Genomic DNA, 89,048 nt, shown 5'->3' with positions numbered 1-89,048 from the left:
CCATAAGGTATCTTCAGACACCGCTCAAGAATGGAAAAAGTCGAGCTTAGAGCCTCTGACAGAATGCCGATTCGTAGGGGAGCATCTTCAGATGCTCCCAAGAGGGGCGGATCTAAAGATCCGCCCCTACTTGCTCCCTCTTGTCGGGAGGGTCTGAAGACCCTCCCCTACTTCAGATGCTCCCTCTTGTCGGGAAGGTCTGAAGACCCTCCCCTACTTGCTCCCTCTTTCGGGAGGGCCTGAAGGCCCTCCCCTACTTGCTCCCTCTTGTCGGGAAGGTCTGAAGACCCTCCCCTACTTGCTCCCTCTTGTCGGGAAGGTCTGAAGACCCTCCCCTACGCTTCCTCCCGCGTCCAGTGGGCGTCGTTGCGGCGGAAGATCCCGTGCCGGTCCATGTAAATCGGGTTAAGATAATCTCCTTTCCAAAGATCCTCTCGGTCACGAAGAAAGAGGACAGAATCACTGAACAGTTACAGGAGGACATTTTCACTGAACTACCACACCAACTTGGGTGCGGGGTTGACGGGGGCAGCTCCCACATGAACAATGGCGCCCATGACCCCCCATCGGCGGCGCAATCCCCTCACCGGAGAGTGGATTCTCGTGTCGCCACAGCGGACGGAACGCCCCTGGCTGGGTCAGATTGATCCGCCGCTGTCGGTTCAGCGGCCTCCCTACGATCCGTCGTGCTACCTCTGTCCTGGAAACAAGAGGGCCGGAGGGGCGGTCAACCCGGCGTACGTAAACACGTACGTGTTCGACAACGACTATCCGGCCCTCACCCATCGCGCGAATCCTGCCGGTCCGCCCGCGCATCCCCTCCTCCAGTTCCGGGTTGAGCCCGGCTGCTGCAGGGTAATCTGCTTCTCCCCCCGGCATGACTTGACGCTGGCCCAGATGGAGGTTGCGGAAATGCGGGGGGTCATCGACACGTGGAGAAACGAGGTCACGGAGCTTTCGAGACAATATCATTGGGTTCAGGTGTTCGAGAACAAGGGGGAGATCATGGGGTGCTCCAATCCGCATCCCCACGGACAGATCTGGGCTCAATCGAATCGGCCCAATGAAGCTGAGAAGGAAGACCGCGCTCAGAGAGACTATTTCGAGGCCCATCGCGCGCCTTTGCTGGTGGACTACGCGGAGCTGGAGGCGGCAGCGGCGCATCGCATCGTTTTGGCGAACGATCACTGGGTCGTTGTGGTTCCGTTCTGGGCCGTCTGGCCGTTCGAGACCTTGCTGCTGCCCCGCCGGCCTGTGCCGCACCTCCCGCAGTTGGAGACAGCCTCATGTCATGCCCTAGCCGCGATTCTGAGGGAACTCCTGGTGAAGTATGACAACCTGTTTGGAGTGTCCTTTCCGTATTCGATGGGATGGCACGGAGCCCCGGGCGCCGGCGACGATCAACCCCACTGGCAGCTCCACGCTCATTTTTATCCGCCCCTCCTCCGCTCGGCCACCGTGAAGAAATTCATGGTGGGCTACGAAATGCTCGCCGAGGCCCAGCGGGACCTTACCGCCGAAGAGGCGGCCGCACGACTGCGCTCCGTGACCAGTGACCGAACGGGCGTGGCGTGATCTCCGAGATGAAAAACAAAGTGGAGGAGACGTTCAAGATGCGCTTCGGCGGTCCGGCCACCGCGGTAGCCCGTGCTCCCGGGCGCGTCAACCTGATCGGGGAGCATACGGACTACAATGAAGGGTTCGTCCTTCCGATGGCCATTGATCGTGCGGTCTGGATCGCGTTTCGTGCGAGGAACGACCTCCGAGTGAAAGTTCATTCGATCGACTTCAACGAGACGATCGAATTTTCGCTCGATGGACTCGCGAAGGGGGGGCCTGAATGGGGCGAATACATCAAGGGCGTAGCGTGGGCGCTGACCCTTGATGGAACTCCGATCCACGGGTGGGAAGGCGTGATGTCCGGAGACGTGCCACGGGGCGCCGGGCTTTCCTCATCGGCGGCGCTGGAGTTGGCCGCCGCAAGGGTTTTCGCCGAGGTGTCCGCGTTGTCTTGGGATCCTATGAAGACAGCTCTCCTCTGTCAGAAAGCGGAGAATCGATGGGTCGGCGTGAACTGCGGGATCATGGATCAGCTTGTTTCCTCCGCTGCCGCGGCGGGGCATGCCCTCCTCATCGATTGCCGAAGCCTGGAGCTTCAGCATGTGCCGCTCCCACGGGGAACCGTCGTCGTGGTGATGGATACCAAGACGAGGCGGGGGTTGGTGGACTCGGAGTACAACGAGAGACGGGGCAGTTGCGAGCGTGCGGCACGAACGATGGGGGTCCGCTCGCTCCGCCAGATCGACGAAGCACGGCTGAAACACTCCGAGGAGACCCTCGATGATGCGGCCCGCCGGCGCGCCCGCCACGTTATTTCGGAGAACGCCCGAACGCTGGAAGCCGTCGATGCGATGCGACACGGAAACGCCGGCCTTTTGGGCAGACTGATGAACACCAGTCATGCTTCGCTGAGGGACGGCTTCGAGGTGTCCACGCGAGAACTCAACACGATGGTCGAGATCGCGTGTGCTCAACCCTCTTGCCACGGGGCACGAATGACCGGGGCCGGCTTCGGGGGTTGCGCCATCGCCCTCGTTCAGGAGACCGAGGTTGACCGCTTCTGCCGTGACGTTGCGAAGGGCTACGAAGTCTCGACGGGAATTGCTCCCGACCTGTACCCTTGTTCGCCCTCGGGGGGAACCGAATTGATTCCCCTCAAGAAAGCCTAAGCTCGATCCACCATTCGCGAGTTCCCCTAGGAGGTAGAACTGCGTGCGCACCTGATCGGGCCACCGACGCCTCCAGCGAGTCACTATCGCCGATGCACGGCTCAAGTCCGAGATTGAAATAGGGAGCGGCGCCGGGCACGCCGGCCCAGCCACCATAGTTCAGCCATAACCCAACGTGTGTGACCTGTCCGGGATCGAACTCAAACCGAATCGACGCACCGTCGTTGGGATCGGACAGTTCGGCCCATCCCTCTTCAAGCGATTGACTGTACAGCTTGACCGCCATCCCGGCTTCCCGCTCAGCTATGAGGCCCAGGTCCAGACCTTCGAACCGAGGCCATGAGAGGGTGTCTCCCGACTTGGCCGGAAATGCCGGAGCGGAGTCTACGCGCATGAACCGGGCCGGAACAGAAAGCGTCATTCCAGGCTTGATATTAAGCAGGGGGTGACTGCTCCAAACAAACGGCATCGGATCGGAGGAGAGATTCTCCGCACGATATTCCATTCGGACCCTGCCATCGCCCAGAAGGCGAATGGATTTTTCAAGTTTGTACGGAAGAGCCCGCCCCTTCACGGCAAGCCGCACCCCCCCCTCGGCAGGAGCCGACTCCCAGGGCGACGACCAAACCTCTCCATGATCCGGAATCGGAACCCCCTTCCATGGGCCGGATGGATAGTTGCAGGCCCCCACGGTGGGGAAGCACTCGTCAAACCCGCCGATGTCGAAATCCTGCACGTAGCTCGCCCCGTATTCCGGACGCCTTGGCTTGATATTCGGATTCGTGTACAGCCACTCCTGCCCCCTCCGGAGATCCACGAGCGACGCGATCTTCCCCCCCCATTCCGGAATCACGACTACCCGCATGGAGTTATCCTTCAATTCCAAAGCCGGAAACCCCATGAGACAAACAGACTCAGTGCTCAAAGCCGTGGGAGGCACAACGACCGACCCTGTAGATCCAGCCCATGAACTTGCCGGGCTACTGAACCGACTAATTCTTCCGGATCCTCAGGCTGACCTGGACGCGGCCGCCGAAGCTCATTTTCACGTCGGGGGAGATGAGTTCAGGATTCACCGAAAGCTGTGCATCCTCCCGCAAGGTCGAAAGATCAATGGGCTGTGTCGGGATCTCGTCGGTCTGCGACACCTCCTGCTTCGCCCCGTAGATCTCGATCTCCTTCGGTGTGACTTCCGCCGATTCCAGTTCGTACCCTTCCGGAAGCCGATTCGTGAAGTTGGGCGCAACCGGGACGACCTTGGAGGTCAGCTCATCCACGAAAAAACTGATCTCCGGAGGCGAAATGCTATCCAGCTTGATCCCCCGCGGCACGCTGAAGTTCTTTTGCGAAAACAGGTAGGTCTGGAAACCGGTGGCTGACTTTGAAAGGTCTATGTTCGCGCGGAGGTTCCTCTCCTCCAGGCCGACCAAGAGCGTCTTGGGAGCGCTGAGCCGCAAATCCACGTTATGGACCGCCAGTTTGGACACGATGAACTTCGGCGGCAAATTTTCCAGTTGTATCGGCACGCGGACCGTCTGCTCGACGGGGCTTTGCCCGAATACAAAGCCATAGACCAGAAGCGCCAGCGCCAACGCCACCAGTTTCTCGGTCAGATTGCCCAGGAAGAACCTACGGACCCGTCCCACTATATTTCCGACTCCTCCGTTCTTGCGGCCAGCGGTCCCGATTCGGCCGAACCCGCCCGTTCCTTCGACTCCTCCGGCGACCGCACTTTGACAGGCTTCTTCACGGGTTCGGTGAGCAGCCGGTACAGATCATCTCGCAGTCGCCCCGCTTCCAGATTCCGCCTCAGTTCCCCATCCACGGCCAATGACACTGTACCCGTCTCCTCCGACACCACCACTACGATCGCGTCCGTCTCCTCCGCCAAGCCCAACGCCGCGCGATGTCGGGTGCCCAGGACCGGATCCAGATCCGCCGCATGACTCAACGGAAGCAGGCATCCTGCCGCAGCCAGACGGCGTTTTTGCACGATCACCGCGCCGTCATGCAGCGGCGAGGTCGGATGGAAAATGGACGCCAGCAGTTCCTTGCTGACTTTGGCATCCACGGTGGTCGCCGCCTCGACATAATCCCGGAGGCCCACGCTTCGCTCGATGGCCACCAGCGCGCCCACGCGCCGTGAGGCCAGTTGGTGAACTCCCTGAATGATTTCCTCCAACTCCTGCACTCCGCTTCGAGAGCCGACATCGAACCAGTGGGGTGTACGTCCGAACTCCCACAGGGCGCGCCGGATTTCGTTCTGAAAAATGATCACCACGATCAGCACGGCGTACAGAAGAAAATTACCCAGCAACCAGCTCGTGGCAACGAGTCCAAGCCGCTGCGAGATGAAGTAGGAAAGAATCATGACGACGAGGCCGAACAGAATCCGCACCGCGCGCGTACCCCGAAGCATGAGGATGATGCGATAGATGAGATAGGCGATGATGTAGATGTCGAGCGCATCGACCAGATGGTCTTTCATCCATGCCCACAAATCAGTCGGCGCCATGAATCAAGGCCTCCATCATTTTCAGCACATTGCGCGTCCGCCGCACATCGTGAACTCTCACGAATTGAACGCCCTGGAGCGCAGCCCACGCCACCACCGCCAGCGTGCCGTCGTCCCGGTCTTGAACGTCCTTCCCCACTACGTTCCCGATGAAACTCTTGCGCGAAGGCCCCACGAGGACGGGGAAGCCCAACGAAGAAAACGCCGATGTCCGTCGGACAATATCGAGATTGTGATCCTGCGTCTTTCCGAAGCCGATGCCCGGGTCAATCACTACCCGGCTCGAGGGCACACCCGCCGCCTGGGCCCTTCCGGCCGCGCGGAGGAGAGTCGTTCGGATATCCTCAACAACGTCCCGGTACGAAGGGCTTCGCTGCATGGTTTCCGGGGTGCCCTGCATGTGCATGAGGATGACCGGAACGTCGGCCTCGGCCACGACCTTCGGCATGTCCGCGCCCATGTCGAACGCCCCGACGCAATTCACCAAGGAGGCGCCGCATCGCAGAGCCTCGCGGGCCACTTCAGGCTTGAAGGTATCCACTGAGAGGGGGATGCGCAGTCGACCGGCCAGCCGCTCGATGGCAGGAAGAATTCGCCGCATCTCCTCCTCGGCTGGGATGCGCTCGGAGCCGGGCCTTGTAGACTCGCCGCCAACGTCGAGGAGGTCCGCTCCCTCCTCTTCCATTCGGAGACCATGCTCAACCGCCTGGTCCACATCCGCGTAGAGGCCGCCGTCCGAAAAGGAGTCGGGGGTCACATTGAGGATGCCCATGATGTAGGGCACCGTTCGCTCGAAGGAAAACCGCCACTTCCCCCACTCCAGCGGCGCTATCGCATGGTGCGTAGGCCGGTAGGTTTGTCCCCAATGCTTCAGCGCCGTACTCGCCCGATTCATACGTTCATGGATTCCCCTGCGGAATCCATCAACCCATGAATCCGGCCGGACCGGGACCCTCTCCTAAACGGAAGACTTGGCTACAACGGTCACGGCTCCCCCTCCGTCCACGGCTGCTGGGGCGACCGCGGCAGCAACCCCATGAACGATCGTTTCCAGTTCCTCGGAATCGATGACTTCTTTTTCCAGCAGCGCCTTGGCCAAAGCATGCAGTTTTTCCAGATTCTCCGCCAGCAGGGCCTTGGCTCGCTCGTATCCTTCGCCCACGATCCGCCTAACTTCCGCGTCGATCTCCATCGCCGTCTGTTCGCTGTACTCCTTCTGGCGCAGGAAATCGCGGCCGAGGAACACCTCCTGGTCGCGCAGGCCGTACGTCAGCGGCCCCACTTTTCGGCTCATCCCCCACTGCGTTACCATTTTGCGGGCCACATCCGTCGCCCTCTCAAGATCGTTTCCCGCCCCGGTGGTGACGTGGCCAAGCGCCACCTCTTCAGCCGAACGTCCACCGAGGAGGGTGGTGATCGTGTCCTCCAGGTAATCCTGGGTGTACGTGTAGCGATCATCCATCGGGAGTTGCTGCGTCGCCCCGAGAGCCATCCCGCGGGGGATGATCGTGACCTTGTAGACGGGATCCGCGTTCGGAAGAAGCTTGGCCACCAGCGCATGACCCGCCTCGTGATACGCCGTGTTCTTCTTCTCGACATCGCTGATGATCATGCTCCGCCGTTCCACGCCCATCATCACTTTGTCCTTGGACTTCTCGAAATCCTCCAACTCAATCGCGGCCTTGTTATGCTGGGCCGCCGTGAGTGCCGCTTCATTGACAAGATTCTCCAGGTCCGCGCCTGAAAATCCGGGCGTGCCGCGCGCGATTTTCTCCAAGTCGAGCGAGGGCGACAACGGTTTGTTCCGCGAATGCACCTTGAGAATCGCCAACCGTCCTTTCAAATCCGGTCGCGCCACCACCACGCGCCGGTCGAAACGGCCCGGGCGCAGGAGTGCGGGATCGAGCACGTCCGGCCGATTCGTCGCAGAGATCAGGATCACGCCGTCATTCGATTCGAATCCGTCCATTTCCACAAGGAGCTGATTCAACGTTTGCTCACGTTCGTCATGCCCTCCGCCGAGCCCGGCTCCCCGGTGGCGCCCCACGGCGTCGATTTCATCAATAAAGATGATGCAGGGCGCGTTTTTCTTTCCCTGCTGGAAAAGATCGCGCACCCGCGACGCTCCGACGCCCACGAACATTTCCACGAAGTCCGAGCCGGAGATGCTGAAGAACGGCACGCCCGCCTCGCCTGCGATGGCCCGGGCCAAAAGGGTCTTCCCGGTTCCCGGCGAGCCGACGAGCAGAACCCCTTTCGGAATCCGGCCGCCGAGCCGTGTAAACTTCTTCGGGTCCTTCAGGAATTGAATGATTTCTTCCAACTCGGTCTTGGCCTCGTCGATTCCCGCCACATCGGAGAACGTCACCTTTTTCTGGGTGTCGGCGATGAGTCGCGCGCGGCTTTTGCCGAACGACATGGCCTTTCCACCACCGATCTGGACCTGTCGCATGAAGAAGAACCAGAGACCGACCACGAACAGGATCGGCAGCCATGAAAGCAGCAATCCAGAGAACCAGTTTTCCCGCTCCTCCGGTTTGACCTTGATGATGACGCTCTTGGTCTTGAGCAGATCGATCATGGAGGGATCATCGGGCACGAACGTCCGGAAGATGCTCCCGTTGTCGCGCGTCACTCCCTGGACCTCGTGGCCGCGGATGACCACCTCTTTGACGAGGCCGGCGTGGACTTGCGTGAGGAAATCGGTGTAGTCGATTTCCTTGTCGATCCGGCGTGCCAGGGTGACGATCTGGTAGCCGAGGAGGCCGAGCACAATGAGCACGAGCCAAAAGGCCATCGTGCGACTGGACATCTTGGGGTTCTTGACGTTCATTTGCCCAACCCATCCTAACACAAACACCACGGGGCGACTACGGACCGATTTTCAACTGCGAATTTTCAGGTTTCCGCTCCTTGACAGGTCGGGCCATCCGGGACGACACTGGATTCATAGGGGAGGTGGGTTATGTCGCTGGAACAGTTTGTCGACGAGGATCTCGAAGTGCAGAGTCAACTCCGGCGGGAGGAAGACCGTCCCGCCATCGAGCAAGCCATTACCGAGAAAGCCATTCGCACGCTCAAGCCTCGAACACCGGTCTGCGTCGAAGTGGGCGCACGGGTCGAGGAGGCGGTCGCGAAGATGAAGGACCGGAACACGGGCTGTGTCTTGGTGGTGGATGACGGACGGTTGACCGGGATTTTCAGCGAGCGGGATGTCTTGCTAAAGATCGCGGCGACGAAGTTGGATCAGCACCGAACCCGAGTGGAGACCGTGATGACTCGTGCCCCGGAGACCCTGGGACTCGACGATCCCATCGTGTTTGCCCTCAACAAGATGAGCGTAGGCGGTTTCCGGCACGTTCCGATCGTGGATAAGGATAATCGGCCGGTCGGCGTGGTTTCGGTGAAAGACATCGTGAACTTCATCGTGGATCTCTTCCCTCGGGACATTCTGAACCTGCCTCCCGAACCGGGAAAAGACCTCGGCTTCACGGCTGAAGGCGGATAGAACCTTCCGGCAGGGAGTGCGCCTCCCCGGCGACTCATCTTTACATCGCCGGCGGGTAATCGTAGTGTTCCCGAAGCATGGTTGATTCGGCCAACGGAAGAGGGAGCGGCCCGGTTCCCCACACGTTTTGCAGAATCTGCGAGCCGGGATGCGGACTCGTTGTTGTTCGGGACTCCGCTGGAAATCCCGTCGGCCTGCGGCCGGACAAGGAGCATCCAGGCACCCATGGATTTGCCTGTGCGCAGGGCACTCAATTCCTCGGAACGGCCAGGCATCCTTCCAGACTTCTGCAACCCCTTCTCCGGGATTCGGACGGGGCACTCGCTCCCACCTCATGGGAGAAGGCCTTTGACCACATCGGGGCGACGTTGGGCCGTATTCATAGGGAGCACGGCCCCCACAGCATCGGCATGTACATGGGCGAGCCCGCCGGGTTCGGTCTCATGACCTTGCTTGCAACGGCGGCATTCACCAAGGCCCTCGGCACGCGGAACTCGTTCACCTCCGGCCCACAGGATTGCAACAACAAATTCTGGGCCGCGGGCGAAATCTACGGTCATGGCGCCATCCATCCGATCCCGGATCTGGACTCGTGCGACCTGGCGGTCATTATCGGTATGAATCCGATGGTCAGCAAAGGGAGCTTCATGTTTCTCCCGGATGCCATGCAGAGAATCCGGGCCATCGAGAAGCGCGGCGGCCGGGTGTGGTGGGTCGATCCGCGGCGGTCCGAGAGCGTCCGCACCTGCGGCCGCCATCTTCCCATCCGCCCCGGAACCGACATCGCGTTGCTAACGTGGTTGATCCACGAGTTGTCTGCCACGCAGGGCTGGGCCGCGGCCATCCGGGAAACTCCCTCACTCGGCGATCTCAAGAATGCCCTTCCTTCCCTGCCGCTGGAGCTGGCGGAACGCATTACGGGACTCGATCGCGATTCGCTCCAAGCCCTTCGGACGGATTTCTTGAAAGCCCGATCCCCCATCCTGCACATGAGTGTCGGCGTAAATTTCGGTCCGTTCGGCTCGCTGGCCTATGTGCTTCTCCATGCGGCGATGCTGGCGTTGGGCAACGTCGACCGCCCCGGCGGGTGGCTGTACCATCCTCTCGGCCTCCGGATGGGTCGATGGGGCCCGATTCTGGGCATCGGCGTGCAGACGCAGAAAAGCCGCATCGGCGGATATGTGCCGGTCATGGACTCCCTTCCAGGAGGAATCCTCGCGGACGAAATCCTCACGTCTGGGGACGATCGCATTCGCGCCCTCGTGGTCATTGCAGGCAACCCGATATGGTCGATCCCGGATGAGACCCGGCTAAGGCAAGCCTTTCGCTCACTGGACCTGCTGGTGGTCATCGATTTGTTCCGAAGCCAGACGGCCGAGATGGCCCATGCCGTTCTCCCCGGCCGGACGTGGCTGGAACGCGCGGATTTCGCGACACTCGGGATGGTCATCCAGAACAGGGAGTGGCTCTCTTATTCGAAACCGGTCTTGCCGCCGGCGGGGGAGTCGAAATCGGAGTGGGAAATCCTGTATCGAATTCTTGCGGAGATGAAGGTTGGCGGTCCCGTGAAAACTTTTCTGCACCGGCGACTCGCCCGTCTGGACCACGACCGCTGGCTTGTGCGGGCGCAAGGCCTACTCTCGCGGCTGCTGGATCGCAAGGGCAAGGGCCGTGGCCGGGCGATCAAGGTTTCGGCTCCTACGCATGAGGGTCGGCCCTCCCGCGCCTCACAGCACGGCGACCACACGCTTCATCTTTTCACCCCTGTCCTTCAGGCTGAAGTGGAACGATTGCGAAAATGGCTGGATCGGCCGCGGGTGGAGGAATCCAAGAGCGAGCCGAAAAACGAGTGGATTCCCCTCAGCATGATCGGGCGTAGACGGCCCCTCATGTACAACAGTTGGCACGGCGCCAGGACGGCCGGCCGTGCCCGGAGCGCCATGGATGGCCGCGGAGGGTGCGGATCCGAAGGTCCCGGTGGCGGAGACGGCTCGGCCCTGCTTCATCCCTCGACGGTTTCCGCCTTGGGCCTCATGGTCGGCCGGCCCATCGAATTGAGGCGGGATGGATCGGGCGCCGTGAGTCTCCGCTGGGAGTCGTCCGAGGACGTTCTCAGCGGCGTTGTTTCAGTCCCCCATGGCCTGGCGGAGGCCAACATGAACCGGCTGATTCCTTCCGGCTCCGCCGCGATCGAACCTTCCAGCGGCCAGCACATCATGACCGCCATCCCCGTCTCCGCCCGCCGCGTTCGCGCATAGGCTCCCCGTCAGAAATCAACACAGCGTGGGGAATCGATGGACGCCCTGCCCTTTTGTCCTCCCTCTTCGCAACGGATAGAGAGGAGCGTGCCTCGGTGGACCATTAGTGTGTCTTGAGTATTCTAAACTATCAGTTCATAATCCTCACATGACCTATTTTACCCGGGACCTGACCCCTCTGCTCGTCGCGGCTGCGCGACGATTCCCCGCCGCCATCGTCACCGGCCCCAGGCGATCCGGCAAGACCACTCTGCTTCGCCGGGTCTTCCCCAAAGCCGACTACCACCTCCTCGAAGATCCGGATCTCATCGCGCGGGTACGATCCGACCCGCGGGGATTCGTGGACGAACTGAAACCGCCGGTTATCCTTGACGAGGTGCAGAATGCACCTGAGCTGCTGAACTACGTCCGCACTCGAATCGATCTTGCAAAGGGTCGGCGGGGTCCATGGCTGCTCACCGGCTCGCAGGAGGCTCCTCTGATGCGGGGAGTTACAGAGTCGCTCGCCGGCCGAGCGGCCGTGTTCAACCTGCTGCCGCTTTCTGCCCGCGAGACGCCGAAGGCGACGCTGTTCCGAGGCGGATTTCCGGAAGTCATCCTACACCCGTCGCGACCCGGCATCTGGTACCGCTCTTATCTCCAGACGTACTTGGAGAGAGATATTCGGTCGATCAGCGCCATCCGCGATCTGGCGACGTTCCGCAGATTTCTTTCCCTCCTGGCCACCCGATCGGGACAGGTCCTGAACAAAACCGATCTCGCTGCGCCCCTCGGCCTATCGGTGCCTGGGGTATCCAACTGGTTGGACCTCCTCGAAATCACGATGCAGATCCTCATCGTACCACCCTACTATGAAAATCTGGGGAAGCGATTGATCAAGTCTCCCAAGATCTACTTCACGGACTCCGGCCTGGCCTGTCACCTCTTGGGGATTGAATCGCCCCAAATGCTGGAGCGATCCCCGTTCCTCGGGCCGCTGTTCGAGGGATGGATCGCCTCTGAGATCATCAAGTACGAACTCAACTCCGGGCGAAATCGCCGGCTGTACTACTTCCGCGACCAGCAGGGGCTGGAGGTGGATTTTCTAGTACCCTCCGAGGGTCGGAAACTGACGCTGCTGGAGGTAAAAGCTTCGCGCACTCCGCGGCCGGAAATGGCGGGGCCTCTTCAACGCCTGTCGCGGAGTATCAAACGCTACGAAACCGCCCCAATCCTAGTTCACCGGGGAACTCCCGGCAATCGCGTCCTCGCTCCCGGCGTGAAGGCCTATTCAGCCGACGATTTCGTCCGGACTCTCCCGACTCTGCTCAAGTAGACTCCTCTGTTTTGCCTTTTGGACGAGATGATTTGCTCCATTCTAGTTGAGATTCCAAGGCGTAAACTATCAACCGGCCGCGTTTCACACCCCCACCTCCCGACATGCCCTCGACCTTCCCCCCGATCGGGTCAAGGATATTTCGCTTACTGCCGTAGGCGCGTAGAGCGTCTCCCGTCGCTCCTCTCAGTCTTTGACAGATCCCCGGTGGCCCCATCACCCCAATCGGGATCGGCAACAAAGGGTTGAATCACGACTTGGAGGGAGGTAGCATGGCTGCATTCTACCGACGAAGGAGGTGCGGGGATGAACAGATGCGCAATTAGAACCGGATGGATGGCGGTCTCACTCTTTTGGTTCGGTGTGAACCTGGCCCAATCGGAAGTGCTGAACGTTACGAGGGCCGCCATTGCAACATCCATCGAGAACAAGGAGCCCAAGGGGGATGCCGGCACTTTCCCTTCGACTGTTGACCGGCTTATCGCCTTCACTCGGATTGAAGGGGCCGAGGTCCCAACTCAAGTCACCCACGTTTGGTACCACGGTGATCAGAAACGGTTTGAACTGAACTTACCTGTGGGGGCCAAGTCCTGGCGCACATGGAGCGAGAAGAGAATCCTCCCGGAATGGACCGGTGGTTGGAGGGTGGAGGTCCTCTCAAGCGACGGGAAACTGTTGAAGAAATTGGAATTCAAGATTGAATAGGGTCCGGTCCACTATTCGCTCCATCAGGCAGTTCATTTCCAAGTGGTCGCCGCGAATGCTCGGAACACTTTCGTGGACTCCGCCTCCCTGGTGGCCGACATTCCGAGAACATATTTCTCCGGCTCTCGCAACGTTGCGTTGGGATGTGCCCACTTGGGTCCGAACCCACAAGCGTAAAGCGGCGCTTTATCTAGGCGTGCTGGCCCTAGCGGTAGGATCGGCGGGCGGGCTTTACGCTTGGTTCAGGATCCGGCCTCGACCGGTGAAGCTTGTCGCCACGCCGGCCCCACCCGGACCGACCCGATTGGAGAAAGGGGCCGTACCGGACCCGCTGTCCATCGAGTTCAGCGACTCCGCAGCCCGATTGGAGCAGGTGGGCAAGGAAATCAAAGCCGGTCTTCTCGTTTCGCCGCCCCTCAAGGGAAAGTGGGTATGGGAAACCGATCGAGAACTGAAGTTCAATCCGGAACAGGAGTGGGGCGTCGGTCAAGAGTACTCCGTCCGATTCGACCGGAATTTATTTCCGACTCATGTTCATCCGGAGTCCTACGAAATCAAGTTTCAGTCGGCGCCTTTTGAGGTCGCCCTGGAACGCGCCGAATTTTACCAAGACCCGGAGCATGCGGACCTCAAGAAGGTAGTGGCCACTGTTTCCTTTACCCATCCGGTGGATCCTTCGGAGTTCGAGCCGCGCTTGGTTCTTCGGATGGAAGGCCAACGCCAAGGCGTGCTCGGCATCGGCGGCGAATCCTTCCCCTTCAAAGTCACCTACGACGATTTCAAGGGCGAGGCTTACATCCACTCCGATCCCGTCCGTATCGCGCTGAAGGATACCCACATGACGATTCACTTGGCAGCAGGAGTGCGTTCCTTGCGAGGGGGGCCTCGATTCCAAAAAGAACTTGAGTCGAAGGTAAGAATTCCGGGGATGTATGACTTCTTCAAAGTGGAATCCGCCGAGCTGACCATTGTTCGAAACGAAAAATATGAGCCTGAACAAATCCTCGTTCTTGCGACGACCGATGGAGTATCGGACCAAGATCTCCGCACAACGTTGCACGTCTGCCTCCTCCCGCGCGATCTACCATCGATTCAAGGACGATCCGCCGTCAAGAACTACGATTGGTACGACGCGGGAATGATCGGTCCGGAAGTCCTCGATCTCTGTGAACCTCTCGGCCTCGACGCGCTTCCCACGGAGCGCGAGCACGCCACTCTCCACAGCTTCAAGTTCAAGGCCGAACCGGGGAGACACCTCTATGTCAAGATCAACAAGGGACTTCGCTCTCACGGCGGGTATGTGCTCGCGGACACCTTCGACAAAGTGGCCGGGGTCCCCGAGTTCCCCAAATCTCTGGAGATCATGCATGACGGGGCCATCTTGAGCATGAGCGGTGAGAAAAAGATCTCCATCGTCTCCAACGGCATCGAGGCCATTCGGTTCGAGATTGCTCGTGTCCTACCGCACCAGATCAACCATCTGGTGAGCCAGACCACCGGTTACCAGAAAGAGTTCCACAACCCCGGATTCAGTTGGAATTTCGGACCCGAGAACATCACGGAGCGTTTCGTGGAGATTCGCGAGTTTGCCAGGAATGATTTGAGAAAGGCACAGTACACCGCTCTCGACTTGTCCGTGTATCTCGCAGGCGAGGCCGAGACAAGACGCGGCTTGTTCCTTTTGAAAGCTGAAAGTTGGGATCAGGAGAAGAAAGAGACCACGGGCATCAAGGACAATCGGCTTGTCCTCGTCACGGACTTGGGGCTGCTGGTGAAGGAAGCCAGGGATGGAGCGCGTCAGGTGTTCCTGATGTCTTTTGCGGACGGCGGGCCGGTGGCCGGAGCGAAGGTGGAAGTCATCGGCAAGAACGGCCTGCCGGTGGTCTCGGGAACAACCGGGTCCGACGGGACTACGATCTTTCCGTCGTTGAAAGATTTTGACCGGGAGAAGACTCCCACGGCCTATGTTGCGACGCACGCGGCGGACCTCTCCTTCATGCCCTATGACTGGGCCGACCGCCGACTCAACTTCTCCCGCTTCGACGTCGGCGGGCTTGAGACCACGGAACCCGGACGACTCCTCGCGTACCTCTTCTCGGACCGTGGAATCTACCGGCCGGGAGATGAGATCCGGGTGGGACTGATTGTGAAGCCGCCGGACTGGAAGCAGGATTTGGGCGGCGTTCCCCTTGAAACCGTCATCACGGACCCGCGTGGACTTGTTGTCCAGCGAAAAAGGATCCGACTGTCTCCAAGCGGGTTCGAAGAAATCCTCTACAGAACGGAGGAAAACGGCCCGACGGGCGGATACCAGATCGGGGCCTACGTCGTGAAGGATGACCGGGCGGCCAGCCTCTTGGCATCGGTGCCCGTCCGCGTCGAGGAGTTCCTGCCGGATCGCATGACGATTGTTTCCAGATTCTCGGACGAGAGACGAGAAGGATGGGTGTCACCCGATGGCCTGAAGGTATCCGTTTCACTCCGAAATCTAATCGGGACGCCGGCCACCAACCGGCGCGTGGCGGCCAGCATCACTCTTACGCCAAGCTACCCTTCATTCCGCCCCTATGCCGACTTCACGTTCTACGATCCGAACCGCGAGAAGAAGGCCTTTACGGAGAGGCTGGAAGAGTGGCACACCGACGAGGAAGGCCGGACGGAGTTCGACCTGCACCTCGAACGTTTCGACCGGGCCGTTTATCGGATGATCTTTGTGGCCGAAGCTTACGAATCCGGTGCGGGCCGAGCCGTAACCTCCGAAAACGTCGCCCTCGTTTCGGACCTCCCCTTCCTTCTCGGGTACAAGCCGGACGGCGACTTGAAATATGTGAAGCGGGACGCGAAGCGCACTCTCAGAATCATCGCCGTGGACCCCAAGCTGGCCATGGCCCCCGTGCGCGGACTCCGGTGCAGCGTGATTGAACAACAATACGTTTCCGTTCTCCTCCGTCAAAGAGATGGAACTTACAAATATGAATCCGTCCAGAAGGAGAATCCCGTAAAGGTCGAGACTCTTGCCCTCGCTGCCGAGGGTCTCGAATACGCCCTGCCCACCGAAAAACCGGGCGACTTTGTATTGCTCGTTCAGGACGAAAAGGGAGCCGAACTCCTGCGGGCCGGATTCAGCGTTATCGGGGAAGCAAACCTGAGTCGATCTCTCGAGCGGAACGCAGAACTTCAAATCAAGCTCAGCAAAACCGACTACGCGCCGGGAGACGAGATCGAAATGCAAATCACGGCGCCGTACAACGGAGCCGGGCTGATTACCGTGGAGCGCGAGCGCGTATACGCATCCAAGTGGTTCCAGTCGCGCTCCACCAATACCGTGCAAAGGATTCGAGTGCCGGCCGACCTGGAGGGCAACGGATTTGTGAACGTGGAATTTGTCCGAGATACCGCATCACCGGAAATCTTCATGAGCCCACTGAGTTACGGCGTCATCCCTTTCAGCGTCAGCCTCGAAAGAAGAACCGCCAAGGTGGACCTGGACATCCCCGCCCTCGCTCTACCGGGAGATCCCTATTCCATCCGTTATCGAAGCGACCGGCCGGGAAAGATCGTCGTGTACGCCATTGACGAGGGAATCCTCCAGGTGGCCGCCTACAAAACGCCCAACCCGCTGGCGAAGTTCTTCGAAAGGCGGGCGCTGGAGGTCCGGACCGCGCAGACCGTGGATCTGATCCTGCCGGAATTCAGACACCTGAAATCGCTGTTCTCTCCGGGGGGTGATGAGTACGCTCTCGGAAGCAACCTGAATCCATTCAAGCGCAAACGCCAGAAACCCGTGGCGTACTGGTCTGGAATGGTGGATACCGATTCCCAGTGGCGTGAGCTCGTCTATCCCATGCCCGACTACTTCAACGGCACGGTGCGGGTCATGGCCGTTGCGGTGTTTGCGGACGCGATCGGCGTGGCGGAGAGGAAGGGCCTTGTGAGGGGACCCTTCGTCGTCGATCCCAACATCCCCACCTTCGCCTCACCAGGTGATGAATTCGAGGCAAGTGTGGTGGTCCATAACAACGCGGAAGGATCGGGGCCGGATGCGGGGATCGAAGTTGAGGCAAAGGCTTCCCACCACCTCGAGCTCTTGGGACCCACCCGCCAGACGCTGAAGATTGCCGAGGGCCGGGAAGGGGTGGCCGCATTCAGGGTCCGGGCCAAGGACGTTCTGGGATCGGGGAACCTGAGTTTCATCAGCTCTTGGAAGGAGCAACGGTCCACGGCCACGGTTGACCTCAGTATCCGACCGCCCGCTCCGCTTGTGACCACCGTTGCCGGAGGTCACATCCGTGGAGGGCAAGCCGAAGTGACTGTGAGCCGTCGCTTGTACCCCGATTTTCGAGTCCTGGAGGTCAGCGCCTCCACGTTGCCCTTGGGTCTGGCCAATGGGTTGCTGGGCTACCTTCAGAAATTCCCCTATGGGTGCACGGAACAACTGGTCAGCCAAGCTTTCCCATCAATTGTCCTCCGCCAGTATCCCGAATTCGGTTACAAACCCGGGGAAATCGAAACCCGCATGGCCGACACGCTCAGAATCCTGCGGGCCCGTCAGAACGCCGAAGGAGCATTCGGCTTCTGGGCGGCCAACTCCCACGTCTCCCCATTCCAGTCCGTCTACGCAATGCACTTCCTTTCCGAGGCCCGAGAAGGAGGTCTGTCCGTCCCCGAGGATCTCCTCAAGCGAGGCTTGAACTACCTGCGTTATCTTTCCGGAAAAGACGTTGACGCTCTTTCGGAAGCCAGAGTTCGTGCATACTCACTGTATGTTCTGACCCGGAATAGCGAGATCACCACCGGCACCCTGGACGCGCTGAGAACTTGGCTCGACAAGAATCTTCCCGGGAAGTGGGAGAAAGACCTCACGGGAGTCTACCTGGCGGCGGTGTACAAGCTGCTCCGGTTGGATCGTCAAGCGAACGCCTTGATTTCGCCATCACGCCTGGGTGATCCACAGGAGGAGGACTACGATGAGTATTATGACACTCTGACCCGAGACGCCGTCTATCTCTACATCGTATCCAAACACTTCCCCGAGCAATTGCACGCCATAGGCGGTGACGAACTCCTCCACATCATCGACCCCATCGTCGGAGGCCGCTTCAACACCACCTCCTCGGCCTACTCCATCCTTGCACTCCACGGCTACGCCGGTGTCACCGGCCGGCCGAAGGGAAACGACGTCACGGTGTCGGAAATCCTTACCACGGGAGCGTCTCAACCCTTGGTGCTCTCGGGAGGATCCTTCCCCCGGAGCGCCTATTCCGAAAAGGCCGTGAAGGTCAGGATCAAGAATTCAGGCGACTGGATCCTTTTCTACCAAGTATCGCAGAGCGGGTTCGATCTCGCCGCTCCCGCACAGGAACTGAAGCAAAAGATGGAGGTGTTCCGGGAGTTTGAAATCGCGAAAGGCTCCATTCCCGTTGTCGGGTCACACGTCTCCGTTCATCTCAGGATGAGGGCGCTTGACGGCATGAACCATTCGGACGTGGCCGTTGTGGACCTCCTGCCGGGCGGCTTCGAAGTGGTGATGGATCCCGAGGAGGGCGAGAAGGGTAACGTTCGCATCGCGGCCTCCGGGAGTTCATGGCGACCCGACCACGCGGACGTTCGCGAGGATCGAGTCATCTTGTTCGGCGCCATCGGCGAAAAGACCCGGGAGTTCGTCTACCAGATACGGCCCGTGAACAAGGGTAAATATGCCGTGCCTCCCCCGTTCGCGGAGGCCATGTATGACCGGTCGGTGCAAGCCAGAGGGCTGGGTGGAACGATTGAAGTCGCGGGGCCGGTCGAGTCGGCTCATTAGCCGAATCGGCAAGGCATCGGTCGTCCTGATCGCCTGCCTCGCGGCGATACCGAAACCTCCACTCCGCGAAGGGCTGAGTTTTTCCCAAGCCGTATTCGACCGGGGAGGACGCCTCCTGAGGCTGACCACGGCGGCGGATGAGCGATTCCGGATGTGGCAGCCTCTTTCAAGCTTCTCTCCGGAGCTGATCGAGGCCACCCTGCTTCACGAGGATCGACACTTCAAGTATCACCCTGGATTCAATCCGGTCTCGCTCGTCCGGGCCGCGTGGCACACGTACGTCGGGGGCGGACGACGCATCGGTGGATCAACCCTCACCATGCAGCTCGCCCGAATCCGCTATCGGATGAAATCCAGAACCCTGCGAGGCAAACTCGTTCAACTTGCGCGCGCCGTCCAACTGGAAAGACACTATTCAAAAAAGGAGATCCTGGAGGCGTACCTGAATCTGGCCCCGTATGGGGAGAACGTTGAAGGCGCCGCGGCGGCAAGCCTGATCTATTTTGGCAAGGCCGCAAATCGTTTGACACTGCAGGAGATTCTCACACTTGCCGTCATCCCTCAAAGCCCCACCCGAAGAGCATTGGGAACAAGCCGGGGAGCCGCCCCCATCAACGTGGATCTGTCCGCCGCGCGGAATGCCCTGTTCGAGCGGTGGATCGCCGACCATCCGGGGGATTTGGAGCAACGGCAGATGATGGCCCTGCCGATCAAGGTTGGGTCCAGGAGCGCCCTCCCCTTTCTCGCGCCCCACTTCACGGATGATTTGCTCCAGGAAGATCGAGACCTGACGGGGTCCATCCCATCCACCCTGGACCTGGACCTCCAGAAAACGGTCGAGCGCCTCGTGGCGACCTACGTCGAAAGTCGGCGAATGCAGGGGGTCCACAACGCGGCGGTCCTGCTCGCCGACCATCGAACGATGGACGTACTTGCGGCGGTCGGATCGGCTGATTACTTCGACGAGTCCATCCAAGGCCAGGTCAATGGATTCAGGGCCAAACGATCGCCCGGATCTCTGCTCAAGCCGTTCGCTTATGCGCTGGGATTTGATCAGGGTGTTGTGCACCCCATGACCATGCTAAAGGACACCCCCTCCCGGTTCAGCGGTTTCAGTCCGGAGAATTTTGATCGTGACTTTTCGGGTCCTGTCGCAGCACGTGACGCTCTGATCAGGAGCCGGAACGTCCCGGCCGTCGAAATTGCGTCCCGGCTCCGTGAGCCGAATTTCTACGGATTCCTTCGTCATGTCAACATCGATCTCCCAAGGGGCCCTGATTACTACGGTCTCGCGCCCGTCTTGGGCGGTGCGGAAGTCACGATGGAGAACCTCGTGCAACTCTACGCCTCCCTGGCCAACCGTGGAGAGATAAGGGGGGTGCGCACCCGGATGGATCGCGACGCGCCCGGTGGCGATCCTCTCTTCACACCTGAATCGTCGTTCATGGTGCTGGAGGTTCTCAAGGACGTGGTTCGTCCGAATCAGGGCTACCGGCCGGAATGGACCGGCAACATCGCTCCGGTGTACTGGAAGACCGGAACATCTTCCGCCTTCCGCGACGCATGGTCGGTCGGCATCTTCGGACAATACGTTCTCGCGGTCTGGTTGGGCAACTTCAATGGAGAAGGCAATCCATCCTTCATCGGGATTCAGACCGCTGCCCCGCTGTTTTTCGGTATCATTGACGCCCTTCAGCCTCATGCCGAGAACCTCTACCTCACGGGGCCTGCGCGGCTGGGAAGATTGTCAAAGGTGCGCGTGTGCGCGGTCTCCGGTCGAATTCCCAATCCACACTGCCCGCACACCGTTGACACTTGGTTTATTCCCGGGAGATCGCCCATCGAGCGGTGCGACATTCACCGCTTGGTCCCCATCGATTCCACCACCGGCCGCCGCGCGTGTTTGGATCGGGCAAGCCGCGTGAAACCCTCGATCTTTGAATTTTGGCCGTCCGACCTGCTCGATCTGTTTCGTCGCGCCGGTATACCACGTCGGACCCCCCCCCCCGACAATCCACGTTGTCCCATAGATATCAATGACAACAGGGGAGTCCCTCCGGTCATCAGTTCACCGGAGACCGGAGTGGCGTACACCATGCGCATGACCGCAATCGAGAAGCCGTCGATCCCCCTTGCCGCGGTCGCTGACGCCGATGTGCGCCGCCTCTACTGGTTTGACGGTGACCGATACGTCGACAAGGCGAACAACGGTGAAACCCTCTACTGGGTCCCAAGGCAGGGAAAGTCCGTCTTGCGGGTCATCGACGACCATGGCCGAGCCGACGCCGTAACCATTGAAGTCGTCCTCACCCAGTAGCCTGCGATCAGCCCGAATTCCGCTTCGACCCCCCGGTAGACAATCTACGAGAGCCGGAACCAGGAGACGGGGGGGAAGAGGCCGAGGTAGAGGACGGCGGCGGAGGTGACGACGGCAACGAGTCTGAGCCAGGAGAAGCCGTGCGGCCTTTCAGTCGCGCGATCCTCGCCGGTCAGGAAGACAGGGATTGTAATCTTCAAATAGAATCCGGCGGCGATGACGCTCGTCAGGACGCCCACGATCACGAGAGGAGTTTCGCCGGCCGCCACCGCCTCGCGGAACAACAAAAGCTTCGCCATGAACCCACCGGTCGGCGGGACTCCCGCGAGAGAAAACAGGAACACTCCAAACGCCAGGGCAAGCCACGGCGATTCCGCGCGGAGCCGTGAGAGATCCTTCAGCTCCAGCTTCTCACCCGTCCGAGCCTCATGGACCGATACGCACAGAAACGCGCCGATTTTCATGAGCGCGTAGACGCCCACATAGAAGATCAGGACCCCCTCCCCCGCCTGCGCCGGCACAAGGAGGAACAAAAGAATGTAGCCCGTGTGCGCGATACTTGAATACGCGAGAATGCGTTTCACTTCCGTCTGAATCACTCCTAGGACGGTTCCCCACGCCATCGTCAGCACGGCCAGAAGCCGGATGACATTCCGAAGGATTTCGCGGTCCCCCAGCGACCCTTGGAGCGCATCGGCGCCGGGAGTGAACCAAATCGATCCGACGGAGTAGAGAGCCAGGAAAGATGCAGCTTTTGACGCACCGGCCAGGAACCCCGAGATCGGCCCCGGCGCCCCCTGGTAGACATCCGGAGCGTAAACGTGAAATGGCGCACAGGCGATTTTGAAGCCCAATCCGCTCAGGATGAACACGGTGCTGAGGATCCATCCGATTCCTGTGGGATCGACGCCCAACTTCCACCGCGCCGGATCGAGCGAGGTTGTTCCCGTGACTCCAAAATAAAACGCGATCCCCATGAGGAGAACGGCACTCCCAAACGCGCCGAGCAGCATGTACTTGATTCCCGCCTCCACCCGGCCGCTTTCCGCCCGAAGGTGGGCGATCAGCGTGTAGCTCACGAGCGAAACCGTCTCCAACGCAATGAATAGCACTACGAGATCCCGCGCCAAGGGCACAAGAGCCATCGCGAATCCGCCGAACAGGAGAAGGTAGATCACCTCGCCCTCATATGCGCGCTTGGCTTTGAAGAAATCGTGGGAGCCGAGCAGGAGGAGACCCGTCAAGACGGCAAAGCCCACCGCCGCTCCCCTGGAGAGCGGGTCGGAGGCGAGCATGTTCTGCCAATCGAAGGCGCCCGCATGAGATGCGGAAATGCCCCAGGCGATTCCTGCGATCACGCCCGCAACGGCCAGGAAAACCTGGAGCGATCGATTCTTCGACCAGAGGTCGACGAGAAGCACCAATATTCCCGCCGCCAGGAGCGCCCAGGCGGGACCGAATGCTGCTCCAAGGCTCATCTGGACACCCCTTCCAGGATTCTCATCAAGGAGGCGCCGGTTGCCGTGAAGAAAGGCCGCGGATAGATCCCGATGGCGAAAATGAGGGCCAGGAGGGGCGCGAAGACCATGACTTCGCGCAGCGTGAGGTCCTTCAAGCCGTGGAGCGACTCCTTCGTCTCACCCCAGTAAACCCTCCGCACCATGGCGAGGAGGTAAACCGCCGCGAGGATGACCCCAAGGGCCGATGCAAATCCGTACGCGGGCCGAGCCTTCATCGCTCCCGCGATCACCAGAAATTCGCCGACGAATCCGTTCAGGCCGGGTAGCCCCACCGACGAGAGCACCACCAATACGCTCACCGTCGTATACAACGGCATCACCTTCGCCAGCCCGCCGAAATCGTTCACGCCCCTCTTGTGCGTCCGCTCGTAAATCACGCCCACCACAAGGAAGAGCGCGCCGGTGGAGAGTCCGTGGTTGATCATCTGGATCGATGCTCCCGAGATCCCTTCCGGGGTGAACGAGAAGATTCCCAACATGACGAATCCCATGTGGCTCACGCTGGAGTAGGCGACCAGTTTCTTCATGTCCTTCTGCACGTACGATGCCGCCGCGCCCAGGATGATCCCCAGGATCGCCGCCCACATCATCACCGGCGCCGCCGCCGCCGCCCCTTCCGGAAAGAGCGGTAAGGCGAACCGCATGAAGCCGTAGGCGCCCATTTTCAGGAGGACCCCAGCCAGAAGCACGCTCCCCGCCGTCGGCGCCTCGGTGTGGGCATCCGGGAGCCACGTATGCAGGGGATACATCGGCACCTTGATCGCGAACCCGATCGCCAGCGATGCGAACAGCCAAATCTGCATGTTCGGCGCGATGAAATCGCGAATGGACACCCAGTCCGCCCACCCGAAGCTCCAGGCTCCCGTCGCCTTGTGGTGGAGGACGTACACCGTGAGAAGGCCCACCAGCATGAACGCGCCGCCGACCATCGTGTAGAGGAAGAACTTCACCGCGGCATAGATCTTCCGCGCCCCGCCCCAATACCCGATGATGAAGTACATCGGGATCAGCATCATTTCCCAGAAGAGGAAGAACAGGACCATATCGAGGGAGCAGAAGACGCCGATCATGGCGCTTTCCAGCATGAGGAACGACGCATTGAACCAGCCCGGCGCCGCGGCGATGTGACCGGCCGAATAGATCAGCGCGAGGAACGTAAGAAGGGCCGTCAGGGCGACAAGCGGGAAACTCAAGCCGTCCACCCCCACGTGGTACGAGATCCCCAGTTGCGGGATCCATGAAATCCTTTCGACCCACTGGAAGTCCGCCGATCCGGATTGAAACTTGTATACCATGACGATCGAGAGGATCAGCGGAATTCCCGATCCGACGAGACCGAAGAACGTTTGAACCGGCCTGCGTTTCGTTGCCACGCAAAGTAGCGCTGCCGCAAGGGGCGCGAAGATCAGCAGAGAAAGAAAACGGAATTCCACCTTATCTCCAGATAAAGTAGCCGAGCGCCACGACGAGCCCCAGCATGATTCCGAACGCGTACGTGTGGAGCTGGCCGCTGTGGACGGGCCGCAATACCTTGCCGGCCGCTTGCGTCACGACGGCGGAACCCTCGACGGCGAGTTTGTCGATCAGCCCGCCGTCGATCCACCGATCGACCACGCCCGAAGCCCAACGATACGTTCTGACGATAATAAGATCGTAGATTTCATCCACCCAGAACTTGCGTTCCGAGATGCGGGCCAGGCCGGTGGCAGGCCCCGGTCCCGGCACCCGCTCCCGATACGTGAGGATCCCAGCCACCAGTCCGGCCACGCCGATTCCCGAAGCCAGCATCATCACTCCACTTCCCACCTCCGGCTCGTGCTCGCCGAGCGACCGTGCGAGGTACGATGCAAATCCGTGCTCGCCGAATCCGGCGATCACGCTTAGGCCGGCCAACACCATCAGGGGAACCGTCATCACCGCGGGACTCTCGTGGGCATGATGCGTGAAACGCGGCTTTCCGAAAAAGATCAGCATCAGCCACCGAGCCGTGTAGAACGCCGTGAGTCCCGCCGTTACGATCCCCATCCAAAAGAGAATCGTTCCCCGCGGTTCGGTGTGGAGCACGTCGGCCAGCACGAGGTCCTTGCTGAAGAACCCGGCGAGGGGCGGGAAACCGGCCAGCGCAAGCGCGCCGATCAGCACCGTCCAGAACGTTTTCGGCGCATGGTGTCGCAGGCCGCCCATTTTCGTGATGTCCTGCTCACCCTCCATCGCATGAATCACCGATCCCGCACCGAGGAAGAGAAGCGCCTTGAAAAAGGCATGCGTGGTCAGGTGGAACATTCCGGCCACGCCCGAGCCGGCGGACACGCCCATGAACATATATCCGAGCTGGCTGACGGTGGAATAGGCAAGAACCTTCTTAATGTCTCGCTGCGCAAGCGCGATCAGGGCCGCGAGGAGCGCCGTGACAGCGCCGATGGTGCAAATCAGCGCGGTCACGTCCGGCACAATGTCGAGGACCGGCCGGAATCGCGCCATGAGATAGACGCCCGCCGTCACCATGGTGGCCGCATGGATGAGGGCGCTCACGGGAGTGGGACCCGCCATGGCATCGGGAAGCCACACGTAGAGGGGCACTTGGGCCGACTTGCCCGTGGCTGCAAGGAACAGAAGCAGGCCGATGAGCCCCGCCACCGCCGGCAGGCCGGCGTAGTACTCCGGAGCCATGTTCAGAATTTCCGAGATCGAAAGGGTGTGGAGGTGCGCCAGCAGAAGCACCATCGCCGTGATGAACCCGAAATCGCCGATCCGGTTGACCACAAACGCCTTCACGGCGGCCGGGGGCGGATCAGGCTTGTCGTACCAGAAACCTATCAAGAGATAGGAACACAACCCTACGCCTTCCCAGCCGACGAACGTCAGCAGGAGCGAGTTCGACAGGACGAGCGTGAGCATGAAGAAGATGAAAAGATTGAGGTAGGCGAAATACCGCCCGAAGCCTTTGTCGTGACCCATGTAGCCCACCGAAAACACATGGATGAGGAAGCCGACTCCGGAAATCACGAGGGCCATGACGGAGGAGAGCGGATCAAAGAGATAATCGAAGACGACGCTGAAGTCCCCAATCGTGAGCCATGTGAAGAACACCGAGTGGATCGGATCGCCGCCGCGCATGAGAGGGAGGAAGGACTTGAACGAAAGGACGAACGAGACCGCCACCGTGCCGCAAGCGATCCACGAGATGGCCTTCTTGGGAATCCACCGATGGAACAGACCCAGGACGACGAACCCCGCGAGCGGGACGAGCGGAATCAGCCAGATGCGCGGCACGCCTATCCTCGGAGCGAACGGAGGTCGTCCACTTCCATCGTTCCATGATGGCGCGCCAGCGTCACCACCAGCGCCAGTCCAATCGCGGCCTCACCCGCCGCAAGAGTGATCACGATGAAGACCCAGATCTGTCCGGCCATCTCCGCGTGATGCCGGGCGAAGGCCACGAAAGCAATGTTCGCGGCATTGAGCATCAGCTCAACGCACATCAGCATCGTCACCACGTTCCGGCGAATGAAGAAGCCGATCGTTCCCAGTGAAAAGAGAACACCGGAGAGGATCAGGGGATAAGAGAGTGGCACTCCGGCCTCACCGCCCACTGGGTGCCTCCTTGCGTCCGAGCAGCACCGCGCCCACGATGGCCACGAGCAGCAGGACCGAGATCAACTCGAACGGAATCGCGTACTTCGCAAAAAGGAATTCGCTCACCGCCTGCGGCGAGCCGAAACCTGGAACAGTCACGGACGCGGACGGCATCCGCAGCATGCGCACCAAGTGGAGAATCTGGACCATCATGAGCCCCCCCCCAAGAACACCCAGCCCCATCCAGACGGTGCGTTTGCCGGCCCGGCCTTGAACATTGAGCAACATGACCACGAATAGGAACAGCACCATGATCGCGCCGGCGTACACGGCCACCTGGAGCACCGCCACGAACGGGGCGGAGAGAACGACGTAGACACCGGCCGTGGCCACGAGGGCCACGATCAGGGCGAGCGCCGCGTGTACCGGATTTGGGAGGAAGATGGTCCCCAGCGCACCAAGCGTTGCGAGGGAGCCGAGAAGCGCAAAAAGATACTTCGCCATAGCCGATTGCAGCGGGTAACGTAGCTTGCTTTGGGGGCCAATTCAAGAAAAAAGGAGCCGATACAACCCGTCTTTCCGCGTCCCCCAGTATTTCTGACCACCGTCATAGTTTCCCTACGAGAGCGGCAACGTTCACTGAAAGCAGCCGGTCCGCACTGACGGATAGTCACTCTCTCCTACTATTGACTTGCCAATTTCACCGCGATAAGGTCGGCCCATGATTGATTATTCGAAGTACGAATCCGCCATCGGCCTCAACTGGTACGAGATCGATCCCGATCTGCAGCTCCTGATGCGCCAGTCCATCCCCCCCGAGGACTTTGCGTGGTCGGAGGGCTGGCTCAAGAAATGGGGCGCCGTGTGCGGCGGACCCATCGCCCAGCGGGCGGAAATCACCGACAAGAACCCGCCGAAGCTGGTCAAGTACGACCGCAACGGCATGGAGATCAACGAAGTCGTCCACCACCCCACGGCCATCGAGACGAAACGCGATTTGTGGAACAACGGATTCAACGGTCTTCCTTGGAGCGACGAGGCGAAGCGCCGGGGCCGGCCGGTTCCCGCCTCGATGATGACCGCCTTCTCCTATTTCCTGGCGGAGGCGGAGACCGGCATGCTGTGCTCGATCGGGATGACGGCGGGCGCCGCGGAATTGATTGAACGGTATGGCGACGATCGCGTAAAGGCCGAATTCCTCCCCCGAATGCGCTCGATGAACTATGACGAAGCGTGGGACGGCGCGATGTTTCTCACCGAGCGCACCGGCGGCTCCGACCTCGGCGTCCTCACCACCACGGCCCGCAAGAGCGGCGATACGTGGCTCCTCAATGGTTTGAAATGGTTCTGCTCGAACGTCGACGCCAAAGTCATCATGACCGTGGCCCGGCCCGTGGGCGCGCCCGAAGGCATCAAGGGGATCGGCCTCTTCGCCGTTCCCAAGACGAAGCGCGACGGAACGCGGAACGGCATTCACATCCGCCGAATCAAGGACAAACTCGGAACGCGCGCGGTTCCCACGGCCGAAGTCGATTTCGTCGATGCCGAGGCCTACATCCTTCAGGGCAACGCCCAGGACCCTTGGGAGCACGGCATCAACCGGATGATGGAGATGGTGAACCTTTCCCGCGTGGGCGTGGGGATCATGGGCGCCGGCATCGCCCGGAGAAGTTTTTTCGAAGCCTCCATCTACGCTTCGCGGCGCGATGCGTTCGGGCGGAGGCTGACCGACTGGCCGTTGATGCGCGAGGATCTCCTCAAAATTCAGATGGAATCGGAGTCCGCCTCCGCGATGGTCTTCGAATGCGCCCGCGTGGCCGATCAGGCCCGGAACAAGGGCGACGAGAACGCCGCGAGTTATCTCCGGATCCTGGCGCCGTTGACCAAGATGCGCGCCACGCGACAGGGCATCGAGTGCGCCTCGAAGAGCCTTGAGGTCGTCGGAGGCAATGGTTACATCGAGGATTGGCCGATGGCGCGGCAGTTCCGGGACGCCCAATGCCACACGATCTGGGAAGGCGCCGACAATATCATGGTGCTGGATTCCCTCCGGGCCATGGCGAAGCATCAATCACACGAACCGCTCCTTCAGCGGGTCGCTTCCATCGCGGGGCAGGCCAAGCATTCGTCGCTCCAAGGCCCCCGAAAAGCCATCGAGGCGGGATTGGGTGTCGCCCGGGACGCCCTGACTCGGATGGCGTCCGCCGATGGAGAAGAGGCGCTCGCGATGTCGAAGCACCTGGCCGATCTGTTCTGTGATTTGGTTCAAGGCGCGCTTCTCGTGGAGGAGGCATCGGAGGAGATTTCGAAGGCGGGGTCCGGACGAAAGGCCCTCATCGCCCGAATGTATTGTGAGAATCGGCTGGCTCCCCCTGCCCGCTCCGCGCCCCGCGCCATCGAGCAGGCCGCGCTCAAGCACTTCGACGCAATGTTCCGCTACGGGAAGGTTTCTCCCTCCGAGATCTAGCCCCGTTTGCGCTGTTCGACGATCCCCTGAGCGATCCGCAGGGCGGCGGCCATGATGGTGACTTGCGGGTTCACGCCGACGTTGGCCGGGAGCGCGGAAGCATCCGTAATGTAGAGCCCCTTGGTCGCCCACGCCTCACCCATCGAATTGCAGTAGCCGAGTTCGGGACTGCCGGCCATTCTGGCCGTCGAAAACAAATGGGCCGTGGCCAGGGCCTGGTGCTCCGGATGGAGGCTGACTGCTTCCGCCGCTTCATCGAGCAGGTCCCGGCTCGAAATGGGACCGAGACGTGAGCCTGGAAGCACCACGTTCTGCGCGCCGGCGGCGAGCAGGCATTCCGCCGTTCGTTTTACCGATTCCCGGATCAGGGCCAAGTCTCCTGCCGTGTATTCGTAAACGGCCATGGACAGGCCCGCATCCGTCAGCTCCACGTAACCGCGCGTTCGATCCCGAAGGATCGCATCCGCCATCGCAAGATGGTCCAGTTTTTTCATCTGCTCGGCGTGCATCTCCCCGATCCCATAACCAAGCATCGCGAAATTCACCGTATGGACTCCGAGGGCTTCGATGATGAAACCCGGACCTCGCCTCCCCAGCACGTCGGCAAACTCCATGATGGCGATCGTCTGCGGGGCGCCGTAGTAGAGATGCACGGGCTCATCCATGATGCCGTAGCAGAACGTGTGCGTGTGCATGGTGAGGAATTTCCCCGCGGTGTCATGACGCCCTTCCAACCGACTCCGAAGAAGGATGCCGGGGGTCTCGATCACGCCGGCCGCGAGGCAGACGATCGGCGCTTTCACCTTGAAGCTTCCAATCGGCTTTCGCGTATCGCGATCCCGGAGGATCCCTTCCACTCCCGCCGCCTGCCCGTTCTCGGTGAGCACCCGCTGGGTGTCCGCTCCCGCGAGGATCGTCGCTCCCGCGGCGTCCGCCTTGGGGATGTAGGTGAGGAGGGTCGACTGCTTCGCGTTCACCGGGCAGCCGTACAGGCAGAGGCCCAGATTCTGGCAGTTGCTCACGTTGCGCGCCATCGGAACCACGTCCCATCCGAGTGACTGAGCGCCCATTTCGAACACTCGATTGTTTCGATTGATGTAAGGGCGCGTCGCCGTTTCCGCGTGGATCGCCCGCCAGACCTCGTCCAGATACGGGGCCAGCGTCTCAGGCGTCCATCCTTCCACACCTGTTTCTTCTTTCCACCGCTCAAAGGTTTCCGGGGGAGTCTTCCACGAGAGGCACATGTTGATGAGCGTCGATCCCCCCACGCAGCTCCCTTGGAGGAGCGTAACCACACCATGCTTCGTCGAGTTGAATCCGGCGTTCACCCAGAGGCGGCGCGTCATGTCGGTTTGATCGCCGTTGAACTCGTTCGAGAGGTAGTAGCCGCCCTTTTCGAGGACCACCACCTTCATTCCCGCTTCGGCGAGAACGGCCGCGGCAGGCGCGCCACCGGCACCGGTTCCGACGACCACGGCATCGGCCGACTGGACGAAGTCACCCTTGAGGTCGCGGGCCTCGATAATCACGGAACGAAATGGATCATTCAGCAGCGATCCATGTTCAATGAATCGCAGGCCAGGAGGCCGGATATCTCATCGATTCGGCGTGACGCTCGGGCGCCCGCCACGGCGGTCCGGGATAATCCATGAGCTTCCACGCCGCAGGATGGGCGTAGAACGACGGGCCGGACAAAAGTTTGAAGGCTGTAAACGCCGCCCGAAGAACCTCAGATCTCGAATCCTGCATATCCAGGAGCACGCGGTCCTGCACCTCTTCCGAGGAACGGGTGAACCGGCCCCATTTGGGGAGAATGGGCCAAGGAAAATATTCCACGAGACCGAACACATACCGAAGAGGCTCATAAATTCCGGGATCAAGGAGCGGAAGAATATCGTCGAGGTACACCGCCGGATCGACTTCGCGGGCATCGATCATTTCGGCGGGTCGCCGTCCCAACATTCGCCGGGTCATCGCGGTGATGAAAGCGTACTCCCAAAGCTTCAGCACTTTGAGTGGCCGGCTCGGCGGAACCTGAAGATGCCTCGGGAGATCCGCGCAGGACGTCGGCAGAAGACCGGCCACCGCGGCCCCTCCCGCGAGCTTCAAGAAACCACGCCGGGGGAGAATCGACGCCGCGCGCTCGATCTCCGTCGCCAGATCGTTCCGATTCACTCGCGCATGCTAACGAGTGAAGAGATGGATCGCAAATCGAGTCTTCACGGCACCCACCCTGTCCCTCAACTCCTCCCGATCCCGAAGGACGAATGGCGGGACGAACAGGCGGACCGGCTCCCCCTCGGGCACGCGAGGCGCGGGGCACGGTCTCGACCACTCGCCGAATCCGCTCCACACGAAGCAGCCAAGCACGTAGGCGCCGCGAGGACGGAGCCAGGAGCGGATGCGTTCGGCATAGACTTCTCGCGCTTCCTCGGGCAGCGAATGGTAACACCCGCGATCGAGGATCACATCAAAGCCGTCGCCCACTTCCGAAGCCAACACATCCCCCAGGATCCAGCGGACCTTCACGTTCGCTTTCTCCGCCTTGTCCCGCGCGTACTCGATTGCTCGCGGAGTCATGTCGATTCCCGTGGCGTCGAACCCCTGCCGTGCAAGCCAGAGCGTGTTTGTTCCTCCGCCGCATCCCAGGTCCAATGCCCGCCCTCGACGCGGCAGCTTCCGTTCACGATGCCATTTCAAGAGCGTCGGCATCGGTTCCTCATCGTGCCACGGAGTATTTCGGACCCCTCGAAGGTAGAACAGCCTATAGATCCAGCGATTTCTCTGGAGCCCCAGGAACGTCCGGAATTGCTTTCTCTTCATCGTGACCTGACTACTCTAGATTAGTGCTTCACCTTTTTCCACTGACGTGGATCATGGAATGTCGCTCCGAAATGGCTTGACTTGCCGCCTCGTTTGAATAGAGTGACGCGCGATGCGCTTGCCGGGACAGGGACTTGTTGCCCGTCGAATGAATTCTGACGCCCACCACAGTGTCGGGGGGGGGGTGTTCAAGGGCGTCTTCAAGACTCTCGCCATCCTCGTCGTTTCCTACCTTGTCATCTACGTCCTCAACGAAACGCTCCCCCATGCGGACTACCGGGACTTTGGCCGCGGCGGCTCGCGGCTCATCATCTGGGTTGTAGCGCAGCTTCACCTCATGCTTGGCGCATTCATGCTTGGGGTGCCGATCTTCGCCGTCATCGTGGAGGTCATCGGCTGGCGGACCAAGGACGCCAAGATGGATCTCCTGGCATGGGACTTCACCAAACTGTTCGCCCTGGCCGGCGCGATCACCTCTCTCACCGGCGGCGGCATGCTTGTCGCCTTCGCCATCTTCTACCCGAAGTTTTTCGTTCATATGAAGAACATTTTCGAGCCGACGTGGTTTGTCTACATCGGCCTGCTCTTCGCGGAGGTCATTCTTGTCGAAGTCTACTTCCTGACGTGGGACAAGATGGCCAAGAGGAAAGGTTTGCACATCCTGATCGGAGTGCTCCTCAATCTCGTGGGGACGACGATCGTGTTCCTGACCAACGCATGGGTGGCCTACACGATGACGCCGCAGGGCGTGTCCGATGCCGGCGTGCGCGAGAGCATGTCGAAGGTGATCCAAACGTACGCCTGGATGCCCCTCAACCTCCATCGCATGGTCGCCAACGTCGCCTTCGGGGGCGCCGTCGCCTCCGCCTACGCCGCCTTCCGATTCCTCTCGGCCAAGACCGATGAGGATCGCGCCTACTTCGACTGGATGGGCTACATCGGCAACTTCATCATGATCTCGGCGCTCATCCCGCTGCCCTTCATGGGCTATTACTTGGCGAGGGAAATCTACGCGTATTCGGAGCAGATGGGCGTGTCCATGATGGGCGGGAGCTTCTCGTGGCTGTGGATCGTTCAGGCCACGATCATCGGCGCCCTGTTCATGGGTCTGAATTACTACCTTTGGATGGCGATGGGCAAGATCGAAGGCGCCCGGCGATATAAAAGAGCCATCCCTCCACTCCTGATCGTCCTGACGCTTTGCTACGCCGTTTGGCTCACGCCGCACTCGTTGGTTGCCTCCCTGGAGGAAGCCCGCGCGCTCGGCGGATCGCACCACCCGGTGCTCGGCGTCCTCGGAGTCATGTCGGCCAAGAACACCGCCGTGAACCTCATGATCCTCACGACCTACCTGAGCTTCCTATTCTACCGGCGCGCCAACAAGGAATGTATGGCCGGATGGAAGGCCTTGGGCAACTCCCTGCTTGCCCTGCTGGTCATCGGCGCGGCCGGTATTGTGATATTCCTCGGCGTATACGGCTATTTCGTTCCGGCGATCGTCCGAGTCGGTTTTTCGGTCTACCAAGTGGAAGCCGTCGCGGCCGTCCTCATCTTCGGAACGCTGATCGACGTCCTCCTTTATCGTGGGGCCCGCATCATCGGTCCGATCCGCTGGGGGCAGATGCCCGCGCGATCCCAGTACGTTCTCCTGTTCCTGACCATCTCCTTCATCTGGTTGATGGGCCTGATGGGTTACATCCGCTCCGGCATCCGCCAGTTCTGGCATGTGTATGGATCGCTCAAGGATACGTCGGCCGGCGCCTATCTTCCCACCCACGGTTTCTCAGGGGGCATGGTCTCCTTGTGCGTCATCGTTTTCTTCCTGTTCATCGGCCTGGTCTTCTTCCTCGGAAGCAAGATCAACAAGAAGGTCGAAGTATCGCTCTGAGGTGACCGCATGAAGGTGATCGGACGCATCCTGCTTTTCGTCGTCGCCGTGACCGGTTTCTATGCCTGGTTCGTCACGAAAATCCCCCAGAGCGAATCCCTCCCACCGGAGGAGATCAAGCTCAATCCCGATACGCTGACGTGCGCCCAGGTGATCGAGGCCGGGAAGAAAACGCTTACGGGAAAAGGACAATGCCTGGTCTGCCACACCATCGATCCACCGGACGGCCGCGGTCCGGCCTACTCGGGCATCGGGGTGCGCGCGGCCAAGCGAATCCCGGGCAAGACAGCCTCGGAATATCTGTATCAGTCCCTTGCCGAACCCCAGGCCTTCGTGGTCGAAGGTTTTCCCCCCATCATGCCGCCCGCGAACAAGCCGCCGGCCATGCTCAATGAGTTCGAGATGTGGGCCGTGGTCAACTACATGGAGAGCCTCGGCGCCCAACCGGGATGCGACATGGAACACCTCAAGACCCTTCTCCGCGCAGCGGCCAAGGAAGAAAAGCCGGTCGACCTCACCCCCCTCACTCCTGAAGAACGCGGGAAGCAGCTATTCCTCACCAAGGCCGCATGCGGCGCTTGCCACATCGTGCCCGGAAATCCAAATGCCGCCGCGGTGCTCGGACCGGATCTCAGCAAGATCTCGGCGAAGGGAGAGGAATTCATCCATAAATCGATCCTGGAACCGAACGCCGAGATCGCGGTTGGATATCCTCCAAGCGTCATGCCGCCCGATTTCGCAACCCGTCTCACGCCGGCAGAGATCGATGACATCGTGGCCTTCCTGATGACCCTCAGATGAAACTTCTGAAATCTCCCCTCCTTCAATTCGCCCTGATCTACGCGCTGGCTCTCTTCGCCCTCGGTCTCGTCCGGCCGCCGATTCCAGGTTTCGTGATGAACATGTACCGCGCGCTCCTCTTCGCGGCCCTTCTGCTCTACGTGTCCTCCGATGAGGAACGGTTCAAACGCTTCTACACGCCGATCCTGGACACACTGTCCGGGCGGACCGCCGCCCTCAAGGCGGTCCGCCTTGTGCTATTCATTCTCTTTCCCTTGGGCGCAGGCACCTTCGTCTTCCAGAAACTCACGCCCCAATACCTCCCACCCGCCGAATCGCGGACCATTCATCCTGAGCCGCCGCTCGAAATCACCTTCAAGGGCCGACCGTTCAATATCCAGGGCCTGGCCAATCCCCTGCGCGAGGACAAGGAAAACCTGCCCAAACACATCACCGAAGGACAGGAGATCTATTTCAAGAATTGCTTCTACTGCCACGGCGACAATCTCGATGGAAACGGACCGTTCGCGGGCGCGCTGAACCCCATCCCGGCCAACTTCCGCGACGCCGGCACGATCGCCCAGCTCCAGGAGTCGTTCGTCTTCTGGCGCGTTTCGCTGGGTTGGCGCGGACTCCCGAGCGGCGGCAAACCCTGGAACTCGGCCATGCCCGCATGGGAGGACACACTCACCGAGGACGAGATTTGGAAAGCCATCCTCTTCATCTACGATGCGTCCGGATACCAACCGCGGACTTGGGAGGCGGCAGAGCACGAGCATGCTTCCGGCGGCGATGCGCGATCGCGACGTCACGCCATGTACAAATCCTTCGGCATGAAGAGCGCTTACGCCGAACCGACTCCGGCAGAGCCGGCTGCGCCCGCCTCGGCGGCCGATTCGGAGGTCAAGATCCTGTACGATCGCAAGTGCTCGGGATGCCACGGCGTGAATGGCGACGGACACGGCCCCGCCCGAGAGTTCATTTACCCCGTCGCGCGCGATTTCACCCGCGGCCTGTACAAAATCAGGCACACCAAAGAAGGCATGGTTCCTTCGGATGAAGATCTCTTTCTCGCCATCGCGAAAGGTCTGGCCGGCACCACCATGCCCGGCTGGAGGGACTCGCTCACCGAGAAACAGATGAAAGATCTGGTCGCCTACATCAAGGCCTTCTCGCCCCGTTTCTCCGATTCCAAGCCCGAGGCGATTCCGGTGGTTGCCGAAACACCCTCGACGCCCGAAAGCCTCACCCGCGGCAAGCAGCTCTACGAGGATATCGAGTGCTGGAAGTGCCACGGCCGGGAGGGACTCGCGGATGGCCCCTCGGCGAAAGATTTGAAGGATGACTGGGGCGAGCGGATCTCCCCGGCGAATCTTTCCAAGCCTTGGAATTTCCGCCGGGGCCACTCCGCCCAGAGCATCTTCACCACTCTCTATACCGGCATTCAGGGCACCCCCATGCCGGCCTTCGCCGAATCCGTCGAGAAACCGGAGGATCTATGGGATGTGGCTCGTTATGTGGAAACGTTGTCCATGGAGCCGAAGTCCAAACCGGCGACTTTGCTCCTGGCGGAGTTTTCGACCCAATTGCCGACGACCCTCGATGATCCCCAGTGGGACAAAGTGACGTACTCGCGCTTTCCCCTCCTCGGCCAAATGGTGATCCCGCCGAGAAACACCAAGCCGGCCAACGACTCCGTGTCCGTGAAGGCTTTCCATGACGGCAAGTCGATCGCTTTTCTCCTGGAGTGGCACGATCCTACCCTGAGCGATCCCAAGACGCCGATCGAGCCCAAACCCGGCACGGATTCGTCGGCGCCGCCCGCGCCTCCCGCACCCGTCTTCGCGGACCGCGCGGCACTCCAATTCCCGGAGACGTTGATGAAAGGAATGGAGAAGCCCCATTTCGTGATGGGTGACCCGCAGAAGGCGGTGAACCTCTGGTCGTGGGACTCCGAATCGAAAGAGATCGGCGAATACACGGCCAACGGTGTGGGGACGTGGGTCAAGCAGGAGAAACAGGACGTGACGGGCAGTCAGTCCTACCTGAACGGACGCTACAAGGTCGTGTTCACCCGTCCACTCCAATCCGATGACGAGATAGATCTTGATTTTCCCTCCGGCGAGTACATTCCGGTCGGGTTCCTCACGTGGGATGGATCCCAGGGGGAAACGGAAGGGAAATGTTCCCTCTCCGCATGGTACCACCTGATGTTGAAAGAGAAGCCGTCGAAAAAGTCGTATGCCTATTCCGTGTTGTTCGGGCTCCTCGCCCTCGCGGCGGAAGTTTGGGTGGCCAAGCGGACAAGGGGTTGACACCACCGAAATTCGGAACTAATTTTCAGGCGTCATCAGAGAGGCTAAGGAGGTTCCAATGAGCAGATGGTTAGCGGCACTGATCTTGTCGGCGTGCATCATGTCCCCGGCTCTCGCCTATCAGGAGATAGCGGTCTCCGGCGGTGGGGCGATCTCGGGGAAAGTCAAAATCTCAGGTCCGGTCCCGGCGGCGAAGAAGATTGCGACCAGCAAGGACCAGGAGGTCTGTGGCAAGGAAAAGACGGCCCCGGATGTGCTGGCTACGAAGGACGGCGGGCTTCAGAACGCCGTGGTCCGCATCGTCAACATCGACAAGGGAAAGAAAATGGCGCTCCCGAAGCAGGCGCTGGACCAGAAAGCGTGCGAATACACACCACACGTCGTGCTCGTGCCCAAGGGCGCGCCGCTCGACATTCTGAATTCGGACGGCATTCTTCACAACGTTCATACCTTCGCCGCGAAGAATCCGTCTTTCAACAAGGCCATGCCCAAGTTCAAGAAACAGATGACGGTGGAGGGCTCGAACTTCGCCGAAGCGGAAACGATCGAGGTGCGTTGCGACGCCCATGAATGGATGCACGGCTGGCTGCAAGTGGTGGAGCATCCCTACTACGCTGTCACGGACCCCTCCGGCTCCTTCGCGCTACCCGACGTTCCCCCGGGAAAGTACTCCGTGGAGGTCTGGCACGAGAAACTCGGCAAGGCCATAAAAGAGGTAACCGTGGATGGCGGAAAGACAGTCATGGCCGACTTCTCCTTGGGGAAAAAATAGGCGTTGGGGACCCCCCCTCACGACCCGTCTTTCATCATGGTGATCGGCGACGTGTTAACTGGACTCGCGAAGTCTCTATCGATCCCTGCGCCTGAGAGGTTCACAGCCGATGTGGCGTAATATCTGCGTTCCTCACGACCAGAGCGACCATTCGATGGCCGCCGCGCACATGGCGGTTCGGATCGCCAAGGGTACCGGCGCCACGGTGGTCGGTTCTCACGTTTATGCCGCCGCCCTGCATGATGTCCGCTTCCGCCAGATGGAATACACCTTGCCGGAGGAGTTCCTGAACGAGAAGGAGATGGAGCGGCAGAGGAAATTGCACGACACGCTCATCACCATGGGCCTCCGGCTCATCTCCGATTCCTACCTCGACCAAGTCAAGCTCCTGTGTGAGAAGGAATCGGTGCCCTACTCGGGCAAGATCATCGACGGACTGCACTGGCGCTCCCTCGTCAAGGACATCCGCGAGAGTCAATACGACCTCGTTGTCATGGGCACGCTCGGCATGGGCGCCACGAAGGACAGCATGATCGGAAGCGTGTGCGAACGCGTCGCGCGGCGGACTCAGGCGGATCTCCTCCTCGTGCGGGAAACGGAGGGAGGCGGCGTCATTCCGGATAACGAATCCTTTCGCCGTCCCGGGAGCGAAGCGACGCGGGAAGGCGCGCATGCCAACGGCCATGGGCGTCGAATCCTCGTCGGCATCGACGGTTCTCCTCATTCTTTCGCGGCACTCCTGACCGCCTTCAAACTCGCCGAGGTGTTCAACAAGGAAGTCGAGGCCGTCGCGGTGTACGATCCCTATCTTCACTACGTTCTCTTCCACATGATTTCCAAGGTCCTGTCGGAAGAAGGCGCGAAGGTCTTCCGTTTCAAGGAACAGGAAAAACTCCATGAAGAAATCATCGACACCGGGCTGGGACGGATCTATCAAACGCATCTCCAGGTGGCGAAGGAGGTCGCCCAGGAAAAGGGCGTGACGCTCAAAACCACGCTCCTCGACGGCAAGGCTTACCCGAAAATTCTGAAATACGCGAAAGAGTCCAATCCCTGGCTCCTCGTTCTGGGCAAGGTCGGCTACCACGGCGGAGAGGATCTCGACATCGGGAACAATACGGAAAACCTTCTGCGGATGGCCCCCTGCAACGTCTTCGTGAGCACGCAGAAATACCTTCCGCCGCTGGACCTGCGCACCAAACAGTACCTCACGTGGTCGCCGGAGGCCGAAAAGCGGCTCGAGCGTGTGCCTGAAATGCGCCGGAACCTGATCCGCATGGTGGTGGCCCGATACGCTTTCGAAATGGGCCACACGGTCATTACGGACAGCGTCATCAACAAGGCGATGGGACAGATGTTTCCGGAACAGGCGGCCCGGATGCTGGCGGATGCAGCGGTCAAGATGGTCTACCAAGCCGTCGCCACAGGCAAGGTCAGCCTCCAAGTCTGCGCGAACTGCGGATACGTGTCGAAAATGGAATCTCCCGTTCAATGCCCCGTCTGTTCCGCGAAGGAGTTCGGTCCGCTGGACAAGGAGGCACTGGAAGCACTCGCCCTGGGCCAGGGTGAACCGCAGGTGGAGGAAACCTTTGACGGCGCCCGGATGCGATGGTCCTATGAAGCATGGAATACCCTCGCGAAGGCCCCGCAGGGGTACACCAAGCGCCGACTCCGCGCTCGCATAGAGAAAAATGCAAGAATCAGAGAGTTATCCATCATACCTAAAGAGTTTGTTGAGGAGATGTTCAGGGAGGAAGGGTTCGGGGATCTGCTCGGCGGGTACCAGTGCAAGTGGACCGATGATGCGTTCGAGGCGATCAAGGCCTACCCGGAGGGATTCCTTCGGAAACGGATCAAGGAGGCCGTGGAAAGCCACGCCGAGAAGACCGGCATCAAGCACGTGACCTTCGAGGTGGTTAAGGCCGCGCTGGACAACATTGCAGATGACCTGAAACGGGTGGAGCGCCGCCTCCCCGGTCTCAGCACGGGTGAGACTTCGGGGATCGGAGAATTGCCCCGCCGAAGCGAAGACCCAGGGACCGAGAATCCTGAGTAGCGTCACGTCGCCGCCGTTCCTTCCGCTCACCGTCTCCTGGAATCTCACGCGCCGGTGCAATCTCGCCTGCGTCCACTGCTACATCGACGCCACCGGGAAGGAATCGGGTGCCGACGAACTCACCACGGAGGAGTGCCGGGACGTCCTCTCGCAACTGGCCGAGCTCAATCCCGAAGCCTTTCTGATCCTCACGGGCGGTGAACCGCTCCTCCGAAAAGACATCTTCGATCTGATCCGTGAAGCGGCCGCCATCGGCTTCTGGCCGGTCCTGGGGAGTCATGGCGGCCTGATGGACCGTGACGTCGCCCGACGACTGGTCCAATCCGGACTGAAAGGTGTCGGCGTGAGCGTCGACTCGCTCGATCCCCGGAAGCACAACCGGTTTCGGGGAATTCCCAAGGCGTGGGAGAATACGATGGCCGGCGTGGAAGTGATGCGGGCTGAAGGACTGCCTTTTCTCATCGAGACCACTCTGACACGCGCGAACGTCGGCGAGCTTTCAGCGCTGGCCGACTTCTGTCTGAAACAAGGCGCCACGGCGCTGAACGCATTTTTTCTTGTTCCAACCGGTCGAGGCGCTGCACTGGGCGACCTCTCCCCAGAGGAGTATGAGGAGGCATTCGGCGAGCTGGCCCGTTTGCAGGAGATTCACGCAGGATCACTTCTGATCAATGCGAAGTGCGCGCCTCACTACCGGCGCGTGCTGTGGGAGCGGAATCAGGATTCGCCCTTCGTCCGCACGTTCCGGGGGGGTGGATGCCCCGCGGGAACCTACTACTGTCGAATTGGACCGACCGGAGATGTCACGCCCTGCCCGTACATGCCGGTATCGGCCGGTAACGTGCGACAGCAACCCTTCGGGCAGATTTGGAATTCCTCCGAACTCCTCGCGCGCTTTCGGACTGAACGCCCCGGCGGCCGCTGCGGCTCATGCGAATTCACCGAGTTCTGCGGCGGCTGCCGATGTCGAGCCTTCGCAGCGACCGGCGATATCCTGGCGGAAGACCCCTCGTGCGTCTACCAGCCCGGCACGCACGGCGGCCAAACGATCTCACTCGCCACCGATCGTTTCTATGGAGCGACGACATCAATTCACGGAGAAACAACATCCCCCTCCCCCTTGAAGGGGGAGAGTCAGGGTGGGGGTGACGCTGTCCAATGGACCCCCGAAGCCCTCGCCCGCCTCGATCACGTCCCCTTTTTCGCTCGCGGCATCGTCCGCAACGCCGTCGAATCTGCCGCCCGCTCCCGCGGCTTGCGTGTCATCACCACCGATCTGATGACCGAGCTCCGTTCCTCCATGCCCGCCCGCTTTCCCTCCCACCCAAAGTCATAAGGGGCCAATGCTGAATGTTGACATTCAACATTCAGCATTGGCCCCCTTGACGCTACGATGGCCGGAGGCGCGACAGGAAGGAGGTTCTTTGGGAAAGTAGTTCGGCGGGCATGCGGGATCCGAGGCGGTCAAAGAATGTCTGTTCGGCGTTGGCGAACTCGGTCCATCCCGCCCGGTCCACCGCGAGGAGATTTTCCATCGTGTCCTTCGCCAATGGGAGCCCCTCGATATCAATGGCGCCCGGCGCCGGCAATCGCCCCAGAGGGGAAACGATCGCGTCGGCCCTTCCCTCGCATCGGTCCACGATCCATTTGAGCACCCGGATGTTCTCGCTGAATCCCGGCCAGACGAATCGCCCGTTCTCATCTTTCCGAAACCAGTTCACTCTGAAAATCCTCGGCATGTTCGCGCGGCCCTTCCCCGTATCGCCGACTTCCTGTCTGCCGAGAAGGTCGGAAGGACCGTTCCCCTCACGGTCACGGCCCTTCCCCATCTTCAGCCAGTGCGCGAAATAGTCGGCCATGTTGTAGCCGCAAAACGGCAGCATCGCCATGGGGTCGCGCCGGATTTGGCCGGTTTTCCCTTCGGCTGCCGCCGTTGTCTCCGAGGCAAGCGTGGCTCCCAGATAGACTCCATGGGCCCAATCGAAGGACTCGATCACGAGCGGCACACAATTCGACCGCCGTGCCCCGAAAAGGATGGCCGAGATCGGCACGCCCTGCGGATCCTCCCACTTGGGCGAGTAGGTGGCGCACTGCGTGATCGGGGTGGTAAAGCGCGCATTGGGATGCGCGCCGGGGGTCTTCAGATCTGGATTCCACGGGTGGCCTTTCCAGTCGTAGTAACCGTTTCCCACCGGCAGGGGTTCCATTCCCTCCCACCAGACGGTCCCCGTGGGCGTGGCCACCACGTTGGTGAAGATCGTATTGCGCGATACCATCTCCAAGGCGGTGGGATTGGTGGACCTGCCTGTCCCCGGCGCCACGCCGAAAAATCCTGCTTCAGGATTGATGGCCCACAGACGCCCGTCGGAACCGAACCGCAGCCAAGCGATATCGTCGCCGATGGTGTGGATCTTGTAGCCGCCCAATCGTCCGCTCGGCTGCATCATGGCAAAGTTCGTTTTCCCGCACGCGCTCGGGAACGCTCCGGCCACATAGGTGATGTGCCCCCGCGGATCTTCAAGCCCCATGATGAGCATGTGCTCCGCGAGCCAGCCTTCCTCTCGCGCCATCCAACTCCCCAGACGCAGCGCAAAGCACTTCTTGCCCAGGAGCGCATTGCCTCCATACCCGGAGCCTACGCTCCAAATCGTCCGGTCCTGCGGGAAGTGGCAGATCATTCGCCGTTGCGGATCCAGATCGCCAAGAGAATGCACCCCGCGTACAAAAGCTTCGGAGGCCCCCAGTTCGTCCAGCGCGATCCTCCCCATCCGGGTCATGATCCGCATGTTGAGAACGACGTAGATACTGTCCGTGAGTTCGATTCCCACTTTGCTGAAGGGCGAGCCGGGAGGACCCATCAGATACGGCACCACGTACATGGTGCGTCCCCTCATGGCGCCCCGGAGAATCGCGCCGCATTTTTCGTAGGCCTCTTCGGGGGCCATCCAGTTGTTGGTCGGCCCCGCCTGTTCCGATGTCGGTGTGCAGATGAACGTAAGGTGTTCGCTTCGTGCGACGTCGTTTGGATGGGACCGGTGGAGGGTGCAGCCGGGTAGACGTTTCTGATCCAGGGAAATCAGTACCCCCTCGGCCACGGCTTGCGCCGTCAACCGGATCCGCTCCTCGTCGGTTCCGTCGCACCAAACCACGCGATCCGGCAGGGTCAACCGGGCAACGTCGTCCACCCATCGCGTGACATGTGGATAATCCGATAATCTCAGGGCGACCCCCGTCTATATTCGGTGACAGTATACTTTATTTGAAGTAATAACAGTATACTGTCACCTTATATACTATTGAACCCGTTTGATGATGTGCCAGCCGAAGACCGTTTCAACGATGCCCGCCTCGCCGACATTCAGCCTGAGGGACAAATCTTTGAACGGTGGAACCAGGGGAGCGTCGGGCGTGGCGGTGTACGATTGACCATTCTTCGCGCTCCCCGGGTCTTCTGAAAACTCCGACATGAGTTTCTCGATCGGTTCGCCGCCGCGGACCTGCCCGAGGAGTTGGAACGCGAGTTGCTCTGCATCCGATTTGTTTCGAGCCGAGGCCCGCGGATCGATCTGGCCCCGATACGCCGCGGCCAGTTCGCGCCATCCCACCAGAACGTGCTTCACCTCGGACCGGTCGGTTACCGGCGACCGGGAGAGGATGTCATTGGATTGGATCCCTTCCGGAGGGATGGAAGGCGTGCTCACTTTCTTCGTGCAGGACACATCCGCCAGACACAGACCGATCATGATCGCGATCACCCGTGTTCGCATTGAACTTCTCCTTCCCATTTCAGAACTTCACTTCCGGGACGGCCTTTTTCTCCTCGGGCACCCCGTAGTAGGGGTACGCCTTCGCGCCGATGTAGCCCGCGATGGAGCTTCCCGGGAATCGCCGAATCGCGGCATTGAAGTCGCGCACCACATCATTGTACCGCTTCCGCTCGACGGCAATTCGATTTTCGGTCCCCGCCAGTTCATCCTGCAACGCCGTAAAGTTCTGATTCGCCTTGAGGTCGGGATACTGCTCCACGACGACGAGCAGGCGCGACAGAGCCGACTGCATTTCGTTCGCCGCTTTGATCTTGTCGTCGATCGTCCCCGCACCGCCGAGCTTCGCGCGCGAGGCGGCGATATTCTCGAAGATTTCCTTTTCGTGCGATGCGTAGCCCTTCACGGTGTTCACCAGATTCGGGATGAGATCGCTCCGGCGCTGCAGAACGTTCTCCACCTGCGCCCATTGGCCCTTGATGCCTTCTTCCATCGTCACGAAGCGGTTGCGTACGCTGACCACGTAGCCGCAGCTCCCGATCCCGACGACGGCGATCAGTCCCAGCAGGATCAATCCTATGGATGGACCATTCTTCATGCATCGCTCCTTCCAAAGCGCTTCATCTTACCATCTTCCGCCCGCTCCGCCTCCACCAAATCCACCTCCCAGCCCTCCCCCGAAACCGCCGCCAAACCCCCCGCCGCCGAAACCACCCCCGAATCCGCCGAATCCCCCGCCCCATCCCGATCCACGCCCTCCGTACGCCCCGAGCATCCGCCGACGCATGAGCGGCCGTACGAAAATCATGAACAGAACCATGCCGACAAGAATCGCCCCCGGCCCGATCCCCCCGGTCGCGCGCGGTCTCGCCCTCGCCGGCGCGACCCCCTGCACCACCGTTTCCAGGGTCACATGTTCACTTTGGGCAATTTCCTGGGCGATTCGCAACGTTCCGGCCGCAATACCCGATCCAAAATCGCCCGAGCGGAAATGTGGGAGCACGTCCTCATCGCGAATCCGGCCCACTTTTCCATCCGGGAGAATGCCCTCGACGCCGTAACCCGTGGCCATGAACATTTCCCGATCGAAGACGGCGACGAGAAACACCACACCATTGTCTTTCCCCTTCTTCCCGACTCCCCATTTCTGTCCGAACTCGACGGCGTAGTCGGCTGCGGGGACACCCGCTGTCGTCCCGAGCGTGACGACAGCGACCTGGGCGCCCGTCTTGTCCTGGAGTTCCTTCAGGAGCGAATTTAGACCGCGCTCGGTGGAGTCGGGCACCACCTCGGCGTAGTCGCTGACGTAGTCGGTGAAGGGGACGACGTCCGCGAGAGCTGCGGAGGCCGCCACCAAGAGAAGAGCACCCATGCCAAGCCAGGAATTCCCCGTCGCCAGATCTCACCCCCACCCGAGCCCTCCCCCGTCAAGGGGGAGGGGGAGATTTGTGCCCTGCCTCACGAAGTGTGGAGAGAATCCACGGCGGCAACGAGGGCTTCCACATCGGCGAGGAGTTCGGCGAAAAGCTTGTCCGCATCGGCGCCTTGCCCGCTCACCCGCGATCGCGATCCCCAGGCTGAGGCAAGACCTTGCAAGGGGAGACCGAGATCCTGTTCGAGCCCTTTCAGCACTTCATCGGCCTGGAGAGAAACCTTTGAGAACTTCAGATACAAGTGCGTGCGGCCGATGCGAACAAAGGCAGGCGCGGCGAGGCGGACCGCGTCCATCAGCCGCTTCGAATCAAGATCCGTCTCCAGAAGTATTTTTCTCAGATGGAGGAGCTTGCCCCGTGCCTCTTGCTCGCACTGGCGCCGAAGCGCCTCCCGCGGAGGCTCGATCGCTGCAAGGGGGTCCGGCCCATGCAGCACTCGATGCGCCCATCTCATTTCAAGGAACTCCAGAGGGAAAACGTCCTGAGCCGTTTGGATGTAGGCCGGGTCCATGACCAACGGTGTGCTGATCCTCCGCTTCCGCCAGGATTTCAGGGTTGGCACGATCCGTTTCAGCCGCGCGAAATCGGCCTGCTTCAAGACGACCAGGAGATTGAGATCCGATCGTTTCGGGTCGAAATCACCTCTCGCCCCGCTCCCGAAAAGCACTACGCTCAGAAGATCGGTGTCGAAAAGGCCGCGGAGATCCGCGACCGCCCCTTCGAGGGCCAGTTCGCACTCTCGCGGGAGGACTCCCTGTGGTTCCTCGCTCAAAAGACCCCCGTCAGCGTCAAGCCGACGCCCAGGAATCCGCCTCGTGTCTTGAATGAGGGGTAACCGGGATTTTCAACGGGCACGATTTGGGCATCTTTCGTGGCATCCAAGGGTTGCATGATCATGGTCTGCGCGTGTCCGTCCACGGCAATCCGCTTGAGAGCGGCGAAGGGATCCTTGAACGTCACACCCAGACCTCCGGTGAGAAGATGTTCATGCGGCCAGAGGAAGTTGGTTTTGCCGGTCTGGGCCGGGGCCGGACTCGGCCGCAGGTTGTACCCTCCTCGAAGCCGGAGCCAGGAGATCACCATCCACTCGATCCCTCCCGAGAAATTGACCGTGTCCTTCAGATTCAACTCAGGCAAGTGCGGAATGGTCAGATCCACATTCCCGCCGAAGATCGCCGTCAGACTCTGCACGAGGTCATTCAACCCGACGCTGTCGCCGCTGCTCGCATCCCCGAGCGAGGCGTAATTCGACTTGAGCTTGGACCACCGCTTGTAAGTCAGGTCCCCCGTCAGAACCAACTCACGGAGAGGCAGGAGCATCAGGCCCCCGCCAAACTGTTCCGGGTGGTACTGCACATTCGTTCGCACGGCGAGCGGAAGGTCCGACAGGGCCTGCTCCAACTCGGAGATCTGGAGCGACCCGAGCCCCGTGATCTCCGCCTGGAGTTTCAATCGGAGCGCCAGCTCAATGGGGACCCACAGTGCTCCGCGATAGACGGCTCCGGCGCGCAGCCAATCGAACGGATACACCATGACCCCTGCGATCGGTGCAATCTTTGGATCGATCTCCACATCGAGATCCGCTTTGATCTCGCCCCGGATTTCCAGCGACTGGGAAATATCCGAGAGGGAACTGATGTTCACCTTGATGGGCGGGAGGTTGAGAAACACCGGACCCTTCAAACTTGCCAACGCCTGGATACCCGCTCCCACCAGCAGCCATTTCGTCGGCCGTGCGGCCCCGCTGAGGCCGATGTAGATGCCCTCCGTGTTGCTGTACACGTAGAAGTTCGGCTCCTGCTCCCCACGCACGATGGCTCGAAGGAGCGTGGTGGTGGGGATGTAGATGCCCAACCCGAGTGCCGCTCTCCTTCGGAACCAACCGCCGTACACGGTGGTGAAACCGAAGTGGTAGCCTTGGATGATGTTTGAGCGGAGGCGTCGATACTCCTCATCCCCCTTCTGAAACTCGATGACCGGCTGCGTGAAGGTGTAGCCGAGATTGTAGCCGTTCCCGGGGGACAGAAGCAGTCCGGCCGGATTGTAGAAAACGGCGGAGGAATCATTGGCCGCGGCGATCCCCGCGAGTCCAAGGGCGGAGTTGCGCGACCCGAACCCGAAGTGTTCGATGGGATTGGACCGAGCGGCCGGCGGAGCCGCAAGGGACACGAGCAACGTCAGGACCGGCAGGCTTTTTCGCACGCGAGCTACAGAGAGGTCGGGATGAGTACGCTCACGCTCCCGATACATTTGTTGATCTGGGCCGGAGGAACCTTGCCGAATTGTTTGGAGAAACACTCCACCACCGGCCCCGCGGCCGAGGTCACGTCTCCTCCGAGCGCCGGACCCAGGATGATTCCGAGATGCGCCACGAGCAGATTGAGGTCTCTCACGGTGGCTTTGGTATATCGATTCTCCACCTCGAACGCCAGAGGCGTGGCGGTGGCGGCGTACGCATCTCCGAAGGGGCCCGGATTGAGCCAGAGAAGTCCGAAGATCGACGGATCGCGCATCGGCATGTACGGGAAGGGACTGGTCAACCCGTCCCGTTCGATGCGTCCGATTCCCAGGCGGCCGAAAACAGCGTGATCAAAATGCGCGTAGTCGTTGGATGTACTCTTACAGACGAGTCCGCTCGGGATCGTCAGCGGATTCGCCTCGCATTCCGACTCGAACAGGAAGCGTTCATTCACGATTCCCTGCGAGTCGATGAACTCCGTTTCTCCCATCACTGGCGTGATGTGACAACCGTAGGTCCCTCCATTCGTTTTCCGGTCCGAACCCGAGGTCCAGCACGGAAGGATGTCGCGAATGTAGCCTTGCGGCGTGGCATCCACCATGCCCCGCAGAGCCTGTGCGTCGATCTCGATCGCATCGGGGATGAACTTGAGCATCGTACAGCCGAGCATGTCCGCGTTGAGCACGGGGGCGCAATCGGTAAGCACGCCTTCGAGCTGATTCACGGTGGCCTCGGCGCTGCTCCCGGAGATAATCGGCCCGAGTATGGCAAACAGCGCGCCCGAGGAAAGGAGCGGCGGGACGACATTCGCGATCAGAGGAACGATGTGGCGCGCCCAGGAAATCCGGCATCCGGGCGGTTCGATCACCAGCGGCAATCCGTTCGCGCCCATGACGACCTTCCCATTCGCGTCCACCACCCGGTTCGAGCAGGTTTGAAAGAGCGCATCTCCCATTCCGGCGGCGGCGACCACCAAATCTTTAGTGAGAGGCAAACCGAGTTCCACGGGCGTTCCATCTCCTGCCTTAAGATGGATGATGATGCACATCCGTTTCACCGGCTTCGTTGCGGAATCGGGCGGAGCGGGAGTGCAGGTGGGGTCCGTGGGCAGGACCAGCCGGGTGTCAATGGCGAAGAAGTCATCGGGCCTGGCCTTCTGTGTGGCCGTGACGAAAACGGCGTTGACGATCTCGCCCACGCTCGCAAAGGTCATGTCCACAAAATCCCGCATCTCACCCGCGCCGACCGGCGACAGCGTCAGGAAATTCGGGCTTCGGTTGAGCAGTTGAACGACCGTATTCATGACACTGCCCAGATCGGTGGAGGCGCAGGGATCCGCCACGAGCTGGAGGATCGGGCCGAGGTCCATGTCCAGATTGATCGTGAGGAGCGCGTGGCCCAGCGCTTCGAGCAGCTCCGTGACGGCGATGAAGAGATGAATTTCACCCAGATCAAACCGGCCGCCGAGGTCGATCAGCGTCGTGTCGCCCAGCTTGATCGGGAACGGGTCGTACACGATCTCGAAATCCCGATCCTCCGTGATGGCACGGAGGTTGTCGCCCATGGAGCGCATTTGATCGATGAGAAGTCCCTTCACAATGGAGAGGACCAGGTAATTCAGACCGTTCAGTTCGCCGGACTGGAGGCGAGCCGTCGATCTTCGCGGGCGATGCGCGCCGACTGCCGGAGACCCCGGCGCCCGGTGGCTGACCCCGAAGAGACTCGTTCCCGTCGGAGAACCGGGCACGCACGTTTTGGAGGCGCTGTCGCCCGAGCCACCGAGGAGATCGATGATCGGGCCGAGTTGCGTGCTGAGTGCATTGAGGGAACCCTGCAACTGGGCTACGAAAAGATAGAATCGAGCTTCAGAATTGTTCGGGTTGAGTGGAATCTGACCCGCTTCTGGATTTCCCTGGACGATCTCACGGAGGGCCTTCTGGGCCTCGTCGAAGTTGCCCGCATCCAATTGCTGACGCCCTTGGGAGAGCTTGTCTTTCTCCTTATCCTTGAGGGTCACGTCAGCGCAGGAGATGAGAACCAGAGAAAAGAGAAAAGAGGAAAGAGGTAAGGAGAAAAGGCGACGCATCCCGTTCGGTCGTTTCATCCGCTATTGGGGGCGGTAGACGGAAAGGCCGTTCTTCGTGCCGATCCAGATTTCCTTCTCGCGTACGGCGAGAGCGGTCACCCGCACGTCACCGAGTCCATCTTTCGTTGCAAAATGGGTCCACTTCCCCGAGGGATCATCGGTTGAACTCAGTCCTTTGTCCGTTCCCACCCATGCTTTGCCGCTCGGTTCGAAGGCCAGCGCGGTGACGCTGGCGCTGAGAGGCCCCGCCGTCTTGTCGGCGGAATTCGGAAGGATCGACCTCCAGTTGACTCCATCGAAGAGGCTCAAACCCTGGCTGGTGGCCGCCCACAACAATCCGCGCGAATCGACCCCGAGATCGTTCACCAAACCGGCCTTGAGACCCTGGGCCGCGGAGATCTTACCCGATTCGATTCGATTCACCCCTCCGCCGTTGAAGCAGAGACAGGCCGGATCGTAGGCGGGGCCGGTGGCCACCCAAAGGGCGCCGGAGCCGTCGCGAAAAAGAGAGGTGACGATTTCTCCAAGCAGACCCTCACTGCGGCCCATCCGTTTCACCTGGGTCTTTTGGAGGTAGACAAGCCCCTTGGACGTGCCCACCCACAGCCCGCCATTCCCATCCCCCGCCAACTTGCGAACATCCTCGTCGACCAACGTGTCCGGCAAACCGGCGAACTTTTCGCCCTCCAGTTTGACGAGGCCGATCTTGGTCGCCGCCCAAAGTTTGCCCTCGGAGTCCAGCGTCAGGGAGCGAACATCATCGTCCGGCAACCCCTCCGCCTTGCGAAAGTGCTTCCATTCGCCGGCTTTGAACCGGCTGACGCCCTTGTCCGTTGCCACCCACACCGCCCCATCCGCATCCAGGAGAACGTCCCGGATCAGGCTGCTGATCGGACCCCCTGGAGCCGGGTAATCCTTCCACTCCGTTCCCGTGTAGGCCCTGAGTCCCGTTTCATGTCCGACGATTATGCTTGTCCCGTCGCTTCCGACGCCGGAGACCTTTCCGAGCGGCACGTTGATGATCTCGTGGCCCCAGGTGCCCTGCGAATAACGAACGAGTCCGGCCGGCGTTCCCACCCAGGCTTCATTGGAAGACGGAAGGTAGATCGAGAGGGCAGCCGCGGTCGGCATCTTCGCCTCATCCACTTTGAGATACACTTGCGCACACGGCCTGGCCGCGGCGTATTTGCACTCTCGAGCCGGCACGCGGCAGCCGTTCGACCCCGTGCAGGAGGTGGCCGCCAGACCACATCCGCGATCCGGGATGGTGCACATCACACCGGGGGTAACGCACTGACCTTCCAATGCTCCGCACGCCGCGCCCCCTTGCAGGCACGATCGTTCGGGGAGCGAGCAGCCCGTGGCGATCGCTTCGCACTTAACGGGCTGATCCACGCATTTCCCTCCGGCGGGTTTGCAGGTGCTGTCGTCCGACGTACAGGCGAGCCCGGTTTTGTCGCACACCTTGGCCGGTTTGGTGCAGTTGGCCGGGGGCGCATTGCATTTTGAGGCGGACAGTTCGCAACTCGGCGCCGGCAGCGGGCAACTGGCCCTGCAATATCCTCCCTTTTCGATGCATGGCGCCGGGTCGTCGAAGCATGCGCTCCCGTCCACCGTGCACCCAAAGGTCAAGGTGGACGTGTCGCAGAGCTGTTCGGCCATGGTGCACCTGGATTCCCCCACGGGGGGCCATTCCACCGAGGCAGGTTCAAAACTGCTGTACGATACCCACTTGCAGCCATCGGTGGTGCTGATGCCGCGATCGGTCCCAAACCATTTCCACGTCTTGCCGTCCACGCCTGCCGCTGTCATTGCCATTCCGTTCACGGAAGGATCGAGCAGCCCGGAATCCGCGTTCCCTTTCGAGTACCAGCACCACGCGTTGTTCGAGAAGACGCCCACGCCCTTGGCCGTGCCGAACCACGCGCGCCCGTCCACATCGAACACGAACGAGCGCACATCGTTGTCCGGCAGGCCGTTGGACGAACAGGCGGTGCCCGCCGAGGTTCCCGCGTGATAGGTGGTCCAGTAGTGTCCTTCGAGGCGGCCGGCCCCCCCGTCCGTCACCACCCAAAGTCGCTTGTCTTTCGGATCGATTCCGATTCCATTGATGCGATTGCCCGGCAGGCCATCCTTCTCCTTCGTGAGCACGTCCCATTCCTCGGTCTTGATGTTGAATCGCGCGAGTCCGCTGTCCGTCCCGATCAAGATGTGCTTGTCCGTGGCGGCGAGCGAGAGCACAACGCTCGAAGGAAGGCCTTCCGAAGTGGTGTACGCGATCGGGGAACCGTTGGAGGGGTAGCGGAGCAGACCGCCCTCCGTGCCGATCCAGAATTCACCGTTGGCGGATAGAAAGGCTCGCGCCAGCTTCCGGGTCATGTAGCTGGACCACTCGGGGAACTTGTCGGAGGTCAGGTAAAGGCGGACGGTGACCTCGGAGGCCTCGCCGGGATTGACGACGACGGTTGTCGTGGCCGGCGCGTAGCCTTGGACCGATGCAACGATCTCATATTCCCCGGGGAATGCGGTTGCGAACGAGAACTTGCCGTCTTCGCCGGATTGAGTCTCATCCAAGGGATCCTGCGTGTCGCCCGGCTTGTAGAGTTTGACGGTGGCTTGCCGGAGGGGAGTATCCTGGGAGCCGTCCACCACACGGCCGGAGATCCCCACACGTTTGAGATCTTCTTTCTTCAGTTTGCCGCAGGCGGTGATGGCGAGCGGCAGAAGAAGAAGGATGAGCGCGGGGGCCAGGACGGTTCCCCGTGCTCGCGTCCACAGCCCGCGGCCAGGATGGCCGCATGACGCGGCGAGCGCGGGGGCCAGGACGGTTCCCCGTGCTCGCGTCCACAGCCCGCGGCCAGGATGGCCGCATGACGCGGCGAGCGCCCACCAACTCATCCTCGCATGGTAGCAGATCACGCCCGGCTGGGCCAATCGGGTTGGGCCTATTCCGAGGCGCCTATCCGAAGGAGACGGTCGTCCTCGGCCGTCGGAAATGGGGTCTGCGCTCGGCCGTCGCGGTTACTCGTGAGGATGTAGATGAGGCCGTCCGGTCCTTGGACGATATCTCGAAGCCTGCCGAATTCGCGATTAAAAAGGATCTCATCCGACTTGCGGCGCGTGGGGTCTGAGGGTTCGAGAACCACACGGCGGAGATGTTGCCCCCTCAGCATGGCGAGGAACAAGTTGCCCTTCCATGACGGGATTCGGTCACCGGTGTACAGGACGCACCCAGATGGCGCCACCGCATCGATCGACAGGAAAAGCGGATCGACCAGGGCCGGATTGCCCGTTTCTCCGTATTTCGGCCAGCCGTAGTTCTTGCCGGACCGGATCGCATTGGCCTCGTCGTAGCCACCGGGACCGTCGAATCCTGATGGGCCGTGTTCAGCCTCATACATTCGGCCCTTCGAATCCCATGTCAGTCCCTGGGGGTTCCGGTGACCGTACGACCAGATACTGGAATCGGGGAACGGGTTGTCGGCCGGAATTGTGCCGTCGTCGTTGATTCTGTGAATCTTCCCCGCAAGCGAGGTGAGGTCCTGCGCCAGCTCCTTCCTGGCCGAGTCTCCTGCCGCTATGTACAGTTTCCCATCGGGACCGAACTTGATGCGTCCCCCGTTGTGGACCCCGCTGCCGGGCATCGCATCGAAGATCACCTTGGGCGTATCTCCACTTTCGGGTTCGAGCGCGTTTCCCGATTCCACAAACCGCACGACGCGATTGAATATCTTTTCGTCCGGCCCCTCGTAAGTGAGGTAGAGATACACCCAGTGGTTCTCGGCGAACTTCGGATGGAGAGCCATGCCCAGAAGTCCACCTTCGCCGACGGCCTTCACACCGGGAATGGATTGGGTGGCGAGCGGCGAGAAGGCCATGTCGAAGATTTTCACGCGCCCCGGCCTCTCGGTGATGAACGCGCGTCCATCCTGAGCGAATTCGATTTCCCAAGGGATTTCCAGCCCCGTGATGAGCGTCTCCACGCGCACGGCAGATTCGCCGCTTCCCTTGCCCGCCGTTGTGACGGGTGTACCCTTCTCGCTCTTTCCGCCGCAGAGAACCGCCAGCGAAGGGATGACGGTCAGGGAAGCGACCCACGCGAACCGTTGGGGACTTCTCAGGTATCCGATCACGCCCCCATCATGCGCAGGCCGTTGGCGGTTGGCAAGGGGAGAACCGAGGGTCAGGCGATTCGAGTTCTCAGAAGGAAGGAGAATGCCACGAGCACTAATACGAGCAGCTCGCTGAACGAACCGTTGGAGCCTGGAAAGTGTACGCAGCCACCGGCGTTCCCGTCACCGGCCGGAGGAGGAGGTGACGAAGAAGTCTTCTCCGTGTAGTACCGCGTCATCCAGTACGGGAGGGTGTAGTCGAGGCCCGGACCCTCCACGCGGCCGTCGCCGCCGCAATCGAGGATGGTTGGGCTGCGTTGCCAGAGGAAATCGGTGGTGCACTGCTCGGGTACGGGCAGCGGATCCACGGCGCGTCCACCCGAAATGGCTAGGTCTGTTCGCGCGCTGTTCTGCACCCATACATCGCGCCGCGGCCTTTCCAGCCACTCACCCAGATAGCCGCGAATGGAGTCGGAGTACGCCGTGTTCCCGGTGACACCCATTTCCATCGCAAGGAAGTGAGCATTCGGATGATCACGGAGACCGTCACGCAGCTTCATGAACGCACTGAGATACTTTCCACGGAGCCCCGAATCTTTTTCCAGGCGCGTCAAGTTGAAGAGATTGATGTGGTCGAGGTTGAACTTGTAGTACGACTTGTGCTTGTCGATCAGCTCGAAGACGATCGGCGTTTCGACCGTGCCCGACCAGAGCGCCGCCTGCGTGTTATAAGACTTCCCGAATCGCGCCGTGTCCACGAGCTTCCCTACTTGGAGAAACGAGAGGATCTGATCGTTCCGGCCGATGAACGTCGTGCTGATATGGCCGTCCGGATGAACGACGTTCCACAAATTGCTCGAAAGGAAATCCACCACGGCGGAGGCGTCCTTTCGGATTTCGTCTTTCATGGCCGGGTCGTCCAGAAGTTCGTACGCCACACCGAGGCCGAACATCACGCCGGAGTATTGATCGCGGCTCACGTTGTCGAGCCAGTTGTAGGATTGGCCTTCAAAGCTCCCGGTGAAGATCGGGTCCCCCTCTTCCCGCTTCACATTCTCGGTCATCGCGGCGTCCCCGACCGGCCAGGCGAATCGCGCGAGCAGGCCGGGCTTTCCGGAAACGTGAATGAGCCGCGTCACGCCATGGAGGATCCTCGTGACGTTCGCCTTTGCTTCGGGACTCTTCGTGACGGCATATCGATACGCTTCCGCTGCCAGGGCGTGGCCAGACCAGATCGCGGAGTCGGCAAATCGGCGATACCCGGTAATCGTCCAGCCCTCCGGGGAGTCGAAAATCGGATCGGCCACCGTGTCGGTCGGGAGATGGCGATCCTGGATTTCCTCGGAAATGGTCAAGGCAGGGTTGAGGTAGTCCGCCGCCCCAAGCCCGGTCGTCCCCGCAAAAGGGTTGACGGCACTGATCAATACGAGAGCGATTTGGGGCGTCACGCGCCGCTAACGCGCAACTCCGAGGCCAAGCCCGCAAGAGACTTACCTGAAATTACAAAATAATTCAGACAGGATGCCGGTAGACGGTTCGCCTCCGCCACAGTATCAAATCTGACAGCACCGGAGCCGATGCCGAACCCCGTGCCATGGAGGGTACGGGGCCATGATACAGCGGTCATGTGCAGCGCCGTCCTGGCGCTGCCTCCACTCGCAGTACCAGGCCCTCCTGGGCCACGTATGTCGCCGCGCCCAGGATGGTGCGGCATGGAACATGGCCTCGATGGAAGTTGACTTCATGATTTGGGCCATCCAGAATCGCACACGTGGATTCTTTTGATCTGGTTGTCATCGGTGGCGGGCCGGCCGGGGAGAAGGGAGCCGCCCAGGCCGCCTATTTCGGAAAGAAAGTTGCGATCATCGAGAAGGAGCCGTATTTCGGCGGCGCCTGTGTCAATACGGGCACGCTCCCCAGCAAGACTCTCCGCGAAAGCGCGATTTTTTTCTCGGGGCTGAAGGCGCGGGAGATCTATCACGTCGACTGGAAGATCAAGGACGGCGTAACGGTGCAGGACCTCATGCATCGAAAGGACGAGATCCAGCGCGTGCAGCGCGAGCAGATCGACCGTAACATCGCACGCCACAAGATCGAGCGCGTGGCCGGGGCGGCGGTGTTCGAGGACGCCCACACCCTGCGCGTGTCCGAAATCAACGGCGGGCAGGACGCTTCGCCGTACTCCCAACCTTCGATACCGGCCAGGATGGCCGGATCACCGAGGGAGCGCGGCGGACGAGCGATTCGAGGCGACGTCATCCTGATCGCCACCGGCTCCCGCCCTCACCGCCCGGACAATATCGCGTTCGACGACACCCACATCTACGACAGCGATACGATTCTCCAGCTCGACGCCATACCGAAAAGCCTGACCGTGATCGGCGGGGGCGTGATCGGGTGCGAGTACGCCTGCCTCTTCGCCGCGCTCGGCGCCCACGTGACCCTTGTGGACGGCCGGGATCGGCTCCTGCCGTTTCTCGACGGAGATGTGGCTAACGGCCTGAGTGAAAGCATGAAGCAACGCCTCCACATCGACATCGTCTTCAACGCGAAGGTCAAGAGTGTTGGGCGCGACCCGGCCCGCGGCGTTGTCACCACCCTTGAAGACGGACGGTCCATCGCCTCCGACAAACTTCTGTTCGCCGCCGGACGGTCCGGCGTTACGCACGAACTCGGGCTGGATAAGCTCGGCATCCGGGCCGATTCGAGAGGGCAGCTCGCCGTGAATGAACATTTCCAGACGACCGTTCCTCACATCTACGCCGCCGGAGACGTCATCGGCTTCCCCGCCCTCGCGTCCACGTCCATGGAACAAGGGCGCGTGGCCATGTGCCACGCCTTTGACTTGAAGTACAAGGACCGCGTCTCCCCCGTCCTCCCCTATGGCATCTACACCATTCCCGAGGTCTCGTGCGCCGGCCTGTCGGAAGAAGAGGCAGGGAAGAAGGGCCGGGCGCCGGTCACGGGTCGCGTCGCATTCAGCAACAACCCCAGGGGCCAGATCGCCGGGACGGACGGATTCCTCAAGCTGATCTTCGACCGGGACTCCCGCAAGCTCCTCGGCGTTCACATCCTGGGCGAGAACGCGGCCGAGGTCGTGCACGTCGGCGTCTCCTGCCTGATGTTCCAAGGGACCGTCGATTTCTTCATCGCCTCCGTGTTCAACTACCCGACACTCTGCGACGCGTACAAGTACGCGGCGTACGACGCCCTCGGCCGCTGGAACGCGTAGGCCCTCGCCACGTTTGGCCAGGTAGCCGCGGGCTTTAGCCCGCGTCTGCGGACGCACCCGTAAAGGCCATGTTACATGCCGTGCCATCCGTGGCACGGCAACATCTCATGGCCCCATACCGTCCTTGGCATGGGGGTGCGCCTACCTCCATGGCCGCAGCCTCTTGACAAGAAGCCATAAAGATGTATATTGTGTACATCTTTAGCGGAGACGGCTCACACATGCGACTGACACAGTACACGGACTACTCGCTTCGGGTCCTGATCTACCTCGGGCTCCGCGGGGATCATCCGTCCACCATCCGGGAGATCGCCCGGAGTTACGGTATTTCGCGGAATCACTTGATGAAAGTGGTCCACCGACTGGGACAATTCGGATATGTGGATACACTCCGGGGTCGCGGCGGGGGCATTCGACTTTCCAGGGCGGCCGCCGACATTCGGCTTGGCGAGGTCGTTCGAAAGACGGAGGAAAATTGGACGCTCGTCGAGTGCTTCGACCTCGCCTCCAACACCTGTCGGATCGATCCCGTCTGCTCTCTGAAACAAGCCATCGGCAAGGCCCTCTCCAGTTTCTACGCCGTGCTCGACGGGTACACTCTGGAGGACGTCTTGCGTCGTCGGAAGGCCCTCTCCGCCATGCTTCGGGTTGACCGGTCACCCACGCATCCACGCTCGGCTGATCCACTTCAAAAGGAGGTCTCATGAACAACAACGGATCGATCATGGACGTGCGCGCCATCCCCCCTCGGGAGCGCCACCCCCGAATCTTCACAACGTTCGACGATTTGCCCCCGGACGGAGCCTTCGAGCTCGTCAACGACCACAACCCCGTGCCGCTCTTGCACCAATTCCACTTCGAACGCCGCGATGGGTTCGAATGGTGGCCCCTCGAACAGGGTCCCGCGATCTGGCGCGTCCTGATCGCCAAGCGCGGCCGAACGGCGCCCGCTTCGATCACCGACTTGCTCCAAAGGGATCATCGACGCCTGGATGTACTTTGGGCAGCCTTTCGCGATCATGTGGAAAAGAGCCAACTCAACGAGGGACGCGCCCGATTCTCCGAATTCGCGCTGGGGCTCCGTCGACACATCCGCATCGAGGAGGAAATCCTGTTCCCGATCTTCGAGGAGCGCACGGGGATGCACGCTGCCGGACCCACCGCCGTTATGCGCCAGGAGCACCGCGGGATCCAAAGCTGCATGGCCGAAATTGAATCGGCGCTTTCTTCGAACGATGCGCCGATTGCAGCATCGAAGATCGCCGGCCCGGCCGACGAATTGGTCGAGATCCTGACCGGACACAATCGCAAGGAAGAGCAGATCCTTTATCCGATGTCCGACCAATCGCTCTCCCAAGGCGAACGCGATGACTTGGTCCATCGGATGCGGGCTTACTGATCATGGAAAAGGACATCAAAGAGGAAGTGATGGGCGCCCTCAGCCACGTCGTCGATCCCGAACTGGGGGTCAACATCGTCGACCTCGGCCTCGTGTACCACATCGAGGCGGATGCGGACCGAGTGCACGTGCAGATGACGGTAACCGCGCCGGGCTGCCCCATGGGAACGCATCTGCTCGAAATGGCTCGAAACGCCATCGAAGCGAATGTGCCGGGATCCCCGGAGATCAGCGTCGACCTGGTCTGGGACCCGCCCTGGAACCCCATGATGATGTCGCCGATCGCCCGACAGCAATTGGGCTGGAACGAATAAGGAGATAACCCATGAGCACCACCACCGACGCCATTCGAAATCATCACCGCAGCCTTTTGAACAGTCTGGCTGGATACACCGACCATGTGCTGAGCGGAGCCCAGGGGGGGGCCGCAAGAGATCTGGCGGCCTTTCTCAACGAGGAGCTCCTGCCGCACGCCCAGGGCGAAGAACTTCACCTCTACCCGGCGCTGAATCCCATTCTTCGGGATCACGCGGATGCCACGGCCACGATGTCGATGGATCACCAATGGATCGAGAACACGATCCGGCAGATCGACGAAATCGCCCGCACCGTTCCACTCGCGCCGGAAGTCGATCGCCCAGTCCTGCGGGAACGGCTTTCGCGCCTTGCCCTGCAACTCCTGGCCGTAGTAACACTCCACGTTAGGAAGGAAGAAGAGGGCTATCTTCCCATTATGGAACGGCACATGTCGGACGAGGCCCAGCGTGACATTCTCGAACGGATGCATTCGGCCGCGGAGGTGGATCCCTCCGCTGAAGCGCCGACCGGGCATGGTCAATGCCACTGCGCATGCGGCGGGCATGACGCTCGCCGCACTCCCAACCTTTGATGCCGGCCACGATGGCCGGATCACGAAGGGAGTGTGCGGGGCACGAATGACGAAATCCGTCCTCGTTCTTCAGCACGTTGAACCGGAGCCGGTGGGCCGAATCGCGGGCGCTCTCGAAAGCGTTTCCGCATCCCCCACGATCGTGCGCGTATTCCTGGGGGATCCGGTGCCGGCCGATCTGGGCGACGCATCCGGACTGATCGTCATGGGCGGTCCCATGGGAGTGTACGAGCAGGATCGGTACCCCCATCTGGCGGATGAAATCCGATTGATCCAGGCTGCCCTCAAGAGCCGCAAGCCGATTCTCGGCACCTGCCTCGGGAGCCAACTTCTCGCCTCGGCCCTTGGATCTGACATTCGCAAAGGAAAGAAGAAGGAAATCGGATGGTATCCCGTGACCCTCTCAGGCGAAGCGGTCGCCGACCCGCTCTGGATGGACGTTCCATCGAGCTTCACGGGGTTCCACTGGCACGGCGACGTTTTCACGCTTCCGAAGGGGGCCGTCTCACTCGCGTCCTCCGACCTCACGACGCACCAAGCTTTCCGATACGGCGGAAACGCCTACGGTTTCCTTTTCCACATGGAAGTCACGGCTCCCATGATTGGGGAATGGACCCGCGCGTTCGAGGTCGAACTGGCCGAGGCCGGAATTCCATCCGCAGGAATTCTGGAGGGCATCGAAACACACCTGACGGCTTTGCAGGCGATCGGCGACATCGTCTACCGCCGCTGGGTTTCGCTCCTGTAGAATCGAACCTGATGATTTCATCGCGACTGAAAATTCCGATCATGGCGGGAGGACTTCTTACGCTCCTCGCCGGCCTATGGACCGGTCTGGTCCGGCTCGGCTGGGAGCTGCCCGCTCCACGCGTGGACTGGCCGAGTCTCCACGGTCCCCTCCTGCTCTCCGGGTTCCTCGGCACGCTCATCGGCCTCGAACGGGCCGTCGGCATCCGAAAGAAGTGGGCCTACGTGTTTCCGGTCCTCAATCTCGCCGGCGTGATCACCCTCGTGGGTGGAGCGCCACCGGTCTTCCCGGCTGCCTTCTCCGTTGCAGCGTCGGGGGGACTCGTTCTGGTCATGCTTTTCATCTTCAAGCGGCAACCCGGCCTCCACACGGGCGTGATGGTTGCCGGTGCGGCGCACTGGCTGCTCGGATGCGTGCTGTGGCTGCATGGAGCGCCGTTGGCGGAAGCCATCCATGCGTGGATCCTGTTCCTGGTCTTCACCATCGCCGGAGAACGGCTTGAACTCTCCCGATTCGGCGGCGCTTCAACCGCCCGATCCTGGCTGCGGAATGTGTTGTTTACTCTTCTCGCGGTATTTCTGATTGCGGCGGCGGGCATCTCCCACCACCTGTTCAATCTCGGATCGCGACTCCTCGGTGCGGGCTTCGTAGGTCTTGCGCTTTGGCTCTTCCGCTACGACCTCGCCCGGAAAACGATTCAGCAGACGGGCCTGCCCCGCTTCACCGCCACGTGTATTTTGTCGGGCTACCCTTGGCTCGCCCTCGGCGGGCTGCTCCTCGTGCTTTACGGTGATGTCCCAGCCGGGCTATCCCATGATGCGATTCTTCACTCGATCCTGTTGGGGTTTGTCTTCTCGATGATCTTCGGTCACGCCCCGATCATGTTCCCCGCCGTCACCGGCAAGGCCATGCCCTACAGTCCACGCTTCTACGCCCACTTCGCTCTTCTGCATCTCTCCCTTCTCCTCCGAGTCTTCGCGGATCTGAGCACTTGGCCCCACCTGCGTTACTACGCCGGACTCATCAACGCCCTCGCCATCCTCCTCTTCCTCGCCAACAACATCCTTTCGGTTCGCGAGGGAAGCGCAAAGACTCAGCCCGTCTGAGTTCGGGCCGGCAGGTTGCGGAAACTCCTCCTCCGGCGTAGCATCCAAATCGGGATACGAACATGTCGCCAAAGGCCGATCACTACGTTGCCCTGAGCGATCAGTATTGGCAGCATTCCCAGAAATTGATCTCGGAAGAGGATTGGCCTCAAGCCTCCGAGAAGCTCTGGGGATGCGCCGCTGAACTGGTCAAGGCCTTGGCCGAAGAGCGTGGGTGGCCTCACGACGGACACGCCACTCTTTTCAAGATCATCGGGAGAATTGCGCAGGAAACCGGCCTCAAAGACCTCCAGAAATTCTTTGCCGACGCAAGCGCCCTCCACATCAATTTTTACGAAGGGTGGCTCACGCCTGAGCAGGTGAAGGCGCTGGCCGATGAGGTATCAATCCTTCGAGAGCAACTCCGGCGCCTTTTGGAACTGCCCTCCTGACCGCAGAGTCAACCCTTGTTCACGCTCATGGCGCGGAGGCGATCCGGAGGATGAAGCCGTAACCGCCCGCGAGAATCGAACCGTCCGGCGCATAGGCGATTCCACCCATTCCAGCCCCATAATGGGCGATCTTGCGAAGAGGTCTCAGTTTGTCGCTTTCGTCGGCCTCCAATTCGACCAAAGAAGTGTCCCCGAGCAGGACGACACGCGAACGGAGAACGGCCAAACCTGCTACCCGGCTACCCAGATCAAATTCATCTCTCTTGACCGGAATTCCCCCTTCCAGCCGATCGACCTCCAACCTGCTCCCATCGATCAGCCAGAGGCGGCCCGAACGAGCCGTGATCGGAAGGCTGCCGCGGGGAAGCGTTCCTTTTGCGATCATGCGTGGTGATGCCACCTCCGAGATGTCGTGAACGACAAAGTTTCCCCCGTAGAACATCCACAATGACGTTCCATCCAGGACCACGGGGATGGGGTGTTCGGACTCTCCGCGCACCTTCAATTCGGAAGTCGGATACGTGCGCGCGAGTTCGACAAGAGTCCCGTCGACGTATCGAAGGAGGTACAGGCCGCCCAGGAGATCGGTCATCGCGACGAGGTTGCCTTCGATAGCAACGTTGTTCGGACGATTCGCAAGCCGACCGGGGCACATTGTTTTTTTGCGGAGGGAACAAGATTCCTCGTCTAGTCTTTCCCGGATCGGATTCGGCGGAGGTTCATACGTGGCGGTTCTCAAAATGCCTGCGTCCGGTGAGATTTCATCAACCATCAGTACCGGCGAAAGCGAGCTGGCTCTCCCCAAGAGTGGGCCGTCGCCACCCAGTCCCCAGATGTAAGGGAGCAAGATTACGCCGACGCCCGAATCAACCAGCAGCCGATCGAGTCGCGGGCTAACTACCTGTGTCCCCATCAATGGCGCGCCAATACATGACACGAAGTGAGAAGTGGCTACCATCTCTCCGTAGCATCCGAAGAACCAATCCAAGCCCTCGCTGAAAGGTGAATCGAGCCTTCGCACGACGTTTCTTGTTCGGACCACGTACGCTCCCTCGACTGTAGCGTTCCCAAGCGCCACCAGCTTGACCGTGGCCTGGACTTCCATCCCCTCGTAAGTCGCCGACACAAGGATCGTGTGCGTGCCTTCAACCTTCGGGACGAGGGAGGTCTCATCCCCAACGCGCCGAATTTCGACGCCTGAATCAGCCTCCAGATTCACCGGTAGAGCCGTCTCCTCGCAATCGGCCCGAACATACTTCGCGGAGGTGGTAAAGGCGGCGCCCCGGCCCACATTGGCAAAGACGATTTCGGGATGGATAACGCTCAGTTCGTCCTCCCCACAGGGAGGCTTGGGCTTTTCAGAGCCACCGCATCCAACGGCAACTGCCATCAGCAGAAACACGAGAACTCGTATCGGCCTTGGAACGCCCCCCAAGCCCTGAATGGCGGAAGGAAGAAATCGCCAATCCAAGAAACTTGTCCCTACCCCTTGATGACGGCCATCGGGCGGAGCCGGGCGACTTTGCGGGAAAGACCCGCACGGTGGACGACGTCAACCACATCGGCCACGTCCTTGTAGGCCTCGGAAATCTCCTCCGCGAGACCCGCTCGTGTGGCCGAATGCGCGACGACACCGCGCCCTTCGAGCTCGTGTTCGATATTCCGCCCTCGCGCCACCTGCTTGGCCTTCGTCCGGCTCATCTGCCGGCCCGCGCCATGACAGGTCGAGCCGAATGCCTCTCCCATCGCCCCTTCGGTGCCCACCAGCACGTAGGAGTACCGGCCCATGTCCCCCGGGATCAGCACCGGTTGGCCGATCTTGCGATAGTCCTGCGGCACCTTCGGGTGTCCCGGCGCAAAGGCCCGAGTCGCCCCCTTCCGGTGCACGCAGTACTCCTTCTCCACGCTCCCCACCTTGTGCCGCTCCATCTTGGCAATGTTGTGGCACACATCGTAGACAACGGACAAAGCGATATCTTTCTCGGATTTATCAAAGAACTCCCTGAAGACTTCCCGAACGCCGTGCGTGATGAGCTGTCGATTGGCGAACGCATAGTTCACACCGCAGGCCATCGCCTGAAGGTAGCTCTGGCCCTCGGCGCTTCGGATCGGCGCGCAACACAGTTGGCGATCGGCCAGTTGGATTCCATATTTTTGCGAGGCACGGAGCATGGCTTGGATGGAATCGTCGCAAATCTGATGTCCGAACCCCCGGCTCCCCGTGTGAATGAGCACCACCACCTGATTCTTGAACAGGCCGATCTGATTCGCGGCGGGATCGTCGTAGATTTCTTCCACGTACTGGATTTCGAGAAAATGGTTCCCCGATCCGAGCGTGCCGAGTTGGGGACGACCCCTCTTCTTCGCGCGATCGCTCACTTCGGACGGCTCCGCATTCGGAAAACAGCCGTTCTCCTCGATATGCTGGAGATCCTCGTGGAGTCCCATCCCTTTGCTCACGGCCCACTGGGCACCGCGGGAGTAGACCTCGTCCTCTTCGCGGGCGTTCAGGTCATAGGCGCCGTGGGAGCCGACGCCGGTGGGGATGCGACTGAACAGGGCCGGGATCAGATCGCGCTTTCGCGCTTCGACCTCCTCGCGCTCCAGACCGGAGCGCAGGAGTCTCACTCCTCAGTTGATGTCGTATCCGACCCCGCCCGGCGAAACGACGCCGGTGTCCATGTCGAAGGCGGCGACTCCCCCGATCGGAAAACCGTAACCCCAATGGATATCCGGCATGGCGTAGGAGGCTTTCTGAATTCCGGGCAGCGTCGCCACGTTCGCCACCTGCTGGAGACTCTGATCCGTGCGGATCGCATCCATGAGCTGCTTCGACGCGAACACGATGCCGTCCACACGCATGTCGCCATACGCGGGAATCCGCCAGCGGACGTCGTCGATTTGTTCGAGGGGGATTTGAGCGGTCATTCTGTAGCACTTGAGATTGCTTCGCTCCGCTCGCAATGACGGTGGGGTGTGGTCATTGCGAGGCCATGGTCCATGCCGCGCCGTCCTCGGCGCGGCGACATTGCATGGCCCCATGCCATCCTGGGCAAGGGGGAGGTCGCAACGACCGACCGAAGCAATCTCGCTCGACCCGTGCGCACTTCATTCCTACGCCTCCACCACCCGGCTCTCTTGATTGTCCTTCGCCCGGTACATGGCGCTGTCCGACATCTTCACCAGATCACCGGCGGAAATCCCCCGCTTCCACTGCGCCACGCCGGCGCTCACCGAACAGCGCCCGTGGCTGCTCAGTTCCAAATCGCCCACCAGAGGTTCGATCATCTGGGCCACCTGAGCGCTCGATTTCCCCGGCACGATCACGGCAAACTCATCTCCGCCATAGCGAAACACCCATTCGGTCACCCGCCCCAGATGCGTGCGCAGAAGTTTGGCCACCTCCCTCAAGATGCGGTCTCCTTCCACATGTCCGAGGGAGTCGTTGAGTTCCTTGAAACCGTCCAGGTCCAGAAACGCGAGAGAAAGTTGATTGCCGCGGAGCTCCGCGGATTTCACCTCGGCCCTGAGCGCGTCCAGAAACGAGCGGTGGTTGTACAACCCGGTCAGGCCGTCGGTACGCGATTGTGTCTCGAGAAGCTGGTTTTGTTCCTGCAGTACGGTGTTCTGTTTGCGGATGATGGAGAGTCCGGCATACCCGAGGAACAGAATGAACACGGTGGTGATCAACTCGGAAGTGGTCTCCTCAGGCGTGCGCGGGAGCCGGCCGCTCTCCACGTACGTGGCGAGCCACGGCACAAGCGCGCCAACCACCAGCAAAGCATACGACATCCACGTGTTTCGTGAATCCATGAAAAAGCAGTTTACCCACTCCTTCCGGGCCGCGCAACGCGCGAAGTCCGTTTCAGGACCGGCAGAATCGTCATTCGAATATTCCCCGTCATTGACACGTGGATATTCACTCTATAACATCCGCCGCCATGAAGAAGACGAAGAATTCCTCTCCTCCGACCCCAAAACGATCTTCCTTCCCCGCCCCGCCGGAAGGAACGGCGATTGAAATGACGCGCGGTCGAGTGACCGTTCCCTCCGACCCGATCATCCCTTACATCGAGGGTGACGGCACCGGGCCGGACATCTGGAAGGCGTCCGTCCACGTCTTCGACGCGGCCGTGGAAAAAGCCTACAGGGGGCAGCGCCTGATCAATTGGTACGAAGTGTTCGCCGGAGAAAAGGCGTTCAAGACCTACGGTGACTGGCTGCCCGAGCACACGCTCAAAGCCATTCGCAAGTACAAAGTGTCCATCAAGGGCCCGCTCACCACGCCCGTCGGTGAGGGGCATCGCAGCATCAATGTGGCGTTGCGCCAAGTGCTGGATCTTTACGCGTGCGTCCGGCCCGTCCGCTACTTCCAGGGCGTCGTCTCCCCCGTCAAGCATCCCGAGCGGGTCAATTTCGTCATCTATCGCGAAAACACCGAAGATGTATACGCCGGAATCGAATACAAGAAGGGCACGCCGGACGCCAACAAGCTCATTCGCTTTCTCAACAGGAACTTCAAGCGGACGATCGACAAGGACTCCGGCATCGGCATCAAGCCGATCAGCGTGAAGGGAACCAAGCGACTCATGCGCAAGGCCATCCAGTACGCCATCGAGAACCACCGCCGCAGCGTGACGATCGTCCACAAGGGCAATATCATGAAATTCACCGAGGGCGCATTCCGCGAATGGGCCTACGAAGTGGCCACGAAGGAGTTTGCGCAACACATCGTTACGGAGGACGAGGTGTACAAGAGCCACGGCGGCGTCGTGCCGGACGGCCGGATCGTGGTGCGTGATCGCATCGCCGACTCCATGTTCCAGCAGATTCTTCTCCGGCCCGAGGAGTACGACGTGCTCGCCACGCCGAACCTCAACGGCGATTACCTTTCCGATGCGGCGGCCGCGCAGGTCGGCGGCATCGGCATGGCCCCCGGCGCCAACATCGGCGACCATGCGGCTGTGTTCGAGGCGACCCACGGCACGGCGCCGAAGTACGCGGGACAGAACAAGGTCAACCCGGGCTCGCTTATCCTGTCCGGCGTGATGATGCTCGAATTCCTCGGATGGCGCGAGGCCGCTCAACTCATCATCAAGGGGATCGAGAAGGCCATTGCCAACAGGACCGTCACGTACGACCTCGCCCGCCAGATGGAGGGGGCGAGGGAAGTGAAGTGCTCGGAGTTCGGCGAGGAGATCATTCGGAACATGGCGTAGGCTCCCGTGAGAGCCGGGCCGTCCGGGTACGGGATGAAATTCTGACCGCGCTCATGGCGGTCCGTCGAACACGGAGCGAATCTGAACGATACAAAAGAGAGGTGCACCATGGGTAAGAGAGCAAAGATCACCGTTGTCGGCGCAGGAAACGTCGGCGCCACCGCCGCTCACTGGGCCGCCACCCGCAGGCTCGGCGACGTCGTTCTCGTTGATATTGTCGAGGGTATCCCGCAGGGCAAGGCCCTGGATCTTCTCCAGTCCGGCCCCGTGGATGGATTCGACGTTTCCGTGGTCGGTTCGAACGACTACGCCGCCACGGCCAATTCAGACATCGTGGTAGTCACCGCGGGACTGCCCCGAAAGCCCGGGATGAGCCGGGATGACCTTCTCAAAAAGAACGCGGACATCGTGGGGGACGTCATTCGGAAGGTCACCGCCCAATCCCCCAACTGCTTCCTCATCATGGTCACCAATCCGCTCGATGCCATGTGCTACCTGGCGAAGAAGCTCAGTGGTTTTCCCAAGAACCGCGTCTTCGGCATGGCCGGCATTCTCGACTCCACGCGTTTCCGCACATTCATCGCGCAGGCCGCCGGTGTGTCGGTTCAGGACGTCGACGCCCTCGTGCTCGGCGGACACGGCGACACGATGGTCCCGCTTCCCCGTTTTTCAACGATCGCGGGGTTGCCCATTTCCCTCTTTCTTCCCAAAGAGACGATCGACAAACTGGTTCAGCGCACGCGGGACGGCGGCGCGGAGATTGTCAATCTCCTGAAGGCCGGCAGCGCCTACTACGCGCCCTCGCGGTCCGTCATCGAAATGGTCGAAGCCATCCTCTTCGACCAGAAGCGGATTCTGCCCTGCACGGTTTACCTGGACGGCGAATACGGCGCGAAGGACGTGTATGTCGGCGTACCGGTGAAATTGGGCGCGGGCGGGGTGGAGAAGATCATCGAGATCGCGCTGATCGACGAGGAGAAGAAAGCATTCGAGAAATCCGTCAACGCCGTTCGGGAGCTGATCACGAAGCTGTGACTCAGGTGTCCGAGGCCGAACCTCGATAGTTGCTGTCGAGGCCATGTTCCGTGGCGTGCCATCCGTGGCACCGCGACCTTTCAAGGCCCCATACCATCCTCGGCATGGGGTTCGGCCTCTCTAGAGCCTCTAACAGAATGCCGATTCGTAGGGGAGCATCTTCAGATGCTCCCTCTTGTCGGGAGGGCCTGAAGACCCTCCCCTACGCATTCTGTTAGAGGCTCTTGGTCGCAAGAAACGGATTTGTCTTTCAACTCGATTGCGCTCGATGTAAAATAACTTCGCTTCAATACCAGAGCGATCCATGCAACTCGTCAAAGCGGTCAAAGGTGTCGCGCACTTCGCGACCGGAAGGCTCCAGAACCGACCGGTCCATCTCAACCTGGAGGTCACCAAGTTCTGCAACGCCACCTGCGACTTCTGCGACTACTGGAAGACGGAGGAAGAACTGCGGCTCGACGACTACGCGGAGATCGTGCGCAAGTTCAAGCCGATGGTCGTCACCCTCACCGGCGGCGAACCCATGCTCCGCAAAGATTTGCCGGACATCGTCCGCAGCATCAAGCAGGCCGCTTTCTTCGTTCATCTTTCCATGGTCACGAACGGCTCCCTTCTCACGCTCGACAAGGCGCGCGCGCTTCGCGAGGCGGGACTCGATCAACTCTGTATCTCCCTCGATTACATGGGCGAGCGCCACACGAAATCGCGCGGTTGCGAGAATCTGTTCGAACACATTGCCGAGATTACCCAGGCCCTCCCACCGATGGGCTACGAACGCGTGGCCTTCAACACCATCATCATGGAAGACAACCTGGACGATCTCCTGCCCATCGTCCGCTTCGCGAAGGAGCGGGAGATGTACGTCAATTTCAGCACCTACTCCTCCGCCAAGAACGGCCAGACGAGGCATTTCATCTCGGAGGCCTCGCGCGAAAAACTCCTGGGGACGATCCGGCAGCTCCTCCTCGCCAAGCGCGAGATGCGAAACATCCTCAGCTCGGACTACTACCTGAGTCGGATCCCGGATTTCTTTTTCGGCGGCGGCATCGATGGGTGCAAGGCGGGTATCCGCTGGTTCCAGATCACTCCGGCCGGAATGGTGAAGCCCTGCGCCGAGCTTCCCCTCCTGACTCATTACAAGGATTTCGAGCCCGGGGCGGACGTCATCAACGGCTGCAAAGCGTGCTGGTACAGTTGCCGTGGAGAGGAGGAAGCCCCCCTGAGCTTCAGCCGCGTCACGGAACTCGCCGGTTTCCCGGTCTACTCCGACCCGCCCTCTCCCCGGATCGCGGCCCTCCTGCCCGCCAAATAAGTCGAGAGGACGGCCGGCCTCCTGCCGGACCGCCCGCCGTTGGCGCGGCCGCTTCGATTCCCTATCGAGGCTAAGAGCCTCTGACAGAATGCCGATTCGTAGGGGAGCATCTTCAGATGCTCCCTCTTGTCGGGAGGGCCTGAAGGCCCTCCCCTATGCATTCTGTTAGAGGCTCTTAGCCTCGATAGGAGCCGCCCGCGTCTGATCCAGCCGGAAGCCGATCAGGCCTTTGCCGGAGTGGACGATCCGGCTCACCATCTGGACGAGATAGCCGAGCCCGCCCGCTTCGCTCGCCGGCACCGTCGCCTTCGCCGTTCCCGACCCGGAATCCACCCACTCCCCGATCACCGGCGCCAAGCGTTCGAAATCCGGATGGCCGTACACTGACTCCAATGCCGCGTGGGACGCGAAGACATCCCCCCTCAGGGTTTGCACCATCGCCGTAATGAACTGCGCCGCGGCGAATGACGGCGAGGCGGAGGGAATTTGTTCACACGCAGCCAGCGCCGCCTCCAGGTAGACATTGGCGATCTTCTCGAACGCTTCAAGGTGGTCGCCTTCCATGGGAAACGCGCGCAGCAGAATGACGCTCAGGAGTGAGAGCGCGGTGTGGATGTTGCCATGGCCGGGATCAATGGGTCTCGGCCCGCGAGCGCTCCACTCGTTCACCCACCCGCTCCACTGCCCCATACGGTGGAAAAGGAGATGTCCGTGCCGCACGGCGGCATGTCCCTCCCGGGCCACCCGGTCCAGATCCTCCTTCCGCGCCAGCCACGAGCGGATGGATTCCACCGCGCTGTCCGCGTCGCCCGGTTTGTACTCCGCGAAATGGACCGCCGATTGGAGCGCCCCTCCGAGCGATGCCCCGGTGGCGGGGTTCAGCACCAAGGCGCCACACGACATCCCCTCGAACAGTCTCAAGTTGATTTCCCCTTTCAGGGAATGGTTCAGCACGATCTTGGACCTGGAGTAGATCTCTTTCCAATCGCCCCGGCCGAAATGGTGCGTGACCTCCTTGGGGAGGCTTCCCGCCACCGATTGCAGGAAATCATGCCGGGAGCGGTCGAATCTGAACGGGCTTTCGACGTTGCCCACGAAGCAGACGTCCGTCGGCCGGAAACCGCCCGGGGGGCGCCCATCGCACTCCTCCGGCGTCAGCGAGGAGTAGTGCGGAAACCAGACGGCCTGGGCGCCCGACGACTCGGCGTCGCGAAGATACTCCCGTTGAGAGACGGCCACCGCGTCGAAAAGCGGAACGTAGTATCGCTCATATTCCCAGGAGATTTGAGGGTCCCACACGGTGTACACCTTCGGGATCCCCAGGTGGTGGAGGTCGGCGATGCGAAAGCCATAGGCGGCTTCCACCGCAAGGAGGTCCGGTTTTACCTCTTTCGCGATGGGATCGAGAAAATAGAGGGCTTGCCATGGAAGCTGAATGTCACTCCCCTCGTCCGGGCCCGCGCGCACCACGTCGAGGCTTCCCCACTTCTCCGGGCCGAACAGCCTCGGACCGAACCAGAGCACTCGCGGCCGGGCCATGACTTCAGCCGGGAAGCCCTTCCGGTATTTTTTCCAACACGCCCTTGAATTCGTCCAGCAGCCGCGCGTCCCTCCAACCCTTGCGGGCCTCCTCCGTCATCATCTCGATCGCCCGCTCCCGGGTCACCGCGGGCCGATACACCCGATCCGAGGTGAGCGCATCGTAGATATCGGCCGTCATGGTGATGCGCGCCGCCAAGGGAATCGCCTCGCCGCTCAATCCCGCGGGGTATCCGGATCCGTCCATCCGTTCGTGGTGGTGATACACCACGTCCAAGGCGTAGGACATGCTTTTCATGGGCTGAATCAATTCGCGGCCGGCCACGGGATGGATTTTCATGTGATTCTGTTCCTCGGGGGTAAGGGCACCCTTCTTGAGAAGGACGTCGTCTCGGACGGCGATCTTGCCCAGATCATGAAACAACGCCCCGCGGCGCACCGCCCGGAGTTCCATGTCGTTCAAACCGATCCGCTCTCCCAGCAGTCCCGCGAATCGCGACACACGCTCGCTGTGCCCGGCCGTGTAGCGGTCGCGCGCATCGATGGTTCGGGCCAGCGTGATGATGACGCGTTCCGCCTCTTCCAGCTCGTCCGTGAACCACTTGATCCGAATGAGTGAGCCAACACGCGCGATAAGTTCCTCCGTATCAAATGGCTTGGTGATGAAGTCAGTGACCCCTTCCTGAATCGCCCGGAGCTTGTCGTCGCGCGTCCCCGCGCCCGTCAACATGATCACCGGCAACAAGCGCGTTGCCGCGGACGAGCGGATGGCCTCAAGAACCTTGTGGCCGCTCATCCCCCGCATCTGGATGTCCAGCAAAACGAGATCCGGCGGCGTCGCCACAAGCAGCTCCAGAGCCTGCTCCCCGCTTGAGGCCTCATCCACCAGCCAGCCGGCGCCACGCAGGAGTCGGGCGGTCAATTCGCGAACCTGTGCTTCGTCGTCCACTACCAGCACGCGACCGGATTGAGCCAAGGGTTGATGGGCCATCGTCGTCGTCTCGGCCGGCCGCGTGCGCTACCGGGGCCGGGTCGAATCCAGCTCGTTGTCCTTTTCCAGGGCCTCCACCGCACGGCGGAGCAGACTCGGTAGGGAATTGGGGTCCTGACGCGCTGCCGACGCCCGCTGCGTCACCTCCGCCACCACCCAGAGGAGGCTCGCGCTAAGGAGGACCGCGCCCAGGTAGAACACGGGGTGTTTCCTGAAATCCTCCGTGGCATCCCAGAGCTTCCATTTGATCCGGGCGAGAACTTCCAGATTGCGGATTTCCTTCTCCTGCATCCGCTTGTGGATCTTTTTGGAGAGTCTCTTTTCCTTCCAGGACAGCTTGGCGGTCTCGGGCACATCGGTGCGCTCCAGCATTTTCTTGACGGCCTGTTCGAGCTGGATCAGATTGAGCGGCTTGGACAGGAAATCAACCGCGCCGTGTTCGAGCGCCTTGCGCACGAAATCCATCTTGGGAAAGGCCGTGATCAGGAGCACCGGAATCTCGGGCGCCACATTGCGCACGGCGCGCAGGAATTCAATCCCGTCCATTCCGGGCATGACGATGTCCGTGATGATCGCGTCGACCTTAACATCGGCAAGGGCGCGGATGCCGTCGAGAGCCCTGTCATACCCCACCGCGTCGTAGTTCCGAGCCAGGAGAAACTGTTTCAGCATATCCACAATCTGTGGATCGTCATCGATGACCATGATTCGTCTCATAAGGTTCGCTCCTTCACGCAAATTCATTCATCAAGATCTTGACGATGAGGTTTTTCTCCAGGGCCTCGAGGTTGAACGGTTTGAGGATGTAGTCATTCGCCCCCAGGTCGATCGCCTTATGAGCCACCGTCCTGTCCCGCACCGCGGTAAGCATGACCACCGGCACGTGCGCGTCCTGGCGGCGGATTTCTTCGAGCGCCTGGAGGCCGCTCAAGCCCGGCATGTTCACATCCAGAAGAACGGCGGCGAACGTTCCCGGCTTGAACCGGGCCAGCGCCTCCTTGCCGTCTTCCGCCAGAGCCACCTCATACCCTTTGGTCTGGAAAAACGAACGAAGCAGATCCAAGGTGGCCGCTTCGTCCTCGGCGATGAGGATTTTCAATCCCGATTCCCCGGAAGACGCCGCGCTGGATTCACCTCGCGCCGTGGACACCCTCACCCCTCCCCCTCTCCCGCCGGCGGGAGAGGGTGTCAGGAGGACAGGTGATGGAACCGGGACTCTTGGGCCAAGATCGCCCCCACCCTTGCGCTCCCGCAAATGATCCGTCAATTTCTTCGTCCTCAGCAGTCCTTTGAGTCGGGCCTGCAACTCCCACAGATTCACGGGCTTCTCAAAGTATGCATCTGCGCCGTACTCGAAGGATTTGAGCTTCTCCTTGGACGTCCCCACCCCCGTCACCATGACTACGGGGGTCAGGGCGGTCACCGGGTCGGACTTAATTCGACGGCAGATTTCCACGCCGTCCGGCGGCGACATGTCGATATCCAGGATCACGAGATCCGGCCGCTCCTTTCGGAACATGGCCATCGCCTCGATCCCGCCCCGCGCTTTCACCACCCGAAGCCCCATCTGCGTGAGCACGTCGCCCAGAAGGGTAAGAACGGATTCGTCGTCGTCCGCCACCAGCACCGAAGGTGCTGGCGAGCCATGAACCGATAATTGGGGCGCACCGCCCATTCAATCCCTCTTCACCGGAAGGAACATCCAGATTCTCGTCTGCGTTTCGCTCGACTCGATGCCGACGGAGCCGCGGTGCAACTCGGCCACCCTCTTGAACAGGACGAGGCCAAGCGCACGATCCGTCTTAAGTCCCGCCCGCTTGATTCGATCCACCTGCGCCGCGTCAAACATCGCATCGCGGAATTCCGCGGAAATCACCGGGCCGGCCTCCTCGATCGAGATCTCGCACACCCCTCCCGCCTTCTCGCAGGATCGGACCCGCACCTCCCCTCCACCTCTCACCCGCGCGAGGCCGTTGGCAATCGCGTTCTGAAGAGCCAGATCCAGCAGCACCACATCGACTCGAAGCGGGTTCGGGGCGGACGTTTCCGTGAGCAAGCGCTTTTTTTGCATTTCGGCGTAGCCCGCCATCGCCTCCACAGCCTTGTTCACCAGGCCGTCGGCCGATGTTTCGGCCCATTGGAGCTCGAATCCCGCCGATTGGATCTGAGAAAGGTAGGAGAAAGTCAGAATCATCCGCCGGAGCTGTGCGCACGAGAGCAGGACGGTTTCTAAGTTCCGGTGCGCATCCGCAGGCAGTTGATCCCCTTGTGTCATCAGAATCATCTGTGCGTAGCCTTGAATGGAAGTGAGTGGGTTCTGGAGATCGTGGGCAATGTGAGGGATCACCGAGTCGTCGAAAGGCACGGACAGAGAGTAACCATTCCGATGTGAAAACTCAACGAGGCTACTCAGTCCTGGGCCCTGAGATCATCCATCTGGGTAGGCGCGGGCTTTATGCCCGCGTCCGAAACGCAGGCTGAAGCCCCATGCCACGGAGGGTATGGGGCCATGCGATGTCGCCGCGCCCAGGACGGCGCGGCATTTAACATGGCCTGCGGCTACCCTCGATTCCCCCTCGGCCCTCAGTCCCCAGCACTCAGGACTTCCTTGAGCGTCCGCCCCACCTCCTCCATCCGGTAGGGCTTCGCGAGGAACGCCTTGAAGCCGTACTCTCCGAACCGGGCAAGAACGGGATCCCCCGAATATCCGCTCGATACGATGGCGCGTGCCGACGGATCCATCCGGAGGAGCTGAACGATCAGCTCGGCGCCTCCCATGCCGCCCGGCACGGTGAGATCCGTGATCACCGCATCGAACTTTCGCCCCCGGACGAGCGCGCCTCGGTAGATCTCCAGGGCCTGCGCCCCTTCCCGCGAGAGACGCACCCGGTAGCCCAGACGCTTCAGGATTCGACTCAGCGTAGTCCGCACATCGCGCTCATCGTCCATGAGGAGAATCCTTCCCGTCCCGCGATTCAATTCGCGCGAGGAAGATTCCACCGGCTCCGGCATGCCCGTGGAGGTCGGAATGAACATCTCAACGGTGGTCCCCGCGCCCACCTCCGAACGCACTTCCAGGTGCCCGCCGTGCCGCTGCGCGATGGAATGGACGGTGGCCAGACCCAATCCGGTTCCGCCCGGCTTCGTCGTGAAATAGGGGTCATAGATCCGATCGCGATGCTCCGGCGGAATCCCCTCTCCCCAATCCTGAACGGAGATTTTCACAAACGGCCTCTCCCCCGACTCCGGCTCGAGGGGCGACCGGCCGAGGATGTTTTCCGCGCGGACCTCCACCACTCCCCCATTGGGCGTGGCCTGAACCGCATTGAGCACCAGATTCTGGACCGCCTGCCCGATCTGGCCGGGGTCCGCGTCCGCCGGATTCAAGCCCGGCTCCAACCATGTCCGAAGCTTCACTCTGGATCCGCTTCCGGCCATTCGGGCGGATTCCTCGACGAGGCGCGCAATGTCCGTCGGTTGTTTCATGGGAGCGCCCCCCCGAGCAAAAGTCAGAAGTTGCCGGGTAAGATGTTTCGCGCGAAGGCAGGCGCGTTCCGCTTCGAGGAGAACGTCCTCCTGTTCACTGCCCGCCACGGAGTCCCGCTTCGCATAGGTGACGTTGCCCAGAACCGCGGTGAGCACGTTGTTGAAGTCATGCGCAATCCCGCCGGCAAGAACGCCGATGGACTCCAGTTTGCTCCACTTGATCCGTTCGGCTTCCATACGTTTCTGTTCGGTCAGGTCATGGGCCATCACGAAAATCAGGTCCCCCGACTCCCTCCGGATCCGGCTGATGTAAACGTGCACGGGAACCCGACTCCCATCTTTCCGTTTCCACGTGCGCTCCCCGATGGTAAGCGACCCCCGTTTCAGAACAACCTCCAGAAATCCCCGGATGCTCTCCACGGAGTGATCCACGAAATGGGGGAGCGTGAGATCGCCGCAGTCCTCGCCCGTGTATCCCAGAAGATGGAGAAAAGCCGCGTTGGCGTCGATGACACGCAGAGTGGACGGCTCGTAGATATAGATGGGATCGCGGGACTGGCCGACGACCGCCCTGTACTGGATAGAACTTTCCTGCAACGCCGATTCGGCGCGCTTCCGCTCCGTGATGTCCCGGGCAACCGCTTGGAGAATCAGCAGGCGTTCCCGTTGTTCGTCCCAGAGGGCGGTGAACCGGAGCTCGACAACGACGTATCCGCCGTCTTTCCGCATGACCCGCAGTTGCGATACGGCATTCTCTTTCTCCGATTTCGATCCCAAGGTTTGGAGCGATTCGATGAAGATCGGTATGTCGTCCGGATGGATTTTCGACGCCAGGAATCCGATCTGTCCGATTATTTCTTCGGGTTTGTAACCGAGGACGTCGAACACCCGGCCGTTGATGTACTCGATGCCGGACAGTGGATTCCCTTCCATCACGATATCCGGCGCCGTTTCCGCCATCCTGCGGAACCGGGCTTCACTGAGCCGCAGCGATTCCTCCGCCCGAAGGCGGCTGCTGATGTCTCTGAAGTGGCCGAGGACATACTTCTGCCCGGCCGATTCGAACATTCCCACGGCGATCTCCGCCTCGAACCGGCTGCCATCTTTGCGCTGAAAGATCCGATGGGGAACTCGGGACAACCGGCCTTCCAAAATTGCCCCGATGGCCTCGGTCGTGGCCTCCGGTTCGGCCGAGATGCCGGTCATGTTCATTCCGACAAGCTCCTCCCGGGAATAGCCGAACAGTGATTCGGCGGCCGGGTTTGCCTCCACGATCCGGCGTGTCGCCGCATCTGCGATCATCAGGGCGTCAGGAATCGTCTCGAATAGGTGCCAGTATTTCAGTTCGCTCTCCCGCCGGGAGGCGGCCGCCGTCTCCCGCTCGGTCACGTCCCGGCTGATGCCGACGAAGCCGGAGGGATTCCCGGAATCGTCCCGGATCAGGGCGGCGGTCATTTCAACGGGGACTCGACTGCCGTGTTTCGTGACCACCCGGTAGGTCCGGTTGAGAAGGATCCCGCGTTTGAGCGTCTCCTGCATCCCGGCGAGGGCGGACTCAATGTCTTCAGGGGCGATCAGATCGAACGAATTACGCCCGATCAGTTCTGAGGCGTTTCCCGCTCCCCACATGGCGGCCGTGGCCTTGTTGGCGTAGACAATCGTTCCCGTGATGTCCGAGACCACCACGCTGTCCGCCGTCATTTCGAGGGCGGTCAACAGTCGCTTCCGCTCCGCCTCTTGCTGCTCCGCGCCCGTTTGAGCCTCTCTGTACCGTGAGATGTCCCGGAACAGGACCACGAATCCGTTGATCTCGGGATCGTCCAGACAGTTGCGGGAGGCAACCTCCACGTGTGCGAAGGATCCATCCGCCCGTCGAACGCGTAGTTCGAGGAGCGGTTGCGGTCCGACCTTCCGGACACCCTGTTGGAGAGCGGTGAGGGCGACGGGGTGATCGTCCGGATGCACCACCGACAGACCGCTGACTCCGATCAACGCTTCCGGGTCGTAGCCGAACAGCCGCTTGATCCACGGGCTGACGTATTTGACGCGCCCCTCGGCATCCACCACCACCGCCACGTCCACGGCGTTCTCGGAGAGGAACGTGTACGCCCGCTCGGCCAATCGGCGCGAGGTCAGCTTACCGTCTCTATTCATGAGATTGCTTCGTCGAGGACTCCCCTTGCCACGGATGGCATGGGGCCATGATATGTGGCCGCGCCAAGGATGGCGCGGCATGGACCATGGCCTCGCAATGACACGTGCCATCCGTCATTGCGAGCGAAGCGAAGCAATCTCAGCCAAGATCGCACCATCCCGGCCTACTTCACATTCCTCTGGACCTCATGCAGCACCCTTCCCAGTTCCTCCAGCGTGTATGGCTTGGCCACACGACCGCGGAAACCGTAGGACTTGAATTCCGCCAGTACGGGATCTTCAGAGTAGCCGCTGGAGACGACCGCGGTGACCGCGGGATTGATTTCCAAAATCCTTGCCATCGCCTCCTTCCCCCCCATTCCCCCGGGAACCGTCAGATCCATCAGGACCACATCAAACGATCCCCCGTTGCCCAGATGTCGCGAGTACAACTCGATCGCCTGTTTCCCGTCGGCCGCCACTTCCACCTCGTAGCCAAGCGATTTCAGCATTCGGGCCGCGACGGAGCGAACAGGCGCCTCGTCATCCATGACCAACACTCTGCCCTTCCCCCGCATCACTTCAACCGATGCCCGCGAATGCGGTGTGGGAATTTTGTCGGTCGCCGGCAGCCAGACTTTCACGGTTGTCCCTCGACCTACCTCGGATTGGATCTCGATGTGCCCGCCGTGATTTTTCACAATCGAGTGGCAGACGGCCAAGCCCAATCCGCTGCCCGTGGATTTCGTGGTGAAGTAAGGATCAAACACCTTGGGCAAATGTTCAGGGGCGATCCCCGAACCCGTGTCGCTCACGCCCAATTCCACATACCGGCCCGGCGCCAATCCCGTTCCAACCGTTCCGGAGGCCTCCACGTTTCTCAGCGACACTCTGACAGTGCCTCCCGGCGGCATGGCTTGAACGGCATTGGCCACCAGATTCTGCATGACCTGTTGGATCTGCCCTGGGTCCACTTCCGCCGGCCACAAATCGGCCGGAACGCTGAATTCGCATCGGGCACTCGATCCCGACAACATCAATTCGGAACTTGAACGGATCGGTTTGGCCAGATTCACCACTCGCCGCACGGGCGCGCCGCCGCGAGCGAAGGTGAGAAGCTGTTGCGTCAGGGCCTTTGCCCTCCGAGAGGCCGATTCGGCCTCGGAAAGGATCGCGTGAAGGTCCGTCCCGTCACCCACCTCGCGCTTGGCGACCGAGATATTGCCGATCACCGCCGTCAGAATATTGTTGAAATCGTGCGCGATCCCGCCCGCCAGCACTCCGACCGACTCCAGCTTGCTCACTCTCTCCCGCTCCCCCTCCAGGCGCTTGGTCTGGGTCATGTCCTTTCCCGTCGCAATGAAACCCGTGACCTCGCCCGACGAATTCAAGACCGGGCTGATGGTCTGTTGGTAGTTGTAAGGTTCTCCGTTCTTCTTCTTGTTCAGGAATTCTCCCCGGAAAACGCCGCCCGCCAGAATGGTCGACCAAAGGGATTCGTAAAACCGAAGATCATGCTTCCCCGACCTCAATACGCGGGGCGTCTGGCCGAGCACTTCCTCCCCGCTCCAACCGGTAAGTTCCTCGAAGGCGGGATTGACATATTCGATCCTTCCCTCCCGATCCGTGAGGACGATCGGGTCCGCGGCCTGGGCCATCGTGCCGGAGAGTGTCCGAAGCATCTCGTCCGATCGTTTCCTGTCCATGAGCGTCCCCGCCTGGGCCGCGATCGGAAGGAGACTCTCCACCTCGCCCGAATCCAGCCGCGCCCCGGCTGCCGTAAAGAAGACCAGCACACCAATCACCTTGTTTCCCGAAAGCGAGGGCAACGCCACCGCGCCTTTCAAACCGGCCGCGGTGACAGCGTTCATCCGAATCAATGCTGGATCCGTGGTGAGGTCTTCCGTCATGATCGGTTCCGCCGATGCCCACGCCATGCCCGGCAGCCCCCGCCCCATTCGGCATTGAAGCCCTCTCGCCTCTTTCTCCAAGGCAGTGAACCGATCGTCGCCCATGGGCCATACCGCCCGGCACTCCAGCCATTCGCCGTGATCCGAGAGGCTCCACGCCTCGCTGTAGGACCATCCCGTCGCCTCCATGACCTTTCGCAAAACGACCCGAAAAGCGTCCTCCACGGATTCAGCCTCCGCGATTCCCACGGCCACATCCCTAAGAAGCGCCGATTCATCCTCGGCCTTCCTGCGCTTCGTGATATCCCGCAGCACGCCCACAATATGGGACCCTCCGCGCGCCAGGGTGAGTTCAACCGGAAACTCCGTACCATTCTGCTTCATTCCCCACATTTCAACGGGCTTGCCGCCATCCTGGAGCGCCGACGACACGCTGTTGGCCGCGCGCCGCATGCCGTCCTCGTGCGCCGCGCGAAACCGTTCCGGGATGACCATCGTCAGCAGGTTCCCTATGGCATCCCCCGCGGAGTACCCGAACATGCCTTCCGCTTCCGGGTTCCATGAGACGATTCTCCCCCGCACATCGGCCACGATGATGGCGTCCCGCGCATGCTTCACCACCAACGCCGATCGGTCCTGCTCCACCAGGAGAGCGGATCTCAGAGGCCGAACGATCAAATACGCCAGAAAGGGAGATGCGACCAAGGTCAGGAGGAAGGCATCGGCCAAGGCGTTCTGCACGAATCCGGAGAACCACTCCGTCCTGGCGAGTACGAACATGACGGCCACTTCCGTAAAGAAAACGGTAAGCAGGGCCAGGACAAACAAGTGCGCCACAGACGGGATCCCTTCAGCCTCCGCGCCCAAGGGGGCCTTGGAGGGGGCCTTGGGGGGGGCCTTGGGGTCAGACATGTATATCTGTACTATCTGCGGCGGATCGGGCGAGTCGTGGCCCGGATGCGCTCAGCTTCCCCGGGAGACCATCGGACCCCATCACGCTGAAGAACTCGGTGGCCGAACGGATCGAGTCCGCCACGATCCGTTCGAACTGGTCCGGCCCGATGTGGGCGATTTCCGAAAGCGGCTTTCTCAGCATCTGCCACGCCGGCTGATCCTCCAACCGGGCGCTCCCGCTGATTTCCCCGATGCCGGCCTTTCCCGAAAGCTCGGCGAGGAGATCGGCCAGCGAAACGATCGCGCATAGGCGTTTTTCGACTCTGGCCCGGTCGGGCCGGTGATGATGGATGAGGACATCCACCATTCCTCCCGGAAACTGCCAGGTGGAGGCAAGCAGCCCGCCTGCCGCGGCGTGGTCGGTGCCGAACAGAACCTGCTCGGCCGTGAGGAGTGACACGCGGTCCACCATGGCTTTCTCGTACGCTCGCGCCAACTCGCGGTGGAAATAATGGTCGAGGAAAAGATAACCGAGGTCGTGAAGGAGGCCTGCGGCAAACGCCTCACCTTCCCGGCGCAGCCCCAGAGCGCAACTGAGTGTCCTCGCCAAAAACGCCGTGGCCGTGGAGTGACGCCAGAACATCTCCCGATCCAGGCCGATCCGTCCGTGATCGAGGTCGAACGCCGGAATGACGGTCAGGCTCAACACGATGTCGCGGATCCGTTCCAGTCCAAGCACCATCATCGCCTGAGAGATGGAGCCGACTTTGTCGCGGAGTTCATAGACATTGGAATTGACCACCCGCAGAACTCGTGCCGCGAGCGGAGGATCGACCATCAGGTAGCCCGCCACCTCGCGGACCGAGGCGCCGTCATTCGAGGTTCCCTGTAGAACCGACACGGCCACTTGGGGGAGCGTCGGGAGGTCCATTCCCTCGCTCAAGACCTGTCTTACCCGCGCTTCAAGCGAAACCTGGGGCATCGTTCTGACTCACCTCGGATTCTGACGGTCCAGCCGGTTGTCCTCTTCCAATGCCGTCACCGCGCGTTCGAGAAGTTCCATCATCCCCGGCCGACGCGCCGTTCCGACGACGGTATTCATGCCGGTGAGCGTCAACATGCTGGCAGCTAGGACGACACCCATCGCGAGAACATAGAACCATGGGTGGAGCCGAACCTCTTCCGCGGCCGATCGGAACGGGACAGCCATCCGATCCAGCCAATGCCATCCCCGCCACTCCTTTTGCCGCATCGCCTTCCGAACCCGCCGGGCGAGTTGCTTCTCCTGACGGGACAGCGGGCGAGCAAGCTCGCCCCTACGCGGGGATTTCTCTTCGGCGGCCGCCGCTTTGGCTGCGCTTTCCATCGCCGCCCCGAGCGCTTTTTCCAATTCCTCCAGGTCCACCGGCTTCTGAAGAAAATCGACCGCACCCTCTTTCATCGCCTCCCGAACAAACTCCATTCTTGGAAAACCGGTGATGAGGACGACGGGGACTTGCGGAGCGATACGCCGCACGGATCGCAGGAGTTCCAGACCCGTGATCCCAGGCATGACGATGTCTGACACCACGGCATCGATCCGTTCCGTGGTCAGCAGCTTGAACAGCCCCGGGGCATCGGCCAGGGGCACGCACTCGATCCCCCGCCCTTCCAGAAAGGCCTTCAGGAGCCGCCCGATGCGAACGTCGTCGTCCACCACCGCCACCCGGAAGCGCGGGGCGACATCGCTCGCGGCATCCGGATACGAAAAATCACTTGCTGGCATTCCCATTGGGTCCCCCCTCCGCCGGTAGGCGCAAAAAGAAACTCGTTCCTTCGATACCCGACTGGATGCCGACGGAACCTCCGTGCCCATCGGCTACTTTCTTCACGCAGGCCAGGGCGAAAGCACGATCGGCCTTCCACCCCAGTTCACGGTGCTCCTCCGCGCTCCCCGGATCGAAGTACTCTTTCTCCGATCCGATGGAAACGGCGGGACCTTGATCTTGAACGGAAAACACCACGCTCCCATCCCGGGTTTCGCACTCCACGATCACCTTCCCTCCCACCGGAGACCGCCTCACGGCGTGCATGATCAGATTTTTCACGGCCCGCTCCAGATAGACGGGGTCGGCGGGGACGTGGATTGGGCCCGCAGGTGGCTTGACCGCCAACTCCCGGGCTTCTTGCCGGACCCACGGCCCAAGACGTTTCTCAATTCGCTTCACAAGATCCGCGGCATCGAGGACGACGCGTTTCGCCTCGAAGGATCCTTCTTCGACGACGGCCAGATCCAGCATGGATTGAATCATCTCGTCCAGTTCAGTCGTGGCCGCGAGCGCGCCATCTAGATAACTTCTCAGCGACTCCTCTTCTGCGGAGGCCCCCCCGTCCCGCTCCGCTCCGCTTCGGGGACGGCGATCGGACTCGCCATGCGGACCCCCCCCGTCCCGCTCCGCTCCGCTTCGGGGACGGCGATCGGACTCGCCATGCGGACCCCCCCCGTCCCGCTCCGCTCCGCTTCGGGCCATGGTCCATGCCGCGCCGTCCTGGGCGCGGCGACATTGCATGGCCCCATGCCTTCCTGGCGATGGGGGACGGCGATTTGATTCGCCATGGGGATCCCCGCCGCCCCATGCCGCTTGCTCCGGGAGCCGTAGGGGAGGACCTTCAGGTCCTCCCTGCCTGGGAGCAGCTGAAGCTGCTCCCCTACACGCATCGATACTTTCGACTTCCCGCGCCGCGACCTGGAGATAGCCGCGGATGACGGAAAGGGGGTTGCGCAGGTCGTGGACGATCATCCGCGCCCGGCGGCTGAGGATTCCATTGGGATTGCTTCGCTCCGCTCGCAATGACGACACTCCGGTGTCATTGCGAAGCCCGGGCCTGTCAGGCCGGGCTGAAGCAATCTCGCCGCGGCCCGAGGCATCAGGAATGCCTGTCGGCAGATCCCGGACTTGGTGGGAATCTTCACTCACGCTGCCCCCCCTGTCTTCTGCGGAAACTGAACCGTGATCGCCGCGCCACCGAGCCCGCCCGTGGTCGCCCCGATGCGCCCACCGTGGGCATCCACAATCGCCTTCGCGATGAGCAGGCCGAGCCGCTTCCTCCCGGAAAGGCTCGATGCTCCCTTCAGCGGCATCCGGTCCTCCAACGATTCCAGGACTTCCTCGGGCAGGCCGGGACCGTCGTCTTCCACGCGGAAGAAGGGGATCCGTCCTTCCTCTCCGACCGAAACGTGGATTCTCGATCGGGCAAAGCGCGACGCATTATCCAGGAAGTTGAAAAGGACCTCGGAGATCTTCTGCGAATCACCGTAGAACACGGGGCCGGCCGACGGGAGGACTTTCTCGACGGCGAGCCCCCTTCGAGCGGCGACGGGTGCGAAAGCTCCGCAGGCATCCTCCGTCACCTGGTTGAGATTGGTCGGAGTCATCGCGAGCGACCGTCGCCCGCTCGTCAGATCCAAGAGGTCCGCCACGCCGTCCAAGAGGCGGGCCATCCGATCCACGTTGCTCGATATGGTCGCCAGGATTTTCCGTCCCTCTTCGGAGACGGCACCCGCCACCCCCTCGTTCAGATTGTCCACCGCCGCGCGCGCGGCTGCGAGCGGAAGTTTCAGTTCGTGGGTGGCCAGGTCGGCCCAGGCCCCCGGAGCCGCGGCCGCCGCTCCCGCCGGCGTGGTTTGGGTCAGAAAAGCCTGCCCCTCCTGACCGTCCAGCATCACGGTCAGCGGCACCTGGATTCCTTTGGAGCACATGTCGGAAAGCAACCGGCCCAGCTCAGCGCCCTCGGCCACGGCGCCGTCCAACACCAGGGCGTGATATCCCGATTCCTTTCCGGGCGACGCCAGCGCATCCATCACGGTATCCAGTTTCGTGTGAACATCCAATAACAGCCGACGCTCCGGAAAGAGGCGTCGCAGCCAGGTGCGCGTGTTCAAGTCGTCGGTCACCACCAGGATCCGGATCGGGCGGGCGTTCGAGCGCCGACGACGGCCGACGGCGACCACGGTGTTGCACACCTCATCCAGGTCATCGAAAGGCTTGCAGACGTAATCCGCCGCCCCGAGCCGGAGAGCCTGAACCACGGTGTCCACCGACGCGTAGCCCGTCATCAGAATGACTTCCAGGGAGGGGTCGGCGCTCTTCAACTCGCGCAGCAGATCCACGCCGGAGCGTCCCGGCATCCGAATGTCGGTCAGAACGACATCAAAATCTTTCCTTGAAAGCAGTTCCAACGCGGTAGGCACGTCCCCGGCCCCTTCGCTCTCCAAACCCCGCCGTTTGAACTCCCGGTTGAGGAGTTTCCGGATCGGCTCCTCATCGTCGACAATCAAGATTCTGAGGGCCTCGCCGAGAGACGCCCCCTGGACTTCCTGCCCCGCTTTTGATCTTGGTCTCACCATCGTTCCTCTCCTTTTACGTCATGGGTCATGCGTCACGTGACACGCGTTTGATGGGCCTCATCGCGCGATGGGGTCGATTCGGTTGGCAGAACCACCTCCGCCACCGCCCCGACGTCCTCCGCATTCTCGAGGCTCAATGTTCCGCCGTGGGCACGAATGATCTCCATCGAGATGGCCAGGCCCAATCCGGTGCCCCGGCCCACCGGCTTCGTCGTGAAAAAAGCTTCGCCCAATTTGGCCTTCACCTCGGGACGAATCCCGGGACCTCGGTCCCTCACACCCACCACCGCCGCCCCTCCCCGGAGGTAGACCTGGACGTCCACCAGCGGTCTGGACACCGCCGAGGTTCGAGACGCATCCAACGCGTTCCCGAGCAGATTCACGAACACCTGCGAAAGTTCATTCAGATTTCCCCGCACCACCGTGCTCCAGTTCTCTTTGTCGAGCCTCAGTCCCACGCCGGCCAGTCGGAACTGCTCGGACAGCAGGTCGACCGCCATCTCAACCGGCTTCCCGATGCGCAGAGGAACGGATTCCTCGCCGGGCGCGCGGCAGAATTCGAGGAGCCTGGCCACTGTTTGCGCCATCCTGCCTGACTGGGCCACCACCTCATCCAGCATGGGGCGTAGATCGCTTTCCGAAGACAGATCCTTGAGGATCGATTGGGCATAGCCGCGGACGATGCCGAGTGGGTTGTTGATTTCATGGGCCACGCTGGCCGCCATCTGTCCCATCGTGGCCAGCTTCGCGCTCTGCCAGAGTTCGCGCCGAACGTTGGCCATGCGGCGCTCATGATGGTGATCCGTGGAGAGATCCCGAAGTTGCAACGAGAGGATGGTCGACTTCCCCGCCGAATGGAAAATGGGCACCACGCCCACCGGCCATTCCGAGCGGTTGTTGCGCAGGGCCGTCCACTCCTGTTCGGTGGGATCCGGACCGCCATTCCCACGATGCGTCCATGTTTGCAGTGAGGTCTCGACCGTGTCGCGGACCCAGTAGGGGAAGAGTTCACCGAAGCGTCGATTCTTCAACTCCCCTGATTCCACACCGAAAAGCTTCACGGCGGCGGCATTGGCCCATTGAATTCGGCCTCCACGAGCGAGCATCACCACACCCTCGGGGGATGCCTCCACGAATGAAAATGCCCACCGGCACGCATGAGAGCAGTTCATGGACCCGTTCTTCCCCGCCCCGCGCGTGGATCTCATCCGAGCCCGCCCCCGGCTGCGGCGGGTATCCGCATGGCGCATCAAATCGCCGTCCCCGCAGCGGAGCGGAGTGGGGCGACGGGAACGCGCCTGCGCTCCTCCCGCCCCAGGAACATTTCAACCATTTCGATGAGGCGCCGCAGTTCGAAGGGTTTGAACAGAACCTCTCGGGCGCCGGCGTCCCGAAGGCGTTGAACTTCGGGACTGCTCCTGAACCCGGTCATCCCGATCACCACGCTCGATCTCAAATGGGGATCGGAGGAAATCCGGCGGCACACTTCCACGCCGTCGATCCCGGGCAGGCGCACATCGAGAAAAATCATCTGCGGACGATGGCGCTCCGCCAGCCGTCCGGCCTCGAAGCCGTCCCGAGCCGACACCACCTCCAGATCGGGCGCCTTGGCTCGGAGGTACTTCACGCAGCTTTCGAGGAATTCCTGTTCGTCATCCACGACCAAGACGGTGGGGGTGGGGAGCACCGCTTGTGGTACGGGAAACCCGCGGGCGGTCATGAACGCCATGAGGTCATGGCGTAGGATGCGGCGGTGCCCCCCCACCGTTTTGTGGGCCCGGATTTCACCCGAGTCCACCCAGTTTTTCACCGTGTTGATGTCGACCTCCAGCACCCGCGCCGCTTCGCGTGTTGATAGAGATTGACGGATCATGGACGTCGCGCACCTGCCCGGTCGAGCGACCCAAGGACGGCCACGCCATAAGCGGGCCACTCAGGCCCGAATCCGCTCGTGGCCCCATCCCGTCCTGGGAATGGGGGCCGCACATGCGAGGGGCAGGTGCGAGTCATGTCTTGGCCCCGCAGGTCCCCGGTCCCCCCACCAAGAACCCTTCAAGCGCCTCATAGAAGAACACTTTCGAGATGCATCGCAGCCCGAGGGCCCGGAATCGATCCACGGCCTCCGTCGTCACCCCGTCGCCTGTCATCAGGATAAAGCGGTCAGCCAGTTCGGGATGCCACTGGACGAAGTGAAGGTACAGTTCTCCGCCGGATTCGCCCGGCATGAAGTAGTCGCTCAGGATCAGATCGTAGGTTCCCGATCTCAGGAGCTTTTCCGCCTCGCGGGCTGAGGAAGCCGTTTCGATCTTCACTCCCTTCTTCCCCGCCAAGACCGACGCCATTCGGAGGAAGGACGGGTCATCGTCAATCACCAGCACGGTGGAAGCACTCTTCCTGGGTTCGGGGGTGAGCGGTCGGCCTGCTTCAGCGGCCAGGGTTGAGTCGTGTTTCATCTTTATGACGTTTTTAGCATATTCAGCTAATTTGTCAAGTGACTATCGAGGCTAAGCCTCGATAGTGGCCTGACCCGGGTACAGGGCTACCTGATATGGACGTACCACCGAGCGAGGGTCGGCGGCGGCGCCCCAAGCGCGTACAAACCACGAAGGGACCACATGAGAAGGACCGTCCGCGCGAAGCCATTTTTCTCCCAGCGTCGGGCAGAGGTGGTTGCGCGCTCTGCCAGGGCGACAAATCTCCCCATTTGCCGGAGGCGACTGCACAGTTCGACGTCCTCCATGAGCGGGATCTCCGCGTACCCCCCCATCCGTTCGAAGATTTTGCGTTTCACGAAGATGCATTGGTCCCCCGTGGCGAGGCGGGAAGCGCGCGAGCGAATATTGATAAGCTTTTCGGTGAGACGGAACCGCACTCCCGCCGCATCAAGACGCAGGTCGAATCGCCCCCCGACGACGTCCGGTGTTCGGCATGCGTTCTCCACCACCGACAGCGCGTTTCCCGGGAGCCGGGAATCGGCGTGGAGGAAAAGCAGAATGTCCCCTTTTGCATCACTTGCCCCACGGTTCATCTGGCGGGCGCGACCGGGTTCGCTTCTTATCAGCTTCAATTTCGCACTTCGAGTTCGCACAAGCCTCCGAACGATATCCGCCGTCCCGTCGGATCTCCCTCCATCAACGACGACAATCTCCTTTCCGCCCCGGAGCGAGCGTACGTGCTCCAGGCAATCCCGAATTCCACCCGCTTCGTTGAGGACCGGAATGATGATGCTGATCACAGGTGACCTTTCAGCTCCCTGAGAACCTCCCAAGTGTGTGGCAACCTCCGGCGCGCCGCGGCATCCCGCCGGAGGATTCGCACGAGCCATTTCAAATCCGCCGGATGGTCGATATCCCGCCGCCTTGGAAGGACGCGGCCGTCCAGCCCCAGTCTCCTCACGCGGCGGAGCGTCTCGGCCCACACTCGGTTCGTGCTCCAAGGGACCCCCGCGAACAGCTCCGGTCTCGGCTGCCGGAGCCCGATCAAGTAGTAGCCCCGGTCCAGCGTCGGTCCGAGGACCACCGCACGCTTCTCGAGACCCTCGAACGCCTCGCGAAGATCACTCGCATTCAAGAGAGGATCGTCCGAGCCGATCAAGCAGATCCCTTCGTAGCCCGTCTTGAATACGCCCTGAAATGCCCGATCCATGCGCAGACCGAGATCCTTGCCTGACTGTTGAATCAGTCGGAATCTTCGCGGCACCACCTTATGAAAATAGGATTTGGCCGACCGGGGCGCATAGGCGATCCAGACATCCACGCGTCGCAGCTTTCGAACCCCGTCGAACAGGTCGAGCAGGAAAGCCTCGTAGAGGGCTGTTGCCTCATGGAACGTGAGCGGCGGGCAAAGGCGAGTCTTGACCGATCCCGGCCGCGGCTGTTTTGCGAAGATCACGAGTGCGAAGCGTTTCATCACGTGACGAGTATCACATCCACTCCTTCCCAATCCGTAACAAAACCTATTGTGGACCTCACGGATGTATAATTCGAATGGGAGGTAGGAAAATGGACATCGAAATGCTGACAAGACGCGAATTCGTCATCCTCGTGCCGCTGGCGGTCACCGGACTTGCGGTTGCATTGAGTCGGGCCGAAGCCGCATCCGAAAAAATCGAGAAGCTCAAACTCTCCGAGGATGAATGGCGCAAGCGTCTGACCCCGGAACAGTTCTCGGTCCTCCGCAAAGAAGGGACCGAGCGGGCGTGGACGAGCCCCCTGTACACTGAAAAGCGGAAGGGAACGTACGTTTGCGCCGGTTGCGATCTCGACCTGTTTACCGCCGACATGAAGTTCGACAGCGGAACGGGCTGGCCGAGCTTCTTCACCCACCTGCCCGGCCGGCTGGAGTCGAAAAAGGATTTCAAGCTGATTCTCCCGCGCACAGAATACCACTGCGCACGTTGCGGTGGACATCACGGGCATGTCTTCAACGACGGTCCCAAGCCGACGGGCGAGCGTTGGTGCAACAACGGGGTGGCCCTGAAGTTCGCGCCGGCGCCGCCCTCTCCGCTCCGCTCCAAGGACGGCGAATCGAACCGCCATGCAGTCCCCGCGCCGGGGGAGAAATCGGCGTGAGCACCTTTACGTCCCTCATCACAGCGCTCTGGCTCGTAGGTGCGACTCCCACCCCGCCGGAGGGCGGTACCTCCAGGATCGAGAAAGCCGTCCTCGCCGGAGGATGCTTCTGGTGTATGGAATCGGACTTCGAGAAGCTCCCTGGCGTGGTGTCCGTGGAGTCCGGATACACCGGGGGTCATGTCATCCGACCGGGATACAAACAGGTCTCGGGAGGTGGAACGGGCCACTACGAGGCGGTCCGTATCCTGTACGACCCGGCGAAACTCTCCTTCGCGCAGATCCTGGACCATTTCTGGATGAACATCGATCCGACCAACGCGTCCGGACAGTTCTGCGACCACGGCGACCAGTACCGATCGGCAATCTTCTATCTGAACGATACGCAACAATCGGTCGCCGAGGGGTCCAAGCACAAATTGGAGAGCGTAAAGCCCTTCAATGGGCCCGTGGTCACGGAAATCCTGCCGGCGGGCATCTTCTATCCGGCCGAGGACTACCATCAGGACTACTACAAGAAGAACCCCATCCGGTATCGGTACTACCGGAGCGGTTGCGGGAGAGACAGGCGGCTGCAGGAAGTTTGGGGTGCTCAGGCCGGAGGGCATTGAAAGTGCAATCCTGGGTGTCATGCCGAACTCGTTTCGGCATCTCAGCTCGACTTTTGCCATTCTTTGAAAGGTTTGTGTTGGTCATTATGCGTAGGGGAGGGTCTTCAGACCCTCCCGACAAGAGGGAGCATCTGAAGATGCTCCCCTACGAATCGGCATTCTGTCAGAGGCTCT

Annotated in this window: 69 protein-coding genes and 1 pseudogene; 28 read left to right on the top strand and 42 right to left on the bottom strand. The window is 61.1% G+C overall.

What is annotated here, in order from left to right; translation table 11 throughout:
• Positions 1 to 555 precede the first annotated feature (555 nt).
• Positions 556 to 1,575, top strand: coding sequence for a UDP-glucose--hexose-1-phosphate uridylyltransferase (locus tag HYT87_09680; GenBank protein MBI2060027.1), 1,020 nt, complete (start codon positions 556 to 558; stop codon positions 1,573 to 1,575).
• Between the two features lie 8 nt (positions 1,576 to 1,583).
• Entirely contained in the window at positions 1,584 to 2,729 is a 1,146-nt protein-coding gene (gene galK, locus HYT87_09675; protein ID MBI2060026.1) for a galactokinase, read from the top strand.
• Here galK and HYT87_09670 read toward each other — a convergent pair.
• From HYT87_09670 to HYT87_09650, 5 genes are all read right to left on the bottom strand, one after another.
• The gene (locus HYT87_09670) at positions 2,716 to 3,594 is read right to left on the bottom strand and encodes a hypothetical protein (GenBank protein MBI2060025.1); all 879 of its coding nucleotides are present in this window, start codon (positions 3,592 to 3,594) and stop codon (positions 2,716 to 2,718) included. The two genes, galK and HYT87_09670, sit on opposite strands and share 14 nt — an antisense overlap.
• A gap of 127 nt (positions 3,595 to 3,721) precedes the next feature.
• Positions 3,722 to 4,375: a YbbR-like domain-containing protein gene (locus tag HYT87_09665; GenBank protein ID MBI2060024.1), complete on the bottom strand. Its 654-nt coding sequence runs from the start codon at positions 4,373 to 4,375 to the stop codon at positions 3,722 to 3,724.
• A complete protein-coding gene (locus tag HYT87_09660; protein MBI2060023.1) occupies positions 4,375 to 5,244 on the bottom strand; it encodes a TIGR00159 family protein in 870 nt (289 codons plus the stop codon). The genes HYT87_09665 and HYT87_09660 overlap by 1 nt, the downstream gene beginning before the upstream one ends.
• Entirely contained in the window at positions 5,231 to 6,139 is a 909-nt protein-coding gene (gene folP / locus HYT87_09655; GenBank protein MBI2060022.1) for a dihydropteroate synthase, read from the bottom strand. The genes HYT87_09660 and folP overlap by 14 nt, the downstream gene beginning before the upstream one ends.
• A gap of 63 nt (positions 6,140 to 6,202) precedes the next feature.
• The gene (locus HYT87_09650; protein ID MBI2060021.1) at positions 6,203 to 8,056 is read right to left on the bottom strand and encodes an ATP-dependent metallopeptidase FtsH/Yme1/Tma family protein; all 1,854 of its coding nucleotides are present in this window, start codon (positions 8,054 to 8,056) and stop codon (positions 6,203 to 6,205) included.
• A gap of 153 nt (positions 8,057 to 8,209) precedes the next feature.
• On the opposite strand from HYT87_09650, the gene HYT87_09645 reads away from it, so the two are divergent.
• From HYT87_09645 to pbpC, 6 genes are all read left to right on the top strand, one after another.
• Complete coding sequence (locus HYT87_09645) at positions 8,210 to 8,752, top strand: CBS domain-containing protein (GenBank protein ID MBI2060020.1); 543 nt, start codon at positions 8,210 to 8,212, stop codon at positions 8,750 to 8,752.
• Between the two features lie 77 nt (positions 8,753 to 8,829).
• A complete protein-coding gene (locus tag HYT87_09640) occupies positions 8,830 to 11,010 on the top strand; it encodes a molybdopterin-dependent oxidoreductase (protein ID MBI2060019.1) in 2,181 nt (726 codons plus the stop codon).
• Positions 11,011 to 11,158: 148 nt separating this feature from the next.
• The gene (locus tag HYT87_09635; protein ID MBI2060018.1) at positions 11,159 to 12,325 is read left to right on the top strand and encodes an ATP-binding protein; all 1,167 of its coding nucleotides are present in this window, start codon (positions 11,159 to 11,161) and stop codon (positions 12,323 to 12,325) included.
• A 306-nt stretch (positions 12,326 to 12,631) separates the two neighbouring features.
• Positions 12,632 to 13,030 (top strand): DUF2914 domain-containing protein, encoded by a 399-nt coding sequence (locus tag HYT87_09630; GenBank protein MBI2060017.1) that lies wholly within the window; start codon positions 12,632 to 12,634, stop codon positions 13,028 to 13,030.
• 196 nt (positions 13,031 to 13,226) lie between these two features.
• Positions 13,227 to 18,833, top strand: a complete 5,607-nt coding sequence (locus HYT87_09625; protein MBI2060016.1) for an alpha-2-macroglobulin family protein — start codon at positions 13,227 to 13,229, stop codon at positions 18,831 to 18,833.
• Entirely contained in the window at positions 18,760 to 21,150 is a 2,391-nt protein-coding gene (gene pbpC / locus HYT87_09620; protein MBI2060015.1) for a penicillin-binding protein 1C, read from the top strand. Before HYT87_09625 ends, pbpC begins: the two co-directional genes overlap by 74 nt.
• A 44-nt stretch (positions 21,151 to 21,194) precedes the next feature.
• On the opposite strand, the gene HYT87_09615 is transcribed toward pbpC, so the two are convergent.
• From HYT87_09615 to HYT87_09595, 5 genes are read right to left on the bottom strand one after another with little or no spacing between them, the layout of a single operon-like run.
• Positions 21,195 to 22,628, bottom strand: coding sequence for an NADH-quinone oxidoreductase subunit N (locus HYT87_09615; GenBank protein MBI2060014.1), 1,434 nt, complete (start codon positions 22,626 to 22,628; stop codon positions 21,195 to 21,197).
• Positions 22,625 to 24,103: an NADH-quinone oxidoreductase subunit M gene (locus HYT87_09610; GenBank protein ID MBI2060013.1), complete on the bottom strand. Its 1,479-nt coding sequence runs from the start codon at positions 24,101 to 24,103 to the stop codon at positions 22,625 to 22,627. Before HYT87_09610 ends, HYT87_09615 begins: the two co-directional genes overlap by 4 nt.
• A 1-nt stretch (position 24,104) precedes the next feature.
• A complete protein-coding gene (gene nuoL, locus HYT87_09605) occupies positions 24,105 to 25,943 on the bottom strand; it encodes an NADH-quinone oxidoreductase subunit L (protein ID MBI2060012.1) in 1,839 nt (612 codons plus the stop codon).
• A 2-nt stretch (positions 25,944 to 25,945) separates the two neighbouring features.
• Positions 25,946 to 26,245 carry an NADH-quinone oxidoreductase subunit NuoK gene (nuoK, locus tag HYT87_09600; protein ID MBI2060011.1) on the bottom strand — a complete coding sequence of 100 codons (300 nt, stop codon included), beginning with the start codon at positions 26,243 to 26,245 and terminating at the stop codon, positions 25,946 to 25,948.
• Positions 26,246 to 26,252: 7 nt separating this feature from the next.
• A complete protein-coding gene (locus HYT87_09595) occupies positions 26,253 to 26,750 on the bottom strand; it encodes an NADH-quinone oxidoreductase subunit J (protein MBI2060010.1) in 498 nt (165 codons plus the stop codon).
• Positions 26,751 to 26,967: 217 nt separating this feature from the next.
• Between HYT87_09595 and HYT87_09590 the strand changes: the two genes are divergently transcribed.
• The gene (locus HYT87_09590; protein ID MBI2060009.1) at positions 26,968 to 28,713 is read left to right on the top strand and encodes an acyl-CoA dehydrogenase family protein; all 1,746 of its coding nucleotides are present in this window, start codon (positions 26,968 to 26,970) and stop codon (positions 28,711 to 28,713) included.
• Here HYT87_09590 and HYT87_09585 read toward each other — a convergent pair.
• From HYT87_09585 to HYT87_09575, 3 genes are read right to left on the bottom strand one after another with little or no spacing between them, the layout of a single operon-like run.
• Positions 28,710 to 30,242 (bottom strand): GMC family oxidoreductase, encoded by a 1,533-nt coding sequence (locus HYT87_09585; protein ID MBI2060008.1) that lies wholly within the window; start codon positions 30,240 to 30,242, stop codon positions 28,710 to 28,712. The two genes, HYT87_09590 and HYT87_09585, sit on opposite strands and share 4 nt — an antisense overlap.
• A gap of 34 nt (positions 30,243 to 30,276) precedes the next feature.
• Positions 30,277 to 30,888 carry a hypothetical protein gene (locus HYT87_09580; GenBank protein MBI2060007.1) on the bottom strand — a complete coding sequence of 204 codons (612 nt, stop codon included), beginning with the start codon at positions 30,886 to 30,888 and terminating at the stop codon, positions 30,277 to 30,279.
• Between the two features lie 9 nt (positions 30,889 to 30,897).
• Positions 30,898 to 31,536: a class I SAM-dependent methyltransferase gene (locus HYT87_09575; protein ID MBI2060006.1), complete on the bottom strand. Its 639-nt coding sequence runs from the start codon at positions 31,534 to 31,536 to the stop codon at positions 30,898 to 30,900.
• A gap of 148 nt (positions 31,537 to 31,684) precedes the next feature.
• Here HYT87_09575 and HYT87_09570 point away from each other — a divergent pair, with 148 nt between their 5' ends.
• From HYT87_09570 to HYT87_09545, 6 genes are all read left to right on the top strand, one after another.
• Positions 31,685 to 33,424, top strand: a complete 1,740-nt coding sequence (locus HYT87_09570) for a cytochrome ubiquinol oxidase subunit I (protein MBI2060005.1) — start codon at positions 31,685 to 31,687, stop codon at positions 33,422 to 33,424.
• Between the two features lie 9 nt (positions 33,425 to 33,433).
• The gene (locus HYT87_09565; protein ID MBI2060004.1) at positions 33,434 to 34,225 is read left to right on the top strand and encodes a cytochrome c; all 792 of its coding nucleotides are present in this window, start codon (positions 33,434 to 33,436) and stop codon (positions 34,223 to 34,225) included.
• A complete protein-coding gene (locus tag HYT87_09560; GenBank protein ID MBI2060003.1) occupies positions 34,222 to 36,519 on the top strand; it encodes a c-type cytochrome in 2,298 nt (765 codons plus the stop codon). Before HYT87_09565 ends, HYT87_09560 begins: the two co-directional genes overlap by 4 nt.
• A 58-nt stretch (positions 36,520 to 36,577) precedes the next feature.
• Entirely contained in the window at positions 36,578 to 37,291 is a 714-nt protein-coding gene (locus HYT87_09555; protein ID MBI2060002.1) for a carboxypeptidase regulatory-like domain-containing protein, read from the top strand.
• A 109-nt stretch (positions 37,292 to 37,400) separates the two neighbouring features.
• Positions 37,401 to 39,347, top strand: coding sequence for a universal stress protein (locus tag HYT87_09550; protein MBI2060001.1), 1,947 nt, complete (start codon positions 37,401 to 37,403; stop codon positions 39,345 to 39,347).
• A complete protein-coding gene (locus HYT87_09545; GenBank protein MBI2060000.1) occupies positions 39,280 to 40,683 on the top strand; it encodes a radical SAM protein in 1,404 nt (467 codons plus the stop codon). Before HYT87_09550 ends, HYT87_09545 begins: the two co-directional genes overlap by 68 nt.
• Positions 40,684 to 40,735: 52 nt before the next feature.
• On the opposite strand, the gene HYT87_09540 is transcribed toward HYT87_09545, so the two are convergent.
• The 10 genes from HYT87_09540 to HYT87_09495 form a co-directional block, all read right to left on the bottom strand.
• A complete protein-coding gene (locus tag HYT87_09540; GenBank protein MBI2059999.1) occupies positions 40,736 to 42,568 on the bottom strand; it encodes a phosphoenolpyruvate carboxykinase (GTP) in 1,833 nt (610 codons plus the stop codon).
• A gap of 72 nt (positions 42,569 to 42,640) precedes the next feature.
• A complete protein-coding gene (locus HYT87_09535) occupies positions 42,641 to 43,114 on the bottom strand; it encodes a peptidylprolyl isomerase (protein ID MBI2059998.1) in 474 nt (157 codons plus the stop codon).
• A gap of 19 nt (positions 43,115 to 43,133) precedes the next feature.
• Positions 43,134 to 43,709 carry a LemA family protein gene (locus tag HYT87_09530; protein MBI2059997.1) on the bottom strand — a complete coding sequence of 192 codons (576 nt, stop codon included), beginning with the start codon at positions 43,707 to 43,709 and terminating at the stop codon, positions 43,134 to 43,136.
• A 27-nt stretch (positions 43,710 to 43,736) separates the two neighbouring features.
• Positions 43,737 to 44,483: a TPM domain-containing protein gene (locus tag HYT87_09525; protein MBI2059996.1), complete on the bottom strand. Its 747-nt coding sequence runs from the start codon at positions 44,481 to 44,483 to the stop codon at positions 43,737 to 43,739.
• A gap of 86 nt (positions 44,484 to 44,569) precedes the next feature.
• Positions 44,570 to 45,316 carry a nucleotidyltransferase domain-containing protein gene (locus tag HYT87_09520; protein ID MBI2059995.1) on the bottom strand — a complete coding sequence of 249 codons (747 nt, stop codon included), beginning with the start codon at positions 45,314 to 45,316 and terminating at the stop codon, positions 44,570 to 44,572.
• On the bottom strand, positions 45,313 to 46,746 hold the full coding sequence (locus HYT87_09515) for a hypothetical protein (GenBank protein ID MBI2059994.1): 1,434 nt from the start codon (positions 46,744 to 46,746) through the stop codon (positions 45,313 to 45,315). The genes HYT87_09520 and HYT87_09515 overlap by 4 nt, the downstream gene beginning before the upstream one ends.
• Positions 46,747 to 46,751: 5 nt before the next feature.
• Positions 46,752 to 48,887, bottom strand: a complete 2,136-nt coding sequence (locus HYT87_09510; GenBank protein MBI2059993.1) for a hypothetical protein — start codon at positions 48,885 to 48,887, stop codon at positions 46,752 to 46,754.
• 3 nt (positions 48,888 to 48,890) lie between these two features.
• A complete protein-coding gene (locus HYT87_09505) occupies positions 48,891 to 51,767 on the bottom strand; it encodes a carboxypeptidase regulatory-like domain-containing protein (GenBank protein ID MBI2059992.1) in 2,877 nt (958 codons plus the stop codon).
• Between the two features lie 47 nt (positions 51,768 to 51,814).
• A complete protein-coding gene (locus HYT87_09500; GenBank protein MBI2059991.1) occupies positions 51,815 to 53,002 on the bottom strand; it encodes a PQQ-dependent sugar dehydrogenase in 1,188 nt (395 codons plus the stop codon).
• A 50-nt stretch (positions 53,003 to 53,052) separates the two neighbouring features.
• Positions 53,053 to 54,429 (bottom strand): hypothetical protein, encoded by a 1,377-nt coding sequence (locus HYT87_09495; protein MBI2059990.1) that lies wholly within the window; start codon positions 54,427 to 54,429, stop codon positions 53,053 to 53,055.
• A 323-nt stretch (positions 54,430 to 54,752) separates the two neighbouring features.
• Between HYT87_09495 and HYT87_09490 the strand changes: the two genes are divergently transcribed.
• From HYT87_09490 to HYT87_09455, 8 genes are all read left to right on the top strand, one after another.
• Complete coding sequence (locus tag HYT87_09490; GenBank protein ID MBI2059989.1) at positions 54,753 to 56,213, top strand: FAD-dependent oxidoreductase; 1,461 nt, start codon at positions 54,753 to 54,755, stop codon at positions 56,211 to 56,213.
• A gap of 221 nt (positions 56,214 to 56,434) precedes the next feature.
• Positions 56,435 to 56,920, top strand: coding sequence for an Rrf2 family transcriptional regulator (locus HYT87_09485; GenBank protein MBI2059988.1), 486 nt, complete (start codon positions 56,435 to 56,437; stop codon positions 56,918 to 56,920).
• The gene (locus HYT87_09480) at positions 56,917 to 57,612 is read left to right on the top strand and encodes a DUF2249 domain-containing protein (protein ID MBI2059987.1); all 696 of its coding nucleotides are present in this window, start codon (positions 56,917 to 56,919) and stop codon (positions 57,610 to 57,612) included. Before HYT87_09485 ends, HYT87_09480 begins: the two co-directional genes overlap by 4 nt.
• A gap of 2 nt (positions 57,613 to 57,614) precedes the next feature.
• Complete coding sequence (locus HYT87_09475; GenBank protein MBI2059986.1) at positions 57,615 to 57,926, top strand: DUF59 domain-containing protein; 312 nt, start codon at positions 57,615 to 57,617, stop codon at positions 57,924 to 57,926.
• Between the two features lie 11 nt (positions 57,927 to 57,937).
• A complete protein-coding gene (locus HYT87_09470; protein ID MBI2059985.1) occupies positions 57,938 to 58,501 on the top strand; it encodes a hemerythrin domain-containing protein in 564 nt (187 codons plus the stop codon).
• Positions 58,443 to 59,249, top strand: a complete 807-nt coding sequence (locus tag HYT87_09465; protein MBI2059984.1) for a type 1 glutamine amidotransferase — start codon at positions 58,443 to 58,445, stop codon at positions 59,247 to 59,249. Before HYT87_09470 ends, HYT87_09465 begins: the two co-directional genes overlap by 59 nt.
• An 11-nt stretch (positions 59,250 to 59,260) precedes the next feature.
• Positions 59,261 to 60,355, top strand: a complete 1,095-nt coding sequence (locus tag HYT87_09460) for a hypothetical protein (protein MBI2059983.1) — start codon at positions 59,261 to 59,263, stop codon at positions 60,353 to 60,355.
• Positions 60,356 to 60,417: 62 nt separating this feature from the next.
• Positions 60,418 to 60,786, top strand: coding sequence for a PaREP1 family protein (locus HYT87_09455; GenBank protein ID MBI2059982.1), 369 nt, complete (start codon positions 60,418 to 60,420; stop codon positions 60,784 to 60,786).
• Positions 60,787 to 60,811: 25 nt separating this feature from the next.
• Here HYT87_09455 and HYT87_09450 read toward each other — a convergent pair whose 3' ends face one another.
• From HYT87_09450 to HYT87_09440, 3 genes and pseudogenes are all read right to left on the bottom strand, one after another.
• A complete protein-coding gene (locus HYT87_09450; GenBank protein ID MBI2059981.1) occupies positions 60,812 to 62,176 on the bottom strand; it encodes a hypothetical protein in 1,365 nt (454 codons plus the stop codon).
• 92 nt (positions 62,177 to 62,268) lie between these two features.
• A pseudogene (locus HYT87_09445) lies at positions 62,269 to 63,714 on the bottom strand (RtcB family protein).
• Positions 63,715 to 63,900: 186 nt separating this feature from the next.
• On the bottom strand, positions 63,901 to 64,599 hold the full coding sequence (locus HYT87_09440; GenBank protein ID MBI2059980.1) for a GGDEF domain-containing protein: 699 nt from the start codon (positions 64,597 to 64,599) through the stop codon (positions 63,901 to 63,903).
• Positions 64,600 to 64,727: 128 nt separating this feature from the next.
• Between HYT87_09440 and icd the strand changes: the two genes are divergently transcribed.
• The 3 genes from icd (at position 64,728) to HYT87_09425 (ending at position 68,352) form a co-directional block, all read left to right on the top strand.
• The gene (icd, locus tag HYT87_09435) at positions 64,728 to 66,005 is read left to right on the top strand and encodes an isocitrate dehydrogenase (NADP(+)) (protein MBI2059979.1); all 1,278 of its coding nucleotides are present in this window, start codon (positions 64,728 to 64,730) and stop codon (positions 66,003 to 66,005) included.
• 108 nt (positions 66,006 to 66,113) lie between these two features.
• A complete protein-coding gene (gene mdh / locus HYT87_09430; GenBank protein MBI2059978.1) occupies positions 66,114 to 67,040 on the top strand; it encodes a malate dehydrogenase in 927 nt (308 codons plus the stop codon).
• 304 nt (positions 67,041 to 67,344) lie between these two features.
• On the top strand, positions 67,345 to 68,352 hold the full coding sequence (locus HYT87_09425; GenBank protein MBI2059977.1) for a radical SAM protein: 1,008 nt from the start codon (positions 67,345 to 67,347) through the stop codon (positions 68,350 to 68,352).
• 165 nt (positions 68,353 to 68,517) lie between these two features.
• Here HYT87_09425 and HYT87_09420 read toward each other — a convergent pair whose 3' ends face one another.
• The 16 genes from HYT87_09420 to HYT87_09345 form a co-directional block, all read right to left on the bottom strand.
• A complete protein-coding gene (locus tag HYT87_09420) occupies positions 68,518 to 69,891 on the bottom strand; it encodes a glycosyltransferase (GenBank protein MBI2059976.1) in 1,374 nt (457 codons plus the stop codon).
• A 4-nt stretch (positions 69,892 to 69,895) separates the two neighbouring features.
• Positions 69,896 to 70,882 carry a response regulator gene (locus tag HYT87_09415; protein MBI2059975.1) on the bottom strand — a complete coding sequence of 329 codons (987 nt, stop codon included), beginning with the start codon at positions 70,880 to 70,882 and terminating at the stop codon, positions 69,896 to 69,898.
• Between the two features lie 27 nt (positions 70,883 to 70,909).
• Positions 70,910 to 71,599, bottom strand: a complete 690-nt coding sequence (locus HYT87_09410) for a response regulator (protein MBI2059974.1) — start codon at positions 71,597 to 71,599, stop codon at positions 70,910 to 70,912.
• A gap of 13 nt (positions 71,600 to 71,612) precedes the next feature.
• On the bottom strand, positions 71,613 to 72,557 hold the full coding sequence (locus HYT87_09405; GenBank protein MBI2059973.1) for a response regulator: 945 nt from the start codon (positions 72,555 to 72,557) through the stop codon (positions 71,613 to 71,615).
• Complete coding sequence (locus HYT87_09400) at positions 72,558 to 73,247, bottom strand: HAMP domain-containing histidine kinase (protein ID MBI2059972.1); 690 nt, start codon at positions 73,245 to 73,247, stop codon at positions 72,558 to 72,560.
• 218 nt (positions 73,248 to 73,465) lie between these two features.
• A complete protein-coding gene (locus HYT87_09395) occupies positions 73,466 to 76,522 on the bottom strand; it encodes a PAS domain S-box protein (GenBank protein ID MBI2059971.1) in 3,057 nt (1,018 codons plus the stop codon).
• 164 nt (positions 76,523 to 76,686) lie between these two features.
• The gene (locus tag HYT87_09390) at positions 76,687 to 79,248 is read right to left on the bottom strand and encodes a PAS domain S-box protein (protein ID MBI2059970.1); all 2,562 of its coding nucleotides are present in this window, start codon (positions 79,246 to 79,248) and stop codon (positions 76,687 to 76,689) included.
• Between the two features lie 67 nt (positions 79,249 to 79,315).
• On the bottom strand, positions 79,316 to 80,287 hold the full coding sequence (locus HYT87_09385) for an HDOD domain-containing protein (GenBank protein ID MBI2059969.1): 972 nt from the start codon (positions 80,285 to 80,287) through the stop codon (positions 79,316 to 79,318).
• Positions 80,288 to 80,296: 9 nt separating this feature from the next.
• Positions 80,297 to 81,076, bottom strand: coding sequence for a response regulator (locus tag HYT87_09380; protein MBI2059968.1), 780 nt, complete (start codon positions 81,074 to 81,076; stop codon positions 80,297 to 80,299).
• Positions 81,057 to 81,854, bottom strand: a complete 798-nt coding sequence (locus HYT87_09375) for a HAMP domain-containing histidine kinase (protein ID MBI2059967.1) — start codon at positions 81,852 to 81,854, stop codon at positions 81,057 to 81,059. Before HYT87_09375 ends, HYT87_09380 begins: the two co-directional genes overlap by 20 nt.
• A gap of 404 nt (positions 81,855 to 82,258) precedes the next feature.
• Positions 82,259 to 83,692, bottom strand: a complete 1,434-nt coding sequence (locus HYT87_09370; protein ID MBI2059966.1) for a response regulator — start codon at positions 83,690 to 83,692, stop codon at positions 82,259 to 82,261.
• A gap of 32 nt (positions 83,693 to 83,724) precedes the next feature.
• Positions 83,725 to 84,900 (bottom strand): PAS domain-containing protein, encoded by a 1,176-nt coding sequence (locus HYT87_09365; GenBank protein ID MBI2059965.1) that lies wholly within the window; start codon positions 84,898 to 84,900, stop codon positions 83,725 to 83,727.
• Between the two features lie 41 nt (positions 84,901 to 84,941).
• On the bottom strand, positions 84,942 to 85,565 hold the full coding sequence (locus tag HYT87_09360; protein MBI2059964.1) for a response regulator: 624 nt from the start codon (positions 85,563 to 85,565) through the stop codon (positions 84,942 to 84,944).
• A gap of 133 nt (positions 85,566 to 85,698) precedes the next feature.
• Positions 85,699 to 86,145 (bottom strand): response regulator, encoded by a 447-nt coding sequence (locus HYT87_09355; GenBank protein ID MBI2059963.1) that lies wholly within the window; start codon positions 86,143 to 86,145, stop codon positions 85,699 to 85,701.
• Positions 86,146 to 86,231: 86 nt separating this feature from the next.
• Positions 86,232 to 87,017 (bottom strand): TIGR04283 family arsenosugar biosynthesis glycosyltransferase, encoded by a 786-nt coding sequence (locus HYT87_09350; GenBank protein ID MBI2059962.1) that lies wholly within the window; start codon positions 87,015 to 87,017, stop codon positions 86,232 to 86,234.
• Entirely contained in the window at positions 86,924 to 87,601 is a 678-nt protein-coding gene (locus HYT87_09345) for a TIGR04282 family arsenosugar biosynthesis glycosyltransferase (protein MBI2059961.1), read from the bottom strand. The genes HYT87_09350 and HYT87_09345 overlap by 94 nt, the downstream gene beginning before the upstream one ends.
• A 104-nt stretch (positions 87,602 to 87,705) precedes the next feature.
• Here HYT87_09345 and msrB point away from each other — a divergent pair, with 104 nt between their 5' ends.
• The gene (msrB, locus tag HYT87_09340; protein ID MBI2059960.1) at positions 87,706 to 88,263 is read left to right on the top strand and encodes a peptide-methionine (R)-S-oxide reductase MsrB; all 558 of its coding nucleotides are present in this window, start codon (positions 87,706 to 87,708) and stop codon (positions 88,261 to 88,263) included.
• Between the two features lie 116 nt (positions 88,264 to 88,379).
• Positions 88,380 to 88,874: a peptide-methionine (S)-S-oxide reductase MsrA gene (gene msrA, locus HYT87_09335; protein MBI2059959.1), complete on the top strand. Its 495-nt coding sequence runs from the start codon at positions 88,380 to 88,382 to the stop codon at positions 88,872 to 88,874.
• Positions 88,875 to 89,048: the final 174 nt, after the last annotated feature.

Source organism: Nitrospirota bacterium, assembly GCA_016180645.1.
Taxonomy (GTDB): Bacteria; JACPQY01; JACPQY01; order JACPQY01; family JACPQY01; genus JACPAV01.
This window is presented reverse-complemented; position numbering and strand designations above follow the sequence as displayed.

Coding starts and splice junctions, on each gene's coding strand:
- HYT87_09680 (MBI2060027.1), top strand. CDS start 556: ATGACCCCCCATCGGCGGCGCAATCCCCTCACCGGAGAGTGGATTCTC.
- galK (MBI2060026.1), top strand. CDS start 1,584: ATGAAAAACAAAGTGGAGGAGACGTTCAAGATGCGCTTCGGCGGTCCG.
- HYT87_09670 (MBI2060025.1), bottom strand. CDS start 3,594: ATGCGGGTAGTCGTGATTCCGGAATGGGGGGGGAAGATCGCGTCGCTC.
- HYT87_09660 (MBI2060023.1), bottom strand. CDS start 5,244: ATGGCGCCGACTGATTTGTGGGCATGGATGAAAGACCATCTGGTCGAT.
- folP (MBI2060022.1), bottom strand. CDS start 6,139: ATGAATCGGGCGAGTACGGCGCTGAAGCATTGGGGACAAACCTACCGG.
- HYT87_09650 (MBI2060021.1), bottom strand. CDS start 8,056: ATGTCCAGTCGCACGATGGCCTTTTGGCTCGTGCTCATTGTGCTCGGC.
- HYT87_09645 (MBI2060020.1), top strand. CDS start 8,210: ATGTCGCTGGAACAGTTTGTCGACGAGGATCTCGAAGTGCAGAGTCAA.
- HYT87_09640 (MBI2060019.1), top strand. CDS start 8,830: ATGGTTGATTCGGCCAACGGAAGAGGGAGCGGCCCGGTTCCCCACACG.
- HYT87_09635 (MBI2060018.1), top strand. CDS start 11,159: ATGACCTATTTTACCCGGGACCTGACCCCTCTGCTCGTCGCGGCTGCG.
- HYT87_09630 (MBI2060017.1), top strand. CDS start 12,632: ATGAACAGATGCGCAATTAGAACCGGATGGATGGCGGTCTCACTCTTT.
- pbpC (MBI2060015.1), top strand. CDS start 18,760: ATGACCGGTCGGTGCAAGCCAGAGGGCTGGGTGGAACGATTGAAGTCG.
- HYT87_09615 (MBI2060014.1), bottom strand. CDS start 22,628: ATGAGCCTTGGAGCAGCATTCGGTCCCGCCTGGGCGCTCCTGGCGGCG.
- HYT87_09595 (MBI2060010.1), bottom strand. CDS start 26,750: ATGGCGAAGTATCTTTTTGCGCTTCTCGGCTCCCTCGCAACGCTTGGT.
- HYT87_09590 (MBI2060009.1), top strand. CDS start 26,968: ATGATTGATTATTCGAAGTACGAATCCGCCATCGGCCTCAACTGGTAC.
- HYT87_09575 (MBI2060006.1), bottom strand. CDS start 31,536: ATGAAGAGAAAGCAATTCCGGACGTTCCTGGGGCTCCAGAGAAATCGC.
- HYT87_09570 (MBI2060005.1), top strand. CDS start 31,685: ATGAATTCTGACGCCCACCACAGTGTCGGGGGGGGGGTGTTCAAGGGC.
- HYT87_09565 (MBI2060004.1), top strand. CDS start 33,434: ATGAAGGTGATCGGACGCATCCTGCTTTTCGTCGTCGCCGTGACCGGT.
- HYT87_09560 (MBI2060003.1), top strand. CDS start 34,222: ATGAAACTTCTGAAATCTCCCCTCCTTCAATTCGCCCTGATCTACGCG.
- HYT87_09555 (MBI2060002.1), top strand. CDS start 36,578: ATGAGCAGATGGTTAGCGGCACTGATCTTGTCGGCGTGCATCATGTCC.
- HYT87_09550 (MBI2060001.1), top strand. CDS start 37,401: ATGTGGCGTAATATCTGCGTTCCTCACGACCAGAGCGACCATTCGATG.
- HYT87_09535 (MBI2059998.1), bottom strand. CDS start 43,114: ATGCGAACACGGGTGATCGCGATCATGATCGGTCTGTGTCTGGCGGAT.
- HYT87_09530 (MBI2059997.1), bottom strand. CDS start 43,709: ATGAAGAATGGTCCATCCATAGGATTGATCCTGCTGGGACTGATCGCC.
- HYT87_09525 (MBI2059996.1), bottom strand. CDS start 44,483: ATGGGTGCTCTTCTCTTGGTGGCGGCCTCCGCAGCTCTCGCGGACGTC.
- HYT87_09510 (MBI2059993.1), bottom strand. CDS start 48,887: ATGAAACGACCGAACGGGATGCGTCGCCTTTTCTCCTTACCTCTTTCC.
- HYT87_09505 (MBI2059992.1), bottom strand. CDS start 51,767: ATGAGTTGGTGGGCGCTCGCCGCGTCATGCGGCCATCCTGGCCGCGGG.
- HYT87_09485 (MBI2059988.1), top strand. CDS start 56,435: ATGCGACTGACACAGTACACGGACTACTCGCTTCGGGTCCTGATCTAC.
- HYT87_09480 (MBI2059987.1), top strand. CDS start 56,917: ATGAACAACAACGGATCGATCATGGACGTGCGCGCCATCCCCCCTCGG.
- HYT87_09475 (MBI2059986.1), top strand. CDS start 57,615: ATGGAAAAGGACATCAAAGAGGAAGTGATGGGCGCCCTCAGCCACGTC.
- HYT87_09470 (MBI2059985.1), top strand. CDS start 57,938: ATGAGCACCACCACCGACGCCATTCGAAATCATCACCGCAGCCTTTTG.
- HYT87_09465 (MBI2059984.1), top strand. CDS start 58,443: ATGGTCAATGCCACTGCGCATGCGGCGGGCATGACGCTCGCCGCACTC.
- HYT87_09460 (MBI2059983.1), top strand. CDS start 59,261: ATGATTTCATCGCGACTGAAAATTCCGATCATGGCGGGAGGACTTCTT.
- HYT87_09455 (MBI2059982.1), top strand. CDS start 60,418: ATGTCGCCAAAGGCCGATCACTACGTTGCCCTGAGCGATCAGTATTGG.
- HYT87_09450 (MBI2059981.1), bottom strand. CDS start 62,176: ATGGCAGTTGCCGTTGGATGCGGTGGCTCTGAAAAGCCCAAGCCTCCC.
- HYT87_09440 (MBI2059980.1), bottom strand. CDS start 64,599: ATGGATTCACGAAACACGTGGATGTCGTATGCTTTGCTGGTGGTTGGC.
- icd (MBI2059979.1), top strand. CDS start 64,728: ATGAAGAAGACGAAGAATTCCTCTCCTCCGACCCCAAAACGATCTTCC.
- mdh (MBI2059978.1), top strand. CDS start 66,114: ATGGGTAAGAGAGCAAAGATCACCGTTGTCGGCGCAGGAAACGTCGGC.
- HYT87_09425 (MBI2059977.1), top strand. CDS start 67,345: ATGCAACTCGTCAAAGCGGTCAAAGGTGTCGCGCACTTCGCGACCGGA.
- HYT87_09420 (MBI2059976.1), bottom strand. CDS start 69,891: ATGGCCCGGCCGCGAGTGCTCTGGTTCGGTCCGAGGCTGTTCGGCCCG.
- HYT87_09415 (MBI2059975.1), bottom strand. CDS start 70,882: ATGGCCCATCAACCCTTGGCTCAATCCGGTCGCGTGCTGGTAGTGGAC.
- HYT87_09410 (MBI2059974.1), bottom strand. CDS start 71,599: ATGAGACGAATCATGGTCATCGATGACGATCCACAGATTGTGGATATG.
- HYT87_09405 (MBI2059973.1), bottom strand. CDS start 72,557: ATGGGCGGTGCGCCCCAATTATCGGTTCATGGCTCGCCAGCACCTTCG.
- HYT87_09395 (MBI2059971.1), bottom strand. CDS start 76,522: ATGAATAGAGACGGTAAGCTGACCTCGCGCCGATTGGCCGAGCGGGCG.
- HYT87_09385 (MBI2059969.1), bottom strand. CDS start 80,287: ATGCCCCAGGTTTCGCTTGAAGCGCGGGTAAGACAGGTCTTGAGCGAG.
- HYT87_09380 (MBI2059968.1), bottom strand. CDS start 81,076: ATGGGAATGCCAGCAAGTGATTTTTCGTATCCGGATGCCGCGAGCGAT.
- HYT87_09375 (MBI2059967.1), bottom strand. CDS start 81,854: ATGCAATGTCGCCGCGCCCAGGACGGCGCGGCATGGACCATGGCCCGA.
- HYT87_09370 (MBI2059966.1), bottom strand. CDS start 83,692: ATGGTGAGACCAAGATCAAAAGCGGGGCAGGAAGTCCAGGGGGCGTCT.
- HYT87_09365 (MBI2059965.1), bottom strand. CDS start 84,900: ATGAGATCCACGCGCGGGGCGGGGAAGAACGGGTCCATGAACTGCTCT.
- HYT87_09360 (MBI2059964.1), bottom strand. CDS start 85,565: ATGATCCGTCAATCTCTATCAACACGCGAAGCGGCGCGGGTGCTGGAG.
- HYT87_09355 (MBI2059963.1), bottom strand. CDS start 86,145: ATGAAACACGACTCAACCCTGGCCGCTGAAGCAGGCCGACCGCTCACC.
- HYT87_09350 (MBI2059962.1), bottom strand. CDS start 87,017: ATGGCTCGTGCGAATCCTCCGGCGGGATGCCGCGGCGCGCCGGAGGTT.
- HYT87_09345 (MBI2059961.1), bottom strand. CDS start 87,601: ATGAAACGCTTCGCACTCGTGATCTTCGCAAAACAGCCGCGGCCGGGA.
- msrB (MBI2059960.1), top strand. CDS start 87,706: ATGCTGACAAGACGCGAATTCGTCATCCTCGTGCCGCTGGCGGTCACC.
- msrA (MBI2059959.1), top strand. CDS start 88,380: ATGGAATCGGACTTCGAGAAGCTCCCTGGCGTGGTGTCCGTGGAGTCC.